Below are 115343 nucleotides of genomic sequence, written 5' to 3' on the forward strand. Positions count from 1 at the left end.
ACGACATTGGATTTAGAGGTTATAGAGAATCCAATAGCGAATGTAGTAACAGCGATAGAGGTTTGCGATGATGACAATGATGGTTTTACGAGTTTTGATTTAAGTTTAGCTGATGCACAGGCCATAGGAGGACAGGTTGGTATGGTAGTGACGTATCATGAGACACAGAGTGATGCCGACAATGGTGTTAATGATTTACTGGTTCCATATGATAATATTGTACCAAATGTACAGACGGTTTATGTTCGAGTAGAGAGTGGTTCGACAGGATGTTATGACACAACAGATTTAACATTGATAGTAAATCCATTACCAGATACAGTTCCAGTGACAGCATATGAGTTATGTGATTATGATTTACCTGGCGATGAGGTAGAGTTATTTGATTTAACGACAAAAGATGTAGAGGTTGCTAATGGTCAATCGGTAGCTGTAAGTTATTATGAGAGTTTAGCTGATGCACAGGGTTTAGTTAATCCATTAGGGAGTCCATATAGTAATACGAGTAATCCACAGACGATTTATTATGCCTCGGTAAATATGGCTACAGGCTGTATAGCAACAGGGAGTTTTGATTTGGTAGTTAATCCATTACCAGCATTAGTAGTTCCATCAGATTTAGAGGTTTGTGATGATGGAGTTCCAGATGGATTAACGAGTATAGATTTGAGTATAAAGAATGTAGAGATAACAGGTAATAATCCTAATTATACAGTAAGTTATTATTTAACACAATCAGATGCCGATAATGCGGTAAATCCTTTACCAATTCCATATACTAATACGATTAATGGGCAAATAATTTTTGTAAGAGTTCAGGATATCAATACAGGCTGTTATGCAACAACGACCTTAACATTGGTTGTAGAGCAGGCACCAGTAGCATCTACACCAACGCCAATGGAGTATTGTGATGCAGATAGTGATGGGTTTGGAGTGTTTACCTTAACCGATGCAAATACAGAGATAACAGGAGGCGATCCGACGCTGACAGTAAGTTACCATGAGACAATGGCAGATGCAGATAATGATGTTAATGCCTTAACGAGTCCGTATAACAATATAGTAGAAGATCAACAAACGATTTATGCACGTGTAGAGAGTGCTACTATAGCGACAGATTGTGCGACTATAGTAGAGCTTATATTGATAGTAAATCCGACACCACAGATAGAGGACCCAACACCACTAGAGGAATGTGATGATGTTTTAGCAGATGGCTTTGCACAGTTTGATTTAACGAGTAAAGACTTAGAGATATTAGATGGTTTAGATCCTTTACAGTATATAGTAACTTACTATGAAGTAGAGGCAAATGCCGATTTAGGGGTTAATTCAATTTTAAATCCAACAGGTTATATTAATACGACAGCTTTTATGCAAACTTTATCAGTTCGTGTAGAAGACACAGTCAATGGATGTTATAAGTTAACGAGCTTAGAATTGATTGTAAATGCGCTTCCAGTATTGGTTCAACCACAGCCATTAGAGTTATGTGATGATAATAACCCAGGCGATGAGGTGGAAGCCTTTACCTTAGAGGATGCTAATGCGGAGATGTTAAATGGTCAAACAGGAATTAGTTTTACGTATTACGAGACGCAGTTAGATGCAGATAATGGGACGAATCCTATTGTGAGTCCTTATATGAATACGAGTAATGCTCAAACGATATTTGTTAGGGCTACCGATGATGTAACAGGATGTTCAGTTAGTACAACAGCGACGATACTTCTAAGAGTAAATCCAATACCATCACCAGCAGCACCAACAGATTTAGAGGTTTGTGATTTAGATAATGATGGTTTTGAGGCGTTTGATTTAGAGAGTAAGACTGTAGAGATAGAGAATGGAGAATTAGATATTGAAATTACCTACCATGAAACGCAGAGTGATGCAGACATGGATATAAATGCACTTACGAGTTTATATACAAATATTGTTATGGATGAGCAAGTGATTTACATTAGAGCAGAGAATATCAATACAGGCTGTTACAATACCTCACAGACATTAACCATACGTGTATTACCATCTCCAGAGGTTCCAACAGCGATAGATGATTATGTGATATGTGATACGAATGATGATGGCTTTGCCCAGTTTGATTTGAGCAGTAAGGATTCAGAGATTTTGGGCACACAAGTTCCATCAGATTTTATGCTCACTTATCATGTGACAGAAGCAGACGCAGATTCAGGAGCAAATCCAATAGCTAATGTTACCAATTATACCAATGTTACTAATCCGCAGACGATTTATGTACGCTTAGTAAGTAATGTAAATGGATGTGTTACTTCTACAGGTTTCTTTGATATTCGAGTAGAATTACCACCAGAGGCAGTGCAACCAACACCATTAGAGTTGTGTGATGATTTAATAGCCGACGAGGTTACTGTTTTTGATTTAACAGTAAAGGATAATGAGATTACAGGAGGTGAGGCAAGTTGGAGTGTGTCTTATTATGAGACAGATGCAGATGCACAGGCAGAGATTAATGCAGTAGATGCAGAGAATTACACTAATACTTCAGTTAATGGAGCACCAGCAGCCAATCCACAGACTTTATATGTTGTAGTTACCGATACTGATACAGGTTGTGTAGATTATACAACACTAACCATACGTGTGTTACCAAACCCAACACCGAGTTTAGATCCAGAGGATTTAGAGTTGTGTGATGATGTGAATCCTAGTGATATGGAAGAGGAATTTGATTTGACATTGAATGAGGCTTATATCATTAATGGTGAGTCAGGAGTAACGGCAACCTATCATGAATCTGAGGAAGATGCAGAGCTAGACCAAAATGCTATAGCAGATCCAACAGCTTATACCAATACGAGTACACCACAGACGATTTATGTACGTGTAGAAAATGATATTACAGAATGTTATACAATAGTTACTTTTGATATCATAGTGAATCCATTACCAGATGTTGTAGCAGTTACAGATTTTATACTTTGTGAGTTAAACACCGATGGTATTGATGAGTTTGATTTAACTAGTAAAGATGCCGAAATATTAAATGGACAAGATCCTATGTTATTTACAGTAACGTATCATGTATCACAAACAGATGCTGATGATTTGGCCAATCCATTAGTGAGTCCGTATATGAATGTTACGAATCCACAACCGATTTATGTAGCAATTACAAATAACAATACAGGTTGTTCAATAAGTACACCAGTGTTTAATATAGAGGTTCATGAGGCAGCCGAGGCAACATCACCAGCACCATTAGAGGAGTGTGATGATGAGATGGATGATGATGGTGATCCAAGTAATAATAGTACACAGTTTAATTTAACTGATGTAGAATCTCAGGTATTAAATGGTCAAGATCCAGCAAATTATATAGTGACTTATTATGAGACAGTTGCAGATGCTGAGTTAGGAGTAAATCCATTACCATTTTTATATGAGAATATTGTCAATCCACAGGTGATTTATGCACGTGTTGATAATGACACACAAGAAGTAGCGTTGTTGAATTTAGATTTATCAGCAGTAACTATGGCATTAGATTTTGATGGTGATGGTAATGACGATACAATAGATGTTGATAACGATGGCGTATTTGATTTAATAGATGTAAATAACGATACGTTACCTGATGGATTTGATGTTGATGGCGATGGACTTATTGATTATATAGATTTAGATGGTGATGGTTTAGGAGATTTTGTAGATATCGATAATGATGGCGTTATAGATAATTCAATTGATTCATCAATTTGTTATGCAGTAGCACCAGTTGAATTAATAGTACATCCACGACCAGTATTTGATTTAGAAGACAGTTATATATTGTGTGTAGATACAAATGGAACGGAAGTTTTAAATGTACCAGTCTTAGATACAGGACTAAGTACACCAGATTATTTGTTTGAATGGAGTTTAGATAACATGGTGATACCAGGAGCTACAGAAGGGAGTTATATACCAAGTGTTGGAGGAACTTATAGTGTTATCGTTACAGATGCAGTGACAGGATGTTCAAACTTTGATAATCCAGTTGTTACAGAGGTTATAGAGAGTTCACCACCAACAAGTATATTGACAGATGTAACGACAGATGCGTTTTCAGAGTTACATATTATAGAAGTTACAGTGACAGGTTTAGGAGTTTATGAGTATAGATTAGATGGAGGCGCATGGCAGGAGAGTCATATTTTTGTAGATGTCTTGGCAGGCGATCATGTTGTAGAGGTAAGAGATACGATAGGTTGTGGATATGCAGTTGATACGGTAACAGTGATGGATTATCCGAAATACTTTACACCAAATGGCGATGGATTTAATGATACATGGAACATAAAAGGTATTGCTGACCAACCAAGCGCAAAAATTTATATATTTGACAGGTACGGAAAACTAATGAAGCAGATAAGTCCAACAGGCGAAGGCTGGAATGGAACCTATAATGGAAGCCCAATGCCATCGAGTGACTACTGGTTTGTGGTTGAGTACATTGAACCTAATACATTACAACAAAAAGAATTTAAAGCCCATTTTACCCTGAAAAGATAAATTAGATATGAATTTTAAAAAATATTGTTTAATAGCAAGCTTAGCTTTATTTACCCAAATTGGTAACGCACAAGAAGGATTACCGATTTATTCAGATTATTTAACCGACAATTATTATTTAATACATCCGTCGATGGCTGGTGTTGCAAATTGTGCAAAAGTTAGACTTACAGCACGACAACAATGGTTTGGTGTCGATGATGCTCCAGCATTATTTACTTTGAGTGCCAATGGCAGAATAGGAGATTCTCCTTCTGCAATAGGTGCGATAGTTTATAATGACCAAAACGGATTTCACTCCCAATCAGGAGCTTACTTAACTTATGCACACCACTTAATGTTTTCGCGAAATGAAATTGACCTAAACATGCTGTCGTTTGGTTTAAGTGCAGGATTTATACAATACAGACTTGATCAGTCTGAATTTTTTAACGAAGGATTTGATCCTTTAGTGGTTCCTGGAGATGTTGAACCTAGTGCAACAAATTTTAATATTGATTTTGGGTTTTCGTATCACTTAATTGATTTTTATGCTCATGCCACAGTTAAAAACATACTTAATAATGATGGTGTTAATTTTAACGAACAAGGATTGAGTTTTGATAATTTAAGAACTTATTTAATATCTGCTGGAAATACCTTTAGCAGTTATGGTAGTGATTGGAGTTATGAACCGTCAATTATGTATATGTATAGAGATGCGACTGAAGAATCTTCAATTGATGTGAATGCAAAAATTTACAGAGCAATGGATTTTGGTAAACTTTGGGGAGGAATATCTTATAGACGAAGTTTTGATGGTGCCGAATTTTCTGAAGGTTCTGGAGTGAGTAGTCAAAAATTACAATATTTCACACCATTTGTTGGAGTAGATTATAACAATTTTGTATTTGCTTATACTTATTCTTATCAAGCAAATTCGGTAGTGTTTAATAATGGTGGTTTTCACCAAATAACATTGGGTTATAACTTTAATTGTAGAAAAGAGAAATACGAGTGTAATTGTCCTGCAATTAATTAAAACTCAGTATATACAAATAAAAAGTCTCGAAATTTTCGAGACTTTTTGCGTTAGTGATCGAGGCTTTGTTGAAGCTCTCCAAACTTTATTAAAGTTTGGAAGCGACTGCCGAGAGCACGACCAACGATAACTTTAGTGTAAGTTGGTAACGCCCTAAATGCATTACCAGTTATATTTTTTTGCCTTGGCTTGTGTTTTAATGGCTTGTATCATGGCATTATCAAGTCTGCTACTATTGTCCTTTTGCTGATTTGAAATATAGGCTCTACGTTTTTGATTAAGGGTTTGAATGTCTTCTTGAATTGATTCACGCTCTTTACGCTTTTTAGTAACATAAGCTTTTATTTCTGATGTGTTTTTGTCTTTTAACTCTTCAGGCAATTCATCTTTATCTAAGTCTTCGTATTTAAAATCATCTTCTTTTTCGGCATCAACCAAATCCCAAGTAGAGTTTTTGTATAAATGTGAGCTCTTACTTACAGTCCTACTTACTGCATTGGCACTACTGTAACCCATAGCATTATCATCTTCGAGTGATTGTTGCATCATTTTTGACTTTCCGGCTGCACCATAAGCGACATAAGTTTTGTTAAGTTTTTGATTTAATTGCAATATCTGGTCATCAAAAGGTGTCGCTACATAAGTTGTTGCTTTGTTGTGATTAATTGCCATATAATCACCATGTGCTAAATCTGCACCATCTTTCCAGTAGCTTGAAATACCTTGTTCGTAGTCACCACAGAAAATAGTATTAACTGTAACATCATTTTTATGAGCCAGCTTTGCAGCTTCTTTGTAGCTTACACGACCTTGGGTAAATGGTTCGTTACCAGCAATGAATATGAGTTTTAGGTCGTCTTGGTTTTTTCCCCAAGTTAGTTGGTTTAGTGATGTTTTGATCACTTGTCCGCAATATTCATTTCCTCCATTTGTGGTAAGAGAGAATAATTGTTTTGAGATTTCATCTAAATCATTACTAAAAGCTAATACTTGACGAATATGACCTTCACTACCACTAAGATTATCATTTCCATATTCATATAAAGCAATTTCTAGATTTGGTTTTTCATCACCACATTTTGCATAAGAAAGCTCATTAACGATGTCCCAAAGTTGGGCTTTGGCTTGATCTATTAATCCGTCCATACTATTACTAGTATCTAGTAGAAGAGCAACTTTTATAAATTGATTGTTTGTGCTGTGGTTTACTACTTCGGCTAAAGTTGTTTTGGCGTTATTGGTTTTGTTATTGGCATTACAAGATAGACATGATATTATTAATGTACTTAAGACTATCGATTTGAAAATTGTTTTCATCATTTTGTTTTTTAAGATTGACAGCATAAAACTAGAGGGATCTTTTTTGTATAAAAAACAACGATTAGTAAAGTGAGTTTATGAATGAGTTAACTTGCTTATGTATTGAGTTAACGCTTCTTTTTTGAAAGTTGTAAAGTGTGTTTTGCTTTTTTTCAATTTTATTTAATGAATTAAAGTGTGTAAGTTTAGTCTATAGAAATTAATCAAAATGAAACAGGTCTTAATATATAGTCTTATATTCTTTTTTGTTGTGCCAATTCATAATATGGTTGCTCAACAAGACGAACCTTTATTACACATAAGAGGTTCGGTAAGAGAGAGTGATACTTACAAGCCAATACCTAAAGTTAATATTGAGATTAATGGAGGTGCATATACTATTACAGATATGCAAGGTCGATTTACAATAAAGGCCAAGAAAGGAGACGAACTTATTGTACGACATAAAGATTTTGAAACTATTTATTATACGATAATTAATGAAGAACGCATTACTATTGAAGTTGAACCAGTAGTACGTAAAAATGTAAACTCTAAGTTTAGACGTGATATAAAACGTTTTAATTCGTTAATAGATTCTGCTCTTGTTTATAAAAAGAAAGATGTTGCAAAAAGCATAAAATTTGTTGGCGAAGCTCTAACTCAAAGTAGTTCTATATCTCAAAACGCTGAAGCTTATCAAGTTTTAGCTGAAGTTTATATGTTTTGGAAACAGTATGATCTTGCTGTTACAAATTATAGAATAAGTCTTCAAAATATCGAAATCAACGACTCTAAGTTAGGACTGGCTAAAGCCTATGAGCTTAATAAAAATTATCAAGAAAGTATTGAAACATATAATGCTATTAATAAAAAAGAACTAGGGAACTATCAACTTGTAACACTTTATGAAGGACTAGGTGATACCAATTTTAGTATAAAAGATTACGACGCTTCACTTAAAGCTTATCAAAAAGCACTTAGTATAGCTAAAAAACATTTAATATCACCAAAAGTAGTTGATCTTAATTCAAAAATAGCGCAGACGTATAATGCTAAAGGAGAAGTTGAAGCGGCCGAAGCATATTTTGATAATTCAATGAACCTTGCCACACAACAAACAAAAAAACGAGCACTTGAAGAAAAAGTTACGGTAGCCGATTTTCAAAATATAAATCGAAACTATGATAAAGAAATAGAACTCAGAAAAGAAATTATTGAAGATGTATTAGAGGTGGAAACAGACTCAGTAATTGAAAATGAAAGTGCGCTAACGCTTCAAAAGCAAAACTATAAAATCGGAAGTGCTTATGCGCTTCAAAAGGATTATGATAATGCCATTCCTTATTTAGAAAAGAGTATTGAAGAAGCTGATGATAAGGAAGATTTAATAGTAAAAAAAGACGCTACAAAAAAGCTGTCTGATCTTTTTGTAGATACAGGAAATTATCAAAAAGCGCTTGAAACGTTTAGAGCTTATACAGAAGTTGTAGATGAGTTATATGTAAAACGAGAGCAAGAATTATCTCAAGCAGATCGATTTAGGCGAAACATTTCTGAACAACAAAACAGAATCACCAGTCTTGAAAGTGATAGAGCATTAAACGAAAGCCTTGTTGCTGAGCGCAATAAAAATCAGCAAATTTTAATTTATGCCTTAATTGGTGGCATGTTACTGTTAACCGTTACAGCCTTTGTAATGTATAAATACATAAAGCAGCAACGATTGGCTAATAATTTGCTGGCTTTAAAATCGTTAAGAAGTCAAATGAATCCACACTTTATTTTTAATGCACTTAACTCGGTAAATAGTTTTATTGCTAGCAATGACGAACGAACTGCAAATAAGTATTTATCAGATTTTTCGCATTTAATGCGATCAGTTTTAGAGAATAGTGAAGAAGACTTTATTCCGTTACAAAAAGAAATAGAATTATTAGACTTATATACTAAATTAGAACATTTTAGGTTTAAGGATAAGTTTGATTATAGCATTACTGTTGATGAAGCTGTAGCTATTTCAGAATATCAAATTCCGCCTATGTTATTGCAACCTTATATTGAAAATGCAGTTTGGCATGGATTGCGTTATAAGACCGAAAAAGGACATTTATATATTTCTATCGATAAAAAAAACAGCAACGAAATTACAATTAGTGTTTCAGATGATGGTATTGGACGAGAACGTTCTAAAGCGTTAAAAACCGAACATCAAAAAAGGCAAAATTCAAAAGGCATGGGAAATATTAAGAAACGTGTTGCCATTTTAAATGAGATGTATAAAGATAAAGTTGATGTGTTTATTGATAATTACCAAGATGAAGAAGACACTGGAACCAAAGTGGTTGTAACCTTAAAAAAAGATTAAATGAAACTAAAATCCATCATAGTAGAAGACGAAGAAACAAGTCGAGAGATTTTAAAGAATTATCTCAAAAAATATTGTCCGAATATTCAAATTTTAGGCGAAGCAGCTAATGTAGATGAAGCTCTAGTTTTAATTAGAAATCACGACTTAGATTTGGTATTTCTTGATGTTGAAATGCCTTACGGAAATGCGTTTGATTTACTAGATAAAGTTGGTGATATCGATTTTGAAACCATTTTTGTCACAGCATATAATCATTATGCAATTGAAGCTTTAAACGCTCATGCATCGTATTATTTGATGAAACCCATCTCAATTGATGACTTAATTAAAGCGGTCGATTATGTATCTGAAATTAAAATAAAGGAAAACGCTTTACAAGATCAGGTTTTGGTGCCTAAAACCAATATAGTAAACGGAAAGATTACAATTCCGCAACAAGACGGATTTGAAGTATTAGAAACAGCAAATATCATGTATTGTAAAGCTGATGATAACTACACAGAAATTTATTTGAATAATAATAAAAAGAAATTAGTAAGTAAAACCTTGAAATATTTTGAAGAAGCGCTCAACGGAAGTAATTTTGCTAGAGTTCATAAAAGTTATTTAGTCAATGTTAATGAAGTCACTAAATATCTGAAAGGAAAAGGAGGAAGCGTCGTATTAAGTAACGGGAAACAAATCATGGTATCTGCTTCTAAAAAAGCCAATTTTCTTTCTTATTTTAAATAAGTATTTTACTAACAACTAACAACTAACAACTAACAACTAACAACTATATCATGCCAATTATAAAACCGATAAAAGGAATTCATCCACAAATACCAGACGATTGTTACATTGCAGAAAACGCAACCATAGTTGGAGATGTTTCAATGGGAAACCAATGTAGCGTTTGGTTCAATGCTGTTATTAGAGGAGACGTTCATTTTATTAAAATGGGCAATAAAGTCAATATTCAAGATGGAGCAGTTATACATGCAACCTATCAAAAATCGCCGACAACAATAGGTAATAATGTGTCTATAGGTCATAATGCTATTGTACATGGCTGTACAATTCATGATAATGTTTTAATAGGCATGGGAAGTATTGTTATGGACGATTGTGTGGTAGAAAGTAATTGTATTATTGCTGCTGGAGCTGTAGTTACAGCAAATACTAGAATCGAATCTGGAAGTATTTATGCTGGTGTTCCTGCAAAGAAGATCAAAGATATTAGTCAAGAATTAATCTCTGGTGAAATAGACAGAATAGCCAATAATTATGTGACTTATTCGAGTTGGTTGAAGTAATTAAAAATCTAAATAGTCTACTTTAAACTTTTTATTAAGGATATCATTTAGAACAGTTGTGTTTGTATTTGTATAAAACAAGTTTTGAGGTGTAGTATTGTTAAGATTTAATAGCTGGTTTTGCTCAAGTATTGTTTTAGTTTGTTTAGCTACTGCTAAACCAGAATCTATAATTTTTACATGTTTTGGTAAAAGTTCTAAAAGCAAGGGCATCAAATAAGGATAATGCGTGCAACCTAAAACTAAATAATCAATGTTGGCATCAATCATAGGTTTTAGATGTTCGGTTAGCAAAGATTTCATTTCATTTGATGTTGCTTTTCCATTTTCAATTAAAGGAACAATGCCTTCTCCAACTTGTTCAATAACTTTAATACCATTGCTATATAAATCTGTAGTTTGGTGAAACAAGGCACTAGATAAAGTACCTTTTGTAGCTAATATACCAACAGCCTTTGTTTTTGTGTTAAGTGCTGCTGGCTTTATGGCAGGTTCAATACCAATAAACGGAATGGTATAAGTTGCTCGTAACAATGAAATGGCATTTGTTGTTGCTGTGTTGCAAGCTACTACAATGAGTTTACAATCTTTTGATAACAGATACTCCGTGTTTTTTACACTGAGTTCTATAATCTTTTGTTTACTCTTATTACCATAAGGAGCATGCTTACTATCGGCAAGATATATGGAATTTTCATAAGGTAAAAGCGCATGAATTTCTTTAAAAATTGATGTGCCACCAATGCCTGAATCAAATATGCCAATAGGTTGCGTGTTCATTTGTGTTACAAAAATATGAAAGCCACTTAATTAAGTGGCTTTCATATTCAATTATTTTTAAGATGTAATTAGAATCCTAATTCTGTTTTTACATCTGCTAATAAATCTTTTCCATCTGCGACTAAAACACCACCACCTTGTGTAGAGTCTAGTACATATTGAAAGCCTTGAGCTTTAGCAACTTTATCAATTGCTGCTTTAGCTTTTTCAAAAATTGGTTTTAGCAAATCTGCTTCTTTTTTCTGTAAATCTTGTTGTGCTTGACCTTGATACTGACGAATACTTTGCTCCATTGTTTGTACTTCTTGAGCTCTAGCTGTATTCTCTTCTTCAGTTTTAGTTTCAACTTCTGCTTGATATTGCTTTACCTTATTTTGAAGCTCAGTCATCATTGTTTTAATTTCTGCTTCATAAGTTTTTGAGAGTTTTTCAATTTCAGCTTGTGCCGCTTTCATTTCAGGCATAGCTTCTACTAACTGCGTTGTATTAATGTGTGCAATTTTAGTTTGTGCTGCTGAAAAACTTGTAGCTCCAACAAAAAGTAAGCTTGCAAATAAAAGGGTTTTTAATTGTTTCATTTTAAAATTTGTTACGTGTTATAATTATTGTTTTTAGTTATCTTCATCAGGAACAGAGTCCTTCTTTTTTTTCTGAGCTTCACGCTCTTCTTTAGCTTTTTTACGGTCTTCTAATATTTTTTTTCGACGTTCGTCAAGGGCTTTTTGTCTTGCTTCTCGGTCTTTTAATTTTTGTTGTTTCTTTTCTTCTGCTATTTGAGCTGGTGTTTTTTCAGAACTGCTTCCCGCTTTTCTAGCTTCGCTTTTAGCTCCATCTTTTTTTGTTGCTGTTGTATCTTGAGCTTTAGTTCTTTTAGCACCATTTATACTATCGCGTTTAGCTTTGGCTTTGGCTCTGTCGTCAAGAATTTTTTGGCGACGTTCGGCAGCAGCATTTTTTAATGAATCTCTACGTTTTTGCTGTTCTTCTTGTCGTTTTGCAATAGCAGCTTCACGTTCAGATTTTTTGTCTTCAATAGCTTTTTGGCGTTCGTCAAGCTCTTTATTAATTTCAGGTACTACATCTTCTTTACTAGCTTTTTTACGTTCAGCTCTTGATTTTGCTTGGGTTCGTTTTGAAGATCTTGTAATGCTTCGTATAACTAAATCGCTTATATCAAATCGCTCAGCAGAGTAGAGCATTACCACATCTGCAGATTTGTCAAAAATGAAATCATATTTTTTGTTTCCAGCAATTTCTTGAACTGCAGCAAAAATTTGATCTTGTACAGGCTGCATCAATTGCTTTTTCTGAATCATTAAATCACCACTTGGACCGAAACGTTTTTGTTGATAATCTAAAATATCTGCTTCTTCATAAGAAATGTCTTCTAAGCGTTCTTCATATAATTCTTTAGTTAAAAGGACACTTTCATTTTCTAACTGCTTTTTCTTTTGATCTATAGCATTTAAACGTTGTTCAATTTCTGTTTTCCATTGTTGTACTTTTTGTTCTAATTGAGTTGTGGCTTGTTGATATTCGGGTATATTTTGTAAAATATATTCAGTATCTATATAACCTATTCTAACACCACGACCTTGAGCATTAGAAACAAAGCTCATAAGACCAATCATTGTCACTAAAAAAAGAACTTTATACTTCATCTGTTTTATTTTATTATTTACTAATATCTTCTGAGATTATTAAATTGACAGATAAATATAACGATTCCATCAATGTTTTACTTTTCAAATTAACGAAATATATTTTGAAAAATTTTAACGCATCCATTAAATCGTCATATTGCTAATAGAAAATATCGTGCCAAAATTAGAATTGCTGTCCAATAATGAAGTGAGTTTCCCATCCATTTTTAGTAGTGGTACCAGGAATAGCATCAAATCCATGTCCGAAATCTATACCTAATAATCCAAATGCTGGCATAAATATTCTAAGTCCTAAACCTGCTGAACGATTAACGTTAAAAGGATTATAATCTCTAAATTGGTCAAACGATGCTCCACCTTCAGCAAATAGTAAACCAAAAATTTTGGCTTGAGCACCAAGTGTAATTGGATATCTTAACTCTAATGAGAACTTATTATAAATAGTACCTCCATCTTGTGATGATAATGATTGATTAGGATAACCTCTAAGCTGAACAACTTCTCTACCATCTAAAGCAAAATTCCCTAAACCGTCACCACCTACGAAAAATCGCTCAAAAGGGATAACACCTCTATCATTATTATATGCACCTAAAAAGCCAAATTCTAGACCAGATTTAATGACTAATTTATCAACTATACGTGTGTACCAATCACCTTTTACTTTTATTTTATAGAACTCTAACCAATTGTAACGTTCTTGGTCAATTTCACCAATTCTTTCTACATCTTCAGGGTCTGTAAGGTCTAAGGCATCACGTTCTTCTTTCAAGGCCTTATAATCTACATTGTTGAAAAGTGAATAGGGCAAAGACATTTTAGCGCTTATAGAAAAGCTAGAACCTCCTTCAGGGTAAATGGGATCAGTATATAAATTATTTCTACTTAAACCAATTGTATATGATAAGTTGTTTGAATAACCATCACCAAAAGTAAATAAGCCAGTATTGTAATTTTTAAGATTGTAATGTTGGAAACTAATAGATTGAGATAATGTAAAGTAATCATCGGGAACTTTTAAGCGTTTTGCCAAACCTACTGAAATACCTGTAATATTGAATCGTCTGTCTTTGTCTGCATCTCTACTTACAGGATCGTAAAGAAACTGTCTTGTATGTGATAAGGATGTTGATAGTTTTACTGGACGCTTACCACCAAGCCAAGGTTCAGAAAAAGAAAAACTATAGGTTTGAAAGAATCTTGAGGCTTGTAAACGTAAAGCTAAAGATTGACCATCACCTCTAGGTAAAGGTTTGTAGGCATCCTTTTTGAAAATATCTTTAATAGCAAAGTTGTTAAAAGACAAACCTAGTGTACCTATAAAGCCTCCTCCACCATAACCACCTTGTAGTTCTATTTGGCTTGATCCTCTTTCTACAACAGTATATTCCAAATCTACAGTTCCTTCATTTGGGTTCATGTTTTTGAAATCTGGAGTAAGGAGTTGGGCATCAAAAAAGCCTAATTGTCCAAGTTCTCTAATGGTTCTAATGACATTGGCTTTGCTGTATAACTGTCCAGGTTTTGTTCGAAGTTCTCTGTAAATAACATGGTCGTTTGTAATGTCGTTACCAGTTACACTAACATTGTTGAAATATGCAGGTTTACCTTCAGAAATACGAATTTCCATATCAATTACATTTCCTTCTGCACTAGTTTCTACAGGATTAATAGTAGAAAATAAATAACCGTTATTTTGATAGAGATTTGTTAAATCTATTGCATCAGGTTTTGTGTCATCAGCAATACGTTTTCGCAATGCAACTCCGTTATAAGTTTCACCTTCTTTAATTCGTAAAACAGAATGCAACTGTTCGTCTGTATAAACACTGTTCCCTACAAAGGTAATTTTACCAAACTTATATTGTTCGCCTTCTTCGAGGGTAATTTCTAAACTTATGTTTTTATCGTTTTTATATATAATAGAGTCTGAAATAATTCTTGCATCTCTATATCCATTTTCTTTGTATTTATCAATAAGATTAGCAAGATCTTCTTTGTAGTCTTCTTCAATATATTTTGAACGCTTAAAAATGCGTAAAAAGTTCTTTTTCTTAGTGTTTTTCATGGCCTTTCTGAGTTTTTTATCAGAAAATTTTTCATTACCATTAAATATAATTTTGTTGACTTTAACTTTATCACCTTTATCGATGTAAACAAGCATGTCTACACGACTTTTTGGGATTGAATCGTTTGTAACATCATTTGTGTTAACCGTTACTTTTGTATTTAGAAATCCTTTTTTCTTATACTTATTAGTAAGATAATTACGAGTTGTTGTTACTAAGTTTTCAGTTACTTTAACCCCTTTAGAAAGATTATTTTCTTTAATAACTTCTTCTTTTTTCTTCTTTTTTATGCCTCGTATTTCTACTTCATTAAGTTCTGGTAAATCAAAGAGGTTAATTTCTAAATATGCTTTATTACCTTCAGTTTTAACTAAGTAAATATCAATACTACTAAATAATTTACTTCCCCATAATTTCTTTAAAGCATTGCTAATTTGTTCTCCAGGAATGATAATGTTTTGGTTTTTACGTAATCCTGAAAAAGATATAATTGTTGATTCGCTAAAATTTGTATTACCTGAAACAGTAATTTCTTGAATAATATAATTTTTTCCGTTATCAAAGCTAGTTTGTTGAGCAACACTTGCACTTGAAACAATGAAGATTATTAATGTAAATAGTTGCTTTAGGTAAGTTTTCAAAAGTAAATTATTAGCTAAGTTGTTCACTAGTTTTTCCAAATCGTCGTTCTCTATTTTGATAATTAATCAAAGCTTCATATAGGTTTTGTTTTGTAAAGTCTGGCCATAATATATCTGTAAAATATAATTCGGCATAAGCAATCTGCCAAAGCAAAAAATTACTTATTCTGTGCTCACCACTAGTCCTAATTAACAAATCTACATCTGGTAAGTTTTGCGTGTAAAGATGCTTATTTATAATTGATTCGTCAATACTTTCAACAGAAATTATATTATTTTTAACGTTCGTTGCAATCTCTTTAATTGTATTTACTATTTCTTCACGTGAGCCATAGCTTAGCGCTAAGGTTAATGTCATATGAGTATTGCTTTTTGTTTTGTCAATAACTTCGAGTAATTCTGTTTGCGCTTTTTTTGGTAAATCATTAAGATTTCCAATAGATGAAAGCTTTATGTTGTTATCTTGTAATGTTTTAATTTCTTTTTTTAGAGACTTTACTAAAAGCTTCATTAAGGTTTGTACTTCTAGTTTGGGACGTTTCCAGTTTTCGGTTGAAAAGGCGTATAAGGTTAAGTGTTTAATGCCTATTTCAGCACTTGCTTCGACAACATTTCTTACAGACTTGGTGCCATTTTCGTGACCAATGGCTCTAATCATTCCTTTTTGTTTTGCCCAACGACCATTGCCATCCATAATTATGGCTACATGTTTAGGTAATTTGTCTTCTAATATTTGGTCTTTTAAATTCATTTAAAAATTGCAATAACAAGGTCTTTGTCCAAAAGTATATGTTAGAGTAAAGCCAGTAAAAACATACCAATCATTACTATTAGTATTCCCTATACCAACTTGGTCTTCAAAATCACCATCAGGAACACTGCCATCTATTTCATCAGAGAACGTATACCTTGCTCCAATTTCAAAACCTAAAATTACATGATTTGTAATATTTGATTTTACTCCTAAAACCATTGGGATACCAAATGCCCAACTTGTGGTGTTCTCATCAATAATTTCTCCATTTAGATCGTAAAAGAAATTATCATGCTTTCCTACAGTAATTCCTGAGTACAAATATGGTGTAATTTTGAAATCTGATGTGTGAAGATCAAATTCCCAAAATGTAAACTCCATTCCAGCTGATATTTCTAAAATATTCGAGTCAAACTCAAAATCTCTTTCTACTCGTCTTGGGTCATCAGATTCACTATCATCTCCTTTTAAATCTGAATATATTAACGAGACTCTCCAAGAATGTCTTGGGCTTCGATTCCATTTCAACATCAAGCCAAATGCAGCTGTGTTGGGCGAAATATAATTTGTTGCTCCTACATCACCAATTACATTGCTTCCACCAGCAAACACACCAACTTCATATATTTGAGAATGACTGGTTTGGGCGAAAAACACACTCAATAATAATAAGATTAAATATCTCATAAATTTTTAAAAGTTTGCAAATATAACAATTATGAATTGCCTATAACAATTTGAGGCAAATAGTCTTACAGATTAACAGCTTTTGTTTGATTTTATTGTTTAATTTCGCTTGTCTTCTCCCCAAAGCATTTTTTTTCGCAGTGTGTCAATAAAGCTTTCTTGTAATAATTCTACCATTTTTATTTCAAAATTTGCCTTTTTTATTGTGACTGTTGTCGAGTTGTGTAAGGTAGCAATTCGAGAATCGAGCGATATTAAATAATGTTCTTCTCGACCGCTAACTTTGAGTTGTATTTTGGTTTCATCTGGTATTACTAATGGTCTTGCATTAAGATTATGAGGAGCGATAGGAGTTAATACAAAACTATCTGTTTCGGGAGCTATTACTGGTCCACCACAACTTAAAGAGTAACCAGTGGAGCCTGTTGGAGTTGAAACGATAAGGCCATCTGCCCAATATGACGTTAAATATTCGTCGTTTAAATGCGTTTCAACAGTAATCATAGATGTTGTGTTTTTTCGACTAACTGCTATTTCATTTAAAGCAAAATTGGTGTCAACTAAATCGCTATTTTCAGGTTGGGTTTCTACACTTAAAAGTGTGCGTTTTGAAACTTTATAGTGTCCGTTAATAATGTCGTTTATGGCAGATTCAATTTGATTGGTTTGAATAGTAGCTAAAAAACCTAGCCTTCCTGTGTTGATGCCAACAATAGGAATTGATAAATCTCTCACATAAGTTATGGCTCTTAAAATCGTACCATCACCTCCAATACTAATTAAAAGAGTGAATGACTCATCTAAGGTTTCAAACGTTTCAAAATCATCTAACCTAGAAGGCGATTTACTTTCGTGTTTGATAATGTTGAAAAAATCATTCTCAACACAAACTGCTACATTTTTTTGTGACAAAATCTCTAAAAGTTTTTCAATACTTTCTTGAGTGTTAGCATGATAATATTGTCCGTAAATCGCAACTTTCATTATATATCTAGATATTTTCGAAGGTATTCTGATCGATCCTTCAAATTTTCAACATAATTATCTTCTTCATGTCCAGATACAATATTGTAGCTATATCTTCTGAAGGTTTGAATGACATCATTTAATCCAGAATTGCCAATTTTTAAAGTAATTTGAATGACATCACTTTCAAGTTTCGAAACAAAAGCACCTAGTATTTTGGCGTCATTCGATTCTACAATTTGACTCACTTCACTAAATGAATAGTCTAAAATTCCCTTTTCAACAATTAAAATACCTCCAGGTTCAGAAAAGAAAGGAGTTTGGTTAAATAACCCAATAATATCATTTAGTTCAAAATAACCTAAATAGGTGTTCTTTTCACTTAAAACTGGCATAATATTACATGAGTTTTGTGCAAATGTTTCGAGCACATCTAACCAGTTGGTTTTTGTCTTCACAAAAAATCCTTCTATAGCGTAATTACAATCAGCAATTGATTTTGCACCATCAAAACAATGCGCATCTGTTTCTGAGATACAGCCTAGATAAGTCCCATTATTTTCAATAGGTATATGAGAATACGTCAACTCATTAAACAGCATTTGTAAATCACTAACCTTGTCATTAATGTTCAAAGGTTTAATGTCGTTTATGATGTATTGTTGTAAAGGCATATTTTGGTTTATTATCTGTTGCAAATTAATTAAAAATAACCATAAAAAGCAGGAAGTACTTTGTATTTTTGTAGTTAAAATATGAACAAATGACGAAGTTAAGTGTAAACATAAATAAGATAGCGACTTTACGTAATTCTCGTGGTGGAAATACACCTAATGTTGTGCAATTTGCAAAGGACGTTCAACGTTTTGGAGCTGAAGGCGTCACAGTGCATCCTAGACCAGATGAACGTCATATTAAATACCAAGATACACGAGATTTAAAACCAGAAGTGTATACAGAGTTTAACGTTGAAGGTAATCCTATTCCATCATTTATGGATTTGGTTTTAGAAGTTAAGCCAACGCAAGTCACTTTAGTTCCAGATGCTGTTGATGCATTGACTTCTAATGCAGGTTGGAATACCATTATTCATAAAGATTTTTTAACTGAAGTGATTTCAGAACTTAAATCTAACGGAATTAGAACTTCTATTTTTGTAGATCCAGTTTTAGAAATGATTGAAGGTGCTAAAGCCACAGGAACAGATCGTATTGAATTGTACACCGAAAGTTTTGCGCATCAATACAGTTTAGGAAACAAAAAAGAAGTAGAGTCTTTTACAAAAGCTGCTGAATTGGCAAATAAAATAGGTTTAGGTGTGAATGCTGGACACGATTTGTCGTTAGAGAATATTAAATTCTTTAAAGATAATATTCCTGGATTATTAGAGGTTTCTATAGGTCATGCTTTAGTATCTGAAAGCTTATACTTAGGTATAGAAAACGTTATACAAATGTATCTTCAAAAGTTAAAATAGTAATAAAACTGTCACATTAATCGTGGTCACTGAGCTAAGTTGAAGTGCAGTCGAGATGTCTCATTTTTGTATAATATGAAAAGTAAAATGAAACTACACTCTAAAATTTTAGGCGAAGGACAACCGTTCATTATTCTTCACGGATTTTTAGGTATGAGTGACAACTGGAAAACACTAGGTAATAAATTTAGTGAAGCAGGTTTTCAGGTGCACTTAGTTGATCAACGCAATCATGGTCGTAGCTTTCATGATGATGAATTTAATTATGATGTTTTAGCTGAAGACTTAAAGAGATATTGTGACTCGTATCAATTAGAAAATGTCATTCTTTTAGGGCATTCCATGGGAGGAAAAACTGCCATGCTATTTGCTACATTATATCCAAAAATGGTGTCTCAATTATTGGTTGCAGATATCAGTCCGCGTTTTTATCCAATACATCATGATACAATTTTGAATGGCTTGAGCACATTAGATTTTTCAGAAATTAAAAGTAGAAGTCAAGCTGATAAAGTACTATCAAATTATGTGTCTGAAGTTGGTACTCGAATGTTCTTGCTTAAAAATTTATATTGGATTGAAAAAGGACAATTGGCGTTACGTATTAATCTAGATGTTTTAAAAGAAAATGTGTCTGAAGTTGGTGAAGCCTTGCCAATACATTCAAAATTTGAAAAACCAACACTTTTTTTACGAGGTGATAAAAGTGAATATGTGATGCCAAACGATGAAGGTTTGATTAAACAACATTTTCCTCTGTCTAAAATTGAAACCATTTCAAATGCTGGTCATTGGTTGCATGCTGAAAATCCTAAAGACTTTTATGATGCTGTCATAAGTTTTATTACCTTTAGTAGATAAATCACAATAGTATGAATCTTATTCTTAGGCTTTTAATCACTGCAGGTATTGTTGTGTTATTAGCACATTTTTTACCTGGAGTTGCTGTAAGCGGATTTACAGCAGCTATCATTGTAGCTGTCGTTTTGGCGTTATTAAATGCCATATTAAAACCCATCTTAGTAATTTTAACCATACCAATTACAATTGTAACTTTAGGTTTATTCTTATTGGTTATCAATGCATGTATTATTCTTTTAGCAGATAAATTTGTTGATGGTTTTGGTGTTAATGGGTTTTGGACAGCCTTGCTATTTAGTATCCTCTTATCTATCTCCCAATCTATTGCATATTCATTTTTAAAAGAAGATAAAAAATAGACTAATAATCAGGTGTTTAAAATATTGTTGGGTTGTAAAAAAATGTGTATTTTTGCAGCCCAATTTTGATATGATTTAAAATGAACATCACAAGAGAAAACATCGATGCATTAAATGCAGTGGTAAAAGTAGATATCGCAAAAGAAGATTATAGCGATAAAGTTGAAAAAATATTAAGCGATTATCGTAAATCGGCTAACATTCCTGGTTTTAGAAAAGGTCATGTGCCAATGGGAATGGTTAAAAAACAGTATGGTAAAGCCGTTTTAGTAGATGAGGTTAATAAACTTTTACAAGACGCACTAGGAAAATATCTTACTGAAGAAAAATTAGATGTGCTTGGTAACCCATTACCTAAGCCTCAAGATGATTTAGATTGGGATGCTGATGCATTTTCTTTTGAGTTCGAATTAGGTTTAGCTCCTGAGTTTGAAGTAAACTTAAAAGGAAAGAAAGCCATCACTCATTATAATATTGTGGCTGATAAGAAAATGCTCGACAACCAAGTAGAGCACATCAGAAAACAATATGGTAAAATCGTTTCAGAAGATACAGTAGCTAAAGATTCAGAAATTACTGGTGTTTTTGAAAACGAAGAAAAGGCGATTAATAATTCAGCTACAATTACTTTAGATAAGTTTAAAGGAAAGTCTACAGAAAAGCAGTTTGTTGGAGCTAAAGTTGGTGATGTCATCACTTTAAAAACAAAAGGTTTATTTAATGACGATCATGATTTAATGACCTTTTTAAAAGTATCGCATGATGATGCACATGGTTTAGATGTTGAAGTAAATTTTACAATCAACGAAATCAATTCAAGAGAATTAGCCGATTTAGATCAAGAGCTTTTTGATAAATTATTTGGTAAAGGTGTTGTTACTTCTGTTACTGAGTTGAAAGAAAAAATCAAAGAAGATTCTGAAAAGCAATTCGCTCAACAAGGTGATCAAAAATTATTAAATGACGTTACTGAGTATTTAGTTGAAAATACAAAATTTGAGTTGCCAGCTGAATTTCTTCAAAAATGGATGCAAACAGCAGGTGAAGAAGAAATGGATGCAGAACAGGCTAAAGAAGAATACGAAAAGTCTGAAAAAAGCATGCGTTACCAATTAATAGAAGGTAAATTAATTGAAAAATTTGACCTTCAGGTTAAGTTTGAAGATCTTCAAGCACATGCTAAAGAAATGATTAAAGGTCAAATGGCTCAGTTTGGTCAAATGAATCCTTCAGATGAAGAGTTAGATGGTATTGCATCTCGTGTATTGTCTAATAAAGATGAAGTAAAACGTTTGTCTGAACAGTTAATGAGTACAAAATTGTTAAATCTATATAAATCTGAGGCTAATCTTAAGACAAAAGAGATTACTTATGATGATTTTGTAAAAGAGTTTTATAGCTAATAAATACATTTTTAATTACTATATTTGAGCGTAAAACTTAATAGTTTTACGCTTTTTGTTTCACAATAAATGATTTAAGAAAATCTATGGATTACGGAAAAGAATTCGAAAAATTCGCAATAAAAGATCAAGGTGTAAGTAGTACATATTACAATAAAATTATAAGCAGTATGTATCCTGTAGGACTAACACCAAATATTATTGAAGAACGTCAGATGAATGCAGTTGCAATGGATGTGTTTTCAAGATTAATGATGGATCGAATCATATTTCTAGGAATGGGAATTAACGATCAAGTTGCAAATATTATACAAGCACAATTATTGTTTTTAGAAAGTACAGATGCATCAAAAGATATTCAAATTTATATCAATTCACCAGGAGGAAGCGTGTATGCTGGATTGGGAATTTACGATACAATGCAATTAATTAAACCAGATGTGGCTACTATTTGTACAGGTATGGCAGCTTCAATGGGAGCTGTTTTGTTATGTGCTGGTGAAAAAGGAAAACGTAGTGGTTTAACACATTCTCGTGTAATGATTCATCAACCTTTAGGTGGAGCCCAAGGTCAAGCAAGTGATATAGAAATTACAGCTCGTGAAATATTAACACTTAAAGAAGAGTTATATCAAATTATTAGTAAGCATTCAGGTCAAGATTACGACAAAGTTTATGAAGATAGTGATCGTGATTACTGGATGAAAGCTGATAAGGCAAAAGCATATGGAATGATAGACGAAGTACTATCTAGAGGATAATAAATACTGGAAGTTAAAGTTTGAGCTTAAGTTTTTTGTAAAACTTTCAAACTTTCAAACTTTCAAACTTTTAACTAAAAACATGGCAAAGGAAGAATTAGAATGCTCGTTTTGTGGTAGAAAAAAGCCAGAAACTAATTTATTAATCGCTGGATTAGATGCTCACATATGTGATCGTTGTATCGAGCAAGCACATGGTATTGTTTTAGAAGAATCTAAACAGTCAGATAATGCAGAGTTGTCTTCTGAGCTAATGCTCAGAAAACCACTTCAAATCAAAACGTTTCTAGACGAATATATTATTGGTCAGGAATACACCAAAAAGGTAATGTCTGTTGCTGTTTATAATCACTATAAACGTTTATTACAGCCACCAACTGATGATGATATTGAAATACAGAAAAGTAATATCATTATGGTTGGTCAGACTGGTACAGGAAAAACACTCATGGCGAAAACAGTTGCCAGAATGTTGAATGTGCCTTTGGCTATTGTTGATGCAACTGTGTTAACTGAAGCTGGATATGTTGGAGAAGATGTTGAAAGTATTTTAACCCGTTTATTACAAGCGGCAGATTACAGTCTTGAAAAAGCAGAAAAAGGAATCGTTTTTATTGACGAGATTGATAAAATAGCACGTAAAAGTGATAACCCTTCTATAACTCGTGATGTGTCTGGTGAAGGTGTACAACAAGCTTTACTGAAACTTTTAGAAGGGACTACAGTAAACGTTCCGCCAAAAGGAGGACGAAAGCATCCTGATCAGAAATTTATTGAAGTCAATACTGAGAATATCTTATTTATTGCTGGAGGTGCTTTTGATGGTATAGAAAAGAAAATTTCTAAACGCTTAAACTTGGCAGCAATTGGTTATAAGGCAGCTCAGGATGGAGATACTTTAGATACCGATAATTTATTACAATATATTATTCCAAAAGATTTAAAAGACTTTGGATTGATTCCTGAAATTATTGGTCGTCTTCCTGTATTAACCTATATGGATCCTTTAGATGCGAAAACCTTAAGAGCAATTTTAACCGAACCTAAAAATGCCATCATCAAGCAATATAAAAAGTTGTTTGCTATGGATGATATTGAGTTTTCAATTACTGATGGCGCATTAGATTTTATTGTAGATAAAGCCATTGAGTATAAATTAGGCGCTAGAGGTTTACGTTCCCTATGTGAAGAGATTTTAACTGATGCCATGTTTGAATTACCAAGCGGAGAAGAAACAAAGCTAAATGTGACTAAATCTTATGCCGAAGGTAAACTAGAAAAAACAACGTTGAAGAAACTCAAAGCAGTATCTTAAAGACATCTTTTTTGATATAAAAAATAAAACCACTCGCTTTGAGTGGTTTTTATTTTTTCGGATTTAAAAATTAACATTGCTGAACAATATTTATAAAAAATCACAATATATTTTAGAGGGATAAAATCTGTAATTGTGAGTGTTTTTCTTTGTATTACTTTGTAAATATAAGAGCAAAACATAGAGATAAAAAACGATTTTTGGCAGTTTTGGATGAACCCGATTAAAAACTCGTTATGCGGAAAATTCTGATGTCGTTTGTCGGAAAAATTTGAAATCTCTTTCCGTTCATCGATACTCACAATAGTTTTTAAAGTTAGCGTAAAGTAGTTTCACTAGTATTTAACTGAAGCAGCTCATCTATATATTCACGACTATTTGATAAACGCGGAATTTTATGTTGGCCTCCAAGTTTATTATGTTGTTTTAGCCAATCATAAAATAATTGCTTACGTGCAATATGAACTTCAAGCATGTTAAGTGTCATATTATTGTGACGTTTTGCTTCATAATCAGAGTTTAAAGATTGCAGTGTATTATCTAAAAGTTCTTTAAACTGCGTTACATCTTTTGGTGGTGTTTTAAATTCAATAAGCCATTCATGTGCGCCTTTACTTTTTCCTTTCATAAAAATTGGAGCAGCTGTATAGTCTACAATTTCTGCATCACATGATTTGCATACTTCTCTAAGCGCATCTTCGGCATTTTCAATAATTAATTCTTCACCAAAAGCATTAATATGATGCTTTGTTCTTCCAGACACTTTTATTCGGTATGGATTTGTTGAAGTAAATCTTATGGTGTCTCCAATTTTATAGCGCCAAAGTCCTGCATTAGTTGTTATAATAACAGCGTAATTTACACCAACTTCTACTTCGCTTAATGGGATCACTTTAACATTAGGAGTTCCATAAGTAGTCATTGGAATAAATTCATAAAAAATACCATAGTCTAGCATTAGTAATAATTCACTACTATCATTTTGATCTTGAATAGCGAAAAATCCTTCCGAAGCATTATAAATTTCATAATACTTAAAATCTGATTTTGGTAAAATGGCTTTGTATTGATCTACATAAGGCACAAAACTTACACCTCCATGAAAATAAACTTCTAGATTTGGCCAGATATCAAATAAACTGTCTTTTCCAGTAGCATCTAATATATTGTTAAGTAAAACCAACATCCATGAAGGGACACCAGCTAAGCTTGTGACATTTTCATTAATGGTTTCTTCTACAATGGCTTGCATCTTAGTTTCCCAATCACTCATTAACGATACACGATTACTAGGTGTACTGCTAAATTCTGCCCAAAATGGCATATTGTCTATAAGAATGGCAGATAAATCTCCAAAAACAGTTCCATTTTCTCTGTAAAGCTCTTTACTGCCACCAAGACGCAATCCCTTTCCTGTAAATAATTGTGAGTCTTCATTATTATTCAAATACATACACAATAAATCTTTACTAGCAGCATAATGGCAATCTTCTAAAGACTCTTCACTTACTGGTATAAATTTACTTTTAGCATTTGTAGTGCCACTAGATTTTGCAAACCATTTTATTGGTGTTGGCCAAAAAATGTTGTGTTCTCCTCTACGAGAACGTTCAATAATATTCTGGTAATCTTCATAAGAAGAAATTGGAATGCGTTCTGAAAAGGTCTTGTAATCTGTTATCGAATGAAAGTCATATTGTTTACCGATTTCAGTGTCTTTTGCTTTAGAAAGCAAATGAAAAAGCAATTCATTTTGTACTTCATTAGGATACTTTAAAAACAATTCTATTTGATGAAATCGTTTTTTTAAGAACCATGATGCAATTGAATTTACTAAAGGAATCGGCATTTTATAGTATCTTTATGGTTTAAAAATAATACTTTTTTTTATATGTTTTATCAAGGTGTTTTGACAAAAATGGAAACGGAATACGCACAACCTATTCAATATTATTTGGTGCTTGAGAATGATTTCCTGAATATGAATCAGTTACTTGAAAAAACCATCACAATGCAATTTGTAAAATACCAATGCTTAAAATGCGGATTAGATAAGCCAATTTACAGACAAGGGTTTTGTAAACAAGATTTTTTCGATATTCCTCAGGCTGGTGATTGGATCATGCGACCAGAATTAAGCACTGCTCATTTAGGAAAAGAAGATCGTGATTTAGAATATGAGAAAAAAGTACAATTACAACCACATATTGTATATCTCGCTAATTCAAGTAATGTAAAAGTTGGTGTCACTAGAAAGAGTCAGGTGCCAACACGTTGGATTGATCAAGGCGCTCATGAAGCTATTGAAATTGTTGAAGTGCCTAATCGATATCTCGCTGGCATTACTGAAGTTGCTTTAAAAGATCATGTGGCAGATAAAACCAATTGGCGAAAAATGCTGAAAAATGATGTGGAAGATGAAAATTTAGTGGAGTGGAGAGAACGACTTAAATCTTATATTCCTGAAGAAGCTCAAGACTATTATATTGCATCTAATACCGAAACTAATCTAGAGTTTCCTGTGTTAAGTTATCCTAAAAAGCCTAAAAGTTTAAATATAGAAAAAGAGCAATCTTATACTGGAAAATTAGTTGGTGTAAAAGGACAATACCTCATTTTTGAAGACAATACTGTGTTCAATATTAGAGCAAACGAAGGCTTGGTTGTGAAGTTTATTATAACTTAAATAAAAAAAAGCATACTCTATATAAAGTATGCTTTTTTTATTGTTATAAAATTCTACTAGATATTTTCTTGATCTCTTAAACCTTGAATGTATCCAGCTTTTTGAATTTCTCTTCTTCTTTTTACTGAAGGCTTAGTGAAAAACTGATTTTCACGAATGTTTTGCATTGTTTTTACGTTACGATGTTTTCTTTTGTAACGTTTTAAAGCTCTCTCAATGCTTTCTCCTTCTTTTACTAAAATCTTAATCATGTATTAATTTTAATGGTTATGGTTTATCCTAAATAGGTCTTTAATATTTTACTTTTTGAATCCTGACGTAAACGTCTAATTCCTTTTTCGCGTATTTGTCTTACACGCTCTCTTGTTAAATCGAAAGTAACTCCAATTTCGTCAAGTGTCATTGGTGGTTCATTGCTTAAGCCAAAATTTAAACGAATCACATCACTTTCTTTTTGTGATAAGGTATCTAAGGCTCTATTGATTTCTAGGTTTAATGATTCTTTCATTAAATCGCGATCTGGATTTGGTGACTCACCAGATTTTACAACATCATATAAGCTAGACGTTTCGCCTTCTTTTAAAGGAGCATCCATTGATAAATGACGACCAGAATTTTTTAATGACTGCTTTACTTCTGAAACTGTCATGTCTAATTCATGAGCAATTTCTTCAGCACTAGGTGCTCTTTGATGTGATTGCTCTAAAAATGAAAATGCCTTATTGATTTTGTTTATTGAACCAATTTTGTTCAAAGGTAATCTAACTATTCGAGATTGTTCTGCTAAAGCTTGTAAAATTGCTTGTCTAATCCACCACACAGCATAAGAAATAAACTTAAATCCTCTGGTTTCATCAAAACGTTTTGCAGCTTTTACTAATCCAGCATTGCCTTCATTTATTAAATCAGGAAGTGTTAATCCTTGATTTTGATATTGTTTAGCAACAGAAACTACAAAACGTAAGTTAGCCGTTGTCAACTTATCTAAAGCAATTTGATCTCCTTCTCTAATACGCTGAGCGAGTTCAACTTCTTCTTCAGCAGTTATCATTGGTAACTTGCTGATGTCTTGTAGGTATTTGTCTAGTGATTTAGATTCGCGGTTGGTAACTTGTTTAGTAATCTTTAATTGCCTCATGTATTCAGTCGTGTTTTAAAAGTTTGCAAGAGTTCAATGTAACTTTTAATTTGAGAAAAGCAAATAAAAACGCAATTCTTTATAAAAAATATAGGAAAACCACGTTTTTTTATAATTTTTTTAACTTTTAAAGCCTATCGGTTATTAGTTTTTAGTCGAATCTTTCTTCTTGTCTTTACCTTTTAGAATATTCTCAAAGAGTCCTTTTACACCTTCTTTAATAGGATCTTTAGTTTTTGTGTCATCTGTTTTTGTTGAGGAAGAGTCTTGAGTGTTGTTTTTTGTATCGTCTTTCTTTCCGCCTATAAGTCCATCTAGTAAATCTGTTACTTGATCCTTTCCTTTATTAATAAGCTTTTGCTTTTCAATTTCTATAAGCTGTTTGGTTAAGTTGGAGATGCCACTTGATAAATCGGTTTTAACATTCGGACTCGTATAGTTGCCAGTAATATTTGCAGTAACAGGAATGCTAATTTTGTTGGTTTCTGAATCGTTTATTTTACCTATTAAACGATTAACATCACTTCCCAAGTACTTAGCAGGAACTTGAAATACTACATTGTAGTCTAGTGTTGTATTAAAGCCATGCGAACCAGAAACTTGAATGTCGATGTCTTCATACTTAAGGTTGAAAGGTTTTACATTTACTTTTCCATCTGAAAAATCTAAATTGGCTTTAAGGTCTTTTAAATCTAATTTACTAAAGTCTATAAAATTTATTGCGCCTTCAAGTTTACTTAACACAGACCCTTTTTTAGGGTCAATATTTGTGGTCAATAATTCGGCAAATGCATCTCCAGAAACGGTGTTGAGGTTAGGCGAAAATTCGCTATCTAAAGTGCCTTGTAAACTTATGTTAGTGTTCAGTTTTCCTTGTAAGGCTTTAGCGATTGGTGCTAAACTTTGTAGTAAATCTAAGCCTTTAAATGATTTTGAAATATCAAAATTGTCTGCACCAAGATTCAAATTAAACACTGGAGTATCTGTCTTGGTCGATACTTTTCCTGCAATGGCCAATTTACCATCAAAAATAGTGCTAGTCATATTTTGAAGATCTGCTTCTTGATCTTTTATAGATAAGGTTCCTTTGACATCCTTTAAACTCAGATTGTCATAAACTACAGTTTTAGCATTAGCATTTATTTTACAATCTAAAAACGCAGGAATTTTTAGTGACTCGGCATCTGATGTGGTTTTGTTTGAAGATTCTGAAGCAGTTTCATCTTCAACCATAAAATCACTCACAACAAAGTTATTTGAATTGACATCAAAATTACCTTGAAGCTTTTTGTCGCTTAGTAAAAATCCGAGAAGGTTTTTAATGTTTCCTGTTGCAGAAAAATCACTAGTTCCAGTTTGAGCATTAAAACTATTGAGTTTTACTGTTCCTGGCTGAAAAACGATATCTGCATTACTTATTTGAATTGGATTAACAATGTCTTGAGATGAAAACACAAAATCGGTTATGCTTGCATTACCATTGTTTTTAATGCGATTGTAAGCACTAGTTTCAATAGCATTCATATCAAATTGTGTATTGAGCTTAGCTTTTAAAAGTCCGCTTAATTGTTTGTCGAAATCTATAGGATAGGCTTTGGTGAGATTTCCTAGGTTAAGTGAGCCATCAATATTTGCGTTAACAAAAATGTTTTTTGTGAGATTTTTCAGCTTAGCGGACGCTTTAAACACATCTTTATCAATTTTGAAATTAAGAGTTTTAATGTCAATGTAAGTGTCATCAACGATACCAGTTTCATTTTTTATAGCAGTATCAATTGTGATATTACTTACGCGTTTTGGTAAATCTGGATATTTAAAAGAAGCATTGTTTGATGTTATTCTAATGTCTAATGTTGGGATGGTTTCTTCAGTAACTTTTCCTTTTAAAGTTCCGTTAATTTTAAAATTTCCAGTGGTTTCAACACCATCAATATTTTTAGAATAGGCTTCAGGAATGACTGCTAAAAAGTCTTTAAAAGACGATCCAGGATTTTCAAAAGTAATATCGATATCTTGAGCGTTTTCAAGTATTTGCACATAACCTTTAAACTCTAGTGGTAACTTATTTATATAAGCTTTGTTGTCTTTAAACGTGTATTTTTGATTGTTTAAATCTAGCCCAATTAAGGCATCTAATTTTATGTGATTGTTGTTAAGGTATTTAGTGCTGTCTAGACTTAAACTTATAGTTGTGCTCGTTTCGGTATCGAGTACAGAATTATCTGCTGAAAATGTTCCGTGACCAGAATGATTTAATTCGGTCATGTGTAGTTCTATTTTAGAAATCGCATCTAAATAGGTAATGGCACTATTAGAAATGGCGTAATCTTCAATGTCAAACGAAAAACTAGAATTAGAGGCTTCAGTTTCAGTAGCACTACTTTCTTTGTCTTTAGTGATGTCATAGTTAGCATTGCCTAAAGCATCAGTTTTTAATGTCAACAAGGCTTCATCAACGTTGATGGCGTTGATAACAATAGGCTCATCACTTGAGGTTTTAAAAAGTTCATTTACAGACATTGTAAACGAAATGTGCTTGGCAGTGACAAAAGTTTCATCTTCAAAAGGTTTAAAATTGGTAATCACTAGGTCATCAACTTCAACATGAGCTTGAGGAAAACTCTTAATAAGACTTAAGCTTACATCACTAAATTCTACTTGCGCATTTAGGTTTTCGTTAATAAAACGTTTTACCATGTCTTTAATTTGAGACTGAAATGCAAAAGGAATGGCTAATAAAAGAAAGAAAATAATGAGTATAGAAATACCTGCAATTTTAAAGGCTTTTTTCATAAAATAAGTATCAGTAGTAATTTGTGTGTAAATATATACGAAGCAGGTCTTACTTTAGACCAAATTATATTAAAGTTTAGTGAAAATTTAAACTAAAAAACAGATTCTAGATACGATTTTTCGTCGCTCAGAATCACCCGATTTAGATAATTACAGATTTTTGATACTAAACAGATAAATACTATTTGTTTAAATGAGTTCAATCTCTTCATTGATTTTTAAATTGAATCGCTTTCTAAAAAGAAACACACCTAAATACAAAAATGGTGTGTCTAAAGCAGCAACAATAACTTTGAATATAAAACCACTAATAAGTAAGCCTTTAAAATTCTCCCAAGGAATAATACCAAAAGCGCATAATAAAATCAATATAGTCAAAGTGTCAACAAATTGTGAAAACCAAGTAGAAAAATTATTCCTTAGCCATAAATGTTTTCCTTTGGTTAACCGTTTCCAAAAGTGATAGATTTGAATATCAACAAACTGAGCAAATAAATAGGTAACCATACTTGCAAAAACTGCTAGTGCCGAATTTCCAAACACATAAGTAAAAGTTTCATCATCAACATGTGACCATGAGGTTGCTGGCACATTACTAGATATCACTATAATGAGTAATGAAAAAACAGACGCAAAGATTCCAGCAACAACTACTTGATTTGCACGTTTCTTTCCGTAAATTTCACTAATTAAATCGGTTATTAAAAAAGTTAATGGATAAGGTAAGAGACCAACTGAAATTTCAAAAAGCTTAGCGCCAAAAATTTCCACATCAAAAGGATACCAATAAAAAAACTTTTGAAAAATAAGGTTAGATACTACCAAAGAGGTAATAAAAAGTGCTGCTAAGAACAAATATATTTTTTGAGCAAGAAGTTTATCTTTTAAGGTCATAAATTGTGAATAAATACTTCCTGTAAATATACGTTAAAGTGATTTTCTTTTCATTATTTTGGCAATCATTATGAAGACACCTAACCACGTTTACATCGCTCTTGGAAGCAATAAAGGCGACAGATTAAAATATCTACAAGATGCTGTTGACTCGATTTTTAAAGAGATTGGAAACGTTATTAGTATTGCAAAAGTATACAACACACCAGCTTTTGGTTTTGATGGTGACGATTTTTTAAACACCTGTTTACATGTTGAAACAGGTTTTGCTTCGGAAGTAGTTTTAGATAAACTTTTAGCAATTGAAACACAATTAGGACGATCAAGATCTAAAACAAAAGTTTATGAAGCGAGAACGATAGATTTAGATATTCTGTTTTATAATGAAGCTGTTGTTGAAACAGAACACTTAATAATTCCGCATCCAGAATTACAAAAACGAAAGTTTGTATTGCAACCATTAAGTGATATTGCTTCACAACTGAAGCATCCTGTTTTAGAACAAAGTGTTTCAGAATTATTAGCATCTTGTGATGACACTAGTGAAGTTGAGCAAATTAAAATTTGGTTAAAAAATCCAGCTAAACAATTAAGTTTTTCAAATCATAATTACATTGCTATCGAAGGAAATATTGGTGCAGGCAAAACAAGTTTAGCTCATAAAATCTCACGTGATTTTAATGCAAAACTCATTTTAGAACGCTTTGCCGATAATCCGTTTTTACCAAAGTTTTATGAAGAACCACAGCGTTATGCTTTTACGTTAGAAATGTCATTTCTTGCCGATCGTTATCAGCAAATTAGTGACGATTTATCGCAATTAGATTTGTTTAAGGATTTTATGGTAAGCGATTATGATATTTATAAATCACTAATCTTTTCAAAAATCACTTTGCCTGAAGATGAGTTTAAGCTATACCGAAAGTTATTTTACTTAATGTATAAAGATATTGCTAAACCAGATTTATATGTCTATCTCTATCAAAATACCGAACGTTTGCAGGAAAACATTAAAAAGCGTGGTCGTGATTATGAGCAGAATATAGATAGTGAATATTTAGAAAAAATCAATTCGGGCTATTTGGAGTTTTTGAAAAATCAAAGTGACCTCAATGTGAAAATCATTGATATATCTGAAAAAGATTTTGTGAAACATAGAGCAGATTATTTATGGTTACTCAATGAAATTTGTAAAGTATGATGATATCTCGCATTGAAACAATTGAAGATCGTTTGGTTGTTGGTATGGCAATACAAACTTCGTTTTTAAACATTAATGAAGATACAAAACAATTGGCACAAATCTTTATGCCTAGACGAGCTGAAGTTAATTCTAGAATAGGAAAGCATGTGTTTTCAATTCAAAATTATGGATCAAGCTTTACGCCTTCAGACCCAAAATCTGAATTTGAAAAATGGGTTGGTGTAGAGGTTACAGATTTTAATAATGTACCTGATGGTATGAAAACTTTTGTTATTTCATCTGGAACTTATGTTGTTTTTAATTTTAAAGGTTCTGAGTCTGAGTTTTCTAAAAGTAGAGTTTATATTTTTAAAGAATGGTTACCAAATTCAGGATATCAACTTGACCAAAAAGCACATTTTGAAATTTTAAACGAAGATTACAGTAAAGACCTTAAGAATATCGAGGAAGAGATTTGGATTCCGATAATAAAAAAATCTTAGTTTTTTGTCATTTAGAGTTGTCACTGAGCAGTTCGACAAGCTCATTTTAGTACTTGTCGTAGTGTGAACGAGAAATCTCTAACTTAGATGAGGTTTTTCCACTTTGGTTGAAATGATAATACAAATTTGTTTTAAGTTCGGTATGACAAAAATTGAAGATTTAAAATGTGTCATTTCGAGCTTGCCGAGAAATCTATTTCATAATAATCAGATTTTTAATTTGTATAAGATTCCTCCATTTCAGTCGGAATGACAAAACCAATAAAATTCCTTTTTACTTGATTTAGAATTTACAAAGTAAATAAAGTTGTTACAATTTCACCTTGGTTATCCTCTAAAGTGATTTTATTCAAAACCCTTTGTTGAAGTGCTTTTAAATTAAAAGGTGATTTTAGTAAATCTACACCACTATTATGTTTGAGTCTAATGCCTTGCCCTGAAATAATATCTTTATTAGGAATAAAATCTCCTGTCGGAAGGTGTTCGGTTAGTATAAGGTATTTGTAAACTCTTAGCGTTTTAATAATGCTTATAATTTCAGCATTTGATAGATGTTGAAGCACTTGCCGTAAGATAACACAATCTGCAATAGGAAGTTCATCCTTAGAAATATCTAAACAATGAAACTCTAAATGACTGACTTTAAATTTCGTTTTGTTTCGTTCAATTAGCGACGGAACAATGTCAATCGCAATGTATCTTTTGGTGTTATTTAAAAGTTGTTTTCCAATATTAAAATCGCCACATCCTAAATCGCAAACAGATAAACTATTGCGATGAGATTTTAAAAACGAGGTTACAGCATCGAGGTAAGGTTTCGTAATATTTGGAATGTGAGAACCTTCTCCAGAATAAAAGTCAAACGCTTTTCCACCCCAAAGATGCTGCTCATAAATTTGACTCATAGCAGCTTTGGTTGGCCAAGGTTTTTTAATTTTTTCTTTCATTCTTCATATGAATCAATTGTCATTCCGAAATGAGGAACGATTGAGGAATCTATTTTTATATCCTAGATAAAATTCGTGAAACTTAGATTTCTTGTCGCTTGACTTTCACTTATGTTTCAGTTTATAAGAATGGGAGAGATTTCTCGTCGCTACGCTCTGTCGAAATGACAAAAGTTTATATTCTACTAACTACTAACTACTAACTACTAACTACTAACTACTAACTACTAACTACTAACTACTAACCACTAACTTCGAAAACAAATCCCAAACCACCACACCACAACTCACCGAAATGTTAAGCGAATGTTTGGTTCCAAATTGTGGAATCTCTAACACAATATCGCTAGAGTCAACAACATCTTGCGTTACACCTTTAACTTCATTGCCAAATACTAAAGCGTATTTTGTATCAATTTCAGGTTGAAAGTCATTTAGCATAGTCGCATGTTCGGCTTGCTCAATACTAGCGATTTTTACGCCTTTAGATTTTAGTGTTTTAACAACATCTAAAGTGTGTTCGGCATATTCCCAATCTACGGTTTCAGTGCTTCCTAAAGCTGTTTTTCTTATGTCATTATGAGGAGGAGTAGCTGTAATTCCGCAGAGGTAAATTTTTTCAACCAAAAACGCGTCACTCGTTCTAAACACTGAGCCAATATTATTCAAACTTCTAATGTTGTCAAGAATAATAATTATAGGTGTTTTTTTTGCCGACTTAAATTCGTCGATATTTAACCGATTTAGTTCGCTGTTTTTTAGTTTTCTCATCTTTAGTTTCCGCGAAAGCGGTAATCTCATTTAGTTTATCATTCCAATAAATAGAATAATCTACTACATTGTTTTTTATTGTCATGCTGAGCATAGTCAAAGCATCTAGTCTTTCTTCTAGATTCTTTACGATGTTCAGAATGACTTCAATAGTTGTTAAAATCTATCAATAATTGTAAATAACTTCTAGTTGTAAGCCTTTATAAAACTTCAAAATATAAGTACATTAGCAGTCTTACAATTTTCACAAAAATACACAAAACCATTGGCTAAAAAAGTAAAAAAAGAAACACCATTAATGAAACAGTACAATGCAATCAAGGCAAAGTATCCTGATGCATTATTGTTATTTAGAGTAGGTGATTTTTATGAAACCTTTGGAGAAGATGCTATTAAAACATCTAAAATTCTAGATATTATTTTAACAAAGCGAGGAGCAGGAAGTCCAACAGAAACTGAATTGGCTGGTTTTCCGCATCATTCTCTAAACACTTACTTGCCTAAATTAGTAAAGGCTGGTTGTCGTGTTGCTATTTGTGATCAACTTGAAGATCCTAAGCAAACTAAAACCATTGTAAAACGTGGTGTTACTGAATTAGTGACTCCAGGAGTTGCGCTTAATGATGATATTTTACATTCTAAAACAAATAACTTTTTAGCAGCTGTTCATTTTACACCAAAAAGCTTAGGTGTCTCTTTTTTAGATGTCTCTACAGGTGAGTTCTTTATATCTCAAGGTGACGAAGATTATATTGATAAACTCCTTCAAAATTTTAAGCCAAGTGAAGTTTTAGTTTCTAAGCCCAACAAATTAAAGTTCAATTCAGCTTTTGGAAATGATTTCCATGCTTTTTACCTAGAAGATTGGGTGTTTCAAGATGATTATGCCAATGAAACGTTACTAAAACATTTCAATACTAAATCTTTAAAAGGATTTGGGATTGAAGATTTATATGAAGGTATCGTAGCTTCTGGTTCAATTTTGCATTATTTGGCTGAAACACAACATCATAAATTACAGCATATTACTTCCATTCAACGTTTAACAAAAGGTGAGTACGTATGGATGGATCGTTTTACGATTAAGAATTTAGAATTGTATCAATCAACGAACCAAAATGCAGTGACTCTAGTTGATGTGATTGATAAAACCATTTCGCCAATGGGAGGACGACTGCTCAAACGTTGGTTGGCTTTGCCATTGATTAATCTTGACGCAATCCGTCAGCGACATGATGTTGTAGAGTTTCTTAATCAAGATGATGTGTTATTGACAAAGCTTCAGCATCAATTGAAACAAATTGGAGACATTGAACGTTTAATTTCTAAAGTTGCCACAGCTAAAATCAATCCGAGAGAAGTTGTTCAGCTTAAAAATGCTTTAGAAGCTATTGTTCCAATTAAAGCTTTAGCAAGCCAATCTAAAAATAAAGCCCTTCAGCATATAGGAGAACAAATAGATTTGTGTGAAATTTTACGTGAACGAATTAAAGCCACACTTAATGAAGACGCTCCAGTTAATATCTTAAAAGGAAATGCAATTGCTTCCGATTTTTCTTCAGAATTAAAAGAACTTAGAGCGCTTTCGGCTTCAGGAAAAGATTACTTAGATCAAATGCTAGAGCGCGAAAGTGAGCGAACAGGAATTACATCGCTTAAAATAGCTTCAAATAATGTATTTGGTTATTATATAGAAGTTAGACATACACACAAAGATAAAGTTCCTAAAGAATGGATACGTAAGCAAACCTTAGTTAGTGCTGAGCGATATATTACTGAAGAATTAAAAGAATACGAGACTAAAATATTAGGTGCAGAAGAGCGTATTTTAGCCATTGAGCAACAATTGTTTGCTGAGTTGATTCATTGGATGGTTGACTATATTAGGTCTGTTCAGAAAAATTCAGCATTAATCGCTCAATTAGATTGCTTATCTGGTTTTTCTAGGTTAGCCCAAGAAAATAATTATTCGAGACCACAGCTTACAGAGGCATATGAATTAGATATTAAAAACGGAAGGCATCCAGTTATTGAAAAGCAATTGCCTCACAGTGAACCTTATATTGCCAATGACGTGTATTTAGATCGAGAACAGCAACAAATCATCATGATTACTGGTCCGAATATGTCTGGTAAGTCAGCTATTTTGCGTCAAACAGCATTAATCGTTTTATTAGCGCAAATGGGAAGTTTTGTTCCTGCGGAAGCAGCTACAATTGGATTGGTAGATAAGATTTTTACAAGAGTAGGAGCTAGTGATAATATCTCAATGGGAGAATCAACCTTTATGGTAGAGATGAATGAAACGGCTTCCATTTTGAATAATATTTCCGAGCGAAGTTTGGTTTTATTAGATGAAATAGGAAGAGGAACAAGTACTTATGATGGGATTTCTATTGCTTGGGCAATAAGTGAGTATTTGCATGAGCATCCAAGTCGAGCAAAAACCTTATTCGCAACACATTATCATGAACTCAATGAAATGTCTGAAACCTTCGAGCGCATTAAGAATTTTAATGTGTCTGTAAAAGAGCTAAAAGACAATGTATTGTTTTTAAGAAAACTGGTTGAAGGAGGAAGTGAACATAGTTTTGGAATACATGTAGCAAAAATGGCAGGAATGCCTCAGCAAGTAATTCATCGTGCTAACAAAATTTTAAAGCAACTAGAAAAATCACATTCTAGTGAAGAGCTAACCGATAAGGTTAAAACCTTAGAAAGTGATATGCAATTGAGTTTTTTCAATTTAGATGATCCGCTTTTAGAGCAAATTAAAGAGGAAATTGTAAATACAGATATAGACACTTTAACACCAGTTGAAGCTTTAATGAAGCTTAATGAAATAAAACGTATGTTGCTGAAAAAGAAGCATGCATAAAAATATCTAAGTTTTTTTTAAAAAAGGCTTTGCTTTTCTGATAAAAGTCTTAAATTTGCCCTCGCAATAATCAAGAACGTTCTTATACATTGCTAATGCGAAAGTAGCTCAGGGGTAGAGCATCACCTTGCCAAGGTGAGGGTCGCGGGTTCAAATCCCGTCTTTCGCTCTACACTTAAACATATACCAATTTAGTCTTGTCGAGACTAAGATGCTGAAGTGGTGGAATTGGTAGACACGTTGGACTTAAAATCCAATGTCCGTTTAGGACGTACGGGTTCAAGTCCCGTCTTCAGTACAAAGAAAAAGCCAGAACGAAAGTTCTGGCTTTTTTGGTTTAAAAAAACATATTTAAAATAAAAAGGTCTGATGTATATCAGACCTTTTTTTTATAAAAGTAACTAGAGTTTAGTTATCTTTTTTTACTTTGTTCAATGCATCAGCACCTTTTTCTTTAGCTTTATCAACAGCATTGTTTGCAGCTTCTTTTGCATCATCTTTAGCTTTGTCTACTGCATCTTTAGCAGCATCTTTAGCAGCATCTTTTGCACCATCAACAGCATCTTTAGCTTTGTTAGCAGCATCTTCTGCTCCTTCTTTTACAGAATCAACAGCATCGCTAGCAGCATCTTTAGCATCATCCATTGCCTCTCCTGCGGCATCAGCAGCGTCGTTTGCAGCTTCACCAGCAGCATCAGCTGCTTCATCAATAGCTTCACCTGCTTCTTCTGCAGCATTTTCAATAGCATCTCCAGCCTCTTCAGCACCTTCTTTAGTTTCTCTACATGATACAGATACAATAAGTGCCAATACCAATACCATGTTTAATAATAATTTTTTCATTGTAATTGTTTTAGTGTTAATTAATAATACACGAAATTAATAAGTTATATTGAAATGACCTCAATAAAATTAACTTTTTGTTAACAAGTTAAGATTTTACTATTAATTTCAGTCTTATATACGAATGTAATCCATAATTTGGTTGACTGCGCCTTTATTTTTTTTAATGAAATCTGCGTTTTTTGTTCCGAGTCGTATTCTTTTTTCAGAAGAGTTAACCAAACTTTCTAGTTCTTTTTCAAGATTTTCCTTGTTCTTAACACTTAAAACGCCTTCATTTTCAATCATGGCTTTAGCTTCTGGAAATTTACTGTGATGTTGTCCAATTATTATTGGAACTCCAAATACAGCAGGTTCTAAAATATTGTGCAGACCAGTAGTTCCCATTGCTCCACCAACATAAGCAATGTCTGCATAGCTGTATGTTTTTGTTAATACTCCAATAGTGTCTAAAATAAAAACAGATGCATCAGTAACAGATTTATGCTCTAACTCTGAAAATAAAACTGCTTTTACAGTGAGTTTTTTTGTAATATTTTCAATTTGAGTTTTATTGACATTATGTGGTGCAATAATAAATTTTAATTGCTCTGAAGCCTTTTTGTTAATATAAGGTAGTATTATTGCTTCGTCTTCAGGCCATGAACTTCCAATAACGATACATAAACTATCTTGCTTAAATGCTGAAATATAGTCTAAGTCATTTTGTTGTACTAACTGATTTGAAACACGATCGTATCTCGTGTCTCCAGAAACAGTAACATTAGTAATATGTATACTTTTAAGTAACTGCTTTGAATCTTCATTTTGAACAAAAAAATGTTCAAACGCTTGCAAGGCTTTCTTTAAATGACTTCCATACCACTTAAAATAAGAATGATTTTGTCTGAATAGTGCTGAAACTAAAATTGCACGACCTTGTCTTCGTTTTAATTCATTTAAAATATTAGGCCAAATATCATATTTTACAAATACTGTAAATTCAGGATTTACAATATTTAAAAAATGTTTAGCATTTGTTTTGGTGTCTAATGGCAAGTAGGTGACAACATCAGCAATAGGAGTGTTTTTTCGAATTTCATAACCAGAAGGCGAAAAAAAAGTCAATACGATTTTATGAGAAGTATATTGTTTTCTTATGGCTTCAAAAACAGGTAAACCTTGTTCGTATTCACCTAAAGAAGCACAGTGAAACCAAATGATCTTATCTTTGGAAGACAAGCTTTCATTCAAAATTTTAAAGGTTTGACGACGGCCTTCAACACCTTTTTTAATCTTAAGATTAAATAAAGCAAAAATTTTTAAAACGAAAGAAAGTATATGTATTGATAAATTATACAATATCTAAGATTTTGTTATTGCTAAAATACTGTTCTTTGATATAATTTCATTGCTTAATGCTAACGAATTTTGTAATTTCGTATGATATGAAAAAAATTCAAATGGTTGACCTTAAAGGTCAGTATAACAAAATAAAAACTGAAGTAGATAGCTCAGTTTTAGAGGTGTTAGATTCTACTGCATATATTAATGGACCAAAAGTTCATGAGTTTCAAAAGAGTCTTGAAGATTATTTAGGTGTAAAACATGTAATCCCTTGTGCTAATGGTACAGATGCTTTACAAATAGCAATGATGGGATTAGGTTTAAAACCAGGCGATGAGGTAATTACTGCCGATTTTACTTTTGCTGCAACTGTAGAGGTCATTGCATTGTTACAATTAACTCCAGTTTTAGTAGATGTCGATCCTGTAACCTTTAATATAGATATTGATGCCATTAAAAAGGCAATTACTCCTAAAACAAAAGCCATTGTGCCTGTTCATTTATTTGGTATGTGTGCCAATATGGAAGCCATTATGGAAATTGCTCAAGAGCATGATTTATTTGTAATTGAAGATAATGCACAAGCTATTGGTTCTACCTATACTTATAGTAATGGTAATAAAGCTAAAGCTGGAACCATTGGTCATGTCGCATCGACATCTTTTTTTCCATCCAAAAACTTAGGATGTTATGGAGATGGAGGCGCGATTTTTACAAATGATGACGATTTAGCGCACACCATTAGAGGTATTGTAAATCATGGCATGTATGTTCGATATCATCATGATGTTGTAGGTGTCAATTCTAGATTAGATTCAATTCAAGCAGCTATTTTAAATATAAAATTGAAGCAATTAGATGCCTATAATAATGCAAGGCAGATTACTGCAAGTAAATACTCTAAAGCTTTTAAGGACGAAAAAAATATAATCACTCCTAGTACAAATTCTGGTCAAAAAGAAGATTTTGAAACTACAGATTCTCATGTGTTTCATCAATATACACTTAGGGTTTTAAATACAGATCGAGATGCTTTAGTCAAACACTTGAATGAACAGGGAATTCCGTGTGGTGTCTATTACCCAATTCCGTTGCATTTACAAAAAGCCTATCAAGATGCTAGATATATTGAAGCCGATTTTAAAGTTACCAATCAACTTGTAAAAGAAGTTATTTCTTTACCAATGCATACTGAATTGGATGATGAACAAATTGAATTCATCACGTCTACAGTTATCAATTTTGTAAATTCATAAAACACATGAAAAAAATCCTTGTCACTGGTGGATTGGGTTTCATTGGGTCGCATACTGTTGTAGAATTGCAGAATGAAGGTTATGACGTTGTTATTATTGATGATTTGTCTAATTCTTCAATAGATGTTCTTGAAGGAATTACTAGTATTACAGGAACGACACCAATTTTTGAAAAAGTAGATTTGAAAGACAAGGCTTCAGTAGACCAATTTTTTCAAAGGCATTATGATATTTTAGGAGTGATTCATTTTGCAGCTAGTAAAGCTGTTGGTGAAAGTGTTGAAAAACCATTATTGTATTATGAGAATAATCTTAATACACTTATTTATATGCTGAAAGAAGTACTCAAATTAGAGACTTCTAACTTTATATTTAGTTCATCGTGTACTGTGTATGGTCAAGCTGATGAAATGCCAATTACTGAAAGCGCTCCAGTAAAACCAGCAGAATCTCCTTATGGAAATACAAAACAAATTGGAGAAGAGATTATCAAAGACACCTGTAGAGTTCATTCTGATTTTAATGCTATTGCTTTGCGTTACTTTAATCCAATAGGAGCACATCCATCTGCAAAAATAGGAGAATTGCCAATTGGTGTTCCACAAAATTTAGTGCCATTTATTACACAAACAGCAGCTGGACTTCGAGAGTGTTTGTCTGTTTTTGGAGATGATTATCCAACACCAGACGGAACCTGTATAAGAGATTATATTCATGTGGTTGATTTAGCTAAGGCTCATGTAGTCGCATTACAGCGACTTTTACAAAATAACAATGCCTCTAATTATGAAACCTTTAATGTTGGTACAGGTGTTGGCAGTTCTGTTTTAGAAGTTATTAAATCGTTTGAAAAAGTATCTGGGAAATCTCTTAATTATAAGATTGCACCTCGTAGAGAAGGTGATGTTATTAAAGCTTATGCTAACACAGTTAAAGCAAATACTGAGTTAGGTTGGAAAGCTAAATCAACACTTGATGATGCAATGCTTTCAGCATGGAAATGGGAAAAAAATATTAGAAATCTCTAATGTGTACTAAAAAGAGCATTATAGATTTGTCAATAGATAACGATTATCATTATTAATCTGTCAATGAATAATACTAAATTTTATCAATTTTTAATTTAATAAATTGATTAACAATGATTTAATACTTATAATTTGTGATTGGACGTTCTGTTTTGTTTATTTGAAGTTAATGATAAATGAAAACCAATGAAACTGATTAGTATTAAAAGAGAAACGAAACCTGAAGTAAGATTTACAAGAAAAATGGGAGCATTATCTATTAAAGTGACTTACATTAAGAAGCAATTTTTGAATATCCCATTTAAAACACTTCACAAGTATAGAAAAACCTATTATGGTGAAGTAAAGGATTGTGAGAATATTAGTTTAGCAAGATAACTTAAAAAAAAGCTCTTCAATTTGAAGAGCTTTTTTATTATGTGTTTTGTTTTTTCTTTGAAGAAATAAACCAAGTATAAACTAGTATAATCATTCCAAAAGAAACAGACATATCAGCTACATTAAAAATACCAGTTTTAAAAACACCACCCAAATCGATAAAGAAGAAATCGGTAACTTTTCCAAAAGCAATACGATCAAATACATTTGCAATTCCACCACCAGCAATGCAGCTTAGTGCAATTGTACTCCATTTGTCTAACGACTTATTTGTAATGATATAATAGATAAGATATCCTAATACACACGTAGGAAGGATTAGTAGTAATAGGAGTCTTAAAGTATCATTCATATCACTTCCCATACCTAGAAAAGCACCTTTATTGTAAACATTGGTTAGTATAAATTTATCACCAATAAGTTCAATAACTTCTCTTAGGTCTATGTTGGCTCTAACAATTACTTTCGAAATTTGATCAATAGCAATGTTAAAGATTATGAGTAAAAAAATACTCAAATTCCTAGTTAGCTTCATATAATCTTAGGCATTGGTTTCTAACGAGGCAGAAGCCGTTTCAGAGGCTCTATTAATTTTTTTAACAAGACCTTGAAGCACTTTTCCTGGTCCAACTTCGGTAAACAGAGTTGCTCCATCTTCAATCATTTGCTTTACAGATTGTGTCCAGCGTACAGGAGCTGTTAATTGTGAGATTAAATTAGCTTTAATTTCGTTTTCATCAGTAATAGCAGAAGCTGTTACATTTTGGTAAATCGGACAGTTTGGTTTTGAAAAGGTTGTATTTTCAATTGCAGCAGCTAATTCTTCGCGAGCAGGTTCCATCATTGGTGAATGAAATGCACCTCCAACAGGTAGTACTAAAGCACGTCTTGCTCCAGCTTCTTTTAAAGCTTCGCAGGCTTTATTGATGGCTTCAACTTCGCCAGATATGACTAATTGTCCAGGACAATTATAATTTGCAGCTACAACAACACCTTCAGTTTCTTTACAAACGTTTTCCACGATATTGTCATCTAAACCTAAGACAGCAGCCATTGTACTTGGTTGTAATTCACAGGCTTTTTGCATGGCTTGAGCTCTTTGTGAAACTAACTTTAAGCCATCTTCAAAAGTCAAGGCTCCAGCAGCTACTAAAGCAGAAAATTCGCCTAGAGAATGTCCAGCAACCATATCTGGTTTAAAATTGTCACCTAAGGTTTTTGCCAGAATAACCGAATGTAAAAAGATAGCTGGTTGTGTGACTTTGGTTTCTTTTAAATCTTCAGCAGAACCTTCAAACATTACATCAGTGATAGGAAATCCTAAAATTTGATTTGCTTTTTCGAAGAGTTCTTGAGCTAAAGGTGAGTTTTCATAAAGGTCTAATCCCATTCCTGAGAATTGTGCACCTTGACCTGGAAATATATACGCGTTCATAATATTCAAAATTTATGCTGCAAAAATAGCTATTTTTTGGGTATAACTAAATGTGGTGCTAATAATACCATTTAATGTTGATAACAACGACCTCCATTTTTAACCTTGCGCTTGCACAGACTTCCAGATTTAGTTCTTGCGCCACAAATAGAACTTGTAGAATTACGTGGAGATGTCTTAGATGTAGATGTGCTGTTTTGTTTGGTATGTTGATAGCAATATCCATTTGCTAATCGTGTTTTGTGCTTGCATCTTGTACCTTTTTGTGTTTTGCCTTTACATCTTACTGATGCCGAAGTGCCAACTGCTTTATTGGAGTTAGAGTAGTTGTTAGAAATTTGTTCTTTTACTTTCGGTTTGCAAATTTTACATGGTGAAAGCTGGTATTTTGAAATGTCTTGGATGTCGATTTTTTCTGAAACATTCTCAACCATTCTACAACTTGCTAAATGGTATTTTTTTCCTGAAGGTGTTTTGTATATAGATTGCGAATGTCCTTGAATAATAATAAATAAACCGAACAAAAAACTAAGAACTCCAAAACGAAAATAGATGTACTTATCTTTTTTCATAAGTTAAAAATGTAAACGCATAATCATGTTTCTCGTCTGCATCATGAGTTAGGTGATTAACTTCCTTCCATATAGAATCATCTATTTCAGGAAAAAAAGTATCAGCATCTTCAAAACTATGGTGTACACGAGTCAATTCTATTTTATCGGCTAAAGCCATAGATTGTTTATAGATTTCTCCACCTCCAATAATGAATGGCTGTTTGTCTTTCCTTGCTGCATCAATGGCATCGTCTAAACTATTTACAACAATAACACCATCAGGAACTCTATATTCATTTTGTCTTGTGATGACAATATGAGTTCTGTTTGGTAATGGTTTAGGGAAACTTTCAAAAGTTTTTCGTCCCATAATAATATGATGACCATTGGTAAGTGATTTAAATCGTTTTAAATCGTCACTTAAATGCCATATTAAATCATTGTCTTTACCAATAGCATTATTTTCTCCTGCAGCAACAATGATGGTAAGTTGAGAGGTTTTTTTTTCTGAAGTATTTTTATTGTCTAAAACTTCATTATAAGCTTGAGATTTAGCAATCTTCTTTTCTTCTTTTAGATAGTCTTGTTTGAGTTGTTCAATACGTTTTTGTTGTTTGGCAACTAACGCTTCGCGCTGTTGGTCTTCCCAAGCCTTACCCATAAAACTATGAGTTATAAAAACGGTAATGAAATGATAAATAAAAAAGAATAGCCATAAGCCAATAGCAAAGACAAACCATTCTAATCCAGCAATTTTAAATTCTTTTCCAACACCTAAAATTGTATTCGCTACAATAAGGAATACAGCACCAATTAAAAACAATACAAAATGAATGTATAACCGCTTTTTTTGCTTAATACGTTTTTCAGCGGCTTTAATTAATGCTAATTGCTCTTGGTCTATAGCTGGTTTCGTTTTCTTTTTTCCGAACATAGTTGTAACTATTTACAAGTATAAAGTTATGATTTTTTAATGTAAAGATTGTAAAAGGTTCGAGTTAAATCTATTCTGTTTTTTTGAAACAGATACCTAAACTAAAATAATATATTTAGTAAAAATCTAAAGTCATTAACAAACTGAAAGGAGTATCAACAGCAATACCTTCCCAAATGCCTGGAGCTTTAAATTTTGGAAGACGTTTAGCGACATTTATAGCTTCTATAGCGATGGCTTTATGATTGGCTTTGGCATTAATGTCTTTTATTTTGCCTTTTTTAATAATTTATTGTCCAAAAGAATGCAGTCCAAAGAGTATAAAAAAAAAAGAAAATAAGATGTTTCATAAAATGAATTATACAGCCACAGCACCTTTAATATGAGGATGCGGATTGTAATCTACAAGTGTAAAATCTTCAAAATCAAAATCAAAAATATCTTTAATTTCTGGATTCAAAATCATTTTTGGAAGTGGTCTAATATCTCGAGATAGTTGCAATTCTAATTGTTCAAAGTGATTGCTATAAATATGTGCATCACCAAAGGTATGGATAAATTCTCCAGCTTCATAACCACAAACTTGAGCCATCATCATAGTTAATAAAGCATAAGATGCAATATTAAAAGGAACACCTAAAAAGATATCTGCACTACGTTGGTATAATTGACAAGACAACTTTCCGTTAGCGACATAAAACTGAAAAAAAGCATGGCAAGGCGGAAGCGCTGCTTTTCCATTAGCAACATTATCATCAAAAGATTTTGAAGTGTCTGGTAATACTGAAGGGTTCCAGGCAGAAACTAACATTCGACGACTATTCGGATTGTTTTTTAAAGTTTCAACAATGTCTTTGATTTGATCAATATCGTCACTGTTCCAATTGCGCCATTGGTGACCATACACAGGACCTAAATCACCATTGTCGTCTGCCCATTCGTTCCAAATGCGTACACCATTTTCTGTTAGATATTTAATGTTTGTATCACCTTTTAAAAACCAAAGTAACTCGTATATAATAGATTTTAAATGTAACTTTTTTGTCGTTACCATTGGGAAACCTTCACTTAAATCAAATCGCATTTGATAACCAAAAACACTTTTGGTCCCAGTTCCTGTGCGATCTCCTTTTTCATTTCCGTGTTCTAAAACGTGCTTTACTAAGTCGTGGTATTGTTTCATATTCATGTTCCGTATTAGCGGAAATCTTTTTTAAATTCAAATAAGTTTTAAATAGGCACACTCAAAATTAGTAGTTTTTTCTTAAAGATACTTCGACTGCGCTCAGTATGACATCGTTGCTAAAATAGAAAAAAGCTTCAAGTCTTATGAATTGATGCTGTGTATAATATTAAAAGTTATTAACGAAAACTACGATTTATTTTTAAAACATTAGAGTGAGATAATCAATCTATGGCGATTCACCATTAACCAATAATCATTCCAGCAATAGTTGCAGAAATTAATGATGCAATAGTTCCACCAATTAAGGCTTTCATTCCAAATTTTGATAGTTGTGTACGTTGACCAGGCGCTAAAGAACCAATACCACCAATTTGAATACCTATGGATGCAAAATTTGCAAATCCACAAAGCATATAGGTTGCCATGATGATTGACTTTTCGTATTTGAGATGCGTTGCACTTGCGACATTTTTTAAATCTGCTAATTGAATGTAACCTACAAACTCACTAGCAGCTAATTTGATACCAAGAAGTTGTCCCATTAAGGCAATATCTTCAGAACTTACACCAATCAGCCACATTAAAGGAGCAAAAGCATAACCTAAAATGAGTTCTAACGATAAACTTTGGTAAGGAGTATGACTCGCAACCCAATCGTTAAGCGTTGTAACGTCGCCTATCCAACCTAAAATACCATTAAACATGGCAATAAAAGCTACAAAAACTAATAGCATTGCGCCAACATTAACAGCTAGTTTTAAACCTTCGGTTGTTCCATTGGCAATAGCATCTAATAAGTTAGAACCGATTTTTTCTTGAGAAACAGAAACATCAGTATTAACGTCTTCAGTTTGTGGGAATAATATTTTTGAAATCACGATAGCTCCAGGAGCAGCCATTACTGAAGCAGCTAATAAATGTTTGGCATAAAATAATCGTAACTCTGGATCATCACCACCTAAAAAACCAATATAAGCTGCTAAAACAGCTCCAGCAACAGTTGCCATACCTCCAATCATAACAAGTAAAATTTCGGACTTGTTCATTTTTTCGAGATAAGCCTTGATCATTAAAGGTGCTTCAGTTTGTCCTAGGAAAATATTTCCAGCTACGCTTAAACTTTCAGCACCAGAAATGCCAAGAAGTTTCGATAAAAGCCAGCCCATTCCTTTGACTACTTTTTGGATGATGCCTAAGTAAAACAATACTGAAGTTAAAGCAGAAAAGAAAAGAATTGTAGGTAATACTTGAAAGGCGAAAATGAATCCGAATGTATCCATATCCATGACAAGTCCATCAAATAAAAACTGACTTCCAGCTCGAGTAAAATCTAAGACACTTACAAATAAACTTCCAACCCATTCAAATGCAGATTTAATAAATCCAACTTTTAAAACACCAATAGCAATGAGTAATTGAAATGCTAGACCAATACCTACAGTTTTCCAATTTACAGCTCTGCGATTGCTACTAAAAAGAAACGCAATAAAAATTAAAGAAACCATTCCAAGAATACCACGCCAAAGACTATTCATAGAAAACCCTTGACTTGGGATGATGGTTGATTCATTTGTTACTGCAGCTGTTGAGGCTTCAATTGTTTTAGGTGTTTTGAATTTGTAAACCGTATTGTGTTCTGAAAAGACTAAGGTAGAATCTGTGAGTTCAGAAATTTTGTAACGTCTAATCGTGTCATTTGGTTTCGAATAGTAGAAAACCAATAAATTATTTTGATAGATATAATCTCCAGAGGCTTTTAAGTTTTTGGCATTAAGTGAATACTCAAATTCACCAGCTTTAAGTGAAAATGCGTCTGTATCTAATATTTCAAAAAGTGATGAACCATTTTCATTTTGAATGGCATCAAATTGCCAATCTTTTTCTATGTCTTGAGCAAAACTTGCAGTAACTACAAAAAAAATAGCTGTAATAGCTAATAGAAATTGTTTCATCTGAATGAATATTTTTAACGTTTAGAAATTTCGTCTCTTATTTTGGCTGCTTTCTCATAATCTTCATTTGCAACAGCTTCATCTAAGAGTGTATGGAGTTCTTTAAGACTTTTGTCTTTGTAATTATCTTGAACACTGGCTTCAATTTCTTCAGCTACAAAGTCATCTACCAATATACTATCTTGCTCTTCGTCTCCTTTTTTAGGATTCACTTTTAGATAAATACCAGCTTTGTCTAAGATATTTTTATAAGTAAAAATTGGTGCTTGAAAGCGAAGTGCTAAAGCAATAGCATCACTGGTTCTAGCATCAATAATTTCTTCAATTTTATCGCGTTCGCAAATTAAACTAGAGTAAAACACACCATCAACTAATTTATGGATGATGACTTGTTTTACAACAATATCAAAACGGTCTGCAAAATTTTTAAATAGATCGTGAGTAAGCGGTCTTGGAGGTCTGATTTCTTTTTCTAAAGCAATAGCAATAGATTGTGCTTCAAAAGCACCAATAACAATAGGGAGTTTGCGATCACCATCAACTTCATTCAGAATTAAAGCATAAGCACCATTTTGGGTTTGGCTATATGAAATTCCTTTTATATTTAGTTTTACTAAGCTCATAATATATAAAACGTAAAGAACTGTTTAAATTAGGACTTTAACAACTGCAAAATGCAGATTTGTAATTAAAGAACCAAATCTAAACAGCCCTTTTCAACATACAATTTATAAAAAATTATGCGTTTTGAGCTTTAAAAGCTTTTAATTTTTCGATGAGTGTTGGTACAACTTCAAAAGCATCACCAACGATTCCGTAATCTGCAGCTTTAAAGAAAGGCGCTTCAGGATCTGTATTAATAACAACTTTTACTTTTGAAGCGTTAATTCCAGCTAAATGCTGAATGGCTCCAGAAATACCAATGGCAATATATAGGTTTGATGCCACAGGCTTTCCTGTTTGTCCAACGTGCTCACTATGTGGTCGCCATCCTAAATCTGAAACAGGTTTAGAACAGGCTGTAGCTGCACCTAAAACTTCGGCTAATTCTTCAACCATTCCCCAATTTTCAGGGCCTTTTAATCCTCTTCCTGCTGAAACCACAATCTCAGCATCAGCAATGGTTACTTTGTCTGTTGCTTTATCAACCGATTCTACCTTAACTCCAGTTTCTGGGATTGAAGGAGAGAAATCTTCGGCAGAAGCATTTCCGTTTGATTCAACCAATCCAAATGCATTTTTAGAAACACCAACAATTTTCACATCTGTATCAATAGTGGTCATATTAAATGCTTTGTTAGTGAATGCTGTTCGCTTTACCGTAAATGGAGCTGTACTTGAAGGTGCTTCAACCACATTAGACGCATAACCAGCATTGAGACCAATTGCTAAAATTGGTGCTAAATATTTACTGTCTGCACTTGAGCTCACAATAACAACTTTTGCGTTTTCTTGTTTTGCAGCTTGCTCAATAGCGCTTGCATAGGTATTAGCATTAAATGCATTTAAAGTGTCATTGTTAATGTTTAAAACTTTATCTACACCATAATTTCCTAATTCAGAAGTATCATTGGTATTAATGGTTACAGCAGTAACTGTCGTTCCCATTTGGTTTGCAACGGCTTTTGCATAAGAAGCTGCTTCTAAGGCTGTTTTCTTAAATTTCCCTTGTTCTGATTCTGTATATACTAAAACTGACATAATTTTTTATTTTGTCATCCTGAACTCGATTCAGGATCTCATTATTAATTTTGTTAATTTCTCAAGATCCCAAATCAAGTTTGGGATGATTTTCAATCCTTAAATCGCTTTAGCTTCGTTATGAAGTAAATTGATTAATTCATCAATGTTATCGGCATCAACTAAAGTGACAGCACCTTTTGGAGCTGGCTTTTCAAATTTAACTGTTGAGGTTTCTGAAGATGCATTTGCAGGTTCAACAACCGAAAGTGGTTTTTGACGTGCCATCATAATTCCTCTCATGTTTGGAATACGAAGATCACTTTCTTCAACCAATCCTTTTTGTCCTCCTATTACTAAAGGAAAACTTGTAGATACAGTTTCTTTTCCGCCATCAATTTCACGAACAGCTTTAGCGTTTGAACCTTCAATTTCTAAACTAATACAGTTGGTAACAAAATTAGCATTGGTTAAGGCAGCTAACATACCAGGAACCATGCCTCCATTATAATCAATAGATTCGCGACCAGCAATGACTAGGTCGTATCCACCTTCGCTAACAACATTAGCTAATTCTTTAGCAACTTGAAAACCGTCTTTAGCTTCAGTGTTTACTCTAATTGCTGAATCAGCGCCAATTGCTAATGCTTTACGAAGTGTTGGTTCTGTTTCTGGTCCACCAACATTAACAACGGTTACGTTAGCGCCTTGTTTTTCTTTAAACCACATGGCACGAGTTAATCCAAACTCATCATTTGGATTGATCACAAACTGAACACCATTCGTGTCAAATTTGGTGTCATTTTCAGCAAAATTAATTTTTGAAGTCGTATCAGGAACGTGGCTAATACATACTAATATTTTCATATCGAAATTATTTATTTTGAGTGTATATTTTTTTCTAGAGCACGAAGATAATTATAATAATTATAAAATTTACTATGCACGCATAATAAATTTTATAAAAAATCAGTTCTATCTTTCTTAAGTAAGCTAATTATTTAAGAGCTTAAAGATTTTTTGCTGATTGTTTAAAGTTTTAACTTTAATAAAATATAGTCCGTTTGCAAAATCTGAAAGTAGAATAGAATTGTTTTCAAATGGCATTTCATTTAAGACAATTTGACCAGAAATAGATAGTATTTCAATATTTAAGGATTGATTTTCAGGATTTGAAATCTGTAAAAACGGATTGTTAGACGTTTTGAAAGGTTTAATGTATTTGAATGTGTTGTCTACGATAGAGAGATTGTCTTCTTCAAAGGTTAAAAAATCTTGAGCAAATATCATATTATGTCTAGTTATTACAAGTTGACCAACACCATTTTGATAGAGTCTAATATTTCCATAACTATAATCACTACATCCAATATCGAGAACAGAATACACTGTGTTTTCTATTATATGACAAGGTTGATCATAATCTGTTGTATTTGAAATGCCAGGTTGAGAAGACCATAGTTGTAGTGTGGTGTCAGTATTAGAGCCTAAACCATCATCTGTTTGACCTTTAAATCCTGCAGAAAATGAATTGCCACATGTAGTTATATCATCTGTTTCAAGATAAAGAATATCATTAACAGCATCAAAATTGAACGTTAATTTTACTTCAACATCTTCAGGAATGTTATCCTCATCAATTGGGCATTCTGCACCTGATTCTGAAGATTCAAAGCATTGTTTTATTAATTTGAAGGTTTTATTATTTAAAGAATTTATAAATGGTGTGTCAATAGATGTGCTTTCAACTGGATCCATTAAATAGATATTGGGATTGGTATAATCGTACAAATCATTTATAAAATCTTTGTTATCAAATACTATTGTGTAATATTTGAAGAGTTCTCCTTCAGGATTTGCCGAAGGATATGTTTGATAAAATTCATAAATAGTATGATTCGAGAAGATGTCTGTAATATTTTGATCTGGATGAATCAAAGTTATAGTTCCATCTCCATTATTGGTTGCAGTTGGTATATCAGAAGTGTTTTCAATTTTAATGTTGGTATCGAGTAAGTTACATAAAATTTCATGTGGTTGAGCAAATAGGATAGAATTAAATAGTAAAAACGATAAAGCGAATAAGTAGTTTTTTTTCATATCTCCTTGTTATTGGATACTAAAGATAAGAAAAAGTACAATAAGTTAGAAAATATTCTACCTTAATTTTTATGTTATTTTATTAGCAATAATTATTACTTTTGCTATTCGATTTAAAAAAAAATACATGAAGACAATTCAATTTAGAGAAGCAATTGCAGAAGCGATGAGTGAAGAAATGCGTCGAGATGAAAGCATTTATTTAATGGGAGAAGAAGTTGCCGAATACAATGGTGCTTATAAAGCTTCTAAAGGTATGTTAGATGAGTTTGGAGCTAAACGTGTTATAGATACACCAATAGCAGAGCTTGGTTTTGCAGGTATTGCCATTGGTTCTACAATGACTGGAAATCGTCCTATTGTTGAGTATATGACGTTTAACTTCTCTTTAGTTGGTATTGATCAAATTATAAATAATGCTGCTAAAATCAGACAAATGTCTGGCGGACAGTTTAAATGTCCAATTGTATTTCGTGGACCAACAGCGTCTGCAGGACAGCTAGCTGCTACTCACTCTCAAGCTTTTGAAAGTTGGTTTGCAAACACGCCAGGTTTAAAAGTGGTTGTGCCTTCAAATCCTTATGATGCAAAAGGTCTACTAAAATCTGCTATTCGTGATGATGATCCTGTGATTTTTATGGAAAGTGAACAGATGTATGGTGATAAAGGCGAAGTGCCAGAAGGTGAATATACAATTCCTTTAGGTGTTGCAGATATTAAACGTGAAGGTACAGATGTAACAATCGTATCTTTCGGAAAGATTATTAAAGAAGCCTATAAAGCAGCAGATGAGTTAGAAAAGGATGGAATTTCTTGTGAAATTATCGATTTAAGAACGGTTCGTCCTATGGATCGTAAAACTGTTGTAGAATCTGTTAAAAAGACAAATAGATTGGTTGTTTTAGAAGAAGCTTGGCCATTTGGAAATGTAGCAACCGAAATTACCTATTTAGTACAATCTGAAGCATTTGATTATTTAGATGCTCCAATTATAAAAATTAATACAGCAGATACACCTGCACCTTACTCTCCAGTTTTATTAGAAGAATGGTTGCCTAATATGAACGATGTAGTTAAGGCTGTAAAAAAAGTAATGTATATTAACGCCTAATAAATCGTATTTTTTTACGTTTATAAACTTCATTAACACATTTAGCATAATTGTTGATGAAGTTTTTTGCCTATGAACTATAAGCTACTTCTTTTTTTCTTTTTCTTCGGAATAGTATTTGGGTTTTCCCAAACCAAAGTTAGTGGTCATGTGCTTGATGAAAATAATCAGCCTGTGGCATTTGCTAATGTTATCTTTAAAGGTTCTACAGAAGGAACCATCACTAACGAAGATGGACGCTTTTATTTAGAGTCTGATAATACTTGGGACACCATTGTTGTTTCATTTTTAGGCTATGAAATCAATGAAATTAAACTCGACCAAAAAGTAAACTACGATCTAAAATTAGTTTTAAAAGAAGAAGCTGCTGCGCTTGATGAAGTGGTAATTGTTTCAGGAAAACAATCTAAAAAAGCTTCCGAAAATCCAGCCATTAGAATCCTTAAAAAAATATGGGAACGCAAGCGAAAAAATGGATTAAATCAATTTAAACAGTACGAATACGATAAATACGAAAAGGTAGAGTTTGACCTTAATACCATTGATAGTACACTTATAAAAAGCAAACTATTTAAGGGTATGGAATTTGTTTTTAATGAGGTTGATACGTCTAGTGTTACAGGAAAAACCTATCTGCCTATTTTTATAAACGAAGCTATAAGTAAAGTATATGGCGACAACCTTCTAAAAAAGGAAAAAGAAGATTTAAAAGGAAATAAAAATTCGGGCTTTAGTAACAATCAAGTAATTATCGACTTTATTGATGATTTATATGCCGATTTTAATGTATATGATAACTATCTAAAGTTTTTCGATAAAAGTTTTGTGAGTCCGTTATCACGAACAGGAATTCAAACCTATAACTATGTGCTTTCCGATAGTGCATTTATCGATAATAAATGGTGTTATAATATTATTTATTATCCACGTCGAAAAAACGAATTGACCTTTAAAGGTGACTTTTGGGTAAACGATTCGACTTACGCGATTAAAGACATCAATTTGCAAGCCTCTAAGAGCGCTAATATAAATTGGGTTAAAGAGATTTATATTGAGCAAGAGTTTGAGGTTTTAAACGATTCTGTGTTTTTAATTAAGCGCGATTATATGTTGTCGGATTTTGCCTTTAATAAAAAGGAAAAATCTAGAGGTGTCTACGGAAAGCGTACAACACTTTATGAAAATTATGCATTCGATATTCCAAAAGGTGAAACGTTTTATGACGAAGAAGTATATTCTTATGATGAAGATGTTTACAATCGTGATGATGCCTTTTGGGATGAAAATCGATTAGAATCACTTAACAAAGACGAAAGAGGAGTTTACAAAATGTTAGATACGCTTAAAACCGTAAAAAAGTTTAAGCGTTTATATAATATCGGAAGCATTTTAGCTTCAGGTTATGTGGAGTTTCCAAGTATTAATTTTGATTATGGACCAATATTTTCAACGTTTGGGTTTAATGATGTTGAAGGGTTGCGTTTACGAACAGGAGGACGAACGTATTTTGGGCCAAATGACTTATGGCGACTTGAAGGATTTGTAGCCTATGGCTTTAAAGATGAAAAGTTTAAATATGGTATTTCGGGAAAATGGCTGCTCGATAAAAAAAGTAGATTTACCGTTTTTGGTGGTTATCGTAAAGATGTTGAACAAATAGGAGCTAGTTTAACCAGTTCAACAGATGTATTAGGTAGAAGTCTAGCCTCAAATGCTGTCATTACTGCTGGTACAAATGATAAATTAACTAACATCAGTTTAGCAAATTTAGGCGTTTCTATTGAACCTTCACGTAATTTTGAAGTACGATTAGATGGTAGTTATAGAACGCTTCGTTCAGCTTCACCAACATTTAGTTTAGATTACAACGATCCAGAATCGTCTACAGGTGTTTCTTCTGAAATAAAACAATTTGAAAGTCGTTTGTCATTGGGTTTTTATCCAAATCGTCAGATGACAGGTTTTGGTGTAGAGCGTAAGTTTAAAAATGATGATTTTGCTCGATTATTTGCACAGATAAGTCGCGGCAATCGTGACTGGTTTGATAGCGATTTTGATTATACAAAGCTTCAGTTTTCATACATACAACCTTGGCAAGTTGGAGGTTTTGGACGTTTAACAACATCTATTGAAGCAGGTAAGACCTTTGGCGAAGTGCCTTTAGGCTTGTTAAGTGTTGTGCCTGGAAATCAAACCTATTTCTCAATCTATAATACCTTTCCTCAACTCGATTTTTATGAGTTTGTAACAGACACCTACACATCGATGCATATTGAGCATAACTTTAATGGACGCTTATTTTCAAGAATTCCATTTTTAAAGGCGTATAATTTAAGATTTGTACTTGGATTAAGAGGTGTTTGGGGAGATTTATCAGACGACAATATTGCTTTGAATACAACAGGAAATCCAGCCGAAATTCCTTTAATTTCACCAAATACTCGCATGTATTACGAATACAGTTTTGGTGTCGCAAATATTTTTAAAGTGTTGCGAATTGACTTCAATTTTAGAGGTAATTATCTTGATCAACCAGATGCTAGACGCTTTGGTGTTACTGGAAGCTTTGGCTTTTATTTTTAGATTAAAAATTAATTGCTAAACTCAAACAATACATTATCTTTGCAGCCCAAAATTTATAATATGACAGCAACTGGTAAACTTACATTTGACGTACTAATCGAAATCCCAAAAGGAAGCCGTAATAAATATGAATACGATTTTGAACTGAATAAAATACGTTTCGATCGTATGCTATTCTCTTCTATGATGTATCCTGGAGATTATGGTTTTATACCAGAAACTTTAGCCTTAGATGGCGATCCATTAGATGTGTTAGTCATGGGAACAGAGCCAACGTTTCCAATGTGTGTGATGGAAGTAAAACCTATTGGTGTATTTCATATGGCAGACGAAAAAGGACCAGATGAAAAATTAATTTGTGTGCCTGTAACTGATCCTATCTGGAATTCTTATACAGATATTACCGATTTAAATCCACATAGAAAAAAAGAAATTACTCACTTTTTTCAAGTCTATAAAGATTTAGAAAAGAAAAAAGTTGATGTTGGTGGTTGGGGAAATGCCCAAGAAGCTTACGATATTCTTAACAAATGTATTCAGAGGTATGAAACTAGTGAGCATAAAACCAATGGAGATTTTACTATTTAAAGACAAATAAACCAATAATTAAGAAAGCCCTTTTGCGTAAAAGCAATAGGGTTTTTTAGTTTTATTGGATTTCATTACTTTTACCCAGCTAATTAATAAACCAAATAAAATTTAAATATGGAATCACTAATGATTTACATGCCAATTGCTTTGGCACTTTTAGGATTAATTTACATGATAGCAAAACAATCATGGGTTATGAAACAAGATGCTGGAGATGGTAAGATGAAAGAAATTTCAGATCACATCTATGAAGGTGCATTAGCATTTTTAAATGCTGAGTACAGATTGCTAGCCGTTTTTGTTGTTATCGTAGCAGCTGCATTAACAGCTGTGTCCTTTATTGTGCCAACGACACACTGGTTAATTGTTATTGCTTTTATTTTTGGAGCTGTTTTTTCTGCTTATGCAGGGAACATCGGAATGAAAATCGCAACGAAAACAAATGTTAGAACAACACAAGCTGCTCGAACAAGTTTACCAAATGCACTTAAAATCTCTTTTGGAGGTGGAACAGTAATGGGTCTTGGTGTAGCTGGCTTAGCTGTTTTAGGTCTTACAGCATTTTTTATATTCTTCTTCTGGTTCTTTATGGGAAATGAATGGACCAACACAATGGATATGACTATTGTATTAGAAACATTAGCTGGATTTTCTTTAGGCGCTGAATCTATTGCATTATTCGCTAGAGTAGGTGGAGGAATTTATACAAAAGCTGCCGATGTTGGAGCCGATTTAGTTGGTAAAGTAGAAGCTGGTATTCCTGAGGATGATCCTCGTAATCCTGCTACAATTGCAGATAACGTTGGTGATAATGTAGGTGATGTTGCAGGTATGGGAGCCGATTTATTTGGGTCTTATGTGGCTACAGTTTTAGCTGCAATGGTGTTAGGAAACTATGTTATTAAAGATATGGGAGGAGCTATCTCTGATGCTTTTGGAGGTATTGGTCCAATCTTATTGCCAATGGCAATTGCTGGTGCAGGAATTGTTATTTCTGTGATTGGTACAATGCTCGTTAAGATTAAAAGTAACGATGCAAAAGAAGCTCAAGTAATGGGAGCTTTAAATGTTGGTAACTGGACATCAATTGTTTTAGTTGCTGTATCGTGTTTTGGCCTTGTAACTTGGATGTTACCAGAAACCATGCAAATGAACTTCTTTGGAGAAGACTTACAAGAGATTTCTTCAATGCGAGTATTTTATGCAACTTTAGTTGGTTTATTTGTAGGTGCTGTAATTTCTTCAGTAACTGAATACTACACAGGATTAGGTAAAAAGCCAATCTTGAAAATTGTTCAGCAGTCTTCTACTGGAGCTGGTACTAATATTATTGCTGGTTTAGCAACTGGTATGATTTCTACATTCCCTTCAGTATTATTATTTGCTGGAGCAATTTGGGCATCTTATGCATTTGCTGGATTTTATGGAGTAGCATTAGCTGCTTCTGCTATGATGGCAACAACTGCGATGCAATTAGCAATTGATGCATTTGGACCAATTTCTGATAATGCAGGTGGAATTGCTGAAATGAGCGAACAAGAACCTATTGTTAGAGAACGTACAGATATTTTAGATTCTGTTGGAAATACAACGGCTGCTACTGGAAAAGGGTTTGCTATTGCTTCTGCTGCATTAACATCATTAGCTTTATTTGCTGCTTACGTAACTTTTACTGGAATTGACGGAATTAACATCTTTAAAGCACCAGTTTTAGCGATGCTATTTGTTGGTGGAATGGTGCCTGTAGTATTTTCTGCATTAGCCATGAATGCAGTAGGAAAAGCTGCTATGGAAATGGTTCACGAAGTACGTCGTCAGTTTAAAGCGATTCCTGGAATTATGGAAGGTACTGGGAAACCAGAATATGATAAATGTGTGGCGATTTCTACTCAAGCCTCTTTAAAAGAAATGATGTTACCTGGTTTATTAACTATCGGATTTCCTTTAATCATTGCTTTTGTTCCAATGTTATTTGGAATGGATCCAATTGCAATTGCTGAAATGTTAGGTGGTTATATGGCTGGTGTTACAGTTTCTGGTGTGTTATGGGCAATTTTCCAAAATAATGCTGGTGGAGCTTGGGATAACGCTAAAAAGTCTTTTGAAGCTGGAGTAGAGATTAATGGTGAAATGACATATAAAGGTTCAGACGCTCATAAAGCTGCTGTAACTGGTGATACTGTTGGAGATCCGTTTAAGGATACCTCTGGTCCTTCAATGAACATTTTAATTAAATTAACTTGTTTGATTGGTTTAGTAATTGCTCCAATATTAGGAGGTCATACAGATGATCATTCTACTGTGGCAACTGAAGATGTTACAATCGAAAAAACGATTGAATCTAAAGACTTAGCTCAAGCTACAATTACTTATACAACTGTTGAAAATGGAGAGGAAGTGACTAAGGAAAAAATGTTTAATGGTACTGAGATTGAAGTAGAAGCAAAACTAAGAGCTTTTGAAAAGTCAATCAAAGACGCTGAAGGTAAAAATGTAATTAAAGAGATGGAAGTTATTAAGCAATAACAACTGTTTTTTACTAAATATAAAGCCACGCTAGTCGTGGCTTTTTTTGTTACTTTTAGTTTTTAATTTTTCAAAGCAATTAATGAGCTGGTTCAAAAAAGATCCCTTACAAATTATAACCTTTAAAAGTTACGGAACAAATACGCACTTTTATATACGTGGACGTGCTTTAGAAGATGAAACTATCAATCTTGAACAGAAAGGCTTATTTGGTTTGTTATTGAATTCTTGGAAGCGTTTTGAAACGGATGAAATTAAGCATGCTACTTTAAAAGTAACATTGATAAATGGTCAAACCATTACTACAACTACAGATAATCATGGCTATTTTAAGATTGATATAAAGGCTGACGATTTAGAAGATTTAACAAATCAAAATGGTTGGCTTGAGTATAAGATGTCTTATGATAATGAAACCATAAAAAGACATATTCAGAACGAAAATCGATTTCTAGGAGAATTATTACTACCATGTTCACAGTCGGAATTTGGTGTGATTAGCGATATTGATGATACTATTATCCATACAGGTGTAGTATCTACACTAAAGTGGAAAGTATTGTTGAATAGTATTTTTAAAAGTGCAGCTAGCCGAATTCCTTTAGAAGGTGCGGCAGATTTTTATCACAAGTTGCACAGAGGTGTCTCTGGAACAAATGCCAATCCGATTTTTTATGTAAGTCATAGTCCGTGGAATTTGTATCGCTATCTCGAATTCTTTTTAAAGCAGAACAATTTCCCAAAAGGACCGATTTTATTGCGAAGCTTTAAAGATATTTTTAAAAAGAAATCGGGAGATTTAGCTCAGAAGCAAATTGAAATTTTGAATATTTTAAAAACCTATCCAAACTTAAAGTTTATTTTAATAGGTGATAGTGGTGAGTATGATGCAGATATTTATTTAGATGTAGCCGAAAAATTTCCGTCTCAAATTGCTGCTATTTATTTACGAAGCGTAAAACATAAAAAGAAAATGCGTCGAGTTAGATCGCTTTTTAATGATTATAATCAGATTCCAGTATTGCTTGTAGATAGTAGTGAACAGGCTATTAGACATGCAAAGCAACATGGTTTTATTGCTTGAGAATACGATCAATTCGTTTTTTGTTTTGTTGTTGTAGTAAGGAAGGATAGAGGTTAAAAATAATATTACAGATACATAAAATTGTAGCATACATAAGCTGTTCGTTGTAGAGTTTTAAAATTGTAATCACTAAGATAAAAACGAAGGCAATATAATGGCCAATTTCTGAGTAAGTCATTTCCTTTCTTATCTCTAGTAATTGTGCAATGCTTGGTCTGGTTTCAAATTTTAATTTCTGATTGAAGTATTTGAAGAATGAATTTTTAAGAATCCATTTAAAGCCAGACATTCCGATAGCTCGATACGTAGCTTCCTTTTTTATAAAGTTGAAATGTGAGAGTTTAGAATAGAATGGCATTTTTTTAATGATATTATTAAGTACTAATCCTATGCACCAAGACACAAAGGTAAATGCTATTGAATTAAGTATATAAATTGAAATCATACGTTCTAGCCATGCGTTAAGGATTGAAGCGGCATCCTTTTTGTTTTTGTCACCTTGAGCATTGATGAAATGAAAATATATTTTTATTGAAAGCACACAACGAAGTTGACGAAAGGTCTTTAACAAAAACAAAAAGATATAGCAGAAAGCCTGACCAACCGAAGTTTTAACGTAGGTTGGAAACGCCCACTTTGCTGTACTCAGTAAACTAAAATAAACCGTTAATTTGTGCGTCAATTTTATTGATGATACCTCCTAAATCTTCTGGGTTAGCCACAAAATCAAGATTGTCAACATCAATAATGAGCAAGTTACCTTTGTCGTAGCCATGAATCCAAGCTTCGTAACGTTCGTTAAGTCGGCTGAGGTAATCAATGCTAATAGTGTTTTCGTAGTCGCGACCACGTTTATGAATTTGAGCAACCAGATTAGGAATCGAACTGCGTAAGTAAATCAATAAATCTGGACCTTGCACAAAAGATTCCATGAGGTCAAAAAGCGAGCGATAGTTCTCATAGTCGCGATTGGTCATCAAACCCATTGCGTGTAGGTTTGGTGCAAAAATATGTGCATCTTCGTAAATGGTTCGGTCTTGAATAATTTCTTTTCCGCTTTGACGAATTTGTGCGACTTGACGAAATCTGCTATTTAAAAAATAGACTTGCAAATTAAAACTCCAACGTTCCATTTGGTTATAAAAATCATCGAGATAAGGATTGTCTACAACGTCTTCGAGTTGAGGTTCCCATTTGTAATGTTTAGCGAGTAATTTTGTGAGTGTTGTTTTACCAGCACCTATGTTTCCTGCAACTGCAAAATGCATATCTATTTGATTTTTAGTTGGTATTTATGGAGTTTTTCAAGATCGTAAATATACAAGGTTTCATTGGTCAATAAAAACTGATTTATTAACAATTTGGGAAGATTTACGGGTTGTATTTCTTCTTTTTTCTTGTGTTTAAAATATAAAATATTGTCTTTTTTTAAGATGAGATGACCGTTGCTTTTTGAGATTTCGGTAAATCCAGTATTTTCAATTTTTGAAATCATACTGCCAAAATAATTGTATTGGTAGAGATAGTTTTTTGTAAGTAACCAACAGTAATTGTAATCACTTTCTAAGTCTAAAACATCAGACTGTACTGGAACTGCTGAAAATCGGGTTGTATTGGTTTTATAATCGTAGAGTTCTAATTGTTGAAAATCGATATTAAAAATCCATAGTGTATTGTCAAACCCAGTTGAAACTTGAGTTATATTTTTATAAGGCTGAATGGTGTTGAAATCGATTTTAAAAATTTCTGCCAAGCGATTATCAAGAATAACAACAGTATTAAAATCTTTGTAAAACAGATTGATTTTTAAAGGGTTGAAAACATTAGCTGTTGTAATTTCTCCTAATTGGTAGTTGCTGTAATTAATAGATTTTTTATTGCTATGGTTTTTATAAATGGTATGGTCTTTTATAAAATATAGGGTTTCAAAATTATCGATATCTATTATTTGGTCTGCATTTAAGTTTGAAGAATCTATTAATGTAGCATCAATAGATTCTTGACTATTGATAGTGATTGATATAAATAAGCAGATGTAAAGAAAGTGTCGCATTGTGATTTGAAAAGTACAAAAATCAAACCACTTTTAGCAGATTAATTTGTACCCAAAACCTCTAACGTTTAAAATTTGAATAGAATTGTCTTTGTTTAGTTTTTTACGAAGTTTTGTTATAAAAACATCCATGCTTCTGGCGCTAAAAAAATCGTCGTTTCCCCAAAGCTTATTTAAAATTATTGAGCGATCAAGCACTTGGTTTTTATTTTTTACCAAATGAAATAATAAATGGGCTTCGCGATGTGTGAGTTGTTGTATGTCTTGATCTTGATATTGAAGAGTTTGCTTCGGAAAATCAAAAGCATAGTCACTTATCTTAAGAATGTTTGCTGTTTTTTGTGTTCGCGTTCTACTCAATAAATTATTAATTCTAACAATTAATTCTTCCATGCTAAAGGGCTTTTTAAGGTAATCATTTCCACCAATAGTAAAGCCTTCGACCACATCTTGAGTTTGCGATTTTGCTGTTAAAAAAATAATCGGAATTGTATCGTCTATAGCTCTAACTTCTTTAGCTAAAGTAAAACCATCTTTTTTAGGCATCATCACATCTAACACTAAAAGCTCAGGGTTTTTAGTTTGATAAATATCTAGTGCTTTTTCACCATTATCACATAGTAATACATTAAAGTCTCTGGTTTCTAAACTTTCTTTTATAATCAAGCCTAAAGCTGGTTCGTCTTCAGCCAGTAGTATGGTTGTTTTATTAAGCATAAGGTAAAGTGATTTTGAATGACGTATTCTTGTTGTCTATACTCAATTGAATATTTCCTTGATGTTTTTCAATGATTTTTTTGGTGTAATACAATCCAATTCCAAACCCTTTTACATCATGCGTATTGCCTTTAGGAACACGATAAAATTTTTCAAAAATCCTGTCTTTATTAGCTTTTGAAAGCGATGTGCCATTATCTGAAATTACGAGTTCTATATGTGTTGATTTCCCAAGTAATGAAACCTCAATGTCTTCTCCACCATATTTATAAGCGTTATCAATGATATTATTGACAGCATTTTCAAAATGGAAAATGTCAACATTAGCAAATACATTATCTTCAATATCATAATTTACAGATTTGCTATTTTGAAGTTTGTGCTTTTCTATAATTGAAATTACAACTTCAGAAATGTGATAACGGTCTTTGTTAAGTTCTAAATTCTCACTGTCTAGAGTTGCGGTTTCTAGAAGTTTTTCAACCATTATATTTAATTTAGATAGTTGTTGGTTAGACATGTCTAAATATGTTTTGGTTTTTTCTTTGTCATCTATAGTGTTAAAGCTTTGAATGCTTTCTAATGCCACACCAATAGTTGCAATGGGTGTTTTAAATTCGTGAGTGATATTGCTTATAAGGTCATTTTTAACTTCAGATAATTGTTTTTGATGTTTAATAATTTTTAATAGATAAAATAAACAGCTAATTACAGCCAGAACGAGTAATGTTGAAATAAGTATACCTCCCAACATACGAGTTAATATTGCTTTGGTTGAATTTGTAAAAGCAATTGTTAATGAGTAATCTGGAGGTAAAAATGAAGATTGAGAGCTTGTGGTAAGATAATCTTTTGTTCTAAATAACTTATTAGACCAGTCATTTTGTGTTTTAGTATTGTTAAAACTAGTGTTATAATCTAGATAAAAATCTACAGAAACATGTTTTCGTTTAAGTTCTAATTTTACAAGACTATCAACTTTTTTAAGATTTAAAGAGTCATTGGTAATCGATAATATAACTTTTGAAGTTAAAATTTTAATGTCTTCGTTTAACAGTGGATTAGTTTCAGGTTTTGAAGACCATTGTTGAGCAATTACAGCTCGATTGCTCGAATCGTGATGCGTTAATCTTAACTCTTGAAATATTGAATCTCTACTAACAGCTTTTATAACATTTATACCAGAAATAGCACTAGAGTCTAATACTTTAAAATCGATATGATTTTGATGAGAACTGTCTATTAATTTTATTAAACTGTCTAAGGAACCTTTTTTTGAAAATAAGTCTTCATGTGAATCTGCTTGAATGGCAAAGCCATAAGTGGTTTCTTGGGCTAAATTTTCATAATATCTGTTAACAGCATTGTCTAAACTTATTTGTACGTCATTAATAAGCTGTTGCTTACTATTCTTATAATTTATAAAATTCCAATACACTTGTATGCCAATAGTACAGATAATAACTGTGGCAATTAAGTATAAAACATACCTGTATTTTGAAGCATTCATAATTCAAATGTAAATGTTAAAAGATTGTAATGCTAATCGCTTAACACACGTTAACACTTGTTAACCATTATAAAGCATACAAGTTTAGATATTTGTAAAATAAATCAAAAAACGAAGTTATGAATACAATCATTAAAATACTATTGGTAGCATTAATAGTAACATTTAGCAATGTTCATGCACAAGAATTTCAAGGAGAAGCGACTTATAAATCAAAGCGTAAAATTGATATTAAATTAGATAGTACTCAAATGGCTTCTGGTATGGCAGAGCAGATGATGGAAATGCTTAAAAAGCAATTTGAAAAGACTTATAGATTAAATTTTAGTAAAATTGAATCCCTTTATAAAGAGGAAGAAGCTTTAGCTGCACCACAGCCTCAAGGTGTGAATATGGTCATGGTAATGTCTGGTGGATCTGATGTGCTTTACAAGAATATTAAAGAAAAACGATACACCAATCAAAACGAATCGTTTAGTAAGCTGTTTTTGATTAAAGATGACTTAAGAGACATCGAATGGACCTTAGGTTCTGAAACCAAAAATATTGGAGATTATACCTGTTTTAAAGCAACTACAACTAGAGAAGTTGAAGATATTGAAAGTGGAATAAGTATTAATGGAGATAAAGATTTGAGTACTGCTGATAAAGAGCCAAAAATGAAAGAAATTACCATTACAGCTTGGTATACGCCTCAAATTCCTGTAAGTGCTGGTCCAGGAAACTACCATGGATTACCAGGATTAATATTAGAGGTTAATGATGGTTCTGAAACCGTTATTTGTAGTAAAATTGTCATCAATCCCAAAAACGCTGTTAAAATTGTAGAGCCAGACAATGGTAAAGAAGTAACACAAGAGGCTTATGATAAAATCATGGAAAAGAAAATGAAAGAAATGGAAGAGCGTTACAGAACTAATGATAGAGGTAGAGATGGAGAGCGTATTGAGATTAGAATTGGTGGTTAATTTAGTTTAAAGCTTTAAGATAAATTTAACCTTTATAGGTTTAACTATTTGTAGTTTTTAAAGTCTAAGTTAAAATATAATGAGTTAATTTTGACTCAATTAAAGACTAAGACTACAACAATGAAACATGTAATTACTAAATTTTGTATAGCATTAATACTTTTAATGAGTGTAGATGCAGCAGCACAAGACTTTCAAGGTCAAGCCATTTATCAAACTAAAACTACTGTAGATATGAGTAGTTGGGGAAGAGGTGGACAAATGAGTGAACAGCAAAAAAAGATGATTGCTGAGCGTATGAAGAGTATGTTAGAAAAAACCTATGTGCTTAATTTTAATCGTAGCGAATCTACATACAAAGAAGAAGAAAAACTAGATGCTCCTGGAGCAGGTGGTAGTCCATGGAGAGGCATGATGAGTAGCTTTACAGGTGGTCCTCAGTATAAAAATATTAAAGATAATGTCATTTTACAAGAGCAAGAGTTTTTTGGAAAACAATTTTTAGTGAGAGATTCTTTGCCAAAATTAGAATGGAAGCTTGAAAATGAAACCAAACAAATAGGACAATACACGTGCTTTAAAGCCACAACAACTAAGACCGTAGATGAGATGGATTTTATGAGCATGCGTAGAAAAGAAAAAAAATCTAACGATGAAAAAAAGGAAGGCGAAACTACAGCTGATTCCACTAAAACAGAATCAGACAATCCTTTAGACGAAGTAGAAGTGCCTAAATTTATAATAGTTACCGCTTGGTATACACCACAAATACCAGTAAGTGCTGGACCAGCTGAATATCATGGACTTCCAGGATTGATTCTTGAAGTACAAGCAGATAGAACTGTTATGCTATGCACAAAAATAGTGATGAATCCTCAAGATAAAGAGGACATTAAAAAACCAGATACTGGAGAAGTCGTTACTCGAAAAGAATACAATACGATTATGAAAGAAAAGATTGAAGAGATGCGACAAATGTATGGAGGACGCGGAAGAGATCGCCGAAATTAATTAATAATCAACAACTAATGTTTCAGTTTTTCCAAGTAAAAACGGTATTGAAACAAAAATCAATCAAATGAAAAATATATGTATACTAGCGTTACTACTTGTAACGAGCTTTACTAGTGCTCAAATTACAGTTCAAGGTATCGTAAAAGATAGTATTGGGTCACCTCTTGAGTTAGCAAATGTTATTGCAATCAATAAAGCGACCAAGGCTATGGCTTCCTATGCCATTTCTAATGATAAAGGTCGATTTAAATTAGATTTAGATAAAAATACAACCTATACAGTTCAAGTGAGTTATATTGGTATGAAAACGCTTTCTGAAGAGCTAACTACCAAAGAAGATAATATCGCAAAAGATTATACACTTCAGTATGATAATGCACTTGATGCTGTTGAGCTTACTTATGAAATGCCTGTAACAATTAAAGGAGATACTTTGGTGTATAACGCAGATTCCTTTAAAGATGGATCAGAACGAAAACTTGAAGATGTCTTAAAAAAACTTCCAGGTGTAGAAATTAATGACGACGGACAAATTGAAGTTGAAGGTAAAGTCGTCAATAAACTCATGGTTAATGGTAAAGATTTTTTTGATGGCGATTCAAAATTAGCAACAAAAAATATTCCATCTAATGCAGTAGATAAAGTACAAGTGTTACGAAACTATTCCGAAGTTGGTCAGCTTAGAGGCGTTCAAAATAACCAAGATAATGTTGCAATAAATATCAAACTAAAAGAAGGAAAAGAGAATTTCTGGTTTGGTGATGTGACTGCTGGAACTGGTGTAGCTACAGATGATGAGTTATACTTATTTCAGCCAAAATTATTTTATTATAGTCCCAAATACAGTATTAATGTTATTGGCGACTTGAATAATATTGGAGAACCAGCATTAACCAATCGAGATTTGAGAAATTTTGGAGGCGGATTTAGATTGCCTAGTCAAAGCAGTGGAACTAGTATTAATTTAGGAGATAATGGTCTTAGCGGATTGACCAATCTTGGAAATGCTCAAGAAATTGAATCTAAACTTGGAGCCATGAATTTTAGTTATGCTCCAAATAAGGCATTAGACCTTAGTGGCTTCTTAATTTATAACAGTACTCGTTTACGAACACGTGAAGAAAGTTTTGTAAGATATATTGATCCAGATTTAGGAATTCCAAACGAAGAAACGGTTCAAACAGGTAAAGAAGCTTCAGATCAAGGTTTGGCAAAGTTAAGTGCATCGTACAAACCAAATTTCAATAATCAGTTAGATTACGATATTTTAGGTCGAATTTCAAGCGATTCTGAACAACAAAATGAATCTTCGTCTGTTGTTGGAAATACAAATCAGTTAAGAGAAGTGAAGCCATTTAGCATCAACCAAAATCTTAATTATTATTATACGTTAAGTGAAAAAAATATTTTTGCTTTAGAGGCACAACACTTAATAAAAGATGAAGATCCATTTTATAATGCGTTGCTCGTTAATGATCCAACAAATAATAATGATGCACCTCAAGATCAAGATGCTTTTGATAATACAGCTTTAGCCTTAGGACTTAATAGAGATCAGTTTGGATATAATCTTAATCAAGACAGACGTATCAAATCAAATCAATTAGATGCTAAACTAGATTACTATTACATCTTGAATAAGAAAAGTAATATTAATCTAACACTAGGAACAATCTTAAGCAATCAAAAGTTTAACTCTAACATTTTTCAGTTTTTAGATGATGGCTCATTTTTCGATCCAGTTGCAACACTGTTAGATGATGATGGTAATTTGTTATCAAATGAAAATGATACAGAATACAATTTTAGTGATGTGTATTTAGGGTTTCGTTATAGACTTAAAACAGGAAAGTTTACCATTACACCTGGATTTTCATTACATTCATACGGAAACAAAAACACGCAATTTGGTGTAGAATATAAAGACAATTTCTTTAGAGTTATGCCAGAATTTGAAACCCTAATTCAATTTAAAAAGAGCGAAAGCTTAACCTTTACTTATAACATGACCAATGCATTTACAGATGTAACAAGCCTTGCCGAAGGATTGGTTTTAAACAGTTTTAGTAGTATAGGTTATGGTAATCCTGAACTTCAAAATTCGCTGTCACATAATCTGAGTTTACGATACTTTAGTTTCAATCTATTTAATTATACCAATGTATTTGCGTTTGCAAATTATAGCAAAAACATTGATCAAATTAGAAGTACCACCAATTTTGATAATGTCATTAGAACGAGCTCTTATTTCAATTCCAATTTTGCCGATGAATCTGCAAATGTGTTTGGACGCGTAGAGCGAACCTTTAAGAAAATTAGAGCGCGACTTGGAGCGCGTTTTTCGTATGCAAAACAAAATCAGTTTGTACAAGGAAGAAAAACAGTTAGCGAAAGCTTTTCGCATAGTTATACTCCAGAATTACGTACCAATTTTAGAAAAGCACCAAACGTACGTTTAAGATATACGTATTCAATCACAAACAACGATCAAGGTTCTACATCAACAGAGTTTGTTACCAATTCACCTTCCGTAGAATTTGATGCTTACCTATGGGATTCGTTAACACTCAGAACAGATTATACCTATACCAATCAAGATGATGGTGTAAGACCATCGCAATCTTTTCAAACTTGGGATGCAAGCTTAGCATACCGAAAAAATAAAGATGCCAATTGGGAATTTGAAGTAAAAGCTACCAATTTATTAGATATCGATTCTAAAGTTAATAACAGCGCAGGAAATATTTCGGTGTTTAGCTCAGAAACGTTTATACAACCAAGATTTGTAACCTTTAGAGTGATTTATTCGTTATAAAATTTAGGGCGTTTCCAACCTACGTTAAAACTTCGGTTGGTCAGGCTATTCGTTTTATCTTTTTGTCGTGTCACCTTGAGCATTGATGAAATGAAAATATATTTTTATTGAAAGCACACAACGAAGTTGACGAAAGGTCTTTAACATAACAAAAAGGATACCACTACTATCCTTAACGCAAACAAAAACCCTTCTCAATTTGAGAAGGGTTTTTTTATAATTTATTTAATGGAACTTACAATCCAAAAGCGTCTTTTACTTTATCGACGTAATCTAATTTTTCCCAAGTAAATAATTCAACATCCATAGTTTTAGGAGCTCCATTTGGTTGCTCAAAAGTCTTACTTACCGTTTCAGAATCTCTTCCCATGTGTCCATAAGCCGCAGTTTCGCTATACATTGGCTGACGTAATTTTAAGCGAGATTCAATAGCTGCTGGTCGCATATCAAAGATGTCAGCAATCTTTTCAGCAATTTCACCATCTGTTAAATTAAACGGACAAGTTCCATAGGTGTCTACAAAAATAGACGTTGGTTTAACAACACCAATGGCATAACTCACCTGTACTAAAATTTCGTCACAAATACCTGCTGCAACCATGTTTTTTGCAATGTGTCTTGTAGCATAAGCAGCACTTCTATCAACTTTACTTGGATCTTTTCCAGAAAATGCACCACCACCATGAGCACCTTTTCCTCCATACGTATCTACAATAATCTTACGACCTGTTAAGCCAGTATCTCCATGAGGTCCACCAATTACAAATTTTCCTGTCGGATTAATGTGATAGGTAATATCATCATTAAATAGTACCTGAATGTGTTCTGGTAGTTTTGCAACGACTCTCGGAATTAAGATTTCAATAATATCTTTTCTAATTTTTGAAAGCATTGCTTCGTCTGTCCCAAAGTCGTCATGCTGTGTAGATACTACAATGGCATCAATACGTTGAGGAACATTATCATCACTATATTCAATAGTAACTTGACTTTTAGAATCTGGACGTAAATAGGTAATGTCTTTGTTTTCTCGACGTAAGTCTGCCAGTTCTTTTAAAATACGATGTGATAAATCTAAAGCCAAAGGCATATAATTATCAGTTTCTTTAGACGCATAACCAAACATCATGCCTTGGTCACCTGCACCTTGTTCTTCTTTAGATTCACGATCTACACCTCGATTAATATCTTCAGATTGTTCATGAATAGCAGAAAATACACCACAAGAATTGCCATCAAACATGTATTCACTTTTTGTGTAACCAATTTTATTAATGGTATCACGAGCAATTTTTTGAACGTCTAAATAGGTGTTCGATTTTACTTCACCTGCTAAAACCACTTGACCTGTAGTAACAAGTGTTTCACATGCTACTTTCGATTCGCTATCAAAAGCTAAAAAATTATCTATTAATGCATCACTAATTTGATCTGCAACTTTATCTGGATGACCTTCTGAAACACTTTCCGAAGTAAATAAATATGGCATATAATTTATATTTAATGGTTTTAGAAAAAAATGAGATTGCTTAATCGCTAGAGAAGTTAAAAAAAACCAACTGCTTTAGCATTTTTATTATTCTGAATTCATTTCAGAATCTGTTATTTTCAAACAGGTACTAAAACAAGTTTAGTACTAGAGGTTGCAATCAGGACAAATTTTTCCTCTTTTTTATCGAGGACAAAAGTACGTATAATATTGAAACTAGAAAACATAACAATTAAATGGAAATGAAAACAAATTAAATTGGTATTAGAAGTTTTAAAATAAACCAATGAGTTGTTAAATAGTTCTTTGTTGAATCTTAACAATTTGTTTGAAATATGCTAATGATAAAGATAAAGTAAAACTCTAATCTTGCAGTGTAAAACTAAACCTACAACACAATGAAAAAGTATAAACTAGAACTAATATTTTTCTTTAAACTATTAGTGCTTACGATGGCTTCTTTAGTATTGACAATATTATTGAAAGTATAGTTTTCTCCAACGACATGGATTAAAAAGATCATACGATTAGACTTAAATTCTATTTTAGAAATCCTTATTTAAACTGTACTTTTGCAGCATTAAAATATTAGAATAGTAAGTCATGCAAACATCAAAATTAGCTGAAGGTTTAAAGGGTTCTGAAATCATAAAAATTGCAGGAGAGGTTAATGCCCTTAAAGCACAAGGAGAAACGATTTATAACCAAACTATTGGAGATTTTGATGCGAGTATTTTTCCTATTCCTCAAGAATTAAAAGAAGAAATTGTATCGGCTTACAATAATAACCACACGAATTATCCTGCGGCTAATGGTATGGAAGTGCTTCGTGAAAGTGTTTCTGAATATTTATCTAAAAGTCTTGGTTTAGACTATTCTAAAAATGAGATTTTAATTTCTGGAGGTGCTCGGCCTTTGATTTATGCAGTGTATCAAACCATTTTAGATGTAGATGATACGGTTTTGTATCCTGTGCCTTCTTGGAATAATGATGCCTATACCTACTTGGCAAGAAATAAAGCTGTTATCGTTGAAACAAAACCTGAACATAAGTTTATGCCAACGGTTGAAGATCTTAAACCTCATATTCAAGAGGTGAATTTAATAGCATTGTGTTCTCCTTTAAATCCAACAGGAACAACGTTTGATAAACAAACTTTAACTGAAATTTCTAAACTTGTAGTAACTGAAAATCAACGTCGATTAGAAGAAAACATAAAACCTCTATATGTGTTGTACGATCAAATTTATTGGCAATTAACCTATGGGCATACAAAACATTATAATCCTGTTGAGTTGGTGTCAGAAATGCGTGATTACACTATTTTTATAGATGGTATGTCTAAAGCATTTGCTGCTACTGGAGTTCGTGTAGGTTGGGCTTTTGGACCGACTCATGTGATTAATAAAATGAAAGCTATGTTAAGTCATATTGGAGCTTGGTCACCAAAGGCAGAACAAATGGCTACAGCTTCATATTTACGTCAGACTAATGCAGTGACTTCATATTTGGAGCATATTAAAAGCGAATTAGATTTTAGATTGAATCGTTTTTATGATGAATTTCAACTCCTTAAATCTAAAGGGTTTCCAGTAGATGCCATCGAGCCTGAAGCAGCGTTGTATTTGACAGTACAATTTGATCTTATAGGTAAGAAAACTTCAGAAGGAAACACACTAACAACAATTCAGGAAGTTACAAGCTATTTACTTCAAGAGGCTAAACTTGCTATTGTACCATTTTATGCTTTTGGAACATCGCAAACCTCTAATTGGTTTAGGTTATCTGTTGGGACTTCTAAAAAAGAAGACATTGATACCATTTTTGAACTATTAAAAAAGGCCTTAGCTAATTTATCGTAAAGCGTTTAAATTATTCTGTTACTTTTGCTTCAGATTAAAATACATGAAACTTTACCTAGCGATTTTTATTTCCCTTTGTTGTGGATTACTATTTTCACAAGATGAAAATCATAACAATTTTTCATTAGATGCCAGTCTATTTTATGGCACAATCTTAGAACATAATCCAGATATTGCACATTTAATTACAGACCATCCTACAGGTTTTATATTAAGCTACAATAAAAAAACCTATGGTTTAAATGCTTGGGAAAGTAGATTTAATTATCCAGATTGGGGTTTTTCATTTATTTATCAAGATATGAAAAACCCTGTTTTGGGAGAAAATTATAGTGTATATGCACATTACAATTTTTATTTTCTTAAACGAAACCTCAATTTAAGAATCGGACAAGGTATAGCTTACAATACCAACCCTTATGATAAAGAAACCAATTTTAAAAATAATGCCTATGGTTCGCATTTGTTGAGCACAACCTATTTGATGCTTAACTATAAAAAAGAAAATATATTTAAGGGTTTTGGTGTGCAAGCTGGTATTTCAGTTATTCACTATTCTAATGCTAATTTTAAAGCACCTAATACATCTACAAATTCATTTGTGTTTAACTTAGGAACAACGTATTTGTTCGATCATGAAAATGAACCAGAATATATTCCATTAACTGAAGACAAGAAATTCACAGAGAAAATAAAATACAATTTAGCGTTTAGAACTGGTGTTAATGAAAGTGATGTTATTGGTGTAGGTCAATTTCCGTTTTATATCATTTCTGCCTATGCAGATAAACGTTTAAATAGAAAAAGTGCCATTCAAGTAGGAGCAGATGTGTTCTTTTCTAAATTTTTAGAAGAACTCATTTATTATTACTCTGTGGCATTTCCAGAATTGGGTGTGAGTGGTGATGAAGATTGGAAACGTGTAGGTGTTTTTGTTGGTCATGAGTTGTTTGTCAATAAAATGTCTATCATCACACAATTGGGTTATTATGTGTATTATCCTTACGATTTTGAAGGACGTGTTTATAATAGAATTGGTTTGAAACGTTATGTTGGCGACACTTTTTATGGAGCGATTACTTTAAAATCTCATGGAGCCAAAGCTGAAGCTGTAGAATTTGGAATAGGAGTTAGATTATGAAAAACTTAGTATACATCCTTTTAGTAATTGTATTGTCATCTTGTAATAACGAAGATGCACCTAATTGTTTTCAAAATTCAGGAGATATCATTCAAGAGGAATTTGTAGTAAGTGATTTTACTAAAATCACTGTGTTTTCTAGAGTTGAACTTATTGTTAAGCAAAGCAATACTCAAAGTGTTATTGTTGAAACAGGTGAGTATTTACTTAACGATATTGAAGTAAAAGTAGAAAATAATAGGTTGTCAATTATTAATAATAATGCCTGTAATTTAACACGAGATTATAGTTTAACTAAAGTATATGTTAGTGCTCCAAACCTTACCGAAATAAGAAATGGTTCGGGATTAACAGTTAGTAGTGATGGTATTTTAGCTTTTGATAACTTAAAATTAATCTCTGAAGATTTTAATGCTGAAGGTGATGTAAATTCTGATGGAGATTTTAATGTCAAGGTAGATTGTGCTGCGTTAGATTGTGTGGTTAATAATTTGTCATCTATGTTTATAAGTGGTCAAGTAGACGATTTATTTATTGGGTATTATTCTGGTGACGCACGTTTTGAAGGCAGACATTTAATCGCTCAGAACATTGAAATATTTCAACGTAGTAGTAACGATATGATTGTCAATCCGCAACAATCTCTTATAGGTGAAATTAGAAGCACAGGAGATGTGATTTCAGTTAATACACCACCAACAGTTGAGGTTGAAGAATTTTATACTGGTCAACTTATTTTTGAAAACTAATAGTTTTTTTTGCCTACAGCCTACATAATCAAGACGTTAATTCTCTAAATAAGCTTTCTAAACTTGCATTTTTTTGATTTAATTGAAGAATTTTTAATTCATTGTCATGTGCAAAATCAAACACATGAGAACGCATGTCTTCAGTAGTTGAAAAGGTAACTTCATAAATAAAATCATGCGTATTAGTTACAGATTTGGCATGTGGTAATTTTAATAAAAAGGCATCTTCAACTCTATAGTCAAATTCAACAATTACCGTTTGTTCTTGGTCATCACGTAAATCTTTTAGCTTTTTATCGGCTACAATTTGTCCTTTATTTATAATAATAACACGATCACAAATAGCTTCTACTTCTTGCATGATATGCGTTGATAAAAATACAGTTTTGTCTTTGCCAACGGTTTTTATTAAATGCCTAATATCTATTAGTTGATTAGGGTCAAGTCCAGTTGTTGGTTCGTCAAGGATTAAAACATTGGGTTCGTGTAATAATGCATTGGCTAATCCAACGCGTTGACGATAACCTTTAGATAGTTGTCCGATTTTTTTATGAGCTTCAGGAGTGAGTCCTGTAAGATCAATAACATCATTTATTCGCGCTTTAGATACCTTATACACATTAGCATTAAAGGTTAAATATTCTTTAACATACATCTCGAGATACAAAGGATTGTGCTCTGGAAGGTACCCAACACTGTTTTGAACGTTTTGTTTGTTTTCTAGAACGTCAAAATTATTAACTTTTACTTGGCCTTCAGTAGCATTGATATAGGTTGTTAGTATTTTCATTAAAGTAGATTTTCCTGCGCCATTCGGACCTAAAAAACCTACAATTTCACCTTTGCTCACAGTAAAGGATATATCATCTAGCGCTTTTTGTTCGCCATAAACTTTAGAAATGTTTTCAACTTCAATAGACATATATTAATTGTATTTGTTCAAAAATAGTAATTATAACCAATGACAGGCTTGAAATCTATAATTCTTTAAAGCAGATATTTAAAAATAAAGGCTAACAATTTTGATTTCCTAAAATAATAATTACTTTAGCAACTTAATAAACGACATGAATACTATAAATCGTACATATTATAACTGGTTTTATTTCTTTTTTAGCTAAAAGAGAGAGATGTTGTATGTATAATTTATAATTATAAATTTAATATGAGTCTCGATGAAAATCGGGACTTTTTTTTGTGAAATGTTATCTTGAGAAGTAAAATGAATTCAAAATAAAAAGTTGAATACATTTCGAATGTATTTCGAGATTTCATAAGATTAGTAAAGTAAGTTTGATAACATCAGTAGCTATACAAGGAATAAAAGGATCATTTCATCATATTGTGTCACAACAATTTTTTGATGAAACGGTCAGCATATCTGAAAATCTCACATTTGATGGTGTAGTAGATAGTGTATTAAATACGGAACACAGTGCAGCAATTATGGCAATTGAAAATTCAATAGCTGGCTCAATCATTCCAAATTATGCTTTAATAGACAACTATAATTTGCATATTGTAGGTGAACATTATTTAGATATTCAACATCATTTAATGGCATTGCCAAATCAAACAATAGATGATATTAAAGAAGTTTACTCTCATCCAATGGCATTATTACAATGCAAAACTTTCTTCAAACAGTTTCCACATATAAAGCTTATTGAAGATAAAGATACAGCCGAAGTTGCACAACGCATACAGAGTAAACAATTAAAGCACGTAGCTGCAATTGCATCGCAATTAGCTGCTGAGTTATTTGAGCTTCAGATTTTGGCTGAAAGCATACAAACAATAAAACATAATGAAACACGATTTTTTATTGTCAAGACTAAAAATTCTGAAGTTCTAGAAAAAGACATTAATAAAGCATCAATAAAGTTTGAATTAGACCATAAAAGAGGAAGTTTAGCAACTATTTTAAATGTATTAAGTGATTGTAAGCTAAATTTAACAAAGATACAATCGCTTCCTAAAATTGAAACCCCTTGGAAATATGCTTTCTTCGTTGACGTCACTTTTGAGATGTATAGCGATTTTAAAAAAGCAAAATCTATTATAGAAATTATGGCTCAAGATTTTAAAGTATTGGGAGAATACAAAAATGCAAGATTATGATACCAATAGCTAACCGATTACAAAATGTTGAAGAGTATTACTTTTCAAAAAAACTCAGAGAGGTTAATTTACTTCAAACACAAGGAAAACCTATTATAAATTTAGGTGTTGGAAGTCCAGATATGAATCCTCCAGAACGTGTATTGAATGCACTAGTTGAAACGTTTAATGAAGATGGAGCGCATAAGTATCAAAGTTATCAAGGTATTCCAGAATTAAGAGAAGCTATAGTTGGGTTTTATAAGAAAAATTTTAATGTGCCTTTAAGTCCGTTAACCGAAGTGTTACCACTTATGGGAAGCAAAGAAGGAATTTTGCATATTTCTCTAGCATTTTTAAATGAAGGTGATGAGGTGTTAATTCCAAATCCAGGTTATCCAACTTATAAATCAGTTACAAATTTGGTTGGAGCTATACCTGTGTTTTACGATTTAATTGAAGATAATAATTGGTTTCCAGATTTAATTGCATTAGAAAAAAGAGGTGTCGAAAAAGTAAAAATAATGTGGGTAAACTATCCACACATGCCAACAGGAACACAGGCAACTAATAAATTATTTGAAGATTTAATCACCTTTGCAAAGCGTAATGATATTTTAATTGTAAACGATAACCCTTACAGTTTTATTCTTAATCGCTATCCGAGAAGTATTCTAAAATATAAAGATGCTAAAGCGGTTTGTTTAGAGCTTAATTCTTTGAGTAAAACTTTTAATATGGCTGGTTGGCGTGTTGGCATGTTATTAGGAAAATCAGAATATATCAAAGCTGTATTGCGTGTAAAAAGCAATATGGACTCTGGCATGTTTTTAGGCATTCAAAAAGGCGCAGTCGAAGCCTTAAACTGTTCAGATATGTGGTATATGAGCTTGAATAGCGTCTATGAGCAACGTCGACAAATTGTTTGGAAAATAGCAGATGCACTTAAATGTACCTACGATAAAAATGCTTCAGGATTGTTTGTTTGGTGCAAATTGCCAGACCATTTTAACTCTGAAGAGTATATCGATTTGATATTAAAAGAACGCTCTGTGTTTATCACACCAGGAACGGTTTTTGGCTCAAACGGAAAAGGATACATTAGAATATCACTGTGTGCACCTCAAGATAAATTAGAAGAGGCTTTAAAGAGATTAACATAAGGTATGAACAATATATACATTATAGGAGTTGGATTAATTGGAGGAAGCTTGGCATTAGATATCAAGTCTAACTATAAGCATGCTAAAATCTTTGGGATAGATACTAACGATTCGCATTTAGATGAAGCATTAGACCTTAGTATCATTGATCAAAAGGCAACTTATACTGATTTGGTAAATGCTGATTTAGTCGTGTTGTCTATTCCTGTAGATAAAGCCGTTTTAGAGTTGCCTAAAATATTAGATGCTATTTCAGACACTACCTTGGTTTTAGATGTAGGTTCAACTAAAAACCCAATTTGTAAGGCCGTAAGTACTCATAAGAATAGACGTAATTTTTTAGCCACACATCCTATTGCTGGTACAGAATTTTCGGGGCCAAAAGCCGCAATTCATAAGTTGTTTCAGACGAAGACCAATATCATTTGTGAAGTTGAAAAAACAACATTCAAACTTCAAGAGAAAGCTATGCAACTATTTTCTAATTTAGGTATGCGTATACGATATATGAATCCTGAAGCTCATGATAAGCATATAGCTTATGTGTCACATTTATCACATATAAGCTCATTTATGTTAGGGAAAACTGTCATTGAAAAAGAAAAAAATGAACGTGATATTTTTGATATGGCTGGAAGTGGTTTTGAAAGTACAGTACGTCTAGCTAAAAGTTCTCCAGCAATGTGGACACCCATTTTTAAACAAAACAGCGCTAATGTTATCGAAACACTTGAGGAGTATATTAATAACTTAAAACAGTTTAAAACGTTGATGGAATCTGATGATTTTGATGAGATATTCAACGAAATGCAAAATACAAATCATATAAAAAGTATTTTAAACGGAATTGCATAGAAAAGATTATGAAAAATAAAAAGGAAATGAGAACATGGTTAGATGATTTAGGATTAAATCATCCTTTAGTGATTGCTGGACCATGCAGCGCTGAAACCGAAGAACAAGTTTTAAAAATAGCACACGAGCTAAAAAATACTGATGTTAGTTATTATAGAGCAGGAATCTGGAAACCTAGAACACGACCTGGAAATTTTGAAGGTGTTGGTGCTTTAGGTTTAAAATGGTTACAAAAAGTAAAAGAAGAAACTGGACTTAAAACCGCAACTGAAGTTGCGAATAGAAACCATGTAGAATTAGCTCTTGAGCATGATATCGATTTGTTATGGATTGGCGCACGTTCCACAGTTAGTCCATTTATTGTTCAAGAAATTGCTGAAGCCTTAGAAGGAACAGATAAAATTGTATTGGTAAAAAATCCAGTCAATCCAGATTTACCACTGTGGCTTGGTGCTATTGAGCGTTTGGCCTCTTCAAATATTAAACATTTAGGAGCCATACATAGAGGATTCTCAACGTATGAAAAATCTAAATACAGAAATAATCCAGAATGGCAAATTGCTATTGAGTTACAAACTAGGTTTCCAGATTTACCATTAATTAATGACCCATCACATATTACTGGAAAACGCGACATGATTTTTGATGTGTCTCAAACGGCTTTAGATCTTAATTTTGATGGACTTATGATTGAAACACATACAACGCCAGATAAAGCATGGAGTGATGCAGCTCAGCAAGTTACACCTGAGCGTTTAGTACAAATCATGACCGATTTAAGAATTAGAAAAGAAACCGATCCTGAAGCAGAATACAATAATGAAATCAACAATTTAAGAGCTCAAATAGATGTTGTCGATAACCAATTGATTGAGTTGTTAGGGAAACGAATGAAAGTTGCTGATGATATCGGAAAACTTAAAAAGCGTAAAAATGTTGCTGTTTTACAAAGTAAACGATGGAATGAAATTTTAGGAAAAATGGTTCTTGAAGGAAATGAAAAAGGACTGAGTGAAGAATTCATCTTACGATTGTTTAAAGCCATTCACCAAGAGTCTATTAATCATCAAGAGAAAATTATCAATCATTAAAAATAGTATCAAATACACTTCAATCTGGTTAATAGAAATTAAAATTGTTACTTTGCTTATTATTACTTTAAATGACAGGAACCGTTTATAAATCTACAGGAAGTTGGTATACCGTTAAGACAAATCTTGGCGCAATATATCAATGTAGAATAAAAGGAAAGTTCAGATTAAAAGGTATAAAAAGTACCAACCCAATTACAGTAGGTGATATTGTCGATTTTGAGTTAGAAACCAACAATGATACCACAACAGGTGTGATTAATACCATTCACGATCGTAAAAATTATATCGTTCGGAAATCGGTTAATTTATCTAAGCAAACTCACGTGATTGCCTCTAATATTGATCAAGTTTTTTTGCTGATTACAATTAACAATCCTCCAACATTTACAAGCTTTATTGATAGGTTTTTAGTCACTGCAGAAGCCTATTCTGTGAAAACCATATTGCTATTCAATAAAGTTGATACTTACGACGAATCAACACTAGATGAGGTAAAATATTTGGCTCATATTTATAGGAAAATTGGTTATGAGTGTATTGGTATTTCTGCAACAACTGGAAAAAATATTGATAAGGTAAAAGCGCTCATGCATGGCAAAGTCAGTATGTTTGCAGGTCATTCTGGTGTAGGGAAATCTACATTAGTAAATGCAATTGAACCTGATTTAGATTTAAAAACTAAAGCCATTTCAACACAACATAGCCAAGGTCAACACACCACAACATTTGCCGAAATGTTTGATTTGAGCTTTGAAGCAAAAATTATTGACACTCCTGGTATAAAAGGGTTTGGAGTTGTAGATATGGATAAGGAAGAAGTTGGTGATTATTTTCCAGAGTTTTTTGAGCTAAAACAATATTGTAAATTTAATAATTGCTTGCATAAAGAAGAGCCAAAATGTGCTGTTAAAGCAGCATTAGATAATGATGAAATTTCCTTTTCTAGATATCGAAGTTATCTTCAAATATTAGAAGGTGAAGATGAGCATTACAGAACCGATAATTGGGAAGAATAAAAATAGTTTTTATACATGAAAGTTGTTGTTCAACGTGTTTCCAAAGCTAGTGTTACCATAAACTCAGAATGTGTTGCTGCTATTTCTGAAGGCATGCTTATTCTTTTAGGTATTGAAAATGAAGATGCTTCAGACGACATTAAATGGTTGTCCAATAAAATTGTCAATCTTCGCATCTTTTCCGATGATGAAAATGTGATGAATCGTTCGCTTAAAGACACTAATGGAGATGCCATTGTTGTCAGTCAGTTTACATTACATGCAAGTACAAAAAAAGGAAACAGACCAAGTTATATTAAAGCAGCAAAGCCTGATGTTGCTATTCCTCTCTATAAAGCTTTTGTTAAGCAGTTAGAATCAGATCTAGGAAAACAGGTACAAACTGGAAGCTTTGGAGCAGATATGAAAGTAGAACTTTTAAATGATGGTCCAGTTACGATTATTTTTGATACTAAAAACAAAGTCTAATTTAGTTTTAAAAAAATGAACATTAAAAACGCTCAAACCGAAGTTGATAATTGGATTAAAGAACATGGTGTTCGCTATTTTAATGAGTTGACTAACATGGCACAACTTACAGAAGAAGTTGGTGAAGTTGCTCGTATTATTGCTCGTAGATATGGTGAGCAAAGCGAAAAAGAAAGTGATAAAGACAAAGATTTAGGCGAAGAATTAGCCGATGTTATGTTTGTTGTGCTATGTCTAGCCAACCAAACAGGAATAAACCTTCAGGAAGCGTTTGATAAAAAAATGGATAAAAAAACGAAACGCGACCATGATAGGCATCACAACAATCAAAAGTTAAAGTAACGATGACTGTTGTGCTTCAAAAATCATCAATCGCTAAGCAAAAATCATCGATCATAATTACAGGTTCTAAAAGTGAATCTAATAGATTGTTATTGCTTCAAGCCTTGTTTCCAAAAATAAAGATCAAAAACCTTTCTAATAGTGATGATACTAAAGTCATGCAATATGCATTAAACACTTCTGAAGGTTGTATAGACATTCATCATGCAGGAACTGCCATGCGCTTTCTTACAGCTTATTTTGCAACTCAAAAAGACAGAAGCGTAATTTTGACAGGTTCGACTCGAATGAAAGAACGACCAATTAAAATTTTGGTAGATGCTTTAAATACTTTAGGTGCAGAGATATCATACATAGAAACAAAAGATTGTCCACCTTTAGCAATCAAAGGTCAAAGATTAATCAAAGATGAGGTGACTTTAAGTGCAAATGTGAGTAGTCAATATATTTCAGCATTATTGCTTATTGCGCCAAAACTCAAAAATGGTTTACAATTAACGCTCGAAGGAAACATTACTTCTAGGTCTTATATTAATATGACTTTAGATTTATTAAACCAAATTGGTGTTAAAACAGAATTTAGAGATAAAGTCATTACTGTTTTTCCAAAAGCATCAATCAATAGTTCACAAACTATAGTTGTAGAATCAGACTGGTCGTCGGCATCCTACTTTTATAGTATTGTAGCCTTGAGTCCAATAGGAACTCAAATATCATTATCATCTTATAAAAAAGATAGTTTACAAGGGGATTCGGCTTTAGTCGATATCTATAAAGATTTTGGTGTAGAAACACGATTTCAAGATAACGCTATAATTTTAGTTAAAACAAAAGCAGATTTAAACCCAAAAACATATAATCTTAACAATTCACCAGATATTGCGCAAACCATTGCTGTGACTTGTTTAGCGCAAGATATAGAATGTCACCTTACAGGATTACATACACTCAAAATAAAAGAAACCGATCGTTTAGCAGCTTTAAAAAATGAAATAGAAAAATTAGGAGGACAAGCTTCTATCACTGAAGACTCATTACACTTAAAAGCTGCTAAAACTTTAAATGAAAATGTATCAATCGATACGTATAATGATCATAGAATGGCAATGGCATTTGCACCTTTAGCATTAAAAATACCAATTCAAATTAATGATGCAGATGTCGTTTCAAAATCGTTTCCGTCATTTTGGGAAGACCTAAAAACGCTCGGATTTAAATTTTCTGAATAAAATCAGCCCATTTACTTGACAAGGCCTACTTTGAGATTGTATATTTGCGACTTGAAAAAAACAAAAATTTTATGAAATTATCACACTTCAATTTTAATTTACCAGAAGAATTATTAGCAGAACATCCTTCAGACATTAGAGATGAAGCTAGGTTAATGGTTTTAGATCGTAAAAATCAAACCATTGAACACAAGCTTTTTAAAGATGTTATCGATTATTTTGAAGAAGATGATGTCATGATCTTAAATAACACAAAAGTGTTTCCTGCACGTTTATATGGTAATAAAGAAAAAACAGGAGCAAGAATTGAAGTGTTTTTATTAAGAGAACTTAATCAAGAACAGCGTCTTTGGGATGTGTTAGTAGATCCAGCTAGAAAAATTAGAATTGGTAATAAACTCTATTTTGGAGATGACGATACATTAGTTGCAGAGGTTATTGATAACACTACATCAAGAGGACGAACATTACGTTTTCTTTACGATGGATCTTACAGAGAATTCAGACATAAATTAACCGAATTAGGCGAAACACCATTGCCAAAATATATTAAGCGTGATGTAGAGCCAGAAGACGAAGAGCGTTACCAAACCATTTTTGCAAAAAAAGAAGGTGCTGTAGCGGCACCAACAGCAGGTTTACACTTTTCAAAACACCTGTTAAAACGTTTAGAAATTAAAGGGGTTCACTTACCAGAAGTGACTCTACATGTTGGTTTAGGAACCTTTAACCCAGTTGAGGTCGAAGATTTGTCTAAGCACAAAATGGACAGTGAAGAAATAGAGATTCTAGAAGGCGCAGCAGATGTAATTAACAGAGGTATTGCAGAAAAAAGACGTGTTTGTGCAGTTGGTACAACAGCAATGCGAACTATTGAGAGTTCTGTGTCTTCAAATGGTACATTAAATGAGTTTTCGGGATGGACTAACAAGTTTATTTTTCCACCTTACGATTTTAGCATTGCAAACTGTATGATTACTAATTTTCATACACCAAAATCTACATTGTTAATGATGGTATCTGCCTTTGCTGGACATGACTTTATGAAGCAAGCTTATGAAGAAGCTGTCAAAGAAAAGTATCGTTTTTACACTTATGGTGATGCGATGTTAATCATCTAAACTAACATTCTATAATATTTACAAAGCCTCGTTTTTAATGAGGCTTTTTTTATTTTGGGCATTCCACTACTTTGCAAAAGCAATGTAGTGTCGTGCTTTCCGCTATATCTTTTACAGCTTACTGTAAAAGGATGCCACTTCAATCACTAATGCAAAACATCAGTTTTAAATTTACACATTATGAGTTATCAAAAATCCTTTCCTTACTTTTGCAGCAGATATGGAAATTAAAAAGAAAGACATACGAGCTTTAACCAAAGAACAATTGCGTGATTTTTTTGTAAGTCAAGGCGATAAAGCATTTCGTGGAAATCAAGTTTATGAATGGTTGTGGAGTAAAAGTGCTCATAACTTTGAAGATATGACTAACATTTCTTTGCAAACTAGAGAAATGCTAGAAGCTAACTTTACCATCAATCATATCAAAGTAGATCAAATGCAACGTAGTGCAGATGGCACCATAAAAAACGCTGTAAAACTACACGACGGCTTAATAGTTGAGTCAGTTCTAATTCCTGCTAAAAATAGAACAACAGCATGTGTGTCTAGTCAGGTTGGTTGTAGCTTAGATTGTAAATTTTGTGCCACAGCAAGACTCAAACGCATGAGAAATCTCAATCCAGACGAAATTTACGACCAAGTTGTTGCTATTGATAAAGAAAGTCGATTGTATCATAACAGACCTTTAAGTAATATTGTGTTTATGGGAATGGGAGAACCACTCATGAATTATAATAATGTTTTAAAAGCTATTGATAAAATCACTTCGCCAGAAGGGTTAGGGATGTCGCCAAAACGTATAGTAGTTTCTACTTCAGGAGTGCCAAAAATGATTAAAAAAATGGCAGATGAAGAAGTGAAGTTTAAACTCGCAGTGTCGTTACATTCTGCAATAGATGAAGTTCGTACATCTATAATGCCTTTTAATGCCACATTTCCGCTTAAAGATTTAAGAGCAGCACTTGAGTATTGGTATGCCAAAACCAAAAACAGAATTACTTACGAGTATGTGGTTTGGGATGGTATTAATGATACTAAAAGAGATGTTGAAGCCTTAATTGAATTTTGTAAATTTGCGCCAAGTAAGGTCAATCTAATAGAATATAACCCAATAGATGATGGTGAGTTTCAACAAGCCAATTCCAAAGCATTAGATATGTATGTGTCTATGTTAGAAGCTAACCGAATTACAGTTACAGTACGACGATCTAGAGGCAAAGATATTGATGCAGCCTGTGGTCAACTAGCCAATAAGTCATAATAAAAAAGAGCTACAATTTGTAGCTCTTCTTTTGATATTAAAAGATGTTAAAACTATTGTTTTAATATCTTGATAGTTTTATTATTACCATTAATAGTCACAGTTGCTAGATAAATACCATCATTTAAACCAGATAAATCAATTACCTCATTTTGACTTGATAATTCTCTAGATATTACATTTTGACCAAGAATACTATACATTTCAATACCATTGAAAGCCATATTAGAAGACTCTAATGTTAATTGATCTGTATTCTTGTTATACGTATAACTAAAGTTATTTGATTCAAACTCATCAACACTTAACGTTTCATCTACAATAATATCTAAAACCATTAATAGGTTAGGAGATCCTGTAGATGTAGCTTTAACTGCTACGTAATAAGCACCATCAGTAGTTGGAGAGAAAGTTTCAAATGCTGTGTAAGCTTGAGTAATCATATCATTTCCTCCAGTATCACCAAAAACACCTGCTTGTGTTATATTAGAATAAGTGCCTAATAAAATTTGTGTTGCTGCAGTAGATGATTGATCATCAACAATATATAGCTCAAAACTTTCATTAGCAACGGTGTTAAAATCAAAAGCATTATAAATAACACTTATAGGATAATCATTTCCTACAGTCATATTAATTTGAGGTGAAAATAACCAATCATCCTTTTCAGTTTCAGTAGCAGCTTGAGGGAACATTACTAAAAAGTTATCTGTAGTTCCGTCACCATCAAGGTCATTAATCCCAGTGTTAAATGTCCAGCTTGGGCTTAAACCATCTATATCTTCAAATTCAAAACAATCTAAGATTGTTTCATCAAGGAAGTTGTTTGTATAGTAAGTAGATATAGCTTCACCAGTACAATCTCTTAAAGTTCTAAATGTAAATGGTCCAATCCAATCACTTTCACCATTGGCACCACCACAATTAGTTCTCATATAAAAGTCATAGCTAGAATTTGGAGATAGACTCATAAATGTATATGGAGAAGACATCACATTTGTGATTAGTGTTCCACCACCACCTTGGGTAAAACCTTCAGCACCTATTTCAAATTCCCAAGTTGGAGTTCCAGAATTAGCATCCATCCAGCTTATTTCAAAAGTAGAAGATGTTAAATCCTCTGCTACTAAATCGGTTGGAATAACACATGAAGGAGTTTGAGACACTTCAACATTATCAACAAGAAGTACAAACTGATCTGTAGAGTTGTTTCTAAATGCAATGTAAATATCTTGACCTGTATAAGCAGATAAATCAAGTTGTAGAGATTCCCAATCAGACATTGCATTAGGTACAGTAAGTAATATGTCTGTAAAATCTGCTACAGCAGTTCCAGTAGTAGATACTCTTACTTCGTAACCATCGGCATAAGTCGCATCTTGAGCTTTAGCATCCCAATATAAAGTTGCGTCAGCAGGTAAATTGATTTGAGGCGTGATTAACCAATCGTCTGAGGTTCCTGCAGGTGTGTACCAAGATGTACTTGCTACTGCGAAATTACCAGCAGGTCCACCATAGTTTCCTCCTCCAGAAGCAGTACCATCTCTGTCAACTTGTATCCATGCATCAGTAAATTCTGCTACAGCAGCATTAGGTGTTAGTCCGTCTACATTATTTAAAGACCATCCTGCAATTCCAGGACCTGAACCGTCAAAGTCATCTTCAAAATAAATTTGACCAAACATTAGACTTGAAGAGAAGACTAACGCTAATAATAAAGTAATTTTTTTCATAAGTGTATAATTTTGATTAATTGATGATAAATATACAAAAAAATAGAGGTTGAACTGTTAAACGTTATTATTTTAACTAATAATTACAGGTATTATAAATCAAGTCTAAGTTAATTAGTAATTTAGCAATTAGATACTTTTACATTGAAAATAACTGAACAAATAAAACAACCTATTGCCTATGAAATGGAACTTTTTGAGCAAAAGTTCTTATTGTCTATGTCAAGTAAGGTTGCGCTGTTAAACAGAATTACGCACTATATTGTAAACCGAAAGGGCAAGCAAATGCGACCTATGTTTGTGTTTTTAGTTGCTAAAATGGTAGATAATGGTCAAGTGAGCGAACGAACGTATAGAGGAGCTTCTGTAATTGAATTAATTCATACTGCCACTTTAGTGCACGACGATGTTGTTGATGATAGTAACAGACGTCGAGGTTTTTTCTCAATTAATGCGCTTTGGAAAAATAAAATTGCCGTTCTCATTGGTGATTATTTATTGTCAAAAGGCTTGCTACTATCAATTGATAATAATGATTTTGACTTGTTAAAGATTATTTCGGTTGCTGTTCGAGAAATGAGTGAAGGTGAATTGCTTCAAATTGAAAAAGCAAGACAGCTCGATATTACTGAAGTGGTTTATTACGATATCATCCGACAAAAAACAGCCACATTAATTGCAGCATGCTGTAGTCTTGGAGCTGCATCAGTTAAGCCTAATTCAAAAGATGTTGATACAATGCGTAAATTTGGAGAACTCATTGGTATGGCATTCCAAATTAAAGATGATTTATTCGATTATGGTGATGATGCGATTGGTAAACCAACAGGAATAGATATTAAAGAGCAAAAAATGACCTTGCCTTTAATTCATGTCCTTAATACGTGTTCAAAAAAAGAAAAATCGTGGTTAATTAACTCGATAAAAAATCACAATAAAGATAAAAAACGAGTAAAAGAAGTCATTGCATTTGTAAAGCAAAATAACGGATTAGAATATGCTGTTAATAAAATGAAATCCTTTCAAAATGAGGCTTTACAACTTCTCGATTCATATCCAGAATCCCAATACAAATCTGCACTACAGCTTATGGTTAATTATGTTATAGATAGAAAAAAATAATTTTTTTCTTCATCAGGCAACCATTTGCATTATTCTTGCGTCTTTATAAATAGAAGACTTAAATAAGCACATTTGAAAGTTATTCAGTTACATAATAATAACACAGCACTTTTAAAAAAGGCAGCTAAAAACAATCGTGAAGCACAACATGAATTATATAAGGTTCATGCGCCTAAAATGTTAAGCGTTTGTAGATATTATATAAAGGACATTCAAAATGCAGAGTCTGTAATGCTTAATGGGTTTTTTAAAGCGTTTATAAATTTGAAAACCTTTAAGGACAAAGGAAGTTTTGAAGGATGGTTGCGAAAAATAATGGTAAGAGAATCGATTTCTTTTATTAGACAACAAAAACAAGTAGAGTTTCTAACTGAAGATGTATCCATTCCGCATGATTATTCAAATAATATTAATACTGAAATTGAAGTTGCTCAAATTCAGCAGTTAATAGATGAGCTGCCAGAAGGTTATAAAATGGTATTTGTAATGTATGCCATTGAAGGATATAAACATTTTGAAATAGCAAACATGCTAAATATTTCCGAAGGCACTTCTAAATCACAATTATTTAAAGCAAGACAAATGCTTCAGAAAAAAATTAAAGAATTAAATAAAACGAGTTATGGCACCAATTAAATTTGAAGAAAAGCTAAAAGATAAGCTCGAAAATCGAACTTTAACACCATCAGCTGATGCTTGGAGTACTCTTGCAGATAAATTAGATAAAGAAAACAAAAAGAGTAATAACGCTAAGTTTTGGTGGCTTGGTATTGCAGCAAGTATTGTAGGAGTTGTTCTAATAACAACTCAGTTTTATAAAGATAATGCTGATACAAAAGACTTACCTGCTGTTGTTGATACGCAAACAATTCTGCAAAGCGAAACAGAAACAACAAACAAGTCTATTGATGTTATTCCAAATTTTGAATCAAAAACTGAAATCATTAAAGATACTCAAACAAATGTAGCGACTTCAACTTCAGATGCTAAAACTATTGAAGCGAAAAAAACAATTAAAAAAGCAAGTGTAATCACACAACCAGAAATCTCTAAAGAAATTATTGCTTCTAATAATAATGCAAAGTCTAAAGAAGAAAACCAGACGATGATTGAGGCTTTATCACAAGAAGAATTAAAAATCATGGAAGTTGTAGATGCTATAAAACAACTAAAAACAGATAAATCTTCGGTGTCTGATAGAGAAATAGATTCGCTTTTAAAACAAGCGCAAAGAGAAATTTTAAAGCAACGTATATTCGATGAATCACTCAAAACGGTTAGTGCAGAAGCCTTACTTCAAGACGTTGAGGTAGAGTTAGAACAATCGTTTAGAGATAAAGTATTCGAAGCATTAAAATCTAGTTATAATTCGGTAAAAACTGCAGTTGCCGAACGTCGTAACTAATTAAATATCATTAATCAAAAAACGAAGAGTTAAGCTCAACATCAATTAAATTTTAAACATTATGAACACTATTACTAAACATGTAGTGCTGCTTGTTCTATGCCTTATTGCAAGTACAATTACTGCTCAAGAAAAACAAAATACTGTTGTAAAAGATACAATTCCTTATCGAGCCAATGGGTTAAAAATAGATAGGCTAGAAGAAACAAAAAAGACCATAACTAATGAAGAACGTGAATTTTTAAAACAAGAAGTTGAAGTAATCAATCAACGTTTAGAGAGAGGAGAAATTACCAATACTGAAGCTGAACAATTAAAAAAGGAAGCTGCTTTGAGACGTGCAGCCAACATTGAAGATCGCATTGCTATTATAGATGCAAAAATTAATCTTTTAAAGCGAAATCCAGATATAGCTAATGTTCCAGATGATGAAGATAACTCTATGTCTATCAGTATTGGTACTAAAGGATTTGTAATCGACTTAGAAAAGGATGAAAAAAAACCACCTAAGTATGATATTAGAACAACAAATAAGTTGTTGTTCTCTATAGGTTTCAATAATGCTATTGGAGATGGTCAAGATTTAAGTAATACACCATACGAACTTGGAGGTTCTGGATTTTTAGAGTTAGGTTGGATTTGGGAAACACGTCTAGCTAAAAAGTCAAACTTTGCAAGACTTAATTATGGTTTAGCTTTTCAATGGAATAAATTAAATGTAAAAGATGATTTGTATTTTGTTCAAAATGACAATGAAACCATTTTAGAAGAATTTCCTGTGGGTTTACGAAAATCGCAATTAAGAGTGACCAATTTAGTGGTTCCTGTACATTTTGAGTTTGGACCTTCTCGATTAAAAGAATATAAAAATAGAATCCGTTATTTTACAGACCGTAAGTTTAAAGTAGGAATTGGAGGTTATGCTGGAGTACGATTAGCAACACAAAGAAAATTACGTTACAAGGAAGATGGAGATTTTGTGAAAGAAAAATCTCGACGTAGTTTTAATGCTTCTAATTTTGTTTATGGATTGAGTGGTTATGTTGGTATAGGTCAAATAGCTTTATATGCTAAATACGATTTAAATCCGTTATTTAAAGATCAAGCTATCAATCAGCATAATGTGTCTTTAGGATTACGATTTGATTTGCATTAATCATTAAAGCACTAAAAAACCGATTCAATTTGAATCGGTTTTTTATTTTATCTAAATAATTTTATTCTTCAAGATTTAAGTCAAGAATCTCTTGGTCATCAAAATCGTAAGCGTAGCATCTCCAAAAATTAGTGCCTAAGCCATTGTATTTCCAAGCAATGCTTCCGTTGTTTGTTACTTCCCAAAAACCATAATCACCTTCAGCAATTAAAGTATTTCCGTTTTTAAGTCGAACAGCTCCAGAAACTCTTCCGTGAAATAAGGCAGGATCAGTAAAACTCCACACAATGTTAGGCTCATTATTTAAGTTAGGTGTGAGTTCAAAATCATTAGGCATGTCTAGTTCATAAACAACAGATTGACCAGTATTACTTCCATTAACATAAACTAAAACATTGCCTTCTCCAGGCTCATCATCTTCTAAAAGATTAGGGAAATGATTATTGTAAAATAAGCGCGTGCCTTCGGTATTTTCATATGCATTAGGATTGCCAAAACGATACAGTAAGTCACCTCCTTTATTGTAATTTCCTCCTAAATTTGTTGCAGCTTCAGCAGTCGAAGTGCTGTGATCAATGACCCATATTTCATTATAATAATTTACACTTAAATAGATGACATCTTTAGTAGCGTCGTAATCAACACCATTAGCATGCATGATATCTCCATTGTCAACGATATTATAGTTAATATTTATGAGTTGAGGGTTGTCACTAATGTTTCCGAAATTTAAAAGTGTATCATCTTCATCTTGAATGATATGATCAAAACTTCGCCATTGCCAAACAATTTGATTGTTTGAAGGGTTTATTTCAATAAGTGTTTCAGGATAAATAGGTACAGTTGTATTAACTCCATTAGCTTGAGCTTCAGCAATGTCAATTTTTTCCCAAACTATAAATAATACATTGCCATTTGGTAAAATCTCAGTGTCATGGTGAGAGATGTAATCTTCAGATGAGTATTCGTATTCCCAGTCAATACTGCCATCATTATTTATAATTTTAACAATGCCTCCAAAACCTCCAAATGTGATTGAAGGGTTGTCAGATTTAAAAATACCTAAAAGCTTTCCTTCAGGCAATAACTCTAAGTCATTTCCAAGATTGTCGTCAAATTGCCACTCTTTTATTTTATTACCAGATTTATCTAATAAGTAAGATTGTGTGCCTCCATTTTCTACGGCTAAAGTGTAACTATTATCAATTAAATTGCCGTTGTAAACTTCAATGTTTTCGGTAAGAATTGGATCTGGAGTGTCATTTGTAGGTGCAATGTCATCATCATTTTGACAATTTAAACAGAATGCACATGTAAATAAAGCAAAGCTATATCTAAAAAATCTCATAATTATTTTTCAATAAAGGTATTAATTAATTTTAATGTAATAGTTCAAAGTTAATTCACTCACTTAGTTTTTAAAACAAATTCTTTATTTAAATTTACCTTTGCTTTTTAATTGAGTAATTTAGGCTAATAAATGATTTCAAAACAATCTATAGAAGAAGTGTTTGAAACCGCTCGTGTTGAGGAGGTTATTGGAGATTTTGTGCAATTAAAAAAGGCAGGAAGTAACTTCAAAGGTCTAAGTCCGTTTAGTGATGAACGTTCTCCTAGTTTTATGGTGTCACCTGTAAAACAAATTTGGAAAGATTTTTCTAGCGGAAAAGGAGGTAATGCTGTAACCTTTTTAATGGAACATGAACATTTTACCTATCCTGAAGCTATAAAATATTTAGCAAAAAAATATAATATTGAAATAGAAGAAACTCAACAGAGTGATGAGCAAAAGCAAGAAGCTAACGAACGTGAGAGCTTGTATTTGGTAAATGAATTTGCTAATGATTACTTTCAAAAAGTTATGTTCAAAACCGACCAAGGACAAGCAATCGGACTTAGTTATTTTAAAGAGCGTGGTTTTACTAATGAAACGATTAAAACTTTTCACCTAGGATATGCTTTAGACGAATGGCAAGCCTTTACAGATGAGGCGATGAAAAAAGGATATCAGTTAGAGTTTTTGGAAAAAACAGGACTCACAATTGTTAAAGAAGCCAAAAAGTTCGACCGTTTTAAAGGTCGTGTGATGTTTCCAATTCACAGTATGAGTGGTCGTGTTTTAGGATTTGGAGGGCGAATTTTAAAAACAGACAAAAAAGCTGCGAAATACCTAAATTCTCCTGAGAGTGAAGTCTATCATAAAAGTAAAATCCTATATGGCTTGTTTCATGCTAAAAAATACATTGCTAAGCAAGATAACTGCTATTTAGTTGAAGGTTATACAGATGTGATTCAGTTTTATCAAACAGGAATTAAAAATGTCGTTGCATCTTCGGGAACTGCATTAACTCCAGAACAAATAAGACTTGTTAATCGTTTAACAAAAAATATTACAGTGCTTTTTGATGGTGATGCCGCAGGAATTAGAGCATCAATTAGAGGTATTGATCTTATATTAGAACAAGGCATGAATGTTAAGGTCTGTACCTTTCCAGAAGGCGAGGATCCAGATAGTTTTGCTAAGCAAAATACACTTGAAGAATTGTCGGCTTACCTTGAAAACAATGCACAAGATTTTATTCAGTTTAAAGCATCTTTGTTGGTAAAAGAAGCTAATAATGATCCGATAAAAAAAGCAGAGACTATTCGAGAAATTGTGAATAGTATTTCTAAAATTCCTGACCAAATTAAAAAGGAAATCTATGTTCAAGAGTGTTCTCGAATTATGGATATTAGTGAAGAAGTACTCTTTAGTACTTTAGCACAAATCAATAAAAAAGCCAATCAAGAAGAAAATAAGGCCTATAAAGCTCAGCAAAAAGCTTTTAATGTCGTAAAGCCAGATGTTAAAGCGCCTAAAGTAGATTTGCAATATGAATTGGAGCGTAAAATCATCGAAATTTTATTGCTCTACGGAAATAAGACTGAAGATTTTGAAGACTTGGTTTTAAAAGAAGGTGATGATGGTGAGTTAAAACTTGAACCAGTAGTTCATAATGCTAAAGTGTTTGAAAAAATATATTTAGACCTGCAAGAAGATGAAATGCAATTTTCTAATTCAGTTTTTAAAACCTTGTATTATACATTAATTGACACATTGCATCAAGAATCTGAGTTTTCTACTCGTAATTTTGTGAATAAATTAGATCAAGATTTGGCTGAAGAAGTGACTACAATTTTAATGAATGATGAGCGCTACAACTTACACGATTGGGAACGCAATCATATTGTTCCTAAAGAAAAAAGCCAATCGATTCCTCAGCTTGTAAACCAAACCATTTTAACATTGCGATGTTATTTGATTGATAAAAAAGTAGCCGAATATCAAAATGAAACCCTTAAAGAAGATTCAAATTCAAGAGGAATTTTAGAAGATGTAAAAGATTATCTCGGACTTAAAATGTTGCTATCACGAAAATTAGGAAAAGTGATAAGCTAAAAAGTTTAAGTCAGCTCCATATGTTTGCCTTGGTTTACAAGGTCTATTAAATTGGTTACATTAAGTTTTTTGAATAGCCTTGCTTTGTAAGTGCTCACAGTTTTTTCGTTAATATCAAGTTCTAAAGCAATTTCTTTATTCTTTTTACCAGACGATAATAATTTTAAAACCTCTACTTCGCGAGTAGAAAGTCGTTTATAAATTCTACTTTTAGATTGCTTGGTATCATTATATTTAAGATGTTTTGACATTTTTTCACTTAAATATAAATCGCCTTTGTGTGCAAGTCTAATAGCTTTTTCGATAACTTCAGTAGATTCCGTTTTTGAAACATATCCTGATGCTCCAGCCTTTATAGTGCTTATAGCGTAAATTTCTTCAGGATGATAACTAAACATGATAATGTTAATATTACTGTGTTCTTTCTTAATAGCTCTTAATGCGGTAATTCCGTTAAGTTCGGGAAGGTCAATTTCTGAGACGATAACATCCACTTGATGGCGTCGTACAAATTCAAATATTTCTACACCACTACCAACAGTACCAATAACTTCGATGTCGTGATGTTCTTTGAATAAGAGTTCAAAGCCAGTCCTAACAATAGGATGACTATCTACTACTAATACCTTAATCATGATATTTAATTTAGTTGGTTATAAGCGACCAGAACCTAAATTGATTAAGTTCTAGAATGTGGAGATTTCAAGTGCAAAAATAGAAAAAAAATCAATAAGAATCGCTTTTTGTAGCGATTAATTCATTAATTATTTTAAATTTTTAGGAATTTCGCAAATTGGTATTGGCAACATTTTATGCTGATTATTAGTATTGTAACGTGTGAAAATTTCAAAAACTTCACGCTGTCGTCCTTCAAAATCATCAACAGTTTTTCCATTATTTTTTTGTTGCATTGCCCATTCTAATTCTGGATAAGAAGCTCCAATTTGATCTTCATCGCTTCTGGCATCACCAAAAAGTCCGTCGCTTGGTGCGGCTTTCATAATAGATTCAGGAACTTTTAGTAATTCACCAATCGCATATACTTCAGATTTTAATAAATCTGCAATCGGACTCAAATCGACACCTCCATCACCATATTTGGTGTAAAACCCAACTCCAAAATCTTCAACTTTATTTCCTGTTCCAGCAACTAATAATCCTAAAAGTCCTGCATGATAGTACAAGGTAGTCATGCGTAATCGTGCTCTTGTATTTGCTAAAGCCATATCAACAACACTTTGTTTTCCTTCAAGAGAAACTTCAGTTTTAAACTCTTCAAAAACAGGAGTTAAGTCTGTTCTTATGTCTTTTACATTTGGGAAACGTGCTTTCAATTGAGCAATATGTTCTTGTGCTCTGCTTACATGACTTTCAGCTTGATGAATTGGCATTTCAATACATAAAACGTCTAAGCCTGTTTTTGCGCAAAGTGTTGATGTTACTGCAGAATCAATTCCGCCAGAGATACCAACAACAAAACCATTTACTTTAGCATTAGTAGCATAGTTTTTAAGCCAGTTTATAATATAATCAGTAACTTTTTCTGTTTGCATTTTTATTAGAATTTATATGAAAGAATAGTACCTTTGCAAAACAAAAATAAAGCAATAGCGTTAGTAATAAAAATTAATAACACTTAAGTTTTTTTGAAACTAATTATGAAAAATTTTTCTTGTATTCTCTTTTTGTTCTTAGCTTTTTACTCGTGTAAAAATGAAAATCAAATTGAAGAAGAAATTTCTAAAATAGATATTGATTTTATAGTGGAGCGTTTTGATCGTGCGTTTTATGAAGCGACTCCAAAGGATTTGGGACAGCTAAAAAAAACATTTCCATTTTTATTTTCAAAACAAGTTCCAGATTCGATATTTACTGCACGAATGAACGATTCTTTACAAAGAGAATTATTGCAAGAAGTACATAAGAAGTTTGATGATTTTTCAACTATTGACAATGAACTTACTAAGCTATTTCAGCATTTAAAATATTACGACATTACGTTTTCTGAACCTCGTGTGGTTACTTTAACAAATGATGTTAAATATAGAGATAAGGTCATTGTAACCGATACGATTGTGCTTATTCCATTAGATAATTATTTAGGTCACGAGCATCCGTTTTATGCAAACATTCCTAGGTATATTACACAAAACATGAAAGCATCTCAAATTGTACCTAATTTGGCATCAGAGTATGCAACACGTTATATCTATCAAACGCAAAAGAAAACTCTTTTAGATGATATGATATACTTTGGAAAGCAATTGTATTTTAAAGATAAAATGATTCCTTTTAAAACCGATGAAGAAAAAATTGGTTATTCAGCAAAACAATTGGAATTTGCAAAAAATAATGAAGGACAAATTTGGACTAACTTTATCGAAAATGAATATCTATTTAGTACAGATACTAGTTTGCCTGGACGCTTTATTGCTGATGCGCCTTTTTCTAAGTTTTATTTGCAATTAGATAGAGAGTCGCCAGGACGACTAGGTCAATATATAGGTTGGCAAATTGTAAAGGCTTATATGAATAATAATGAGGTTTCTTTTTTAGATATGATGAAAAAAGATGCAGTCGAAATTTTTAATAACTCAAATTATAAACCACCTAAATAATGGCGAAAAATCATACTTCAAAAATAGAACTTAGCATTGAGCTTGATGAAAATAGAGTGCCAGAACAATTGCATTGGACTGCCGAAGATGGAGGAATTACTAATGCTGAAGCTAAAGCAATGATGCTTGCTGTTTGGGATAGTAAAGCGCAAGAAACTCTTAGAATAGATCTTTGGACTAAGGATATGCCAGTAGATGAAATGAAATTATTTTTTCATCAAACATTAGTTGAAATGAGTAAAACCTTTCACAGAGCGACTCAAGACGAAAAGATGTCGGCTACTATGATGGATTTTTGTGACTATTTTGCTGAGAAACTCGAGTTGAAAAAAAGTTAGTTTCAATAATTGAGGTCAAATAGAGAGGTAACAAGTGGTCTTTAATGAATTTAAGGATTTATCTTACTTGTATTTGCAGACTTGTAAATAGGAACAACATTAAATACTTTAGATTTTTTTGATTTGTAGTAATGATGGTTTCTAAGTTGCTTGGTCATAAACTTAGATTTGTTATAGACTTCGAAAATAAGCAGTTTGTTGTTTTTGCTTATTTCTGACTTTAGCTCTAACTTGTTTTTAGAAATCAGCCTATTGACTGTGTCTTTATATTCTAAACTCATAGATTTATGGGATCCGAAACTACTATTACTTTCATGAACAACCCAATATAAAGGAGTTGACTGGTTGATGGTTCCTTCTTTGTTAATAGAAGATGAGGTTTCTAATTCCTTTTTAATTTCAAGCGTTGTATGTTTGGCTTCAGAATTGTTTTCATTTTGTTTCTTCAAATACATCACAATTCTTTTCTTACCTAATCTTGCTTTAATAATAAAGTTTCCTAATGGGAGCTTATTAAAATCAATTGTCGTGATAGTGCTGTCAACAATTAGACTTTTAAAATAGTTCTCATTAAATATATCGACTTGACGAATATTTTGCTTGCTTTCCAAAATTAAACTATCCTTATTCTTAGTAAGAATTTGTTTTAATTCTTGAGCATCAGGATTTATATTAGGCTCAAAGGTAATTTGTTGGCTATAACTGAAGATGGTACAGAGCATGATTGCTAAAATGTAGGAGATTCTAGACATGATTTTTGAGAATTTGGTTAACATAAGATACGTATAAATATTAACATGTACGAATATTAACTTACTTTAATCTCATGTCATTTATCTGATAATTAGTAAAATGCACTTTATTTTGAAGATTGTCTCTAGTGTAAAAATAATGTCAAATAAAATTTTGTGCTTCAAAAAAACTAAAGTTAGAAATCGCTTTCTATTTCGTTGCTTGAAGCATAAAGTGGTTTTGTATTCAAAAATTTTGAAGCCTCTACTGTTTTATAATAGGTAGGATTTCTAAACTGTTTATTCATAAACTCCGATTTATTATATACTTCATATATAATAAGCGTATTGTCTTTTCCTACATTTGATTTTAATTCTCGCTTGTTTTTTGAAATGAGTCTATTTACAGCATCCTTATATTCTAATCGCATAGTTTTACTCGATCCAAAACCAGAATTGCTTTCATACACAACCCAATAATACATGGGTTTTTTAGGCTTATCAATTGTGTTTACTTTTGGTATAAATATCTGTTGTTTATTGTTAATAGTTTTTAGTTTTTGCTGAGAAGCAACGACCTCAGAAGTTTTCTGTTTTTGTTTTTTATCAGAATTAGTAAGTTCAATAGCTTCCGTTTTTTCCAAATACATGATAATCCATTGGTTCTCTACTTTGGCTTGAATTACAAAATTTCCGTATGGCAGTGTTTTAAGATCAATTTTGGTTTGATTACTATTCACAGCGATATTTTCTGAATAGTTGTCATTAAAGATTTCTACTTTAGAAATTGAATCAATACTGCTTTCTAAAAGAAGCATATGAGTTTCCTTATTAAGATCTTGTTGTAGAGAATTAGCTCTGTAATTTACATTTTTGTGAAACGTAATTTGTTGTCCATAACTAAATATAGAGAATAACATAGCTGCTAAAATGTAGGCGGTTTTAGGCATGATTTGTAGATTTGGTAATACTAAGATAGATAAAAATATTAATTTGAATGAATCTAGATTTAGATTTACAATGTTTCAATCATAGGAAACATCGATTTAACAATTTAATTTAGCTAAATTAGCCTATGCGAAAAACACTATTTGGAGTCATAATAACATTACTTATTCTATTCACATATAAATATTGTGGAGATAAAAAGGAGCATAAGATTACATTACAACAAAATTCGGCTCTAATCGAAAAGCAAATTAAAAATGTGGGTAAATTGATAGTTACCGAAGGCTATTTTAGTGAAGTGTTTACATACGAAAATTCTAAAAGTATTTTTGGCGATTTTTTAGAAGCTGAAAAAAAAGCTTTAGTAGTTGTTAATGCTGAAGTCACGATTGCTTACGATTTAAGTCAAGTTGAATATGATATTGACAAAGCAACAAAAACACTTCGCATACTTAGCCTTCCAAAAGAAGAAATAAAACTGAATCCAGATTTCGAATATTACGATATGCAGGCCGACTTTTTCAATCAATTTGAAGCTAAAGATTACAACAATATCAAAGCAACAGTTAAACAGTCTTTGATGAAAAAAGTAGAAGCATCTGAGTTAAAATCTAACGCTAAAAATAGACTCATTAGTGAACTTGCTAAATTTTATATTCTAACCAATTCTTTGGGTTGGACCTTAGAATATAAGCAGTCTTCAATCTCAGATTTTGAATCTTTAAAGAGCATTAAGTTTTAAAATGAAATCAGAAACACGTAAAAATGAAATCATTACTACTGCAGCTAAACTCTTTAAAGAAAAAGGATTTAGTGCTGTTACAATGAGAGACTTGGCAACTGCAATGGGAATTAAAGCTGCAAGTCTTTATAATCATATTAACTCTAAACAAGACATATTAAAAACTATAATCATTTCTATTGCAGAAGAATTTACTAAAGGAATGAATACTATCATTCTATCTGAAGCATCTAGTATTTCTAAACTAAAAAGTATTGTTGAATTGCATATAAATATTACAGCACATAATACCAATGAAATGGCAGCTTTAAATAACGATTGGATGCATCTCGAAGACCAGTTAGAGTATTACCTTCAGCTTAGAAATGAATATGAATCTAATTTTCTTAACATTATAAAAAAAGGAATTTATTCTTCAGAAATAAAAAAAAGCAATCCCGAAATTATTATGTTTTCAATGCTAACTACGTTACGTTCATTGTATTTATGGATTCCTAAAAAAGAAGACTTAAATGCAGGTGATTTGGCAAACGATTTAACCGAAATCCTCATTGAAGGAATCAATACACATAACAATTAAATTTTGTATCTTTGTTCTTAAACTAACAAGTGTTAGTTTGTGATTATCATTCCGAGTGAAATCGAGGAATCTTAAAAAATAAATGAAATAAATTCTCTTTTTAGTAGAAGATTAGGCTTATGGCAGAATTTCACAATTTAAAAGTTGCAAATATTTATAAGGAAACAGAAGATACTTCAGTTATTACTTTCGAAGTTCCATCAGATTTGCAAGACGCATTTAAATTTAGGCAAGGTCAACACTTAACCTTAAAAACCGATATCAACGGAGAAGACATTCGTAGATCATATTCATTGTGTTCTAGTCCTATCGAAAATCAATGGCGAGTGGCTGTAAAATTAATTCCTGGCGGAAAATTTTCAACCTACATAAATGAAAAATTAAAAACAGGAGATCAACTTGAAGTAATGACTCCAAGTGGCACATTCGGAGTTTCTGTTAAGCCTAAAACACGGAAAAATTATTTGTTTTTTGCCGCAGGCAGTGGGATTACACCAGTGCTTTCAATGATTAAAACACATCTTGAAGCTGAGCCAAATTCAACTTGCAAGTTGTTTTATGTAAACAAAACCGCAAAATCCATTATCTTTAAAGAAGAATTAGAACAGTTGAGAAATACGTATTTCGGACGATTAGAAATTTACTATTTCTTGACTAAAGAACGTCGAGATATCGAGTTGTTTAATGGAAGATTTGATGACGAAAAAATGCAAATTTTAACCAAAACATTCATTGATATTCCAGATACAAGTGAGGTGTTTCTTTGTGGTCCAGAAAAAATGGTAAACTATGTGAGTGACTATCTTGTAAATGCAGGATTGCCAAAAGAACTAGTGCATTATGAGTTGTTTGTTACTGGACTTTCAGAAGAAGATATCAAACGAGCAGAACGTTTAGCAAAACAAAATGTTGAAGGTGTTGAGGTGACAATCATTGATGGCGGAAAAGAGTTTGAGTTTACAATGACTAAAGAATACGACAACATTCTTGATGCAGCTTTAGGTGCTGGAGCCGATTTGCCATTTGCTTGTAAAGGAGGTGTTTGCAGTACCTGTAAATGCCAAGTCATAGAAGGTCAAGTAGAGATGAAAATTAATTATGCGCTTGAAGAAAAAGAAGTCGCTCAAAATTTCGTTTTAAGTTGTCAAGCAGTACCAACAACAGATAAAGTAATCGTCGATTTCGACGTGTAAAATTCCTTTAAAAAAAAGGAATCTTAAAATAATAATTTTGGCGTTACCCTTTTTTGCTCTTAATGGCAAAAAAGCGTCAGGCTTTCGCAAGTCGCTATCAGAGATGAGCTCCAACAATTGCTCAATCCTTAACGCGCCAACAGCAAAAGGTCAACAGCCAACAGCTAATAAAAAAGAAGTTCAACAAGCTAAAGGCTAATAGCCAACAGCTAAAAGCTTAAAAAAATGAGTGAAGAACAATTAAAAAATCTTGAAAAGGAATTCGATGCACGTATCGCAAGAGACGAAAAAATCGAACCCAAAGATTGGATGCCAGAAAAATATCGTAAAACACATATCAGACAAATGTCTCAGCATGCACATTCTGAAATTGTTGGGATGCTTCCCGAAGGAAACTGGATTACTAGAGCACCTTCTTTAAGACGTAAAGTAGCACTATTAGCTAAAGTGCAAGATGAAGCTGGTCATGGTCTGTATTTGTACTCAGCTACCGAAACTTTAGGCGTATCAAGAGATGAGTTATATGAGCAACTACATACTGGTAAAGCTAAATATTCAAGTATCTTTAATTATCCAACCATAACTTGGGCAGACATGGGAGCCATTGGTTGGCTGGTTGATGGAGCAGCAATTATCAATCAAGTACCTTTATGTAATACATCGTATGGTCCTTATGCAAGAGCCATGATTCGTGTGTGCAAAGAAGAAAGTTTTCACCAACGTCAAGGTTATGAAATCATGATAAAATTGGCTAACGGAACACCAGAGCAAAAAGAAATGGCTCAAGATGCACTCAACCGTTGGTGGTGGCCAAGTCTTATGATGTTAGGTCCAACAGATGATGTGTCAGTTCACACCGAACAATCCATGAAATGGAAATTAAAACGAAAATCAAACGACGATTTACGTCAGCAGTTTATTGACCAAACTGTTCCTCAAGCAGATTTAATCGGATTATCAATTCCTGATCCAGATTTAAAATGGAATGAAGCACGTCAGAGTTACGATTTTGGTGAGATTGATTGGGACGAATTTTGGCAAGTCGTAAAAGGTCATGGACCAATGAATAGAGAACGAATGAAAGCAAGAGTTGGAGCTTGGGAACGAGGCGAATGGGTTCGTGATGCAGCTATGGCACATGCCGAAAAGAAACAAGAAAGAAAACAAAAACAAGCAGTATAAATTTTATCGTCAGTTCGAGTGAAATTGCTTTTTAGCAATTTTGTATCGAGAATAAGATGAAACAATACATAAAAATTATGTCAACAAAAAACTGGCCACTTTGGGAAATCTTCGTAAGAAGTAAAAACGGATTAGAACACAGGCATTTTGGTAGCCTACATGCAGCAGATGCTGAAATGGCTCTCGAAAACGCAAGAGATGTTTACACCAGGCGCAATGAAGGTGTTAGTATTTGGGTTGTAGAATCAAAGCATATTACAGCTTCAAATCCAGAACATAATGGCGAATTATTTGAGCCTGCTCAAGATAAAGTTTATCGTCATCCAACATTTTACGATTTACCAGACGAAGTAAAACATATGTAACAAATTCCTACGCAGGCAGGAATCTTATTATCAAAACTAAATGACATGCTGAGCTAGTGGAAGCATCTCAATTGAGTAAAAATGAAAAACAAAAATTTATACAACTACATATTAGGTGTCGCAGATAATAGTCTCATCCTTGGGCAACGTTTAGGCGAACTAACAGGCCATGGTCCAAGTTTAGAAACAGATATCGCTTGTACTAATATTTCTTTAGATTTATTCGGACAAGTGCGAAGCTATTTTCAATACGCAGCAAAAATTGCAGGTGACAATAGAACTGAAGACGATATTGCCATGCTTCGTAAAGAACGCGAATACAAAAATGTATTATTAGTAGAGCAACCTAATACAAATTTTGCCTACACGATTGGTCGTCAATTTTTATTTGATGTGTATCACTTAGCGTTTCTTTCAGAATTACAGAAAAGTACAGACTTAACATTGTCTGCCATTGCAAATAAGTGTATTAAAGAAGTGAGTTATCATGTACGTTTCTCATCAGATTGGGTAAAACGTTTAGGTGACGGAACAGAAGAAAGCAAGAAGAAAATGCAAGAAGCTATCAATGATTTGTGGACTTACACAGATGAATTGTTTCATCAAACCGAAGCTGATATAGCTATGGTTTCTGAAGGCGTTGGTGTAGATGTGACCAAACTAAAGGATGAGTATTACAAACAAATAGGTGAACTTTTAAATGAAGCAACACTTGATGTTCCTCAATCCAAATGGTTCCAAAAAGGAGGAAAAAAGGGCATTCATACAGAACATTTAGGGTATTTACTTGCTGACTTGCAATATATGCAACGCACCTATCCAAATATGGAGTGGTAAAGAATCCTAAACCGAACTTGAATTCGAATCTAATATGAAGTTGAATTGTTAGATTTAGATTTCAGTTTCAAATAAATATGACTGCAACAGAACAACATATAGACCATACTTTAATTCCAATACTGGAAAAAATTTCAGATCCTGAAATTCCAGTATTATCCATTATGGATATGGGAGTTGTACGTTCTGCTGTTATCAAAGATGGTATTGTTAAAGTAGAAATTACACCAACCTACAGTGGCTGTCCAGCAATGGATGTCATTGGCGACGATATCAAAAAAGCATTACACGATGCAGGTTACGAATCTGTTGTCGATTTGATTTTGCATCCAGCTTGGACGACCGATTGGATCACACCTAGAGGTCGAAAAGCTCTAGAAGATTATGGGATAGCAGCACCTTTAGAAGCCGAAGCCGATAAAGATGCATTGCTAAACGAAAAACGAATCGTTAAGTGTACCAATTGTGGTTCGCAAAATACACGATTGGTAAGTCAATTTGGCTCAACAGCATGCAAGGCACAATTTCAATGCGAAGATTGCCATGAGCCATTCGACTATTTTAAATGTTTAAAATGACAACTTGATCAGATCTTAAACTCTTGTACTAAGCATAGTCAAAGTATGATTTAAGATCATATCAAAGATTAATTAAATAAGTATAGCGTTACCCAAGGGTCAGGCTTTCGGCAGTCGCTCTTTTCAAGGAGCTCCAACAAAGCCTCAATCCTTAACGCAAAACAAAAATAAGGTATGAGCAATAATTCAATTCTTTTAAAAATTGAAAACAAAGTAGCGTACATCACGCTCAACAGACCAGAAGTCTTTAATAGTTTCAATCGCGAAATGGCTTTAAGTTTACAATCCATTATGGACGATTGTGAAACCAACGATGCCGTTAGAGCCATTGTATTAACTGGAAACGGAAAAGCATTTTGTGCTGGACAGGATTTAAAAGAAGTCACAGATCCCGATTTAAATCCTGGGTTTAAAAAAATACTTGAAGAACATTACAATCCAATCATTACCAGAATACGTAATATTAAAAAACCTATTGTAGCAGCAGTTAATGGTGTTGCTGCAGGAGCAGGAGCAAACATTGCTTTGGCTTGTGATATTGTGGTAGCTCATGAAAAAGTAAGTTTTATTCAAGCGTTTAGCTTAATCGGTTTGGTTCCAGATAGTGCAGGAACCTTCTTTTTACCTCGATTAGTCGGATTTCAAAAAGCCTCAGCTCTAGCAATGTTAGGCGATAAAATTTCCGCTGAAGAAGCCGAACGATTAGGAATGATTTACAAATGTGTGTCTTTAGAAGAGTTTGATGAAAATATAAACAAATTGGCTTTAAAATTAGCTAATATGCCAACCAAGGCTTTGGGTATGATTAAAGAATTATTCAATCAATCTATCACTAATACTTTAGATGAACAATTGGCATTAGAATCTAAATTACAAATCGAAGCAGCACAAAGTGAAGATTATAAAGAAGGTGTTGCAGCATTTATCGAAAAACGTAAACCAAACTTTAAAGGAAGATAATAAAAACAAGTGTCACCCTGAGCGTAGTCGAAGGGTCTCATTAATAATTTTGCTATGAGTTCGAGAAAAGTCAAGAACAAAGTAAAATTGCAATAGAAGTTTAATAAAAAAGATTCCTGATTTTGCAGGAAATGATATGAATATAGGAATTATAGGTTCAGGAACCATGGGAAGTGGTATTGCACAAGTTGCTGCAACATCTGGTTGTCAAGTAAAATTATACGACACCAACCAATTAGCATTAGATAAAGCAAAAGCAAGTCTTGAAAAAATATTAAATCGTCTCATTGAAAAAGGACGCATTGACGATGCCGAAAAAATGAGAATACAAGGTAATATCTCGTATGTCGATAGTCTAAAGGATTTAGAGGATTCTAACTTGATCATTGAAGCGATTATTGAAAACCTAGAGATTAAAAAGAAAGTGTTTTCAGAATTAGAAAGCTATGTTTCTCAAGACTGTATCATTGCTTCAAACACGTCGAGTTTATCAATTGCATCTATTGCTGCATCACTAGAGAAACCAGAACGTTGCATCGGAATTCACTTTTTTAATCCAGCACCTTTGATGAAGTTGGTTGAGGTCATTCCTGCCATTCAAACTTCAAAAGCAGTTTTAGAGACAGCAGTTCAAACCATTTCCAATTGGAAGAAAGTTGTTGCTGTAGCTAAAGATACACCAGGATTTATCGTAAATAGAGTTGCACGACCATTCTATGGTGAAGCTTTAAGAATTTATGAAGAAGGCATAGCCGATTTTGTAACAATAGACACAGCAATGAAAACGGTTGGTGGTTTCAGAATGGGACCATTTGAACTTATGGATTTTATTGGAAACGATGTCAATTATACAGTAACAGAAACCGTGTTTACAGCATTCTATTTTGACCCTAGATATAAACCAGCATTTACCCAAAAACGTTTTGCTGAAGCTGGATATTTAGGTCGTAAATCTGGAAAAGGCTATTACGATTATGACGAAAATGGTCGAATTGTCATTCCGAGCAAAGCGAAGGAATCTCAAGATGTCATGTCGAGCGCAGTCGAGACATCTCTATCTGAAAAGATTTTCAACCGCGTTTTAATCATGCTCATCAATGAAGCTGCAGATGCACTATTTTTAAACATTGCTTCCGCAGAAGACATAGACAATGCCATGACCAAAGGTGTCAATTATCCAAAAGGGCTATTGGCTTGGGCAGATGAAAAAGGCATAGATTGGTGCGTTTCTAAGTTAGATGAACTCTATAACGAATACCATGAAGATCGTTACCGTTGTAGTCCGTTATTAAGGAAGATGAATAGAGAAAATAAAACGTTTTTTAATTAGTACTGTCATTCAGAGCACTACTTTCAATCAAAAATATATTTTTGATTGAAAGTAAATTGCGAAGCAACCGAGGAATCTCATAATAAGATTGCCACGTCCTTCGTCCTCGAAATGACAAAAATAACAAAATATTACCTTGAGCGCAGTCGAAAGGTCTCATAATAAGATTACCTCTTTCGAAGAAAATAAATATGAAAGGAGAACAAATACCATACAAAATGCTAAGTCTAGATGCTTATAGTCAATGGTTAGGGATTGAGATTTTAGAATGTGAAATAGGTCGTTGCAAAGTTGGTATGACGATTCGTAAAGAAATGCTTAATAGTATGAACAAAGCACATGGTGGAATTAGCTATTCGTTAGCAGATACTGCTTTTGGTTTTGCTGCGAATACGCATGGTAAATATGCAGTTTCAATTGAAACGAGTATCAATCACATTGAAGCATTAAATGAAGGAGATTATTTAACTGCTGAATCAGTAATTGAAAAAGTAAATAATAAATTAGGCTTCAACATCATTGAAGTAAAGCGTGACGATGAATTAGTTGCGCTTTTTAAAGGTGTTGTATATAGAACTCAAAAAGATTGGGAAGAAAATGATTAACGATTGAAGGTTAATGATTAGTGAATTTTGATTTAAAAATTCAACAATCAACAATCAACAATCAACAATTTAAAATCAAACATGGAAGCATACATAATAGACGGAGTGCGAACTCCAATAGGAAATTACAAAGGAACACTATCTGCTGTGAGAACAGACGATTTAGGCGCATTAGTAATAAAAGAAGTAGTTGAACGAAATCCAAACATCCCAAAAAAAGCATATGATGATGTGATAATGGGTTGTGCCAATCAAGCAGGTGAAGATAATCGCAATGTGGCAAGAATGGCATCCTTATTAGCAGGATTGCCATTTACAGTTCCTGGAGAAACGGTTAACCGACTTTGCAGCTCTGGATTATCAGCAATCATTCATGCCAATCGAGCAATTAAAGCAGGTGATGGAGATTTATTCATTGCTGGTGGTGTTGAAAATATGACACGTGGACCATATGTTATGGCAAAGCCTTCAACTGCTTTTGGAGGTGATTCTAAACTATACGATTCTACATTTGGATGGCGTTTTATTAATCCGAAAATGCAAGAAATGTATGGAACTGATGGTATGGGAAACACTGCTGAGAATTTGGTCGAAAAATATGCCATTTCTCGAGCAGATCAAGATAAGTTTGCTTATTGGAGTCAAATGAAAGCTACAACAGCTCAAGAAAACGGAAGACTCGCTAAAGAAGTTGTAACTGTCGAAATACCTCAACGTAAAAAAGATCCAATCCGATTTGCTAAAGATGAGTTTGTTAAACCAAATACTTCTCTTGAAGTTTTAGGAAAGTTACGACCTGCTTTTAAAAAGGAAGGCGGAAGCGTAACTGCTGGGAACTCTTCAGGATTGAATGATGGAGCAGCAGCAACAATTATCGCTTCACAAGATGCTGTTGAAAAATACAACCTTAAACCATTAGCAAGGATTGTAAGTTCTGCAGTTGTAGGTGTCGAACCGAGAATTATGGGAATTGGTCCAGTTGAGGCGTCTAATAAAGCTCTAGAAAAAGCAGGATTAACCATGAATGATATAAATGTTATTGAATTAAACGAGGCTTTTGCAGCTCAAGCATTAGCGTGCACTCGAGCTTGGGGATTAGCAGATGATGATCCAAGACTAAACCCAAATGGAGGCTCAATCGCTATTGGTCATCCATTAGGTGTTACAGGTACAAGAATCGCTTATTCTGCAGCACTAGAATTACAAGAACAGCAAAAACGCTATGCCTTAATTACCATGTGTATTGGAGTTGGTCAAGGGTATGCTTGTATTATCGAAAATACAAACTTATAATAGATGTTACCTAGAGCGCAGTCGAGAGGTATCAATTGAAAAGATAAAGTTAATGATTTAAGATTGTCGATTTAAGAAGTTTAAAAACCAAAAATCACTGATTCAAGAATCTCAAATAATGAAAAATGAATAAGATTCCACACTACGTCCAAGGACAATGGACTACAGGTAAAGAAGAAGGAACACCAATCCTTGATGCGATAACAGGTGAAGCCTTCGCAAGCGTAGCAACTGAAGGATTAGATATTTCAGAAATCTTAAACTACGGAAGAACAAAAGGAAGCGAACAACTTCGAAAAATGACGTTCCAAGAGCGTGGGAATATGCTCAAAAAATTAGCATTTTATCTTGTAAAGCGAAAAGATGTATTTTATGAGTTGAGCTACAGAACTGGAGCTACCAAGATTGATAGTTGGATAGATATTGAAGGCGGTTTTGGGAACTTGTTTGCTAACGCATCGTTGCGTAAATTGTTTCCTAACCAATCTTATCATGTCGAAGGTGATCCAGTCGATTTATCGAGAGGTGGACGTTTTATGGCACATCATATCATGGTACCTAAAAAAGGTGTTGCTGTTCATATCAACGCTTTTAACTTTCCAGTTTGGGGAATGCTCGAAAAATGTGCTGTAAATTGGATGGCAGGTGTTCCAGCAGTTGTATTGCCTGCACCTTCATCCTCGTATTTAGCTGAAGCTGTAGCACGAACAATTATAGATTCAGGAATATTACCAGAAGGTGCATTACAAATTATTAACGGAACAGTTAAAACCATTTTAGATACTGTAGAATCTCAAGATGTAGTAACCTTTACAGGTTCTGCACAAACAGGAAGATTGTTAAAAGCACATCCAAGATTAATTCAGGAGTCAGTACCATTTACTATGGAAGCAGATTCTTTAAACGCTTCTATATTAGGAGAGGATGCAGTTCCTGGAACACCAGAGTTCGACTTGTTTATTAAAGAAGTTCGAAAAGAAATGACTGTTAAAGCTGGTCAAAAATGTACAGCCATTAGACGAATTATCGTTCCTGAAAACTTAATAGAGGATGTTCAAATTTCTTTAGGAAAAGCATTAGATAAAATTACTATAGGAGACCCAAGATTGAAAGAAGTCAGAATGGGATCTTTGGTAAGTCATCAGCAAGTTCAAGCTGTTAAAGCTTCAGTAAGTGATTTGGCTAAAGAAGCGCAAATCGTTTATGGTGGTTTAGATAAAATTGAAACCATTGGAGCTGATGCTAAAAAAGGCGCATTTATAAGTCCAATACTTTTACGAGCTGATCATCCATTTAAAAGCACGATTATTCATGAGCGCGAAGCTTTTGGTCCTGTAAGTACAATAATGCCATATAAAAATTTAGATGAAGCGATTGCCTTAGCGCAAATGGGTAAAGGATCTTTAGTATCTTCAATAGCAACAAATGACGATAGAATTGCTAAAGATTATGTTGTAAATGCTGCATCTCATCATGGAAGAATATTGGTTTTAAATCGTGAAAGTGCAAAAGAAAGTACTGGTCATGGTTCACCTTTACCATACCTAGTTCATGGAGGTCCTGGTCGTGCTGGTGGTGGAGAAGAAATGGGAGGTGTTCGTGGTATTAAACATTATTTGCAACGTACAGCTATTCAAGGATCACCAACAACGATTACTGAAATCACAGGTGTTTACCAACAAAATGCCAAATATAAAGAAGCTGAAGAGCATCCATTTCAATACCATTGGGAAGACATTCAGCCAGGTATGTCGCTTAAAACTCACAATCGTACTTTAACAGATACTGATATCATTAATTTTGCGAATCTTACTTGGGATCATTTCTATGCGCATACAGATATCACATCTTTAGACGGAAGCATCTTCGAAAAGAGAACAGCTCATGGTTATTTTATTATTTCGGCTGCAGCTGGATTATTTGTCTACCCAAATAAAGGACCAGTTTCGGCTAATTATGGTTTAGATAGTATTCGATTTTTACGACCATTGTATCATAACGATACGATTTATGTACGTTTAACTTGCAAGGAAAAAGTAGATCGTGATGTTGCTTCAGCAGAACACCCAAGCGGAATTGTTAAATGGCATGTTGAAGTATTTGATGCCAATTTTGAAAACAGACCAGAAAGTCAAAAAACAGAAAAAGATAGTCCGTTAGTTGCTGTGGCAACCATTTTAACTATGGTTCAAAAGAAACAAGAGACTTTTATAGAGATGACCGATGAAAAGATTGATGAATGTTTAGAAAAGCTTTCAGAAGACATCAAACCAAAATGGGGAATCATGACGCCACAACATATGGTTGAACATTTGGAATATACCTATAGAATTGCTTCAGGTGAAATTCAAGATTTCGACATTGCAACACCCGAAAAGATTTTGGAAAAGGTGCATAATTCGCTGTATAACTATGAGAAGTTTCCGAAGAATTCCAATTTTCCATTGTTAGAAAAAGACAAATTAGACGATTTAAAATATCCAGATTTAGAAACAGCAAAAGCAAAGTTTTTAGAAGTTAGAGAAAACTATAAGAATTTCTTTAAAGAACACCCACAAGCCGTTTTAAAGAATTTGGTGTTTGGTGAATTAAATCGCTACGAATCGTATCTTTTGGAACGCAAGCATTTAAATCATCACTTTGAGCAATTCGGGTTAATATAGTTATGAAATATTTAAAAATTTTACTTTTAACTTTAGTTGTCTTTGGTTGTAATTCTGAAAAAGAATCAAAAAGAGAAACGTTTTCAGAAGATAAAACATTTGAGGTTTTAACAAGTATAATTGATAATTATGTAGATCAAACGCTAGATAGAGGTAATGTCAATTCATTTGCTTTGGCCATTTATAAGGATGGAAAAATGTATCAAAACTATTATGGAGAGATTGATAATGTTGCTCATAATAAACCCAACGATAGCTCGCTTTTTGAAATCGCTTCCATAACCAAAACATTTACAGGTTCATTGATAGCAAAAGCTGTTTTGAATGGTAAAATTACTTTAGAAGACGATATCAGAACCTATTTTGAAGGTGATTATTCTAATTTAGAATATCAAGGTCATCCCATTACCATTAAAAATTTATTGACGCATAGCCTCGGATTTAAATATAAGACACCTGAACGACTAGAAATATTTAACAAAAAAATGAATTCAGGTGAAAGCGTTGATAAAATAGACATTTACACCATTCAAAATTTATTAGAAGAGTTAAAAACAGTAGAAATTGATAAAAAACCAGGAACCGTATTTGAGTATACTTCCATTGGCCCAGAGCTTTTGGCCTATATATTAGAAAAAGTAAATCAGCAATCTTTTGATGAGCAAGTGATAGCATTCTTTAATGAAATAGGTATGCACAACACCTATTTAAACGAATCAGAAAAGTATTTAAACAACTTGGTTAGAGGTTACAAAGGCTCTGAATTATCACCAATAGATTATTGTCCGATTTATGGCGCAGCTGGAGGTGCGATTTCAACCTTGCCAGATATGGCAATTTACATGCAATATTTAATAGAGCATAAAAATAAACCTTGGATTAAGGAAGCCTCCCGAACCTTGTTTGTTGATGAGGAGGATGGTGAGCAAATAGGTTATCTATGGCAAAATATTGGATTTGCCGAAGAAGAAGGTTATTTCTATTCTAAAACAGGCACATCTCATGGCACGCAAAGCGGTATTTTAATTTGTCCAGATTCTAATTATGGAATAGTTTTAATGGTAAATAATACATCAGATAAAGCACTTAATGATTGGGGAACTTTACTTTTTTATGATGTTGAACCAGATTTGATTAAATACCCAAAACTGAATTTAAGTTCAAGTTTGAAATCTGAATTTAAAAATAACCCAGAAAAAGCTATGGCTGAATTCAGAAAACGAAAAACAGATACTGCTGCTTATTATTTAAATACGAGAAGTGTTAATAATTTGGGTTATCAATTATTAAAAGAGAATCAATATCAAAGTGCAATAGAGGTTTTTAAATTTATAACCGAAGAGTTTCCTAAAGATGCAAACGCATATGACAGTTTGGGCGAAGCATATTTTACTGTGAAAGATTATGGTAAGGCATTGCTAAACTACAGGAAATCACTGGAATTAAACCCAGAAAATGATAATGCAAAAAGTTATATAATAAAAATTGAAGAGTTAAGTAAACAACAATCATGAGCGAACCATACGTAAAACAAACCATAGAAAATGAGGTAGGATATATCGAGTTTTTTCATCCTGCGCATAATTCCTTACCAGGAGATGTATTGGCAAAATTAGCACAAACCATAACCGAAGCTGGTCAAAACGATGACATCAAAGTTATTGTTTTAAAAAGTGGAAAAGACAGAACCTTTTGTGCAGGAGCCAGTTTTAAAGAATTAATAAATATTAATGACGAAGCCACGGGAAAAGTATTCTTTTCTGGCTTTGCCAATGTGATAAATGCCATGCGAAAATGTCCAAAGTTTATCATCGGACGAATTCAAGGAAAAACCGTTGGAGGAGGTGTTGGACTCGCAGCTTCAACAGACTATTGTATGGCAACAAAATTTGCAGCCATTAAGTTAAGTGAACTTAATATAGGTATTGGACCATTTGTGGTTGGACCAGCCATTGAACGTAAAATGGGATTAAGTGCCATGTCACAAATAGCCATTGATGCAAATACATTTTATCCTGCCGAATGGGCAAAACAAAAAGGCTTATTTACGCATGTATACGAAAGCACAGATGAGCTAGATGAAGCTGTTAAAGCAACGGCAGAACATTTATGTACATATAATGTTGAAGCCATGTTAGAAATGAAAAAAATCTTCTGGAAAGGCACAGATGATTGGGATGAGCTTTTAGCAGAACGAGCAGCAACCAGTGGAAGATTGGTGTTGAGTGATTTTACAAAAGAGAAATTAAAAACCTATAGGTAGTTTTGAGCTATGAGCTGTTAGAAATTGAGATTTATGGATTTTGAAAGTAGTTATCATTTTAGTTTTGAAAATTTGATTGTTTGTCAAAAATCAATAGTTTTTGGGGAAGAAGTAAACAAATTAGTAGAGACTTTTCCTAAAAAAGAAATGTTTCGTCTGTCGTCTCAGTTTAGTAGAGCAGCAGATTCTATTGCAGCAAATATTTCAGAAGGCTCGGCGAGTACAGATGCTAATTTCAATAGATATTTAAAAATGGCGTGGGATAGTAGCCACGAATGTGTTACTTGGAATACAAAAGCTTTTTTGAGAAACTATATTACCAAAGAACAATTTGAAAGTAACCGTGCAACTTTAACGGAAATTGGAAAAATGATTTCAGCATTAAGTAAAAAATTAAAGAAGTAAGTAACTCATAGCTAATAACTCAAAACTCAAGACTTATAAATGATTTACAAATTTAAAGAGTATACACCAGTAGTACACGAATCTAGTTTTGTGCATCCTTTGGCAGCAGTAACAGGAAACGTCATCATTGGTAAAAACTGTTATATTGGTCCAGGTGCAGCTATTCGTGGAGATTGGGGACAAATTATTCTAGAAGATGGAGTCAATGTTCAAGAAAACTGTACAGTACATATGTTTCCAGGCAAATCTATAACACTCAAAGAAAGTGCGCATGTTGGTCATGGAGCTATAATTCATGGCGCTAATTTGGGACGTAATTGTTTGATAGGTATGAACTCTGTCATCATGGACGATGCCGACATTGGCGACGAATCTATTGTAGGAGCTATGGCATTTGTTAAAGCTGAAACGATTATTCCAAAACGAAGTTTAGTAGTTGGTAATCCAGCAAAAGTGGTAAAGGAAGTGTCAGACGAAATGATTACATGGAAAACAAAAGGTACGCAGTTGTATCAGCAATTACCAGCCGATTGTCATGAGAACTTGAGACAAGTTGAGCCTTTAAGAGAAGTACCAGAGAATATGAAAATTCAAGAAGGTGTCTATGATACTTTAAGGGATTTTATGAAGAAATAAATGTAAAAGTGTCATTCCGAGCATAGTCGAAAAATCTTTTAAAAAGATTACCACGACCTTCGTACTCGCAATGACAGAAAATATAAAGAATGTCGAAATTCGAATTTAAAATGCCCAAATTGGGCGAAAGTATTACCGAAGCAGCCATAATCACATGGTTTAAAAGCGTTGGCGACACTATTGAAGCAGATGAAATGCTTCTTGAGGTAGCAACCGATAAAGTAGATTCTGAAGTGCCTTCAAATGTGTCAGGAGTCATTGAGGAAATTTTGTACGATGCAAATGACGTGATTAAAATAGGAGAAACCATTGCTATTATAAATGCTGATGCCAATGCTTCATCTTCAAAAAAAGCATCAAAAAAGGAAGCTATCATACAGAGCGGGAGCGAAGAATCTCAAAAGAAGAATATTTCAAAAAAGAAACGAGCTGTTACATCGAGCGCAGTCGAGATGTCTCAATCAACGTCATTTTCAGTAAATAACTCTAATACTTTCTTTTCACCACTAATCATTTCAATAGCCAAGAATCACCATATCAGCTTTGAAGAATTAGCTAGAATTCCAGCGACAGGTCATGAAGGACGATTGCGAAAAAGTGATGTGTTCAATTATATCGAAGACGGAAGACC

Annotated in this window: 104 protein-coding genes and 2 tRNA genes (1 of these 106 running past the window's edge); 65 read left to right on the forward strand and 41 right to left on the reverse strand. The window is 32.9% G+C overall.

What is annotated here, in order from left to right; translation table 11 throughout:
- Together ACP15M_RS12860 and ACP15M_RS12865 are read left to right on the forward strand one after the other, a co-directional pair.
- On the forward strand, positions 1 to 4539 hold a 4539-nt coding region (locus tag ACP15M_RS12860; protein WP_425077188.1), incomplete at its 5' end, for a T9SS type B sorting domain-containing protein.
- Between the two features lie 7 nt (positions 4540 to 4546).
- Entirely contained in the window at positions 4547 to 5560 is a 1014-nt protein-coding gene (locus ACP15M_RS12865; protein WP_425077612.1) for a PorP/SprF family type IX secretion system membrane protein, read from the forward strand.
- Positions 5561 to 5722: 162 nt separating this feature from the next.
- Here ACP15M_RS12865 and ACP15M_RS12870 read toward each other — a convergent pair whose 3' ends face one another.
- On the reverse strand, positions 5723 to 6877 hold the full coding sequence (locus ACP15M_RS12870; RefSeq protein ID WP_425077780.1) for a vWA domain-containing protein: 1155 nt from the start codon (positions 6875 to 6877) through the stop codon (positions 5723 to 5725).
- 211 nt (positions 6878 to 7088) lie between these two features.
- On the opposite strand from ACP15M_RS12870, the gene ACP15M_RS12875 reads away from it, so the two are divergent.
- Genes ACP15M_RS12875 through ACP15M_RS12885 form a run of 3 tightly spaced genes read left to right on the forward strand, consistent with a single transcriptional unit; the run spans position 7089 to position 10525 of the window.
- A complete protein-coding gene (locus ACP15M_RS12875) occupies positions 7089 to 9227 on the forward strand; it encodes a histidine kinase (RefSeq protein WP_425077613.1) in 2139 nt (712 codons plus the stop codon).
- Entirely contained in the window at positions 9228 to 9962 is a 735-nt protein-coding gene (locus tag ACP15M_RS12880; protein WP_425077614.1) for a LytR/AlgR family response regulator transcription factor, read from the forward strand.
- A 50-nt stretch (positions 9963 to 10012) separates the two neighbouring features.
- Complete coding sequence (locus ACP15M_RS12885; RefSeq protein WP_425077615.1) at positions 10013 to 10525, forward strand: gamma carbonic anhydrase family protein; 513 nt, start codon at positions 10013 to 10015, stop codon at positions 10523 to 10525.
- Here the strand turns inward: ACP15M_RS12885 and murI are convergent, their stop codons facing one another.
- The 8 genes from murI to ACP15M_RS12925 all read right to left on the reverse strand — a co-directional run bounded on the left by murI (position 10526) and on the right by ACP15M_RS12925 (position 18760).
- Entirely contained in the window at positions 10526 to 11305 is a 780-nt protein-coding gene (murI, locus tag ACP15M_RS12890; protein WP_425077616.1) for a glutamate racemase, read from the reverse strand.
- A 68-nt stretch (positions 11306 to 11373) separates the two neighbouring features.
- Positions 11374 to 11883, reverse strand: coding sequence for an OmpH family outer membrane protein (locus tag ACP15M_RS12895; protein WP_425077617.1), 510 nt, complete (start codon positions 11881 to 11883; stop codon positions 11374 to 11376).
- Positions 11884 to 11916: 33 nt separating this feature from the next.
- Positions 11917 to 12966 carry an OmpH family outer membrane protein gene (locus ACP15M_RS12900; protein WP_425077618.1) on the reverse strand — a complete coding sequence of 350 codons (1050 nt, stop codon included), beginning with the start codon at positions 12964 to 12966 and terminating at the stop codon, positions 11917 to 11919.
- 166 nt (positions 12967 to 13132) lie between these two features.
- Positions 13133 to 15718 (reverse strand): outer membrane protein assembly factor BamA, encoded by a 2586-nt coding sequence (gene bamA, locus ACP15M_RS12905; protein WP_425077619.1) that lies wholly within the window; start codon positions 15716 to 15718, stop codon positions 13133 to 13135.
- Entirely contained in the window at positions 15690 to 16430 is a 741-nt protein-coding gene (locus ACP15M_RS12910; protein WP_425077620.1) for an isoprenyl transferase, read from the reverse strand. The genes bamA and ACP15M_RS12910 overlap by 29 nt, the downstream gene beginning before the upstream one ends.
- Positions 16431 to 17120: a DUF6089 family protein gene (locus ACP15M_RS12915; RefSeq protein ID WP_425077621.1), complete on the reverse strand. Its 690-nt coding sequence runs from the start codon at positions 17118 to 17120 to the stop codon at positions 16431 to 16433. It lies immediately after the preceding gene.
- Between the two features lie 99 nt (positions 17121 to 17219).
- On the reverse strand, positions 17220 to 18104 hold the full coding sequence (locus ACP15M_RS12920; protein ID WP_425077622.1) for an NAD kinase: 885 nt from the start codon (positions 18102 to 18104) through the stop codon (positions 17220 to 17222).
- A complete protein-coding gene (locus tag ACP15M_RS12925; protein WP_425077623.1) occupies positions 18104 to 18760 on the reverse strand; it encodes an acetoin utilization protein acuB in 657 nt (218 codons plus the stop codon). Before ACP15M_RS12925 ends, ACP15M_RS12920 begins: the two co-directional genes overlap by 1 nt.
- An 89-nt stretch (positions 18761 to 18849) precedes the next feature.
- Here ACP15M_RS12925 and ACP15M_RS12930 point away from each other — a divergent pair, with 89 nt between their 5' ends.
- From ACP15M_RS12930 to clpX, 6 genes are all read left to right on the forward strand, one after another.
- On the forward strand, positions 18850 to 19563 hold the full coding sequence (locus ACP15M_RS12930; protein WP_425077624.1) for a pyridoxine 5'-phosphate synthase: 714 nt from the start codon (positions 18850 to 18852) through the stop codon (positions 19561 to 19563).
- Between the two features lie 87 nt (positions 19564 to 19650).
- Complete coding sequence (locus tag ACP15M_RS12935; RefSeq protein ID WP_425077781.1) at positions 19651 to 20424, forward strand: alpha/beta fold hydrolase; 774 nt, start codon at positions 19651 to 19653, stop codon at positions 20422 to 20424.
- 11 nt (positions 20425 to 20435) lie between these two features.
- Positions 20436 to 20783 carry a phage holin family protein gene (locus ACP15M_RS12940; protein WP_425077625.1) on the forward strand — a complete coding sequence of 116 codons (348 nt, stop codon included), beginning with the start codon at positions 20436 to 20438 and terminating at the stop codon, positions 20781 to 20783.
- A gap of 80 nt (positions 20784 to 20863) precedes the next feature.
- A complete protein-coding gene (tig, locus tag ACP15M_RS12945) occupies positions 20864 to 22186 on the forward strand; it encodes a trigger factor (RefSeq protein ID WP_425077626.1) in 1323 nt (440 codons plus the stop codon).
- Between the two features lie 86 nt (positions 22187 to 22272).
- Positions 22273 to 22947: a ClpP family protease gene (locus tag ACP15M_RS12950; protein WP_425077627.1), complete on the forward strand. Its 675-nt coding sequence runs from the start codon at positions 22273 to 22275 to the stop codon at positions 22945 to 22947.
- Between the two features lie 82 nt (positions 22948 to 23029).
- The gene (clpX, locus tag ACP15M_RS12955) at positions 23030 to 24262 is read left to right on the forward strand and encodes an ATP-dependent Clp protease ATP-binding subunit ClpX (protein ID WP_425077628.1); all 1233 of its coding nucleotides are present in this window, start codon (positions 23030 to 23032) and stop codon (positions 24260 to 24262) included.
- Between the two features lie 316 nt (positions 24263 to 24578).
- Here clpX and ACP15M_RS12960 read toward each other — a convergent pair whose 3' ends face one another.
- Positions 24579 to 26111, reverse strand: a complete 1533-nt coding sequence (locus tag ACP15M_RS12960) for a GH3 auxin-responsive promoter family protein (RefSeq protein WP_425077629.1) — start codon at positions 26109 to 26111, stop codon at positions 24579 to 24581.
- Positions 26112 to 26153: 42 nt separating this feature from the next.
- On the opposite strand from ACP15M_RS12960, the gene ACP15M_RS12965 reads away from it, so the two are divergent.
- A complete protein-coding gene (locus tag ACP15M_RS12965; protein WP_425077630.1) occupies positions 26154 to 26948 on the forward strand; it encodes a DUF2797 domain-containing protein in 795 nt (264 codons plus the stop codon).
- Positions 26949 to 27004: 56 nt separating this feature from the next.
- On the opposite strand, the gene rpsU is transcribed toward ACP15M_RS12965, so the two are convergent.
- The 4 genes from rpsU to ACP15M_RS12985 all read right to left on the reverse strand — a co-directional run bounded on the left by rpsU (position 27005) and on the right by ACP15M_RS12985 (position 31773).
- A complete protein-coding gene (gene rpsU, locus ACP15M_RS12970) occupies positions 27005 to 27199 on the reverse strand; it encodes a 30S ribosomal protein S21 (RefSeq protein ID WP_425077631.1) in 195 nt (64 codons plus the stop codon).
- A gap of 23 nt (positions 27200 to 27222) precedes the next feature.
- A complete protein-coding gene (locus ACP15M_RS12975; RefSeq protein WP_425077632.1) occupies positions 27223 to 28086 on the reverse strand; it encodes a sigma-70 family RNA polymerase sigma factor in 864 nt (287 codons plus the stop codon).
- 144 nt (positions 28087 to 28230) lie between these two features.
- Complete coding sequence (locus tag ACP15M_RS12980; RefSeq protein WP_425077633.1) at positions 28231 to 30879, reverse strand: AsmA-like C-terminal region-containing protein; 2649 nt, start codon at positions 30877 to 30879, stop codon at positions 28231 to 28233.
- A gap of 189 nt (positions 30880 to 31068) precedes the next feature.
- A complete protein-coding gene (locus ACP15M_RS12985) occupies positions 31069 to 31773 on the reverse strand; it encodes a queuosine precursor transporter (protein WP_425077634.1) in 705 nt (234 codons plus the stop codon).
- A 70-nt stretch (positions 31774 to 31843) separates the two neighbouring features.
- Between ACP15M_RS12985 and folK the strand changes: the two genes are divergently transcribed.
- Positions 31844 to 32974: a 2-amino-4-hydroxy-6-hydroxymethyldihydropteridine diphosphokinase gene (gene folK / locus ACP15M_RS12990; RefSeq protein WP_425077635.1), complete on the forward strand. Its 1131-nt coding sequence runs from the start codon at positions 31844 to 31846 to the stop codon at positions 32972 to 32974.
- Positions 32971 to 33459: a GyrI-like domain-containing protein gene (locus ACP15M_RS12995; protein WP_425077636.1), complete on the forward strand. Its 489-nt coding sequence runs from the start codon at positions 32971 to 32973 to the stop codon at positions 33457 to 33459. The genes folK and ACP15M_RS12995 overlap by 4 nt, the downstream gene beginning before the upstream one ends.
- 290 nt (positions 33460 to 33749) lie before the next feature.
- On the opposite strand, the gene ACP15M_RS13000 is transcribed toward ACP15M_RS12995, so the two are convergent.
- Together ACP15M_RS13000 and ACP15M_RS13005 are read right to left on the reverse strand one after the other, a co-directional pair.
- On the reverse strand, positions 33750 to 34406 hold the full coding sequence (locus ACP15M_RS13000) for a class I SAM-dependent methyltransferase (protein ID WP_425077637.1): 657 nt from the start codon (positions 34404 to 34406) through the stop codon (positions 33750 to 33752).
- Positions 34407 to 34640: 234 nt separating this feature from the next.
- Positions 34641 to 35177, reverse strand: coding sequence for an RNA methyltransferase (locus ACP15M_RS13005; RefSeq protein WP_425077638.1), 537 nt, complete (start codon positions 35175 to 35177; stop codon positions 34641 to 34643).
- 265 nt (positions 35178 to 35442) lie between these two features.
- Between ACP15M_RS13005 and mutS the strand changes: the two genes are divergently transcribed.
- The 3 genes from mutS to ACP15M_RS13020 all read left to right on the forward strand — a co-directional run bounded on the left by mutS (position 35443) and on the right by ACP15M_RS13020 (position 38353).
- On the forward strand, positions 35443 to 38055 hold the full coding sequence (gene mutS, locus ACP15M_RS13010) for a DNA mismatch repair protein MutS (protein WP_425077639.1): 2613 nt from the start codon (positions 35443 to 35445) through the stop codon (positions 38053 to 38055).
- A gap of 97 nt (positions 38056 to 38152) precedes the next feature.
- Positions 38153 to 38224 (forward strand) — tRNA-Gly (locus ACP15M_RS13015).
- Between the two features lie 44 nt (positions 38225 to 38268).
- Positions 38269 to 38353 (forward strand) — tRNA-Leu (locus tag ACP15M_RS13020).
- A gap of 110 nt (positions 38354 to 38463) precedes the next feature.
- Here ACP15M_RS13020 and ACP15M_RS13025 read toward each other — a convergent pair.
- Together ACP15M_RS13025 and ACP15M_RS13030 are read right to left on the reverse strand one after the other, a co-directional pair.
- Complete coding sequence (locus ACP15M_RS13025) at positions 38464 to 38898, reverse strand: hypothetical protein (protein ID WP_425077640.1); 435 nt, start codon at positions 38896 to 38898, stop codon at positions 38464 to 38466.
- 114 nt (positions 38899 to 39012) lie between these two features.
- The gene (locus ACP15M_RS13030; RefSeq protein WP_425077641.1) at positions 39013 to 40239 is read right to left on the reverse strand and encodes a 3-deoxy-D-manno-octulosonic acid transferase; all 1227 of its coding nucleotides are present in this window, start codon (positions 40237 to 40239) and stop codon (positions 39013 to 39015) included.
- 86 nt (positions 40240 to 40325) lie between these two features.
- Between ACP15M_RS13030 and ACP15M_RS13035 the strand changes: the two genes are divergently transcribed.
- The 3 genes from ACP15M_RS13035 to ACP15M_RS13045 all read left to right on the forward strand — a co-directional run bounded on the left by ACP15M_RS13035 (position 40326) and on the right by ACP15M_RS13045 (position 42886).
- Positions 40326 to 41480 (forward strand): DegT/DnrJ/EryC1/StrS family aminotransferase, encoded by a 1155-nt coding sequence (locus ACP15M_RS13035; RefSeq protein ID WP_425077642.1) that lies wholly within the window; start codon positions 40326 to 40328, stop codon positions 41478 to 41480.
- 5 nt (positions 41481 to 41485) lie between these two features.
- Positions 41486 to 42508 carry a UDP-glucose 4-epimerase GalE gene (galE, locus tag ACP15M_RS13040; RefSeq protein ID WP_425077643.1) on the forward strand — a complete coding sequence of 341 codons (1023 nt, stop codon included), beginning with the start codon at positions 41486 to 41488 and terminating at the stop codon, positions 42506 to 42508.
- A 186-nt stretch (positions 42509 to 42694) separates the two neighbouring features.
- Complete coding sequence (locus ACP15M_RS13045; RefSeq protein WP_425077644.1) at positions 42695 to 42886, forward strand: hypothetical protein; 192 nt, start codon at positions 42695 to 42697, stop codon at positions 42884 to 42886.
- Between the two features lie 37 nt (positions 42887 to 42923).
- On the opposite strand, the gene lspA is transcribed toward ACP15M_RS13045, so the two are convergent.
- The 10 genes from lspA to ACP15M_RS13095 all read right to left on the reverse strand — a co-directional run bounded on the left by lspA (position 42924) and on the right by ACP15M_RS13095 (position 52727).
- Positions 42924 to 43421: a signal peptidase II gene (lspA, locus tag ACP15M_RS13050; RefSeq protein ID WP_425077645.1), complete on the reverse strand. Its 498-nt coding sequence runs from the start codon at positions 43419 to 43421 to the stop codon at positions 42924 to 42926.
- 6 nt (positions 43422 to 43427) lie between these two features.
- On the reverse strand, positions 43428 to 44321 hold the full coding sequence (gene fabD / locus ACP15M_RS13055; protein WP_425077646.1) for an ACP S-malonyltransferase: 894 nt from the start codon (positions 44319 to 44321) through the stop codon (positions 43428 to 43430).
- Positions 44322 to 44392: 71 nt separating this feature from the next.
- Positions 44393 to 44893: a DUF5763 domain-containing protein gene (locus ACP15M_RS13060; protein ID WP_425077647.1), complete on the reverse strand. Its 501-nt coding sequence runs from the start codon at positions 44891 to 44893 to the stop codon at positions 44393 to 44395.
- A complete protein-coding gene (locus ACP15M_RS13065) occupies positions 44880 to 45809 on the reverse strand; it encodes a dihydrofolate reductase (protein WP_425077648.1) in 930 nt (309 codons plus the stop codon). Before ACP15M_RS13065 ends, ACP15M_RS13060 begins: the two co-directional genes overlap by 14 nt.
- A gap of 358 nt (positions 45810 to 46167) precedes the next feature.
- Positions 46168 to 46992, reverse strand: a complete 825-nt coding sequence (locus ACP15M_RS13070) for a thymidylate synthase (RefSeq protein WP_425077649.1) — start codon at positions 46990 to 46992, stop codon at positions 46168 to 46170.
- Between the two features lie 245 nt (positions 46993 to 47237).
- Positions 47238 to 48947 carry a nucleoside transporter C-terminal domain-containing protein gene (locus ACP15M_RS13075; RefSeq protein ID WP_425077650.1) on the reverse strand — a complete coding sequence of 570 codons (1710 nt, stop codon included), beginning with the start codon at positions 48945 to 48947 and terminating at the stop codon, positions 47238 to 47240.
- A gap of 14 nt (positions 48948 to 48961) precedes the next feature.
- Positions 48962 to 49570 (reverse strand): bifunctional nuclease domain-containing protein, encoded by a 609-nt coding sequence (locus tag ACP15M_RS13080; RefSeq protein ID WP_425077651.1) that lies wholly within the window; start codon positions 49568 to 49570, stop codon positions 48962 to 48964.
- Between the two features lie 115 nt (positions 49571 to 49685).
- On the reverse strand, positions 49686 to 50648 hold the full coding sequence (locus ACP15M_RS13085) for an electron transfer flavoprotein subunit alpha/FixB family protein (protein WP_425077652.1): 963 nt from the start codon (positions 50646 to 50648) through the stop codon (positions 49686 to 49688).
- Positions 50649 to 50747: 99 nt separating this feature from the next.
- Entirely contained in the window at positions 50748 to 51494 is a 747-nt protein-coding gene (locus ACP15M_RS13090) for an electron transfer flavoprotein subunit beta/FixA family protein (protein WP_425077653.1), read from the reverse strand.
- A 126-nt stretch (positions 51495 to 51620) separates the two neighbouring features.
- On the reverse strand, positions 51621 to 52727 hold the full coding sequence (locus ACP15M_RS13095; RefSeq protein WP_425077654.1) for a T9SS type A sorting domain-containing protein: 1107 nt from the start codon (positions 52725 to 52727) through the stop codon (positions 51621 to 51623).
- A 127-nt stretch (positions 52728 to 52854) separates the two neighbouring features.
- On the opposite strand from ACP15M_RS13095, the gene ACP15M_RS13100 reads away from it, so the two are divergent.
- From ACP15M_RS13100 to ACP15M_RS13120, 5 genes are all read left to right on the forward strand, one after another.
- Complete coding sequence (locus ACP15M_RS13100; protein WP_425077655.1) at positions 52855 to 53838, forward strand: pyruvate dehydrogenase complex E1 component subunit beta; 984 nt, start codon at positions 52855 to 52857, stop codon at positions 53836 to 53838.
- A 72-nt stretch (positions 53839 to 53910) separates the two neighbouring features.
- On the forward strand, positions 53911 to 56421 hold the full coding sequence (locus tag ACP15M_RS13105) for a DUF5686 family protein (protein ID WP_425077656.1): 2511 nt from the start codon (positions 53911 to 53913) through the stop codon (positions 56419 to 56421).
- 60 nt (positions 56422 to 56481) lie between these two features.
- A complete protein-coding gene (locus ACP15M_RS13110) occupies positions 56482 to 57009 on the forward strand; it encodes an inorganic diphosphatase (protein WP_425077657.1) in 528 nt (175 codons plus the stop codon).
- A 117-nt stretch (positions 57010 to 57126) separates the two neighbouring features.
- Complete coding sequence (locus ACP15M_RS13115) at positions 57127 to 59538, forward strand: sodium-translocating pyrophosphatase (RefSeq protein ID WP_425077658.1); 2412 nt, start codon at positions 57127 to 57129, stop codon at positions 59536 to 59538.
- Between the two features lie 82 nt (positions 59539 to 59620).
- Positions 59621 to 60622 carry an App1 family protein gene (locus ACP15M_RS13120; RefSeq protein ID WP_425077659.1) on the forward strand — a complete coding sequence of 334 codons (1002 nt, stop codon included), beginning with the start codon at positions 59621 to 59623 and terminating at the stop codon, positions 60620 to 60622.
- On the opposite strand, the gene ACP15M_RS13125 is transcribed toward ACP15M_RS13120, so the two are convergent.
- The 5 genes from ACP15M_RS13125 to ACP15M_RS13145 form a co-directional block, all read right to left on the reverse strand.
- A complete protein-coding gene (locus ACP15M_RS13125; protein ID WP_425077660.1) occupies positions 60612 to 61163 on the reverse strand; it encodes a hypothetical protein in 552 nt (183 codons plus the stop codon). The genes ACP15M_RS13120 and ACP15M_RS13125 overlap by 11 nt on opposite strands.
- Before the next feature lie 112 nt (positions 61164 to 61275).
- Positions 61276 to 61890: a deoxynucleoside kinase gene (locus ACP15M_RS13130; RefSeq protein WP_425077661.1), complete on the reverse strand. Its 615-nt coding sequence runs from the start codon at positions 61888 to 61890 to the stop codon at positions 61276 to 61278.
- A gap of 2 nt (positions 61891 to 61892) precedes the next feature.
- Entirely contained in the window at positions 61893 to 62675 is a 783-nt protein-coding gene (locus ACP15M_RS13135) for a hypothetical protein (protein ID WP_425077662.1), read from the reverse strand.
- Positions 62676 to 62708: 33 nt separating this feature from the next.
- The gene (locus tag ACP15M_RS13140) at positions 62709 to 63392 is read right to left on the reverse strand and encodes a response regulator transcription factor (protein WP_425077663.1); all 684 of its coding nucleotides are present in this window, start codon (positions 63390 to 63392) and stop codon (positions 62709 to 62711) included.
- Entirely contained in the window at positions 63385 to 64902 is a 1518-nt protein-coding gene (locus ACP15M_RS13145; RefSeq protein WP_425077664.1) for a sensor histidine kinase, read from the reverse strand. Before ACP15M_RS13145 ends, ACP15M_RS13140 begins: the two co-directional genes overlap by 8 nt.
- Positions 64903 to 65021: 119 nt before the next feature.
- Here ACP15M_RS13145 and ACP15M_RS13150 point away from each other — a divergent pair, with 119 nt between their 5' ends.
- The 3 genes from ACP15M_RS13150 to ACP15M_RS13160 all read left to right on the forward strand — a co-directional run bounded on the left by ACP15M_RS13150 (position 65022) and on the right by ACP15M_RS13160 (position 69699).
- The gene (locus tag ACP15M_RS13150) at positions 65022 to 65870 is read left to right on the forward strand and encodes a GLPGLI family protein (RefSeq protein WP_425077665.1); all 849 of its coding nucleotides are present in this window, start codon (positions 65022 to 65024) and stop codon (positions 65868 to 65870) included.
- Positions 65871 to 65990: 120 nt separating this feature from the next.
- The gene (locus tag ACP15M_RS13155; protein ID WP_425077666.1) at positions 65991 to 66881 is read left to right on the forward strand and encodes a GLPGLI family protein; all 891 of its coding nucleotides are present in this window, start codon (positions 65991 to 65993) and stop codon (positions 66879 to 66881) included.
- Positions 66882 to 66948: 67 nt separating this feature from the next.
- The gene (locus ACP15M_RS13160; protein WP_425077667.1) at positions 66949 to 69699 is read left to right on the forward strand and encodes a carboxypeptidase regulatory-like domain-containing protein; all 2751 of its coding nucleotides are present in this window, start codon (positions 66949 to 66951) and stop codon (positions 69697 to 69699) included.
- A 235-nt stretch (positions 69700 to 69934) separates the two neighbouring features.
- On the opposite strand, the gene metK is transcribed toward ACP15M_RS13160, so the two are convergent.
- Positions 69935 to 71188, reverse strand: coding sequence for a methionine adenosyltransferase (gene metK, locus ACP15M_RS13165; protein ID WP_425077668.1), 1254 nt, complete (start codon positions 71186 to 71188; stop codon positions 69935 to 69937).
- A gap of 603 nt (positions 71189 to 71791) precedes the next feature.
- Between metK and ACP15M_RS13170 the strand changes: the two genes are divergently transcribed.
- The 3 genes from ACP15M_RS13170 to ACP15M_RS13180 are packed head-to-tail and all read left to right on the forward strand — an operon-like array spanning position 71792 to position 74941.
- Positions 71792 to 73051 (forward strand): pyridoxal phosphate-dependent aminotransferase, encoded by a 1260-nt coding sequence (locus ACP15M_RS13170; protein WP_425077669.1) that lies wholly within the window; start codon positions 71792 to 71794, stop codon positions 73049 to 73051.
- A 43-nt stretch (positions 73052 to 73094) separates the two neighbouring features.
- The gene (locus ACP15M_RS13175) at positions 73095 to 74192 is read left to right on the forward strand and encodes an acyloxyacyl hydrolase (protein ID WP_425077670.1); all 1098 of its coding nucleotides are present in this window, start codon (positions 73095 to 73097) and stop codon (positions 74190 to 74192) included.
- A complete protein-coding gene (locus tag ACP15M_RS13180) occupies positions 74189 to 74941 on the forward strand; it encodes a head GIN domain-containing protein (RefSeq protein WP_425077671.1) in 753 nt (250 codons plus the stop codon). Before ACP15M_RS13175 ends, ACP15M_RS13180 begins: the two co-directional genes overlap by 4 nt.
- A 28-nt stretch (positions 74942 to 74969) precedes the next feature.
- Here ACP15M_RS13180 and gldA read toward each other — a convergent pair whose 3' ends face one another.
- The gene (gene gldA, locus ACP15M_RS13185) at positions 74970 to 75863 is read right to left on the reverse strand and encodes a gliding motility-associated ABC transporter ATP-binding subunit GldA (RefSeq protein ID WP_425077672.1); all 894 of its coding nucleotides are present in this window, start codon (positions 75861 to 75863) and stop codon (positions 74970 to 74972) included.
- A 371-nt stretch (positions 75864 to 76234) separates the two neighbouring features.
- On the opposite strand from gldA, the gene ACP15M_RS13190 reads away from it, so the two are divergent.
- From ACP15M_RS13190 to rlmN, 10 genes are all read left to right on the forward strand, one after another.
- Positions 76235 to 77062 (forward strand): prephenate dehydratase, encoded by an 828-nt coding sequence (locus ACP15M_RS13190; protein WP_425077673.1) that lies wholly within the window; start codon positions 76235 to 76237, stop codon positions 77060 to 77062.
- Positions 77059 to 78204 (forward strand): pyridoxal phosphate-dependent aminotransferase, encoded by a 1146-nt coding sequence (locus ACP15M_RS13195; protein ID WP_425077674.1) that lies wholly within the window; start codon positions 77059 to 77061, stop codon positions 78202 to 78204. Before ACP15M_RS13190 ends, ACP15M_RS13195 begins: the two co-directional genes overlap by 4 nt.
- Positions 78205 to 78207: 3 nt before the next feature.
- Positions 78208 to 79059 carry a prephenate dehydrogenase gene (locus tag ACP15M_RS13200; protein ID WP_425077675.1) on the forward strand — a complete coding sequence of 284 codons (852 nt, stop codon included), beginning with the start codon at positions 78208 to 78210 and terminating at the stop codon, positions 79057 to 79059.
- 8 nt (positions 79060 to 79067) lie between these two features.
- The gene (locus ACP15M_RS13205) at positions 79068 to 80150 is read left to right on the forward strand and encodes a chorismate mutase (RefSeq protein WP_425077676.1); all 1083 of its coding nucleotides are present in this window, start codon (positions 79068 to 79070) and stop codon (positions 80148 to 80150) included.
- A gap of 71 nt (positions 80151 to 80221) precedes the next feature.
- Entirely contained in the window at positions 80222 to 81169 is a 948-nt protein-coding gene (gene rsgA / locus ACP15M_RS13210) for a ribosome small subunit-dependent GTPase A (RefSeq protein WP_425077677.1), read from the forward strand.
- Between the two features lie 15 nt (positions 81170 to 81184).
- Positions 81185 to 81637: a D-aminoacyl-tRNA deacylase gene (gene dtd / locus ACP15M_RS13215; protein ID WP_425077678.1), complete on the forward strand. Its 453-nt coding sequence runs from the start codon at positions 81185 to 81187 to the stop codon at positions 81635 to 81637.
- A gap of 15 nt (positions 81638 to 81652) precedes the next feature.
- Positions 81653 to 81979, forward strand: coding sequence for a nucleotide pyrophosphohydrolase (locus ACP15M_RS13220; protein ID WP_425077679.1), 327 nt, complete (start codon positions 81653 to 81655; stop codon positions 81977 to 81979).
- Positions 81980 to 81981: 2 nt separating this feature from the next.
- Positions 81982 to 83208: a 3-phosphoshikimate 1-carboxyvinyltransferase gene (gene aroA / locus ACP15M_RS13225; protein ID WP_425077680.1), complete on the forward strand. Its 1227-nt coding sequence runs from the start codon at positions 81982 to 81984 to the stop codon at positions 83206 to 83208.
- A gap of 71 nt (positions 83209 to 83279) precedes the next feature.
- The gene (gene queA, locus ACP15M_RS13230; protein ID WP_425077681.1) at positions 83280 to 84329 is read left to right on the forward strand and encodes a tRNA preQ1(34) S-adenosylmethionine ribosyltransferase-isomerase QueA; all 1050 of its coding nucleotides are present in this window, start codon (positions 83280 to 83282) and stop codon (positions 84327 to 84329) included.
- Between the two features lie 220 nt (positions 84330 to 84549).
- Complete coding sequence (gene rlmN, locus ACP15M_RS13235) at positions 84550 to 85590, forward strand: 23S rRNA (adenine(2503)-C(2))-methyltransferase RlmN (RefSeq protein WP_425077682.1); 1041 nt, start codon at positions 84550 to 84552, stop codon at positions 85588 to 85590.
- A 53-nt stretch (positions 85591 to 85643) separates the two neighbouring features.
- Here the strand turns inward: rlmN and ACP15M_RS13240 are convergent, their stop codons facing one another.
- Positions 85644 to 87323 carry a choice-of-anchor J domain-containing protein gene (locus tag ACP15M_RS13240; protein ID WP_425077683.1) on the reverse strand — a complete coding sequence of 560 codons (1680 nt, stop codon included), beginning with the start codon at positions 87321 to 87323 and terminating at the stop codon, positions 85644 to 85646.
- Positions 87324 to 87467: 144 nt separating this feature from the next.
- Between ACP15M_RS13240 and ACP15M_RS13245 the strand changes: the two genes are divergently transcribed.
- The 4 genes from ACP15M_RS13245 to ACP15M_RS13260 all read left to right on the forward strand — a co-directional run bounded on the left by ACP15M_RS13245 (position 87468) and on the right by ACP15M_RS13260 (position 91006).
- Positions 87468 to 88445 carry a polyprenyl synthetase family protein gene (locus tag ACP15M_RS13245; RefSeq protein ID WP_425077684.1) on the forward strand — a complete coding sequence of 326 codons (978 nt, stop codon included), beginning with the start codon at positions 87468 to 87470 and terminating at the stop codon, positions 88443 to 88445.
- A gap of 72 nt (positions 88446 to 88517) precedes the next feature.
- Positions 88518 to 89081 (forward strand): RNA polymerase sigma factor, encoded by a 564-nt coding sequence (locus ACP15M_RS13250; protein ID WP_425077685.1) that lies wholly within the window; start codon positions 88518 to 88520, stop codon positions 89079 to 89081.
- On the forward strand, positions 89068 to 89850 hold the full coding sequence (locus ACP15M_RS13255) for a hypothetical protein (RefSeq protein WP_425077686.1): 783 nt from the start codon (positions 89068 to 89070) through the stop codon (positions 89848 to 89850). Before ACP15M_RS13250 ends, ACP15M_RS13255 begins: the two co-directional genes overlap by 14 nt.
- 61 nt (positions 89851 to 89911) lie before the next feature.
- Positions 89912 to 91006, forward strand: coding sequence for a hypothetical protein (locus ACP15M_RS13260; protein WP_425077687.1), 1095 nt, complete (start codon positions 89912 to 89914; stop codon positions 91004 to 91006).
- 61 nt (positions 91007 to 91067) lie between these two features.
- Here the strand turns inward: ACP15M_RS13260 and ACP15M_RS13265 are convergent, their stop codons facing one another.
- A complete protein-coding gene (locus ACP15M_RS13265) occupies positions 91068 to 92354 on the reverse strand; it encodes an aryl-sulfate sulfotransferase (protein ID WP_425077688.1) in 1287 nt (428 codons plus the stop codon).
- A gap of 132 nt (positions 92355 to 92486) precedes the next feature.
- Between ACP15M_RS13265 and dnaG the strand changes: the two genes are divergently transcribed.
- Positions 92487 to 94445, forward strand: a complete 1959-nt coding sequence (gene dnaG / locus ACP15M_RS13270) for a DNA primase (protein WP_425077689.1) — start codon at positions 92487 to 92489, stop codon at positions 94443 to 94445.
- Positions 94446 to 94450: 5 nt separating this feature from the next.
- On the opposite strand, the gene ACP15M_RS13275 is transcribed toward dnaG, so the two are convergent.
- Complete coding sequence (locus ACP15M_RS13275; RefSeq protein ID WP_425077690.1) at positions 94451 to 95080, reverse strand: response regulator transcription factor; 630 nt, start codon at positions 95078 to 95080, stop codon at positions 94451 to 94453.
- A 129-nt stretch (positions 95081 to 95209) separates the two neighbouring features.
- Positions 95210 to 95998 (reverse strand): NAD(+) synthase, encoded by a 789-nt coding sequence (gene nadE, locus ACP15M_RS13280; protein WP_425077691.1) that lies wholly within the window; start codon positions 95996 to 95998, stop codon positions 95210 to 95212.
- A gap of 105 nt (positions 95999 to 96103) precedes the next feature.
- Between nadE and gldB the strand changes: the two genes are divergently transcribed.
- Both gldB and gldC read left to right on the forward strand, forming a co-directional pair.
- Positions 96104 to 97063: a gliding motility lipoprotein GldB gene (gene gldB / locus ACP15M_RS13285; RefSeq protein ID WP_425077692.1), complete on the forward strand. Its 960-nt coding sequence runs from the start codon at positions 96104 to 96106 to the stop codon at positions 97061 to 97063.
- Complete coding sequence (gene gldC / locus ACP15M_RS13290; RefSeq protein ID WP_425077693.1) at positions 97063 to 97401, forward strand: gliding motility protein GldC; 339 nt, start codon at positions 97063 to 97065, stop codon at positions 97399 to 97401. Before gldB ends, gldC begins: the two co-directional genes overlap by 1 nt.
- Before the next feature lie 50 nt (positions 97402 to 97451).
- Here gldC and ACP15M_RS13295 read toward each other — a convergent pair whose 3' ends face one another.
- A complete protein-coding gene (locus ACP15M_RS13295; protein ID WP_425077694.1) occupies positions 97452 to 98153 on the reverse strand; it encodes a hypothetical protein in 702 nt (233 codons plus the stop codon).
- A gap of 176 nt (positions 98154 to 98329) precedes the next feature.
- A complete protein-coding gene (locus ACP15M_RS13300) occupies positions 98330 to 99082 on the reverse strand; it encodes a hypothetical protein (RefSeq protein ID WP_425077695.1) in 753 nt (250 codons plus the stop codon).
- A gap of 125 nt (positions 99083 to 99207) precedes the next feature.
- Here ACP15M_RS13300 and ACP15M_RS13305 point away from each other — a divergent pair, with 125 nt between their 5' ends.
- The 17 genes from ACP15M_RS13305 to ACP15M_RS13385 all read left to right on the forward strand — a co-directional run.
- Positions 99208 to 99822, forward strand: coding sequence for a DUF4230 domain-containing protein (locus ACP15M_RS13305; protein ID WP_425077696.1), 615 nt, complete (start codon positions 99208 to 99210; stop codon positions 99820 to 99822).
- A 1-nt stretch (position 99823) separates the two neighbouring features.
- Positions 99824 to 100402, forward strand: coding sequence for a TetR/AcrR family transcriptional regulator (locus tag ACP15M_RS13310; protein WP_425077697.1), 579 nt, complete (start codon positions 99824 to 99826; stop codon positions 100400 to 100402).
- Positions 100403 to 100521: 119 nt separating this feature from the next.
- Complete coding sequence (gene paaE / locus ACP15M_RS13315) at positions 100522 to 101595, forward strand: 1,2-phenylacetyl-CoA epoxidase subunit PaaE (RefSeq protein WP_425077698.1); 1074 nt, start codon at positions 100522 to 100524, stop codon at positions 101593 to 101595.
- 225 nt (positions 101596 to 101820) lie between these two features.
- Positions 101821 to 102777, forward strand: a complete 957-nt coding sequence (gene paaA / locus ACP15M_RS13320; RefSeq protein WP_425077699.1) for a 1,2-phenylacetyl-CoA epoxidase subunit PaaA — start codon at positions 101821 to 101823, stop codon at positions 102775 to 102777.
- A gap of 77 nt (positions 102778 to 102854) precedes the next feature.
- Complete coding sequence (gene paaB, locus ACP15M_RS13325; RefSeq protein WP_425077700.1) at positions 102855 to 103142, forward strand: 1,2-phenylacetyl-CoA epoxidase subunit PaaB; 288 nt, start codon at positions 102855 to 102857, stop codon at positions 103140 to 103142.
- Positions 103143 to 103223: 81 nt separating this feature from the next.
- Entirely contained in the window at positions 103224 to 103979 is a 756-nt protein-coding gene (paaC, locus tag ACP15M_RS13330; protein WP_425077701.1) for a 1,2-phenylacetyl-CoA epoxidase subunit PaaC, read from the forward strand.
- A gap of 77 nt (positions 103980 to 104056) precedes the next feature.
- Entirely contained in the window at positions 104057 to 104557 is a 501-nt protein-coding gene (gene paaD, locus ACP15M_RS13335) for a 1,2-phenylacetyl-CoA epoxidase subunit PaaD (protein WP_425077702.1), read from the forward strand.
- 174 nt (positions 104558 to 104731) lie between these two features.
- Positions 104732 to 105517, forward strand: a complete 786-nt coding sequence (locus ACP15M_RS13340) for an enoyl-CoA hydratase-related protein (RefSeq protein WP_425077703.1) — start codon at positions 104732 to 104734, stop codon at positions 105515 to 105517.
- 136 nt (positions 105518 to 105653) lie between these two features.
- Positions 105654 to 106847 carry a 3-hydroxyacyl-CoA dehydrogenase NAD-binding domain-containing protein gene (locus ACP15M_RS13345; protein WP_425077704.1) on the forward strand — a complete coding sequence of 398 codons (1194 nt, stop codon included), beginning with the start codon at positions 105654 to 105656 and terminating at the stop codon, positions 106845 to 106847.
- 191 nt (positions 106848 to 107038) lie between these two features.
- The gene (locus ACP15M_RS13350; protein WP_425077705.1) at positions 107039 to 107452 is read left to right on the forward strand and encodes a PaaI family thioesterase; all 414 of its coding nucleotides are present in this window, start codon (positions 107039 to 107041) and stop codon (positions 107450 to 107452) included.
- Between the two features lie 81 nt (positions 107453 to 107533).
- Positions 107534 to 108745 carry a 3-oxoadipyl-CoA thiolase gene (gene pcaF, locus ACP15M_RS13355; RefSeq protein WP_425077706.1) on the forward strand — a complete coding sequence of 404 codons (1212 nt, stop codon included), beginning with the start codon at positions 107534 to 107536 and terminating at the stop codon, positions 108743 to 108745.
- 125 nt (positions 108746 to 108870) lie between these two features.
- Entirely contained in the window at positions 108871 to 111408 is a 2538-nt protein-coding gene (gene paaZ, locus ACP15M_RS13360) for a phenylacetic acid degradation bifunctional protein PaaZ (RefSeq protein WP_425077707.1), read from the forward strand.
- 2 nt (positions 111409 to 111410) lie between these two features.
- Positions 111411 to 112922 carry a serine hydrolase gene (locus tag ACP15M_RS13365; RefSeq protein ID WP_425077708.1) on the forward strand — a complete coding sequence of 504 codons (1512 nt, stop codon included), beginning with the start codon at positions 111411 to 111413 and terminating at the stop codon, positions 112920 to 112922.
- Positions 112919 to 113671 carry an enoyl-CoA hydratase/isomerase family protein gene (locus ACP15M_RS13370; RefSeq protein ID WP_425077709.1) on the forward strand — a complete coding sequence of 251 codons (753 nt, stop codon included), beginning with the start codon at positions 112919 to 112921 and terminating at the stop codon, positions 113669 to 113671. Before ACP15M_RS13365 ends, ACP15M_RS13370 begins: the two co-directional genes overlap by 4 nt.
- A 33-nt stretch (positions 113672 to 113704) precedes the next feature.
- On the forward strand, positions 113705 to 114076 hold the full coding sequence (locus tag ACP15M_RS13375; RefSeq protein WP_425077710.1) for a four helix bundle protein: 372 nt from the start codon (positions 113705 to 113707) through the stop codon (positions 114074 to 114076).
- 39 nt (positions 114077 to 114115) lie between these two features.
- Positions 114116 to 114712, forward strand: a complete 597-nt coding sequence (locus ACP15M_RS13380) for a transferase hexapeptide repeat family protein (RefSeq protein ID WP_425077711.1) — start codon at positions 114116 to 114118, stop codon at positions 114710 to 114712.
- Between the two features lie 89 nt (positions 114713 to 114801).
- Positions 114802 to 115343, forward strand: the 5' end (the start) of a protein-coding gene (locus ACP15M_RS13385) for a dihydrolipoamide acetyltransferase family protein (RefSeq protein ID WP_425077712.1). 781 nt of this gene lie beyond the right edge of the window; the window shows 542 of its 1323 coding nt (coding positions 1-542); its start codon is at positions 114802 to 114804; the stop codon falls past the right edge of the window.

It is taken from the genome of Psychroserpens sp. S379A, assembly GCF_049800755.1.
Classification (GTDB): domain Bacteria; phylum Bacteroidota; class Bacteroidia; order Flavobacteriales; family Flavobacteriaceae; genus Psychroserpens.

Coding starts and splice junctions, on each gene's coding strand:
- ACP15M_RS12975 (WP_425077632.1), bottom strand. CDS start 28,086: ATGAGGCAATTAAAGATTACTAAACAAGTTACCAACCGCGAATCTAAA.
- ACP15M_RS13205 (WP_425077676.1), top strand. CDS start 79,068: ATGAAAAATAAAAAGGAAATGAGAACATGGTTAGATGATTTAGGATTA.
- ACP15M_RS13090 (WP_425077653.1), bottom strand. CDS start 51,494: ATGAAAATATTAGTATGTATTAGCCACGTTCCTGATACGACTTCAAAA.
- ACP15M_RS13100 (WP_425077655.1), top strand. CDS start 52,855: ATGAAGACAATTCAATTTAGAGAAGCAATTGCAGAAGCGATGAGTGAA.
- paaE (WP_425077698.1), top strand. CDS start 100,522: ATGGCAGAATTTCACAATTTAAAAGTTGCAAATATTTATAAGGAAACA.
- ACP15M_RS13310 (WP_425077697.1), top strand. CDS start 99,824: ATGAAATCAGAAACACGTAAAAATGAAATCATTACTACTGCAGCTAAA.
- folK (WP_425077635.1), top strand. CDS start 31,844: ATGAAGACACCTAACCACGTTTACATCGCTCTTGGAAGCAATAAAGGC.
- rpsU (WP_425077631.1), bottom strand. CDS start 27,199: ATGATTAAGATTTTAGTAAAAGAAGGAGAAAGCATTGAGAGAGCTTTA.
- ACP15M_RS13085 (WP_425077652.1), bottom strand. CDS start 50,648: ATGTCAGTTTTAGTATATACAGAATCAGAACAAGGGAAATTTAAGAAA.
- dnaG (WP_425077689.1), top strand. CDS start 92,487: ATGATTTCAAAACAATCTATAGAAGAAGTGTTTGAAACCGCTCGTGTT.
- ACP15M_RS13000 (WP_425077637.1), bottom strand. CDS start 34,406: ATGAAAGAAAAAATTAAAAAACCTTGGCCAACCAAAGCTGCTATGAGT.
- ACP15M_RS13130 (WP_425077661.1), bottom strand. CDS start 61,890: ATGCATTTTGCAGTTGCAGGAAACATAGGTGCTGGTAAAACAACACTC.
- ACP15M_RS13095 (WP_425077654.1), bottom strand. CDS start 52,727: ATGAAAAAAAACTACTTATTCGCTTTATCGTTTTTACTATTTAATTCT.
- ACP15M_RS13300 (WP_425077695.1), bottom strand. CDS start 99,082: ATGCCTAAAACCGCCTACATTTTAGCAGCTATGTTATTCTCTATATTT.
- ACP15M_RS13005 (WP_425077638.1), bottom strand. CDS start 35,177: ATGAGAAAACTAAAAAACAGCGAACTAAATCGGTTAAATATCGACGAA.
- ACP15M_RS13120 (WP_425077659.1), top strand. CDS start 59,621: ATGAGCTGGTTCAAAAAAGATCCCTTACAAATTATAACCTTTAAAAGT.
- ACP15M_RS13080 (WP_425077651.1), bottom strand. CDS start 49,570: ATGAGCTTAGTAAAACTAAATATAAAAGGAATTTCATATAGCCAAACC.
- paaC (WP_425077701.1), top strand. CDS start 103,224: ATGAAAAACAAAAATTTATACAACTACATATTAGGTGTCGCAGATAAT.
- aroA (WP_425077680.1), top strand. CDS start 81,982: ATGACTGTTGTGCTTCAAAAATCATCAATCGCTAAGCAAAAATCATCG.
- metK (WP_425077668.1), bottom strand. CDS start 71,188: ATGCCATATTTATTTACTTCGGAAAGTGTTTCAGAAGGTCATCCAGAT.
- ACP15M_RS12935 (WP_425077781.1), top strand. CDS start 19,651: ATGAAACTACACTCTAAAATTTTAGGCGAAGGACAACCGTTCATTATT.
- paaA (WP_425077699.1), top strand. CDS start 101,821: ATGAGTGAAGAACAATTAAAAAATCTTGAAAAGGAATTCGATGCACGT.
- ACP15M_RS13240 (WP_425077683.1), bottom strand. CDS start 87,323: ATGAAAAAAATTACTTTATTATTAGCGTTAGTCTTCTCTTCAAGTCTA.
- ACP15M_RS13295 (WP_425077694.1), bottom strand. CDS start 98,153: ATGTCTAGAATCTCCTACATTTTAGCAATCATGCTCTGTACCATCTTC.
- nadE (WP_425077691.1), bottom strand. CDS start 95,998: ATGCAAACAGAAAAAGTTACTGATTATATTATAAACTGGCTTAAAAAC.
- ACP15M_RS13175 (WP_425077670.1), top strand. CDS start 73,095: ATGAAACTTTACCTAGCGATTTTTATTTCCCTTTGTTGTGGATTACTA.
- lspA (WP_425077645.1), bottom strand. CDS start 43,421: ATGAAGCTAACTAGGAATTTGAGTATTTTTTTACTCATAATCTTTAAC.
- gldB (WP_425077692.1), top strand. CDS start 96,104: ATGAAAAATTTTTCTTGTATTCTCTTTTTGTTCTTAGCTTTTTACTCG.
- ACP15M_RS13155 (WP_425077666.1), top strand. CDS start 65,991: ATGAAACATGTAATTACTAAATTTTGTATAGCATTAATACTTTTAATG.
- ACP15M_RS13365 (WP_425077708.1), top strand. CDS start 111,411: ATGAAATATTTAAAAATTTTACTTTTAACTTTAGTTGTCTTTGGTTGT.
- ACP15M_RS13170 (WP_425077669.1), top strand. CDS start 71,792: ATGCAAACATCAAAATTAGCTGAAGGTTTAAAGGGTTCTGAAATCATA.
- ACP15M_RS13110 (WP_425077657.1), top strand. CDS start 56,482: ATGACAGCAACTGGTAAACTTACATTTGACGTACTAATCGAAATCCCA.
- ACP15M_RS13380 (WP_425077711.1), top strand. CDS start 114,116: ATGATTTACAAATTTAAAGAGTATACACCAGTAGTACACGAATCTAGT.
- ACP15M_RS13255 (WP_425077686.1), top strand. CDS start 89,068: ATGGCACCAATTAAATTTGAAGAAAAGCTAAAAGATAAGCTCGAAAAT.
- ACP15M_RS13345 (WP_425077704.1), top strand. CDS start 105,654: ATGAATATAGGAATTATAGGTTCAGGAACCATGGGAAGTGGTATTGCA.
- galE (WP_425077643.1), top strand. CDS start 41,486: ATGAAAAAAATCCTTGTCACTGGTGGATTGGGTTTCATTGGGTCGCAT.
- fabD (WP_425077646.1), bottom strand. CDS start 44,321: ATGAACGCGTATATATTTCCAGGTCAAGGTGCACAATTCTCAGGAATG.
- ACP15M_RS12910 (WP_425077620.1), bottom strand. CDS start 16,430: ATGAATTTAAAAGACCAAATATTAGAAGACAAATTACCTAAACATGTA.
- ACP15M_RS13035 (WP_425077642.1), top strand. CDS start 40,326: ATGAAAAAAATTCAAATGGTTGACCTTAAAGGTCAGTATAACAAAATA.
- pcaF (WP_425077706.1), top strand. CDS start 107,534: ATGGAAGCATACATAATAGACGGAGTGCGAACTCCAATAGGAAATTAC.
- ACP15M_RS13060 (WP_425077647.1), bottom strand. CDS start 44,893: ATGAAAAAAGATAAGTACATCTATTTTCGTTTTGGAGTTCTTAGTTTT.
- ACP15M_RS13075 (WP_425077650.1), bottom strand. CDS start 48,947: ATGAAACAATTTCTATTAGCTATTACAGCTATTTTTTTTGTAGTTACT.
- ACP15M_RS12880 (WP_425077614.1), top strand. CDS start 9,228: ATGAAACTAAAATCCATCATAGTAGAAGACGAAGAAACAAGTCGAGAG.
- ACP15M_RS12875 (WP_425077613.1), top strand. CDS start 7,089: ATGAAACAGGTCTTAATATATAGTCTTATATTCTTTTTTGTTGTGCCA.
- rlmN (WP_425077682.1), top strand. CDS start 84,550: ATGGAAATTAAAAAGAAAGACATACGAGCTTTAACCAAAGAACAATTG.
- ACP15M_RS13140 (WP_425077663.1), bottom strand. CDS start 63,392: ATGCTTAATAAAACAACCATACTACTGGCTGAAGACGAACCAGCTTTA.
- ACP15M_RS12870 (WP_425077780.1), bottom strand. CDS start 6,877: ATGAAAACAATTTTCAAATCGATAGTCTTAAGTACATTAATAATATCA.
- ACP15M_RS13260 (WP_425077687.1), top strand. CDS start 89,912: ATGAACACTATTACTAAACATGTAGTGCTGCTTGTTCTATGCCTTATT.
- ACP15M_RS12900 (WP_425077618.1), bottom strand. CDS start 12,966: ATGAAGTATAAAGTTCTTTTTTTAGTGACAATGATTGGTCTTATGAGC.
- ACP15M_RS13115 (WP_425077658.1), top strand. CDS start 57,127: ATGGAATCACTAATGATTTACATGCCAATTGCTTTGGCACTTTTAGGA.
- ACP15M_RS13350 (WP_425077705.1), top strand. CDS start 107,039: ATGAAAGGAGAACAAATACCATACAAAATGCTAAGTCTAGATGCTTAT.
- ACP15M_RS13375 (WP_425077710.1), top strand. CDS start 113,705: ATGGATTTTGAAAGTAGTTATCATTTTAGTTTTGAAAATTTGATTGTT.
- paaB (WP_425077700.1), top strand. CDS start 102,855: ATGTCAACAAAAAACTGGCCACTTTGGGAAATCTTCGTAAGAAGTAAA.
- ACP15M_RS13195 (WP_425077674.1), top strand. CDS start 77,059: ATGATACCAATAGCTAACCGATTACAAAATGTTGAAGAGTATTACTTT.
- ACP15M_RS12940 (WP_425077625.1), top strand. CDS start 20,436: ATGAATCTTATTCTTAGGCTTTTAATCACTGCAGGTATTGTTGTGTTA.
- ACP15M_RS13275 (WP_425077690.1), bottom strand. CDS start 95,080: ATGATTAAGGTATTAGTAGTAGATAGTCATCCTATTGTTAGGACTGGC.
- ACP15M_RS13265 (WP_425077688.1), bottom strand. CDS start 92,354: ATGAGATTTTTTAGATATAGCTTTGCTTTATTTACATGTGCATTCTGT.
- ACP15M_RS12885 (WP_425077615.1), top strand. CDS start 10,013: ATGCCAATTATAAAACCGATAAAAGGAATTCATCCACAAATACCAGAC.
- ACP15M_RS12930 (WP_425077624.1), top strand. CDS start 18,850: ATGACGAAGTTAAGTGTAAACATAAATAAGATAGCGACTTTACGTAAT.
- ACP15M_RS12985 (WP_425077634.1), bottom strand. CDS start 31,773: ATGACCTTAAAAGATAAACTTCTTGCTCAAAAAATATATTTGTTCTTA.
- queA (WP_425077681.1), top strand. CDS start 83,280: ATGAAATTATCACACTTCAATTTTAATTTACCAGAAGAATTATTAGCA.
- ACP15M_RS12895 (WP_425077617.1), bottom strand. CDS start 11,883: ATGAAACAATTAAAAACCCTTTTATTTGCAAGCTTACTTTTTGTTGGA.
- ACP15M_RS13145 (WP_425077664.1), bottom strand. CDS start 64,902: ATGAATGCTTCAAAATACAGGTATGTTTTATACTTAATTGCCACAGTT.
- ACP15M_RS12995 (WP_425077636.1), top strand. CDS start 32,971: ATGATGATATCTCGCATTGAAACAATTGAAGATCGTTTGGTTGTTGGT.
- ACP15M_RS13105 (WP_425077656.1), top strand. CDS start 53,911: ATGAACTATAAGCTACTTCTTTTTTTCTTTTTCTTCGGAATAGTATTT.
- paaD (WP_425077702.1), top strand. CDS start 104,057: ATGACTGCAACAGAACAACATATAGACCATACTTTAATTCCAATACTG.
- ACP15M_RS13305 (WP_425077696.1), top strand. CDS start 99,208: ATGCGAAAAACACTATTTGGAGTCATAATAACATTACTTATTCTATTC.
- rsgA (WP_425077677.1), top strand. CDS start 80,222: ATGACAGGAACCGTTTATAAATCTACAGGAAGTTGGTATACCGTTAAG.
- ACP15M_RS13180 (WP_425077671.1), top strand. CDS start 74,189: ATGAAAAACTTAGTATACATCCTTTTAGTAATTGTATTGTCATCTTGT.
- ACP15M_RS13065 (WP_425077648.1), bottom strand. CDS start 45,809: ATGTTCGGAAAAAAGAAAACGAAACCAGCTATAGACCAAGAGCAATTA.
- ACP15M_RS12965 (WP_425077630.1), top strand. CDS start 26,154: ATGTTTTATCAAGGTGTTTTGACAAAAATGGAAACGGAATACGCACAA.
- ACP15M_RS13025 (WP_425077640.1), bottom strand. CDS start 38,898: ATGAAAAAATTATTATTAAACATGGTATTGGTATTGGCACTTATTGTA.
- ACP15M_RS13070 (WP_425077649.1), bottom strand. CDS start 46,992: ATGAAACAATACCACGACTTAGTAAAGCACGTTTTAGAACACGGAAAT.
- ACP15M_RS12920 (WP_425077622.1), bottom strand. CDS start 18,104: ATGAAAGTTGCGATTTACGGACAATATTATCATGCTAACACTCAAGAA.
- ACP15M_RS12865 (WP_425077612.1), top strand. CDS start 4,547: ATGAATTTTAAAAAATATTGTTTAATAGCAAGCTTAGCTTTATTTACC.
- ACP15M_RS12960 (WP_425077629.1), bottom strand. CDS start 26,111: ATGCCGATTCCTTTAGTAAATTCAATTGCATCATGGTTCTTAAAAAAA.
- ACP15M_RS13150 (WP_425077665.1), top strand. CDS start 65,022: ATGAATACAATCATTAAAATACTATTGGTAGCATTAATAGTAACATTT.
- ACP15M_RS12950 (WP_425077627.1), top strand. CDS start 22,273: ATGGATTACGGAAAAGAATTCGAAAAATTCGCAATAAAAGATCAAGGT.
- ACP15M_RS13340 (WP_425077703.1), top strand. CDS start 104,732: ATGAGCAATAATTCAATTCTTTTAAAAATTGAAAACAAAGTAGCGTAC.
- ACP15M_RS13200 (WP_425077675.1), top strand. CDS start 78,208: ATGAACAATATATACATTATAGGAGTTGGATTAATTGGAGGAAGCTTG.
- tig (WP_425077626.1), top strand. CDS start 20,864: ATGAACATCACAAGAGAAAACATCGATGCATTAAATGCAGTGGTAAAA.
- ACP15M_RS12980 (WP_425077633.1), bottom strand. CDS start 30,879: ATGAAAAAAGCCTTTAAAATTGCAGGTATTTCTATACTCATTATTTTC.
- ACP15M_RS13160 (WP_425077667.1), top strand. CDS start 66,949: ATGAAAAATATATGTATACTAGCGTTACTACTTGTAACGAGCTTTACT.
- gldA (WP_425077672.1), bottom strand. CDS start 75,863: ATGTCTATTGAAGTTGAAAACATTTCTAAAGTTTATGGCGAACAAAAA.
- ACP15M_RS13220 (WP_425077679.1), top strand. CDS start 81,653: ATGAACATTAAAAACGCTCAAACCGAAGTTGATAATTGGATTAAAGAA.
- paaZ (WP_425077707.1), top strand. CDS start 108,871: ATGAATAAGATTCCACACTACGTCCAAGGACAATGGACTACAGGTAAA.
- ACP15M_RS12915 (WP_425077621.1), bottom strand. CDS start 17,120: ATGAGATATTTAATCTTATTATTATTGAGTGTGTTTTTCGCCCAAACC.
- murI (WP_425077616.1), bottom strand. CDS start 11,305: ATGAACACGCAACCTATTGGCATATTTGATTCAGGCATTGGTGGCACA.
- clpX (WP_425077628.1), top strand. CDS start 23,030: ATGGCAAAGGAAGAATTAGAATGCTCGTTTTGTGGTAGAAAAAAGCCA.
- gldC (WP_425077693.1), top strand. CDS start 97,063: ATGGCGAAAAATCATACTTCAAAAATAGAACTTAGCATTGAGCTTGAT.
- ACP15M_RS13045 (WP_425077644.1), top strand. CDS start 42,695: ATGAAACTGATTAGTATTAAAAGAGAAACGAAACCTGAAGTAAGATTT.
- ACP15M_RS13370 (WP_425077709.1), top strand. CDS start 112,919: ATGAGCGAACCATACGTAAAACAAACCATAGAAAATGAGGTAGGATAT.
- dtd (WP_425077678.1), top strand. CDS start 81,185: ATGAAAGTTGTTGTTCAACGTGTTTCCAAAGCTAGTGTTACCATAAAC.
- ACP15M_RS12925 (WP_425077623.1), bottom strand. CDS start 18,760: ATGCCTTTACAACAATACATCATAAACGACATTAAACCTTTGAACATT.
- ACP15M_RS13135 (WP_425077662.1), bottom strand. CDS start 62,675: ATGCGACACTTTCTTTACATCTGCTTATTTATATCAATCACTATCAAT.